We start from the raw sequence: 113,873 nt of genomic DNA on the forward strand, positions 1-113,873 counted from the left end.
GGTAGTCGCGCATCACGATGCCGTGGCGGCCCTCCTCGGCCGTCCAGCGGTGCACCCAGGTGCCCCAGGCGCCGTTGCGGCCGAAGAGCGTCGCGATCTCGTGGTGGTAGCTGGGGAGGTTGTCCTCGGTCAGCAGGTTCACGACCAGCGCGATCTTGCCGATGTCGGTGACCTTGGACTGCTGCGGGTCCCAGGCCTCGCCGTCCTCGAAGAAGCCCGGGAAGTTCCGGCCGTCGCTCCACGGAACGTACTCGTGGGGCATCCAGTCCTTGGTGACCTTCAGGTGGCGGTTGAGCTCCTTCTCGACCACCTCTTCCAGCGCGTACAGCAGCTTGGCGTCGGTCCACGCCTCCGAGCTGCCGAGGTGGGGAGAGGTGATCGTCACGGGTACTCCTGGGTGCAAAGCGAATTACCTACGGTTCCGTAGCCTACGGAGTCGTAGGTTAAGCGCGACATCAAGGCCAGCCAAGCCCCTCGCATACCTATGTCCGGTTACGTCCGGTTATCTGTGCAGTTTGAGGGGGGCTTGAAGGGGAAACGAAAGGGCAAAATCACGCCAGTAGGTGGTCCGCGGCCCCCGCCTTGACGGCCGAGATCAGTGCGCGGAGGGCGTCGAGGGAGTCGGACACGTAGGCGGCGGACCCCGTCGTTCCGATGTGCGCCCGCCCGTCGGCGCCGCGGCCGAGGCGGAAGCAGTTGGCGCCCTCGCTGCAGAACGGCTCCGACCAGGCGATGTCCGTACGGGCGGGGCGGGCCGTGGTGGCCGGACGGGCCGTGGCAGCTGTACGGGCCGTCGTGGCCGTACGGTTCGCGCGGCTCACGGCGGCGGCCGCGGCGGCTCTGGGGCTGATCATGTCGTTCTCCGGTCTCCTCGGTCTCCTCGCCGGACCCGGTCACAGGTCCCGCGCGACGGTGCGGATGAAATCGCGGGACGCGGCCGCCGGCAGTGCCAGGGCGCGCAGCCGTGCCAGCAGCCCCCGGTAGCGCGCCAGCTTCGGGGCCGCGTCGACCAGCAGCGAGCCGTGCGAACTGTCCAGCTGCACGGTGTCCAGCCGTCTCAAAGCCGCCGCCGCGTACGTGAAGGACTGGCCGGACCCCGGGAAGCCGCCGGCGCTGAACGGGATGACCAGGACCGACATACGCTCCCGCTCGGACAGTGCGAGCACGTGCTCCAGCTGCTGCCGGACCACCCCCGGACCGCCGAACCGCATCCGCAGCGCCGCCTCGTGCACCACCGCCTCGTACAGCGGCGGCCGCTCCCGCGCGAACACCTGCTGGCGGCCCATCCGCAGCGCGAGCCTGGCCTGGAGGTCGGGCTCCGGCAGCGGCGGGTCGGCGGCGGCGAAGACGGCCCGCGCGTGCGCCTCGGTCTGGAGCAGTCCGGGTATGTGCGTGGCCACCGCGGTGTGCAGGCCGACCGAGTGGTGCTCCAGCTCGCAGATGTCGAGCAGCTCCGGCGGCACGGACCCCCGGTGCCGCTCCCACCACTCCTTGTGCCGCTCCCGCGCCATCGTCGCCAGCAGGCCCACGAGGGCGGGGTCCCGGCAGTCGTAGTGGTGCGCGAGGGTGCGGACCCGCTCGGCGCTGATGCCGATCCGGCCGGATTCGATGTTGGGGATCCGGGTGCGGTCGACGCCGAGCAGGGCCGCGGCGCGCTGGACCGGCATGCCCGACTCCTCGCGGAGTCTGCGCAGCTCGGCGCCGAGGCGCCGCTGCCTGGCGGTCGGTGTGCTTCTGGGTGGCACGGTTCCCCTCTCCGCTGCACCGGGCCCCGCTACGTTCGGTAGCGCAGTATTACACAGAGTGATGTCCGTGCCTCGTGTGACGCACCCTCGTGCGGGGAGGGAACCGCGAGCGCCGTGCCCCTCAGGCGGTCATCCGTGCCACAGCGCCTCCCGGACGTCCTCGGCCGTGGTCGGCCGCAGCTCGCCGTCCAGCAGCAGCCAGCGCGTGACGCCGATCGACTCCAGGAACGGCACGTCGTGGCTGGCCACCACGAGCGCGCCCTGGTACGACTCCAGCGCGTCGGTCAACTGCCGGACGCTCGCCAGGTCGAGGTTGTTCGTCGGTTCGTCCAGCAGCAGGAGCTGCGGGGCGGGCTCCGCCAGCAGCAGCGCCGCCAGCGCCGCCCGGAACCGCTCGCCGCCCGACAAGGTGCCGGCCGCCCGGTCCGCCCGGCCGCCCCGGAAGAGGAAGTGCGCCAGCCGGGCCCGGATCAGGTTGTTGCCGGCCTGCGGGGCGAAGCGCGCCACGTTCTCCACGACCGAGCGGTCCTCGTCCAGCACGTCCAGCCGCTGCGGCAGGAACCGTGTGGCCACATGGGTCTCGGCGGTCCCGGACTCCGGCGCGAGCTGCCCCGCGATCGCGCGCAGCAGCGTGGTCTTGCCCGAGCCGTTGCGGCCCACCAGGGCGATCCGCTCCGGGCCCCGCAGCTCCCACTCGCCCGGTACGCGGGCGCCGTGCGGCAGGCGCAGATCGCTGAGGGTCAGGACGCGCCGCCCGGGCGGGACCACGGTGGCGGGCAGTCGGATGCGGATCTCGGCGTCGTCGCGGACCGCCTCCACCGCCTGGTCCAGCCGCTCCTTCGCCTGGGCCAGCTTCTCGGTGTGCATGATGCGGTGCTTGCCGGCCGATTCCTGGGCGGCACGTTTGCGCGCGCCCATCACGATCTTCGGCTCGCGCTTGTTCTCGGACATCTTCTGGCCGTACCGCTTGCGCCGGGCCAATTTGACCTGCGCGTCGGCCAGTTCGCGCTTCTGTCGCTGTACGTCCGCCTCCGCGACCCGAACCATCCGTTCCGCCGCGTCCTGTTCGGCCGCGAGCAGGGTCTCGTAGTCGGTGAAGTTGCCTCCGTACCAGCGGACTTCGCCGTCGCGCAGATCGGCGATCTGGTCGACCCGTTCCAGCAGCTCCCGGTCGTGGCTGACCAGGAGCATCACCCCGGACCAGGACTCGACGGCCGCGTACAGGCGGCCCCGGGCGCGCAGGTCCAGGTTGTTGGTGGGCTCGTCCAGCAACAGGACGTCGGGCCGGGCGAGCAGCAGTGACGCCAGCCGCAGCAGGACGGACTCCCCGCCGGAGAGCTCGCCGACGGTACGGTCCAGGCCGATCCGGCCGAGACCGAGCTGGTCGAGCGTGGCCAGGGCCCGCTCCTCCACGTCCCAGTCGTCGCCGACGGCGGTGAAGTTCGCCTCGGTTGCCTCGCCCGCCTCGATGGCGTGGAGGGCGGTGCGCGCGGTGCGGATGCCGAGCGCCTCGTCCACGCGCAGCGCGGTGTCGAGGGTGACCGTCTGGGGGAGGTATCCGACCGAGCCGGCGACGGACGACTGGCCTTCGGAGGGGATCAGCAGACCGGCGATCAGCTTCAACAGGGTGGACTTGCCACTGCCGTTGAGCCCGATCAGGCCGGTGCGGCCGGGGCCGACGGCCAGGTTGAACCCGTCGAACACGGGGGTTCCGTCAGGCCAGTCGAAGGACAGGGCGGAGCAGGTGATGAATGCAGGGGCGTGACTCATGGAGGCCTCCAGGTTGCGTGAGTAGTGCGTGCAACGCGGGGAGACAGCCGACGCTCGGATGATGACCGCGCTCGTCACGGCGGCCGTGATGACGGGATCACGGGGCGCGCGGGGGTGACAGGGTCACGGTGGTGACAGGGTCACGGTGGTGACGGGCGCGGTGGTCGGTGTCTCGGACCTCAGAAGAGCAACGTCCTGCTCCGTTCGACGGCAATGGGGCGTCAACGAAGCTACGGGCGGCGAGCGACCGCCCGCAAACGATTTACGGCCGTGGTGATCGCAGCGGGGATCACCGGCGGGATCGCCGTGCAGGTCAGCAGGTGTCGCGCATCAGCTCGGCCAGGCTGTGGTCCATGTCGAGGTAGAGGTGCTCCAGGCCGGGCGGGACCACGGCCGCGGCCCGCTCCAGGAAGCGGTGCAGGTCGGCCGTCAGCATCAGCACGATCGCGACCCCCTCCACCGCGTGGAACTCGATCGTGGTCCGGTCCCCGTCGTACGGCCGCACGCGCACGTCGCCGCAGCCGGACGGGCGGTCCAGCCCGGACTCCAGCAGTTCGCGCGAGAAGGTCCACGAGACCTCTACGCCCTCCAGGGTGGCCGGGGCGGGGAAGGCCATGCGCACGGCGAAGGGATCCGCCCGGTCGTAACAGAGGGTGACGGGAACGGTCTCGACCTTCGGCGCGGTTGCGACCAGACGGGCCTGCGCGGCCTGCTCGATGACAGTGATCAAGGCTCACTCCCTTGAGGCGGATCTGCTGCCGGACGGTGGGGGGGGAGCCCGGCAACCCGATAGACGCCGGAATCGGCAAATCCGTGCATGGGGGTTCGAGTGAGCTGTGTCACCGAATGGCCGGAACCTTTCTGTGTGATCGCACAGAGTGACCGGGTGGGTGGAGGTGCCCGAAGGCGGGCCGGTGCGCCGAGCGGGGGCGGGGAGCCCCGGAGAAGGGCCGGTTGTCGCTCACCCGACCGGCGGAACGCAGGCCGGGACGCCCTCTGGACGGCGGTTCCGGGGTGCGTTAGCTTCCGGCGCCATGAGACCTCTGGATGTTGGAATTGGCATGTGCGCGGCAATCCTGGCGGCCGGGGTGCTCGCCGGCCCCGCACACGCCGAAGAGCAGGACCGGGCAACGGACTTACGGGCGGACGGCTGGGCCCTCAAGGAGACCGGTACGACGGCCCGCTTCCGCGGACTCGCCGCGGTCAGCCGGACCACGGCCTGGGCCGCCGGCTCCAAAGGGACCGTGCTGCGCACGCTCGACGGCGGCCGCAGCTGGCAGGACGTCTCGCCGCCCGGCGCCGTCGCGGACCAACTCGAACTGCGCGACATCGAGGCCTTCGACGCCCGGCGAGCGGTGGCCCTGTCCATCGGTGAGGGCGAGGCCTCCCGGGTGCTGCGCACCGAGGACGGCGGCGCCACCTGGACCGAGACCTTCCGCAACCCCGACCCGCGCGCCTTCTACGACTGCCTGACCTTCTTCGACGCCCGGCACGGGCTGGCCATGAGCGATCCGGTGGACGGGAAGTTCCGCATCCTCGCCACGGACGACGGCGGCCGCCACTGGCGCGTGCTGCCCGGCGAGGGCATGCCCGCGGCGCTGCCGGGCGAGGCGGGCTTCGCCGCCAGCGGCCAGTGCCTGGTCAGCGCCGGCCCGCGCGACGTCTGGCTGGCCACCGGGGGCGGGGCGAGCGCCCGCATCCTGCACTCCGCGGACCGCGGCCGGACCTGGCGGGTGGCCGAATCCACCGTGCCGGCGGGCGATCCCGCACGAGGCGTCTTCGCCCTCGCCTTCCGGGACCGTACGCGGGGCCTCGCCGTGGGCGGCGACTACCGAGCCGGCCAGGCCTCCCCGCAGGCCGCCGCGGTGTCCTCGGACGGGGGGCGCACCTGGAGCGGGGCGACGACCCCGCCGCCCGCCTACCGGTCCGGAGCGGCCTGGTACCCGTACAGCCGCGGGACGGCCCTCGCGGTCGGACCCACGGGCACGGACGTGACCACGGACGGGGGCCGCAACTGGCGGCCGCTGGACGCGGGTTCCTTCGACACGGTCGACTGCGCGCCCGACACGGGATGCTGGGCGGCGGGGGAGAAGGGCCGGGTCGCCCGGCTGGAACGCCACTGACCCGGAGCCTGCCGCCCGCCGTCCGGCGTGGTGCTGCCTGGGCGGTGTCTTGTCGGTCGGGCCGGATCAGGGGGCGGCTCTGGTGCCATGGGGCCTCCCCAGGCCCGCAGGGCGGAGGGGAAGCGCAAGGCGGACGAGGGAGACGACGCGGAGCGTCGCCGGGGCCCGCGACCCGGCCTGACCGGCAAGACCCCTAGCCGAGCGGGTTCTCCCGGACCGTCGCCAGGTCCGCCGAGGTCTTCGTGGCGATGAACTCGGTGATGCGGTAGGCACAGACGCCCGCGACCGTGAAGGGGTCCTCGGCCGCGATCCTCTCGATCTCGGCCCGGGACACCCCTCCGGCCAGGATGACGCCCCCCTCGCGCGGGACCTTGCGCCCCGACGCGAGGAAGACCCCGGAGGCGTAGTAGCCGTCCAGCCAGGCGATGTGGGCGTCCATCTGCTCCTCGACTGCTTCGAGGGGCGCGGTGTAGGAGAGCTCCATGACGAACATGATCGTCAGGTTACTCTCGGTCCACCATGACGAGTGTGAAAACCCCCGCAGACGAGGCCGAGGCCCGGGCGATACAGGACGAACTGCGCCATCACGTCGTACTCGACGAGTTCGGGCCGCCGCCCGGCCGCGGGCTCGTGACCGGGGTGGACGTCGCCTACGACGACACGCGCGACCTGGTCGCCGCCGCGGCCGTGGTGCTCGACGCCGCCACCCTGGAGGTCGTCGAGGAGGCCACCGCCGTCGGGCACGTCAGCTTCCCCTACGTGCCGGGGCTGCTCGCCTTCCGCGAGCTGCCGACCGTCCTGGCCGCCCTCGACGCCCTGACCGCCGGTCCCGGTCTCGTCGTCTGCGACGGCTACGGCCTCGCCCACCCCCGCGGCTTCGGCCTCGCCTGCCACCTCGGGGTGGTCACGGGGCTCCCCTCCATCGGCGTCGCGAAGAACCCGTTCACCTTCACCCACGAGGAGCCGGGCAGCCGGCGGGGCGACGCCTCCGCGCTGCTCGCCGCCGACGGGACCGAGGTCGGGCGGGCCCTGCGGACGCAGGACGCGACCAAACCGGTGTTCGTCTCGGTCGGGCACAAGGTGTCGCTCGACAACGCCTGCGCGCACGTCCTGGCGCTGAGCCCGCGCTTCCGGATCCCGGAGACCACCCGCCGCGCCGACTCGCTGTGCCGCAGGGCGCTGCGGGAGGCCTCCTGAGCCGGCCCGCCGTCAGCGGGCGTCGGCCACCCGGAAGGTGATCCCCGCCTTCTGCAGGCGGTGGATCAGGGCGTCGCCCATCGCCACGGCGGTCGTCACCTGGCCGGCGGTCTCCGGCAGGGCGTCGTGGGCCAGGCAGAGCGCCGACTCCGCCAGCATCTTCGCGGTCTCCCCGTATCCCGGATCGCCGCCGGACACCTCGGTGAACACGCGCCGTCCGCCGCCCTCGCCCACGAACCGCACGGTGAACCAGCTACGCGCCCGCCGCTCCGCGTCCGGCCCGCGGCCGGGCTCCCACCGGTCCATGAGCCACCGCCGGGCGGCCGGCACCTGGGCCAGCGCCGCCGTCGCGCCCACCGCCGCCGCACCGCCCAGGGCAACGGGCAGGTGCCGGACGGAGGCGTAGTGCCGGTAGCGGAAGTCCGGGCCGTAGCGCTCCAGCGCGGCCGCGGACCGGGCCACGATCCGCGGGTCCAGCGAGGGCAGCGGCAGCGCCCAGGTACCGGTCTCACGGCTGAACCGCGGCGCGCCCAGCGGCCCGCGCGCCCGGCGCCCCAGCAGCCGGGGCTCGTGCAGCCGGCGGGCGTGCGCGGCCGCCAGGGTCTGGGGGCCGCGGCCCAGCGCCGTCAGGGCGGAGGCCAGGGTCCCGCCGGAGAAGAACGCGTTGGACCGCATGAACCCGTCGACCGTCAGCGGGAGTCCCTCCGGCAGCTGCCGGACCGTGAAGTACGCGCCGAGGTCGGCCGGGATCGAGTCGAAGCCGCACGCGTGGACGAGCCGGGCCCCGGTCTCGCGGGCCCGCGCGTCGTGCTCCAGGTACATCCGGTCCACGAACTCCGGCTCGCCGGTGAGGTCCACGTAGTCCGTGCCCGCCTCGGTGCAGGCGGCCACGAGCTCGGCCCCGTACCAGATGTACGGCCCCACGGTCGTGGCCAGCACCCGGGTGGACATGGCCAGTTCGCGTACGGCGGCGGCGTCCTGGGCGTCCACGCGCAGCAGCGGCAGCGCCGCGCACGCGGGATCGACCGCGGCCAGCCGCTCGCGCAGCCGCTCCAGCTTCGCGAGGTCCCGGCCGGCGAGCGCCCACCGGCAGCCGGCGGGCGCGTGCGCGGCGAGGTACTCGGCGGTCAGCGCCCCCACGAACCCGGTCGCGCCGAAGAGCACGACGTCGTAGGCCCGTGCCGGCCGGTCCTGCGGGACCCCTGCGTTCATGAGAGCTCCTCCAGTGGGTGTCGGGTGGCCGAGGATAGGGGGTGCGGCCCGAACGGACGACGGCGCCCCGGGAACGGCCGTGCAGCCGCGCCCGGGGCGCCGTGTGGTTCACCTGGCGGTGGATGGTTCACCTGCCGGTGGATCAGCCCTGCTGGTAGAGGCCGAAGATGTCGACGATGAGGTCGATGTCGTCCCAGCCGCGGTTCCAGACGTCGATGATGCCGTTGCTGCCGGTGCTCGCCTGGACCAGGTTCGGGACGGTGGCGCCCTTCGTCCAGTTCAGGTTGGAGGAGTTCGGCGGCGTCGGCCACTGCGCCGTGCGGTTGATGTAGTCGTCCAGCGAGTTCGGGTCCGGGGTGACCGTGAGGTACCCGTCGCCCTGGGTGTTGGTGACCGTGGAGTTCAGCACGAAGCCCGTGATGCTCGGGTCGTCGTAGGCCAGCGGCATGTAGATGTATTCCTGGCCCCACAGCGGCCCGTAGACGGGGTCGTTGGGGTCACGGGTGTCGACCAGGCGCTCCGGCGTGATCGGCCGGAAGGCGCTCTTGCTGTCGGTGCTGTAGTAGCCGACGACGTCGACGATGACGTCGACGCCCGCCCAGGCGCCGTTGAAGACGCTGATCTTGCCGTCCTGGCCGACGGGGACGATGACCGAGTTGGCGATCGTCTGGCCGGCGGTGAAGTTCAGGTTCGACGCGGTCGGGGTGGCGCCGCCGCCCGGGAAGACCGACAGGTGGCCGGCCTCCTTCGGGTTGGTGACCGTCACGTTCAGCGCCACGGCGCTGATGCCCTGGGGCACGCCGCGCAGGCCGCTGATCTGGGTGGAGAAGGTCTTCCGGCCGCCGAGCTGGGCCCGCGTCGTGCCGAGGCCCTCGCGGGTGTCGACGAAGCGGGACGGGGTGATCGGCGTGTAACCGCTGGAGGCGGTCGTGGAGAAGTAGCCAGTGACGTCGGCGATCAGGTCGACGGGCATGCCGCCGCGGTTGGCGATCTCGACGTAGCCGTTCTTGCCGACCGGCACGATGACCAGGTTCGGGACGGTCTGACGGGCCTTGTAGTTGACGTTCGACGTGGTCGGACGCTGGGTGCCCTCGGGGAAGGCGGTGATGTGGCCGTCGGAGGAGGTGTTGGTGACCGTGATGTTGAGCACCACGGCGGTGACGCCGACGGGGATCGAGCCGTTGCCGCCGATCTTCACACGGGTCGAGCTGTACGGCTGGACCATGCCCTGGAGCGCGCCGGTCCCGTTGCGGGTGTCCAGCAGACGGGTCGGGGCGTACGGGGTGAAGTCCGAACCCTCGGTGACGAAGTTGACCTCGTTGACGGCCGAGAGGTTGTTCGCGGCGTCCGTCACGGTGACCTTGACCGTGTAGGAGCCGACCTCGGCGTAGGTGTGGGCCGTGGTCCGCTCGTCGGAGCCGTAGGCCTCGAAGGTGTCCTGCTTCTTGTCGCCCCAGTCGATGGTGACCTTCAGAGGGGTGTCCACGCTCATGATGGTGGTGTCCACCTCGATGCCGTGGGCCGTGGTGCCGTAGGCGGCGACGCCGACGGCGAGGTCCGCGTTGGCGTTGACGGACTGCACCTGCGGGGCGGTGGCCGCCCCGGTCTTGGCCGGCGGCAGGGCCGTGCGGACCGTGCGCTCCGCGGGACTGGTGAAGGCGTGGCCCTTCGCCTTGGCGTCCTTGCCCAGGTCCAGGTCAGGCTTGGTGGTGCCGCGCGCGTCCGGCTTGGCCGGGTCGGCCTGGGCCACGCCCGGGATGAGGCCAACGCCCGCCGCGAGGGCGGCAACGGAAATGACAAGACGGCGACGACGCACCGGTCCCCCAGATATCTGATTGAAAGCTTGATCAGCTCGAAAGCGTGTTCAGAGTACAGACTCCCGGAACGATCTATCAGGGGGTGGGCCCTTCGATTTCGCCGCCGCCCCGGGGCCCGGATACGCCCATGTCGGCCGATCCCGGCGGAGCCCGGCCCGGGGGCTTGTGCTCGGTGGAACACGTTCCTAGCATCACCGGTGTTACATCAGTTGTGTCACACAGCCGCACACCAGGCACACCAGGCATACCAAGCACACCGCAGACGCTGGGGGCTCGATGGCAGTGACAGGGAACGGGACCGGGGCGGCGAGCGGCAACGGCCCGCTCGCCGGCGTGCGCGTCGTCGAACTGGCCGGCATCGGCCCGGGGCCGTTCGCCGCCATGCTCCTCGCCGACCTGGGAGCGGACGTCGTACGCGTGGACCGGCCAGGCGGTGGCGCTCTCGCGGTCGATCCCGCCCACGACATCACCAACCGCGGCAAGCGCTCCGTCCTCCTCGACCTCAAGTCCGCAGACGGGCCCGCCCGCGTCCTGGACCTCGTCGAGCGGGCCGACGTCCTCATCGAGGGTTTCCGTCCCGGCGTCGCCGAACGGCTCGGCGTCGGCCCGGCCGACTGCCACGCCCGCAACCCCCGCCTCGTCTACGGACGGATGACCGGCTGGGGCCAGGAGGGCCCGCTCGCGCACACCGCGGGCCACGACATCGCCTACATCGCCGTCACCGGCGCCCTCGGCATGATCGGCAGCCCCGGCGAGCCTCCGGCGGTCCCGGCCAACCTGGTCGGGGACTACGCGGGCGGCTCGCTCTACCTGGTGATCGGCGTCCTCGCCGCCCTCCAGCACGCCCGGGCCGCCGGCACCGGCCAGGTCGTCGACGCGGCCATCGTCGACGGCACCGCGCACCTCACGGCCATGATCCACGGCATGATGGCGGCAGGCGGCTGGCAGGACCGGCGCGGCGCCAACCTCCTCGACGGCGGCTGCCCGTTCTACGGCACCTACGAGACCTCCGACGGCGGGTACATGGCGGTCGGCGCGCTGGAGCAGCAGTTCTACGACACCTTCACGGAGCTCCTCGGCATCGCCGGCCGGGCTCCGGCCCGCAAGGACATCGCCCGCTGGGGCGAGCTGCGCGAGGCCGTCGCCGCCCGCTTCCGGACCCGAACACGCGCGGAGTGGACGGCGGTCTTCGAGGGGAGCGACGCCTGCGTGGCGCCCGTGCTCTCGCTGCGCGAGGCCCCCGGCCACCCGCACCTCGCCGCCCGGGGGACCTTCACCGACGTCGGAGGGACCGTGCAGCCGGCCCCGGCGCCGCGGTTCTCCGCGACCCCGGCCGCCGTCACCGGCGGACCGGCCCTGCCGGGTGCGCACACCGAGTCGGTGGCCGCCGACTGGGACGTACCGGCCCTGCTCCCGAAAGAGGCCTGATGGAACTGTCGATGATGCTGGACTACGCGGGCGACCCGCGGCGGGCCGCCGACGAGGCGGCCGCGCTGGAGTCCGCCGGCCTCGACGCCGTCTGGGTGGCCGAGGCCTGGGGCTTCGACTCCCCGACGATCATGGGCTACCTCGCCGCCCGCACCGAGCGGCTGAGGATCGGCTCGGCGATCATGAACGTCTACTCGCGCACCCCCGGCCTCATCGCGCAGACGGCCGCCGGACTGGACGCCGTCTCCGGCGGCAGGGCGCTGCTCGGCCTCGGCGCCTCCGGACCGCAGGTCGTCGAGGGCTGGCACGGGAAGCCGTACGACAAGCCGCTCGGCCGCACCCGGGAGACGGTCGAGCTGTGCCGGCGCATCTGGCGCCGGGAGACGATCGACCACCACGGCATCACCGACATGCCGCTGCCCCCGGAGAAGGGCGGCCGGCACGGCAAGCCGCTGAGGATCCTGACCCGGCCGGTGCGCGACAGCATCCCCGTCTACATCGCCTCGCTCGGCCCGGCGAACGTGCGGCTGACCGCCGAGATCGCGGACGGCTGGCTGCCCACGCTCTTCATCCCGGAGAAGGCCGCGTCCGTGTGGGGCGGCCCGCTCGCCGAGGGGGCGGCCGGGCGTCCGCCCGAGCTCGGTCCGCTCCACACCGTCGCGGGCGGCCTGCTCGCGATCGGTGAGGACGCGGCCGCCGTACGGGAACGCGCCCGCCCGCAGATCGCCCTGTACGTGGGCGGCATGGGCGCGGTCGGCAAGAACTTCTACAACGACCTCGCCGTCGCCTACGGCTACGGGGACGCGGCCCGCCGGATCCAGGAGCTCTACCTCGCCGGCCGCACGCGGGACGCGGCGGCCGCCGTACCGGACGAGTTCTGCGAGCTGATGACCCTGTGCGGGCCCGAGGGCTACGTGCGCGAGCGTGTCGAGGCCTTCCGGGAGGCGGGCGTCACCATGCTCAACGTCACCCCCGTCGGCCCCGAGCCGGCCCGCCTGATCGAAACCGTCAAGAACTGGCTTTGAGGAGCCCTTGCGATGAAGCGCCTGATCTTCGACGCCGACCACGAGGCGTTCCGTGAGACCGTCCGCACCTTCCTCACCAAGGAGGTGCTGCCGCACTACGAGCAGTGGGAGAAGGACGGCATCGTCAGCCGCGAGGCCTGGCGGGCCGCCGGCCGCCAGGGCCTGCTCGGGCTCGCCGTCCCGGAGGAGTACGGGGGCGGCGGGAACACCGACTTCCGCTATGCCGCCGTGATCGCCGAGGAGTTCACCAGGGCGGGTGCGCCCGGACTCGCCATCGGCCTGCACAACGACATCATCGGGCCGTACCTGACCTCGCTCGCCACCGAGGAGCAGAAGCGCCGCTGGCTGCCCGGCTTCTGCTCCGGCGAGACCGTCACCGCCATAGCGATGACCGAGCCGGGCGCGGGTTCCGACCTCCAGGGGATCCGGACCACGGCCGAGGACCGCGGCGACCACTGGGTGCTGAACGGCTCCAAGACCTTCATCTCCAACGGCATCCTCGCCGACCTGGTGATCGTGGTGGCGAAAACGACTCCCGAGGGCGGGGCGCACGGTCTGTCGCTGCTGGTCGTCGAGCGCGGCGCGGAGGGCTTCGAGCGCGGCCGCAACCTCGACAAGATCGGCCAGAAGGCGCAGGACACCGCCGAGCTGTTCTTCCACGACGTGCGCGTCCCGAAGGAGAACCTGCTCGGCGAACTCAACGGCGCCTTCGTCCACTTGATGACCAATCTCGCGCAGGAGCGGATGGGCATCGCCATGGCCGGGATCGCCGCCGCCGAGCACCTGCTGGAGATCACCACCCAGTACGTGAAGGAGCGCGAGGCCTTCGGGCGTCCGCTGTCCAAGCTCCAGCACATCCGGTTCGAGATCGCGGAGATGGCCACCGAGGTCGCCGTCACCCGGACCTTCCTCGACCGGTGCATCACCGACCACTCCAACGGCGAGCTGGACCACGTGCACGCCTCGATGGCCAAGTGGTGGGCCACCGAACTGCAGAAGCGTGTGGCGGACCGCTGCCTGCAACTCCACGGCGGCTACGGCTACATGACCGAGTACCGGGTGGCACGGGCCTTCACCGACGGCCGGATCCAGACGATCTACGGCGGCACGACCGAGATCATGAAGGAGATCATCGGCCGGTCCCTCCTCAGCTGACCCCATCCCACCCGCAGCCCCGCCGAGGACCTGCCCAGGACCTTCCCAGGACCCTCCCGCACACCGAAAGGCTTGACCAGTGAGCACCGAAGCTTACGTATACGACGCGATCCGCACCCCGCGCGGCCGCGGCAAGGCCAATGGCTCCCTGCACGGCACCAAGCCGATCGACCTCGTCGTCGGACTCATCGACGCCCTGCGCGAGCGCAACCCCGGCCTCGACCCCGCCACCATCGACGACATCGTGCTCGGCGTCGTCGGCCCGGTCGGCGACCAGGGCTCCGACATCGCCCGGATCGCGGCCATCGCGGCCGGGCTGCCGGACACGGTGGCCGGCGTACAGGAGAACCGGTTCTGCGCCTCCGGTCTGGAAGCCGTCAACCTGGCCGCCGCGAAGGTCCGTTCGGGCTGGGAGGACCTGGTCCTGGCCGGCGGCGTGGAGTCCATGTCCCGCGTCCCGATGGCCTCGGACGGCGGCGCCTGGTTCGCCGACCCGATGACCAACTGGGACACCGGGTTCGTCCCGCAGGGCATCGGCGCGGACCTGATCGCCACCATCGAGGGCTTCTCCCGGCGCGACGTCGACGAGTACGCGGCCCTCTCCCAGGAGCGCGCCGCCGCCGCGATCAAGGACGGCCGCTTCGCGAAGTCCGTGGTCCCGGTCACCGACCGCAACGGCCTGGTCGTCCTGGACCACGACGAGTTCGTCCGCCCGGGAACCACCGCCGACACCCTCGCCAAGCTGAAGCCGTCCTTCGCGGACATCGGCGAGCTCGGCGGGTTCGACGCCGTCGCGCTGCAGAAGTACCACTGGATCGAGAAGATCGACCACGTCCACCACGCGGGCAACTCCTCCGGCATCGTCGACGGCGCCTCGCTCGTCGCGATCGGCTCCCGCGAGGCGGGGGAGCGCAACGGACTCACCCCGCGCGCCCGGATCGTCTCGGCGGCCGTCTCCGGCTCCGAGCCCACCATCATGCTCACCGGCCCCGCCCCGGCCACCCGCAAGGCCCTCGCCAAGGCCGGCCTCACCATCGACGACATCGACCTCGTCGAGATCAACGAGGCCTTCGCCGGCGTCGTCCTGCGCTTCGTCAAGGACATGGGCCTGTCCCTCGACAAGGTCAACGTCAACGGCGGCGCCATCGCGCTCGGCCACCCGCTCGGCGCCACCGGCGCGATGATCCTCGGCACGATCGTCGACGAGCTGGAGCGGCAGGACAAGCGCTACGGGCTCGTCACCCTCTGCGTCGGCGGCGGCATGGGTGTCGCCACCATCGTCGAACGCCTCTGAACCGTCCCTGTCCCCCGACCCCTCCGACACGGAAGTAGCGAACATGAGCGAGTCCACCACGATCCGCTGGGAACAGGACGAGACCGGCGTCGTCACCCTGGTCCTCGACGACCCGGGCCAGTCCGCCAACACCATGAACCAGGCCTTCAAGGACTCCATCGCGGCCGTCGCCGACCGCGCCGAGGCCGAGAAGGACTCCATCCGCGGCATCATCTACACCTCCGCCAAGAAGACCTTCTTCGCGGGCGGCGACCTCAAGGACATGATCCGGCTGCGCCCCGAGCACGCGCAGCTCGCCTTCGACACCGGTACCGAGATCAAGCGCTCCCTGCGCCGCATCGAGACCCTCGGCAAGCCGGTCGTCGCCGCCATCAACGGCGCCGCCCTGGGCGGCGGTTACGAGATCGCCCTCGCCTCGCACCACCGCGTCGCCCTCGACGCGCCCGGCTCCAGGATCGGCCTGCCCGAGGTCACCCTCGGCCTCCTCCCGGCCGGCGGCGGCGTCACCCGCACCGTACGCCTCATGGGCATCGCCGACGCGCTGCTGAAGGTGCTGCTCCAGGGCACCCAGTACAGCCCGCAGCGCGCCCTGGACAACGGCCTGGTGCACGAACTGGCAGCCACGCCCGAGGAGATGCTGGCCAAGGCCCGCGCCTTCATCGACGCCCACCCCGAGTCGCAGCAGCCCTGGGACGTGCCCGGCTACAAGATCCCCGGCGGTACGCCGTCCAACCCGCGGTTCGCCGCGAACCTCCCCGCCTTCCCGGCCAACCTGAAGAAGCAGCTGAACGGCGCCCCCTACCCGGCGCCGCGCAACATCCTGGCCTGCGCCGTCGAGGGCTCCCAGGTGGACTTCGAGACCGCGCTGACCATCGAGGCCCGCTACTTCACCGAGCTGGTCACCGGACAGACCGCCAAGAACATGATCCAGGCGTTCTTCTTCGACCTCCAGGCCGTCAACGCCGGCCGCAGCCGCCCGCAGGGCGTCGAGCCGCGCCGGGTCCGCAAGGTCGCCGTCCTCGGCGCCGGCATGATGGGCGCCGGCATCGCCTACTCCTGCGCCCGCGCGGGCATCGAGGTGGTCCTCAAGGACGTCACCGCCGAGGCCGCCGCGAAGGGCAAGGCGTACTCCGAGAAGCTGCTCGACAAGGCGCTGTCGCGCGGCCGGACCACCGAGGCGGGGCGCGCGGAGCTGCTCGCCCGGATCACCCCGACCGCCGACGCGGCCGACCTCGCGGGCTGCGACGCCGTCATCGAGGCCGTCTTCGAGGACACCGCCCTCAAGCACAAGGTGTTCCAGGAGATCCAGGACGTCATCGCCCCCGACGCGCTGCTGTGCTCCAACACCTCGACCCTGCCCATCACCGGGCTCGCCGAGGGCGTGAAGCGGCCCGCCGACTTCATCGGACTGCACTTCTTCTCGCCCGTCGACAAGATGCCGCTCGTCGAGATCATCAAGGGGGCGCAGACCGGCGACGAGGCCATCGCCCGCGCCTTCGACCTGGTCCGCCAGATCAACAAGACCCCGATCGTGGTCAACGACTCGCGGGGCTTCTTCACCTCGCGCGTCATCGGCCAGTTCATCAACGAGGGCGTGGCGATGGTCGGCGAGGGCGTCGAGCCCGCCTCGATCGAGCAGGCCGCCGCGCAGGCCGGCTACCCGGCCAAGGTCCTCTCCCTGATGGACGAGCTCACCCTGACCCTGCCCCGCAGGATCCGCAACGAGAGCCGCAAGGCCTTCGAGGCGGAGGGCCGCACCTGGACCGAGCACCCCGCCGACACCGTCATCGACCGGATGGTCGACGAGTTCGGCCGCCCCGGCCGCAGCGGCGGCGCCGGCTTCTACGAGTACGACGAGTCGGGCCGGCGCACCCGCATCTGGCCGGGCCTGCGCGAGCACTTCGCCGAGCCGGGCCACGAGGTCCCCTTCGAGGACCTGAAGGAGCGGATGCTCTTCTCCGAGGCCCTGGACACCGTCCGCTGCCTCGACGAGGGCGTGCTCACCTCGGTCGCCGACGCCAACATCGGCTCCATCATGGGCATCGGATTCCCGGCCTGGACCGGCGGCGTCATCCAGTACATCAACGGCTACGAGGGCGGGCTCACCGGCTTCGTGGCCCGCGCCCGCGAGCTCGCGGAGAGGTACGGCGAGCGGTTCACCCCGCCGGCCTCCCTCGTGGAGAAGGCCGAGCGCGGCGAGACCTACGCGGACTGATTCCGTACGGACGCCCCCGGGCCCGCGCGTCGGGTCCGGGGGCGTGTGCGGGCCGGGGGGTGTCCTGCGGGCCGGGGCGTGTGCGGGCCGGGGGTGTCCTGTGGGCCCGGGTCGTCGTGCGGCCTGAGGCCTTCCGCCGTCAGCGCCCGGACGCGGCCAGGTGGGCGAACGGACCGTGCTGCCGGGCGCCGTCCGGGGCGGACCAGTCGGCCAGCACCCGTCCCGTCGCGCCGTCCCCCTCGGGAGCGGGCCCCGGCCGGAGCACCCGGCACAGCGTCAGGGTCGACACCGGGCCCTCCTGCATCAGAGGGCCCACGGTGACGAGGCTCGCGTCGTCGGTGTCCGTCACGGTCCCCGGACCGGTCAGGCCCTGCGGCACCCCGGCACCCTCCCTGCGGACCTCCACCGTCGGGTCGGGGGCGTTGCTCGCGTTCTGGTCCTGGGCGGTGGTGAGGCCCGCCAGCAGGGCGAGCAACTGCTCGACCAGGACCACGTCGTGGGTCCCGTCGTAGATCCAGCGACGGCCCAGCACACCGTGCTCGGAAGTGCCGATCAGGCCGTCCGCGGCGGACGCCAGCGGTAGCCCGCGGTAGGTCATCGGGACCTGGTAGGTGACCGGGGAGTCCCCCGAGGTGTCGGTGACCACCATGAACTCGATGCCCACCTCGCCCTCGGGATCGTCGAGCCGGAACCCGCCCGCCTTGGCGAGCAGCGGCGCGTCCCCGCCCCGGTACCAGGGCCTCGACGGCAACCAGGCGGCGAGCAGTTCGAGCTTGCCGGGTGACATGGTGGTGCGGTGAATGACTGCCATGATCCATAAACTACCCGGGCGGCGCGGGTGCCGACCGGCGCCCGGGCCCGGTCACCGGGGAGCGGCCACGGGGTGTTCCCGGACGGCGATCCTGGCCAGTTTCGTCAGCATCATGCCGTTGCGCACGGCGACGAGGTAGTCCACCGGCAGCCCGTGCATACGGGTACCGGGACCCCGCAGCGGATGCCAGTCGAGGGTGAAGAGGGTGTTCCCGCCCCACGGGGCCAGGTTCATGGCGATGCGGGCCGCGCCGAAGGGTTCGGCGCGCGCCTCCAGCTCCAGACGCCGCTGCGGTTCGCAGACGCGGACGACACAGGTGTCGTCGAGGGTCAGCGGGCCGGCGCCGACGCGGACCCGCAGCCGGGCGCCCACGTCGGGCCAGTGCGGGTCCGCGGCCAGGACCTGCCGGGTTCCCGTCACCCACTCCCCGTAGCGGCGCCCGTCGGCCAGGAGGCGCCAGACGTCGGCGGGCGGGCTCAGGATCAGACGGCGGTTGCGCGCCACGGCGGTCACGGTCCTTCCGGTCGGTGGCCGGGCCGTCGTGCCGCCCGGCCCACCCCCACCCTCACGCCGCGCACCCGCCCCCGCAGTCCGGCAGACCCGAACGGCTGTCACGGATGACCGTCACGCACGGCTGCAACGGACGCGGCCGGGCCAGTCCGGCGCCCGACTCGGACCCGGCGCCCGACTCGGACCCGGCGCCCGACTCGGACCCGGACCCCGGCCCGGACCCGGACCCCGGCCCGGACCCCCCGGCTCGGACCCGGACCCGGAGTCGTCACCCGGACTCCGGGGCGAAGGCCGCCCGCAGTTCCTCCCGCAGCGACCGCTGGAAGGCCGTCACCAGCGCCTGCACCACCATCGGCTGCATGTGCGCCGACAGCGCCTTCATCGACTCCACCCGCTCCGGGTCGCTCTCGCCCTCGGTGAACGGTCCCCACACCTCGTCCCGGAACAGCGCCGTCAGCTCGTGCGCCGCCGACCGGGTGTGCTCCACCAGCACCTTGCGCGCCGCCAGGATCGTCTCGTGCGCGATCGGTACGTCGAGCAGCGCGACCCCCAGCCGCAGCAGTCCCACGTCCACCCGGAACCCGTCCCCCGAGGGGGCGAGCACGTTCATCGCCGTCAGCCGCCGCACGTCGGTGTCCGACAGGCTTCGCCCCGCCCGTCTCTCCAGTTCCTCCCGGGAGACCTCCTGGGCCGCGTCCGGCGCCCAACTGGCCACCATGGCCCGGTGGATGGCGAGATCGTGCGCGCTCAGGTCGTCGGGCAGGGCGTCCAGATAGCGCTCGATGGCGGACAGGGTCATGCCCTGGTGCTGGAGCTCCTCGATCAGGGCCAGCCGCGACAGATGCTCGGGCCCGTAGTGCCCCACCCGACGCGGACCGATCACGGGAGGGGGCAAAAGCCCGCGGGTGCTGTAGAACCGTACCGTGCGCACGGTGACGCCCGCCCGGGCCGCCAGCTCGTCGACGGTGAGCATCGGCCCGCCTGCCCGGTCGGCCATCGTCTGCGCCTCGCTCTCTGCTCCACAGCTTGGGTTCAACAGTATTGCTGTCGCACCAACGATGTGAAACGGCCAGGAGCTGCCCATGACCACGAACCTGCGACTGCCCGGACGACCCGAAGAGATCACCTTCTCCGCCCTGCTGGCCCGCAACGCCGCCGAGTACGGGGATCTCCCCGCCCTCTCCTGGCGCGATGGGCCCGACGCGGCCGGGTGGACGACGCTCACCTGGAGCGAGGTCCGCCACCAGGTCGCCGTCCTCGCCGCCGGCTACGCGGCCCTCGGCGTCGAGCGCGGCGAGCACGTCCTGCTGATGATGGGTAACCGCCCGGAGCACTGGCTCAGCGACCTCGCCCTCTTCCACCTGGGCGCGGTGCCCGTCACCGTGTACGGGACCTCCGCGCCCGAGCAGATCGCGCACATCGCCCGGCACAGCCGGGCCCGGGTCGCCGTCGTCGAGGGCGCCCGTGAACTCGTCCGGTGGGAACCCCTGCTGGCCGCCGCCGACGTCCCCCTGGAGCGCCTGGTCGTCGCCGAGGCCGCCGAGGCCGGCCGGCACGGCACGTACGCCTCCCTGTACGCGAGCGGCGCCCGGATCCACCGCGCCGAGGCCTTCGAGAAGGCCTGGCAGGAGAGCCACCCCGAGGACCCGCTCACCGTCGTCTACACCTCGGGCACCACCGGCGACCCCAAGGGCGTGCGGCTGACCCACCGCAACCTGATCCTGCAGGCGGTCCGCCTCGACGGGCGGGTGGACCTGCCCGAGCACACCGAGCACATCTGCTATCTGCCCTTCGCGCACATCGCCGAGCGGGTCCTCGGCATCTACCTGCCGCTGCTGAGGGCCGCGCACGTCATGCTCTGCGCCGACCCCACCGCCGTGTCCGCGGCCGTCCGCGAGCTGCGTCCGGTGCAGTTCTTCGGAGTGCCCCGGGTCTGGGAGAAGCTCGCCGCCTCCGTCCGCGCGGTCCTCGCACAGCTCCCCGAGGAGCAGCGCCACGCCATCGAGGAGGCCAACGACCTCGCCCGCGCCCGGGCCGGCCACCACGAGCGGGGCGAGGAGGTGCCCGCCGGACTCGAAGCCTCGTACGCCTCCGCCAAGGAGCGGACGCTGGACCCGCTGCTGCGCCTGGCGGGCATGGACCGGCTCGCCTGGACGGCCAGCGCCACCGCGCCCATGCCCATCGACGTCGTCCGCTTCTGGGCCGGCTGGGGCATCACGATCATGGACGCCTGGGGGCTCACCGAGACCGCCGGGGTGTGCACGCTCAACAGCCCCGACGGCTTCCGGCTGGGTTCGGTGGGCCGTCCGATCGAGGGGCTGGAGCTGCGGATCGCCGAGGACGGGGAGGTCCTCACCCGCGGTGCGACCGTCTTCGGCGGCTACCTGCGCCCGGACGGCTCGGTGGAGAGCGCCTCCGACCCGGAGGGCTGGTTCCCCACCGGGGACGTCGGCCGGATCGACGAGGACGGCTTCCTCTGGATCACCGACCGCAAGAAGGAACTGATCATCACGTCTACGGGCAAGAACGTCTCGCCGGCGCTGGTGGAGAACACGGTCAAGGAACACCCCCTGATCGGCCAGGCGCTGGTGCACGGCGACGGCCGCTCCTACCTCGTCGCCCTGCTCGTCCTGGACGCCGAGCTGGCCCCGGTCTGGGCGGCAGCCCGGGGCATCGAGGCCGCCTCCCCGGGCGCGCTCGCCGAACACCCCGCGGTCCGCGAGGAGGTCGCACGCGCGGTCGAGGCGGCCAACGCACGGCTCAACCGGACGGAGCAGATCAAGCGCTACCGGCTGCTCACCGAGGAATGGGGCCCAGAGACCGGAGAGCTCACGCCCTCCCTCAAGCTCCGCCGCCGGGTGGTCCGCGACAAGTACGGCGCGCTCATCGACGGCATGTACGAGGAGCCGTACGAGGCGGAGTGACCCGGACGCTTCCGGCCGGTCGGCGGATGGTGGTGGCTCGACTCCCGACGTGAAGCATGCATAGGGTCCGGCTCATCTGGCGACGTCCCGACCAGGGTCTTTGCGGAGACGAAGGTCGGGGCGTCACTGCGCCCGGGCGTGGGCGGGGCGGGCACGCAGCGTGTCCCGACGCGCTCACCGGCGTCGCCGACGTACCGGCCGTGACCTCTCGGAACCCGTGCGGCTCGGCCCCGGTGGTAGCCCCGGCCGGCGGGGGATCGCCGGCCGGGGCGGGCTCAGATCAGCGCGCGACGACGAACCCACGCTCGGAACGCCGACCGCGTGCTGCAGCAACCCTGGCGAGAACAGACCCAGTCACGTCCCGGCCGTCCGCGTCCAGCACGATCCACGTACTCCCCGGATTGTCCGGCGTCACCGGAGTGACCGTTCCCGCGATGCCGTGCTGACGCATCGCGGCGTGCACCTCGAAGGCCTGGTCGGCGTTCATGTCCTCTCCTCTCTGCCGTGTGGGCCGCCGAGCCTATTCCCCGCCGCCGTGCGTGGCGCGGTTCCCCGGGTTGATCGGGCCGCAGCCGCCCGGGACCGGAGTGTGCGAGCAGTTCGCGGCGACCGAGACGAGCGACCGGTCCGGACCCACCCACAGCTCGGCGTCCGGCGTGTACCCGGCCTGCTCGATCAGGGCCATGGTCCGCGTCAGAACCTCCGGGTCATGACGGGACGCCTCCGGCCGCTCCGGGTAGTGGTGCACGGTCCGGCCGAGCCTGCTGCACAGTGATGCGTACAGGTGCGTGTGCAGGATCAGCGCGTGCCAGCCCGCGTCGACCTCACGGGTGGGCGCGATCCGTACCGACGGGAAGCGGGACGCCGCGATGACGAACGTGAGGGCCTCGATGAGGATCCGTGAGGCCATCTCTGGCTCGATGTTGGGGTTGTCGTCCAGGATGGTGGCTCGGACGTCGTTGAACTGGGCGTCGGTGAGGAGGGTGCGGGGCGGGAGCGGCTTCTGCGGGCCGGTGGCGCATGCAGCGGTCATGATGTGCTCCTCGGTGTGAGTGCCGATGGTGCGATGGGCCCGCCCCGGGCGCCCGACGGAAGGGCTGGGGCGGGAGTTGAGGGGCGGGGATCAGGTGATCCCGTGAGGGCCGCCGCGCGGGCAGCCCGGTGCGTGCACTACGGCGCCGCCCTCGGGTCCCCCGATGGGCAGCGGCTCGGCGCCGCACGGGCACGGCTGCGGTGGCTGCTCGGCGGCCCGCTGGTAGGTGACCTCGTTGGTTGTCACCAGGTCGCCTGGATGTTCGCGACGGCCGTGGACAGTTCGCGGCCGCCGCCGACCGGCCGGATGTAGGCGATCTCCGCCCAGTGCTCCGGCTGGCCCACGTTGGCCGTGTTCTCCATCAGCACCGCCATGAGCGTGCCCTCGGTGCCGGACGCGATGTCGCGTACCGGCTTGCGGAGGAGCGGGTGCGGGATCTCTGTGTGCGCGTCCTGCGGGGCGGCCATGGCAGGTGCTCCCTACGTCGTCAGTGGGTGGTGAGACCAGCCTGACTCTTCGTAAGGGAGCGAATGCTCACAGATTTGTGAGTGCTACAGCCCGATCCAGCGAGCCATCCCCCCAAGGCCGTCGGGCGTCCGCCGAGACATGTGCACCAGTCCCCGGACCGTGCTCCGCGTTCCCGGCAGATGCCGTGTCTGCTCCGGTGCCACTTTCCGGGCCTGCGCCAGATACCGCAGCGACATCTTCGCAGAGCCCGCCTCCATTTCCACCAGCGCCCGGTCCACGAGGTACCGGGCCCGCCGCGACGTCAGCGTCGAGGCGGGCAGCTTCAGCCTGCGGGCCCGACTGAGAGCCTCGTCGAAGTCGGCCAGCACGATCGACGTGCCGATCTCGTGCAGTCGGACGTTCACCTGCCCGAAGGACAGCCAGTGGACCTCGCCGGCCTCGCCGCCGACGCGGTCGGCGAGCTCCCGGGCCGCGGCCAGGTGCGTTTCGACGGCAGTCCGGTCCCCGGTCTTCGCAGCCACGGTGGCCGCGCCCAGGTGGAGCTGGCCGGTTACCACCACGGCCTCGCGGCTCGTCGCCCCGGCGAGGAGCGCCTGCCCCGACGAGATAAGAGGGAGGGATGTTGCGCACCGCCACAGGGTCGCCCGCTTGTACCGTTGCACGGCCTCCAGGCACGGGTCCGAGGCCCGGCCGGCGGCCCATCCCATTCGGTCCAGGGCGACGCGCGCGAGGTCGGGGTGGTCGAGCTTCAGCGCCACGTCGTGTGCGGTCCGGTATGCCGAGGCGAGGGCTCGCCATGCCTGGGTCGACGGCGCCGTCCACGCCGTGTGGGTCAGTTCCAGGATCAGGCCGGGGAGGGTCTTGGCTGCGGCCCTCAGATGGGTGGCTCGGACCTGCTGGCACAGGGCGTCGGCCGCGGCTGCCAGCTCCGGCACCGAGCGGACGGTGGGAAGCAGGGGGAGCGGGCCGAGGTCGTACCGGTCGAGGGCTTCTCGGATCGGTGCGACCAGAGCAACCAGCCGGTCCGGGGGCAGCGATGTCATGGCAGGGGGTCCTGCCAGCAGGGAAGTGTCCACCCTGAGAGCTTGCGCCACCGCCGCCACGAAACCGGGGGTCGCTGCACGTGCGCCGCATTCCACCTGGTTCAAGAGGCTGAGGCTGTAGGGGATACGGTCGGCGAGTTCGCGCTGTGTCAGGCGCGCGAGGCGCCGCTGCTCCTGGATACGGGATCCGGCGTGGTCATCTCTGGGTGCGGGCATGCTGATCTCCGTCCACAACTCGTGAGCATGGACGGTACCGGTGCTCCGTCTCCCGGGTATGCCCTCTCCCCGACTCCTGCCGGATCGAGGGTGATTGCATAGGCTCAGGCGCCATGACGACGAGGACTCTCTACCTGCTCTGCTCGGCCGCGCCGCCCGTGTTCGACATCGCCGGCGTGGTTGAGGATGCCCAAGGCCGCGGCTGGGATGTGTGTCTCGGCCTGACGCCCACCGCCGCCGACTGGTTGGAGGACAGCCTGCCCGGCCTCGCTGCGCTCACCGGGCACCCGGTCCGCAGCCGATACAAGAGGCCCGGAGACCCGGATGCTTGGCCGAAGGCGGACGCGATCCTTGTTGCGCCGGCGACCTTCAACACCGTGAACGCGTGGGCGCTCGGGCTCACGGACCGGTTCGTCGTCGGGGTGGTTGCCGAGGGTATCGGCAAGGGGATTCCGATGGCGGTCATGCCGTGCGTGAACGCAGCCTACGCCCAGCATCGGGCGCTGGACCGGTCGTTGGGGGAGTTGAGGGAGATGGGCGTGGTGGTGCTGTACGGCGAGGGTGGGTTCGTGCCCAACCGGCCCGGCGAGAAGGTTCCCTATCCGTGGGGGCTCGCCCTTGACGCCGTAGACGGCCTCGGCCGGTAGGTCCGGGCGCGTACGCACGCAAGCCCCCTCCCGTCTGAGGGTGAGATGTGGGGCCGTGGTGTCCAGGCGGAGAGGTCCGGGACTGCGGGGGACCGCCCGGGAGGCCAGTCGGCCTCAGCCCCGGCCGGTGCGCGGCGCACGCCGCGCACCGGCCGGGGTGGGGACTTCAGCGGCCGATCACCGGGTAGTGGTCGGAGAGGTTGGTGTAGGTGTAGGAGGTGCCCCAGCTGGAGACCGTCCAGGGCGCCGACTCCTCCTTGACCACGTTGTTCTCCCAGCCCGCCGGGCGGGCGTTGCCCTTGCGGTAGAGCACGTAGTCCAGGTCCTCGCGCGGGTCCGTCGGGTAACGGTACTTCGCTATCGAGTTCAGCGCCGTGTCGAAGGAGTACGGGTGGCCCGTGCGGGTGTCGGTGTCGGCGAGGTCGGCGTTGGCGAGCATCGTCGCGTACTCGGGGGTGCGCGAGTCGACGTTGAGGTCGCCCGCCAGGATGACCTGCTCGTTCGCCGGGATGTTCTTGCCGTCCAGGAAGGCGTCCACGGCTCGGAACTGACGCGCGCGCATCTCCGCGGCCTCGCCCGCGCCGCAGCCCGGGTCGGTGGACTGCGCGTGCGTGCCGACCACGTGCACCCTGGTGCCGTTGACGTTCAGCACGACGTAGGCGAAGCCCTTGTTGGACCACCAGTCGGCGCCGCAGGCGTCCTTGTAGACGTACTGCTCCTTGCGGACGATCGGCCACTTGCTGAGGACCGTGACGCCGCCGTCCTCCGGGGTGGTGGAGGAGTAGGCGCCGCCCGTGGCGTCCCAGCCCGTCTTGCTGCGGCCGACGACCGGGGTCTGGTACGGGTACTGCGCGGCGGAGTTCGCCTTCAGCGCGTCCGAGGAGCTGTTGTCGAAGGCCTCCTGGAGCACGACCACGTCGTGGCCCTGGTAGAAGGAGGTCCTCGGGATCGCCGCGGCCCGGTGGTCCTGGCCCCAGTTCGGGTAGAGGTTCTTGCTCATCAGGAACACGTTGTAGGACAGGACGCTCAGCCGTGGGGCGGCGGCGTTCTCCGCGGCCGTGGCGGCCGTGGCGGCGGGAGCGGTGGTGGTGGCCAGTGCGCCTGCGGCGACCGCGGCGACGGCCGTGGCGGCGGCGCGGCGCGAGCGGGTCGTGGAAAGCAGCATGAAGGTCTCCGTCATTCCTGCGGGGGAAGATCGACGCCGTCATACAAGCAGCAGCAGTTACCTCTGGGTAACACCCGTGCAGAGACTTTCTGTCCGTGAGACGGCCGTCCGGTGCTCGCATACTTGTCATATGAGGAGAACGGACTCGGCACACCCCACCGGACCTGCGGTCACGCGCCGCACCGACCCCGCACCGCCGCCGCCCGGCGGGGTGCTGTGGACCATCGCCGGTGACGTCCGCGCGCTGCTGATGCTGCCCGCCGCCTTCACGATGCAGGTCGCGCACCCGGCCATCGCCGCTGGCGTCGACGAGTACTCCGTCTTCCGCACCGACCCCTGGGGCCGCGGCGAACGCTCCCTGCGCTCGGTCCAGCTGTGGGTGTACGGCGGGGAGGACGCCGCCGAGGAGGGCCGCCGGGTCCGCCGCCTGCACAAGGACATCCAGGGCACCGACACCCGGGGCCGGCGCTACCACTCCCTCGACCCCGCCTGCTACGCGTGGGTCCACGCCACCGGCTTCCCGGTCTACCTGTACGCCGGTCGCTACCTGCTGCGCCGCTTCACCCCGGCCCAGGAGCAGCAGCTCTACCGCGAGTGGCTGCAGGTCGGCCGGATCCTCGGCCTGCGCGACCGGGACATGCCGCAGACCATCGAGGAGTACTGGACGTACTGGGGCCGGATGCTGGCCGAGGAGATCGAGCCGACCGCGGTCGCCCGCGAGCTGGTCGCCACCGACGTGCCGCTGCCCCGGCCCGAGGGCGGGCCGCTCCCCGTACGGCTGCTGCTGCGGCTGACCTGGCCGGTGCTGCGAGCGGCGTTCCTGCGGCTGCGGGCCTTCGTCACCGCCGGGTACATGCCGCCCGAGGCGCGCGCCGCGATCGGGCTGGAGTGGAGCCCGGCACAGGAGCGCCGGCTGCGCCGCTTCAGCACGGCCGTACGGCTCCTCGTACCGCTGCTGCCCGAACGGCTCCGGTACCTGCCGATCGCCTACCGGGCCCGCGCCGCCTGGCACGCGGGGCGCGGCTGACCGTACGTACGCCGGACCCGCGGCCTCCGCCGGATGCGGGGGCCACGGGCCGGGCGCGGGCTCAGTGCCGGTGGCCGTGCCCGGTGCCGTGTCCGGAGCCGTGTCCGGTGTCGTGGACGGTGTTGGTCTCCGCGATCTTCTTCCAGGACTTCGGCTCGGCGGCGGGCTTCGCGGGGGCGGACTGCTGCGCCGAGCGGGCCGCCGGCTTCGCGGCCGTCGGGTTCAGCGCCGAGGCCTCGGGCCTGCCCGGGGTGTAGAGCCAGGTCTCGAACAGCTGGGCCAGGGGCTTGCCGGAGGCCTGCTCGGCGTACCGGACGAAGTCCCCGACCTTGGCGTTGCCGTAGGCCCGCTCGGTCGGCCAGCCCTTGAGGATCCGGAAGAACGCCTCGTCGCCGATCTCGTTGCGCAGCGCCTGGAGGGCGATGGCGCCGCGGTCGTAGACGGCCCCGTGGAACTGGTTCTCCGGACCGGGGTCACCCGGCTTGACCTGCCAGAAGGCGTCCTCCGCGGGGCGCAGGGAGTAGGCCCAGTCGGCGAGCTCCTGCGCCGTGCCCTCACCCTCCTTCTCCGACCACAGCCACTGGCTGTAGCGGGCGAAGCCCTCGTTGATCCAGATGTCCTTCCAGCCCTCCACGGACACGCTGTCGCCGTACCACTGGTGTGCCAGCTCGTGCACGACCACCGAGACGTTCGCACCGTTCTGGAACTGGCGCGGACCGTAGAACGACCGGGTCTGGGTCTCCAGGGCGAAGCCGGCGTTCACGTTCGGCACGTAGCCGCCCAGCGCGTTGAAGGGGTACGGCCCGAAGACCCCCTCCAGCCACTCGGTGACCTCGCCGGTGCGCTCCACGCTCGCGCGCGCCGCGCCCGCGTTGTCGCCGAGGTCCTTGCTGTACGCGTTGACGATCGGCAGCCCGCTCGCCGTCCTGTCGGTGGTGATGTCGAACCTGCCGACGGCGAGGGTGGCCAGATAGGTGGCCTGCGGCTTGTTCGAGCGCCAGTTGTACCGGGTCCAGCCGAGCCGCGAAGTCTGCGACTGGAGCACGCCGTTGCTGATGGCCTGGGTGCCGTCGGGCACGTTGACCGACACGTCGAAGGTGGCCTTGTCCAGCGGGTGGTCGTTGCTGGGGAACCACCAGACGGCCGAGTCGGGCTCCTGCGCCGCCACGCCGCCGTCCGGGGTGCGCTGCCAGGCCGTCCAGCCGTCGACCTTCAGCTCGGACGGCTTGCCGGCGTAACGGACGACGACGGTCAGCGGGGTGTTGCGCGCCAGCGGCTTCGCCGGGGTGACCTCCACCTCGTGCGCGCCGGACGTGGCGAACTTCGCCTTCGCGCCGTTGACCCGGATCTCGCTGACCTTCAGGCCGAAGTCGAGGTTGAAACGGGACAGGTCCTGCTTGGCGGTGGCGATCAGGGTCGCGGTGCCCTCCAGCAGGTCGGTCGTCGGCTGGTACTTCAGGCGCAGGTCGTAGTGCGACACGTCGTATCCGCCGTTGCCGCTGGCCGGGTAGTAGGGATCGCCGATACCCGGGGCGCCCGGACCGGAACTCGCCGCCGACGCCGGGATCACCAGCAGGAGGGAAGCGGCGAGCACGCTCGGGACGATGACTTTGCGGTGCACGGATGGCTCCAAGTGTTAGGGGAGACAGCTCGGTTCAAGGTCGTCGCTCGACCGTATTCACCCCTGGCCGCTCAGGTCATGTCCATGGCCCCGGCTGTCACACGATCGCCATTCGGCCGTCACGCGTCCGCGCGCGGAGCGGTACTGACCCAGCCGCGCGGCTGCCGCCGGCCCGCCCGCACCCGCTCCGGCCTGCGCCCCGGCCGCCGGGTGGCCCGGCCCCGACGGCCCGCCGGACCTCCCGGTCCCGCCCGCGGGAACGGCCGGATCGACACGACGGCCCCGCGGCACGCACCCGCCCCGCAGGTGCGCGGTCGTCCTCGTGCCCGGTCGGTGGTGGGGGCAACGCCCCGTGGGGGACGGAGGCGCACGTTCGTGCACGAGGAACTCCCCGCCGGACCCCGACCGCTGACAAGCCCGTCCGCCCGGCGGGCGCCGGGACCGCCCTACCCGCCGTACCGGACAGTCGGTACCGTGCCGCGCATGACCCTTCATCCGCTTGCCGCGCGACGCTGCTGGCACGCCGCCGTCAACCCGCTGCACGCCACCGTCTACTTCTCGCCGGAGATCGCAGAGGAGTTCGCCGCCCTCGGCATATCGGACCCCGTCGCCGTCAACCTGGCGCACCGCTCCGCCGCGATGGGCGCCGTCGGGGCCGGTGCGGTCACCGCCACCTTCTACAACTACCGGCACGACCTCGTCGCCCGGCACCTGCCCGCCGTCTGGGACACCGTCACCCCCGAGCAGGCCCTCGCCGCCCGGCTGCGCGCCGCCGACGCCGCCCTCACCCGCCTCCTCGGCGCCGGCACCGTGAAGTCCCCCGAGGTGGCCGAGGCCGCCGACCTGGCGATGCGCGCCACCGAGGGCTGCACCCGGCACGCCCGCACCCTCTACGCCGCTCACGCCGACCTCCCCGTGCCCGAGGAGCCGCACCTGAGGCTGTGGCACGCCACCACCCTGCTGCGCGAGCACCGCGGCGACGGCCACCTCGCCGCCCTGCTCCTCGCCGGCCTGGACCCCGTCGAGGCGCTGGTCAGCCACACCGCCACCGGCAAGGGCATGACCCCGAAGTGGCTCAAGGCCATGCGCGGCTGGACGCAGGACGACCTCGACGCCGCGGCCGGCCGGCTGCGCGCACGCGGCGTGCTCGACGACGCCGGCGAGCTGACCGAGCAGGGCGCGGCCCTGCGCGAGCAGCTGGAGAGCGACACCGACCGGCTCGACGCCGCCCCCTACGAGCACCTCGGCGCGGACGGCCTGGCCCGTCTCACCGACCTCGGCGGCGCCCTGGTCGTCAAGGCCGTGACCGCCGGTGCCTTCCCCAGGGACCTCATGGGCAGGGCCTGACGGGCAGGGCTCCCGCCGTCCGTCGCGACCACCTGCCACAATTGGCAGCCTTCCAGTGCAAACGAAGGCAGGCGGGACCCGATCGTGACGATGTCCATCGAAGGCAGGATCGCCGAGGAGCTCGGCGTACGGGAGCGGCAGGTCAAGGCCGCCGTCGAGCTGCTCGACGGCGGCTCCACCGTGCCGTTCATCGCGCGCTACCGCAAGGAAGCGACCGAGATGCTCGACGACGCCCAGCTGCGCACCCTAGAGGAGCGGCTGAGGTATCTGCGCGAGCTGGAGGACCGGCGCGCGGCGATCCTGGACTCCGTACGGGAGCAGGGCAAGCTCGACGCCGAGCTGGAGGCCCGGATCAACGCCGCCGACACCAAGGCGCGCCTGGAGGACATCTACCTCCCCTTCAAGCCCAAGCGCCGCACCAAGGCGCAGATCGCGCGCGAGGCCGGCCTGGAACCGCTCGCGGACGGCCTGCTGGCCGACCCGTCGGTGGACCCTGCCGCGGCGGCGGCCGCGTTCGTCGACGCCGACAAGGGCGTCGCCGACCCGGCGGCCGCCCTGGAGGGCGCCCGCGCCATCCTCACCGAGCGGTTCGCCGAGGACGCCGACCTGATCGGCGAGCTCCGCGAGCGCATGTGGAGCCGCGGCCGGCTCGCCGCGAAGGTCCGTGAGGGCAAGGAGGAGGCCGGCGCCAAGTTCGCCGACTACTTCGACTTCGCCGAGCCGTTCACCGCGCTGCCCTCGCACCGCGTGCTCGCCATGCTCCGCGGCGAGAAGGAGGACGTCCTCGACCTCAACCTGGAGCCCGAGGCCCCCGAGGACGCCGACACCCCCGGCCCCTCCACCTACGAGGGCATGATCGCGCGCCGGTTCGGCATCGCCGCCCCCTCGCAGCACAGCCGTCCCGGGGACAAGTGGCTCGCGGACACCGTCCGCTGGTGCTGGCGCACCAAGATCCAGGTGCACCTCGGCATCGACCTGCGGATGCGGCTGCGCCAGGCCGCCGAGGACGAGGCCGTACGGGTCTTCGCGTCGAACCTGCGCGACCTGCTGCTCGCGGCGCCCGCCGGCACCCGCGCCACCCTCGGCCTCGACCCGGGTTTCCGTACCGGTGTGAAGGTGGCCGTCGTGGACGCCACCGGCAAGGTCGTGGCCACCGACGTCATCCACCCGCACGTGCCCGCCAACCGGTGGGACGAGTCCCTCGCCAAGCTGGCCCGCCTCGCGAAGGAGCACGCGGTCGAGCTGGTCGCCATCGGCAACGGCACCGCCTCCCGCGAGACCGACAAGCTGGCCGGGGACCTGATCACCCGCCACCCGGAGCTCGGGCTCACCAAGGTGATGGTCTCGGAGGCGGGCGCCTCCGTGTACTCGGCCTCCGCCTTCGCCTCGCAGGAACTGCCCGGCATGGACGTGTCGCTGCGCGGCGCCGTCTCCATCGCCCGCCGCCTGCAGGACCCGCTGGCCGAACTGGTCAAGATCGACCCGAAGTCGATCGGCGTCGGCCAGTACCAGCACGACCTGTCCGAGGTGAAGCTGTCCCGCTCCCTCGACGCGGTGGTCGAGGACTGTGTGAACGGCGTCGGCGTCGACGTCAACACCGCCTCCGCGCCGCTGCTGTCGCGCGTGTCCGGCATCAGCGGGACCCTCGCCGAGAACATCGTCGCGCACCGCGACGCCAACGGCCCCTTCCGCAGCCGCAAGGGCCTCAAGGACGTGGCCCGCCTCGGCCCCAAGGCGTACGAGCAGTGCGCGGGCTTCCTGCGCATCCGTGGCGGCGACGACCCGCTGGACGCCTCGGCCGTGCACCCCGAGGCGTATCCGGTGGTGCGGGCGATGGGGAAGACGGCGGGCGGCGAGGTGGCCGCGCTGATCGGCAACACCGGGGTGCTGCGCTCGCTGCGGCCCGAGCAGTTCGTCACCGAGGCCTTCGGTCTGCCCACGGTCACCGACATCCTGCGCGAGCTGGAGAAGCCGGGCCGCGACCCGCGACCCGCCTTCAGGACGGCGACCTTCAAGGAGGGCGTCGAGAAGATCGGCGACCTGGCCCCCGGGATGATCCTGGAGGGCGTGGTCACCAATGTGGCCGCCTTCGGCGCCTTCATCGACATCGGCGTCCACCAGGACGGTCTGGCGCACGTCTCGGCGCTGTCGAAGAACTTCGTCAAGGACCCCCGGGACGTGGTCAAGCCGGGCGACATCGTCCGAGTCAAGGTCATGGACGTGGACATCCCGCGCAAGCGGATCTCCCTGACCCTGCGGCTGGAGGACGAGACCGGAGCCGAGCGCGGTGCCCCGCGCCAGCGCGAGGAGCGGCGCGGCGGCGGCCGTCCGCCGCAGCAGCGCGGCGGAGCCGGCGGCCAGGGCGGCGGCCGGAACCAGGGCGAGCGCGGCCAGAGCGAGCGCGGCCAGAGCCAGGGCGGCGGCCAGGGCCGCCGGCAGGGCGCCGGAGCCCCCGCGCCCGCGAACAGCGCCATGGCCGACGCCCTGCGGCGGGCCGGCCTGACCGGCCCCGAGGAGCGCCGCAAGCGGTGACCCGGAGCGTCGGGGGTGTGCGGGAGGAGTCCCGCACACCCCCAGGGGCGGCCCCCGGCCACCCGGCGCGTGAGGATCTTCGTACGTGATGGCCGAATAGGTTCCCCACCTGGGGACTTTCCTTGCCAACTCCCGTACAAGATCTGTAGGCATGGTGGAACGCCCGTTCGTCATCCGGCGGACGGGCTTCCGTGTTTCCTCCCTCAGGACTGCATTCCCCGAGGCCGCCTTGAAGGCACAGGACGTCATGCCCATGCCCACACACGTCTACCGACGCTGCCCCGGAAAGGCTCCGAAGAGGGATCACATGCCCCACCGGCAACTCAGCATTCGTAAAAGGTGCGAGAACATTCTCGGCCATCTGGATCTGACCCATCCGTTCTCGCTCGACGCCCTGTGCGGGCGGATAGCCGAGCAGCGCGGCCGCCCCATCCAGCTCCATCCCCTCCCCAAGGAGGCGGCGGAATCCGGGGTCTGCGGACTGTGGGTGGGCACGGCCAGCGTCGACTACGTCTTCTACGAGGCGCAGACCACCCCGCTGCACCGGGAGCACATCGTCCTCCACGAGCTCGGCCACATCCTCTTCGGACACCACTCGCTGGAGGGCGAGGAGACCGACGACGGCGCCCCGGTCGTACTGGGCCGCACCAACTACACCACCCGCCAGGAGCAGGAGGCGGAGATGCTCGCCAGCATGATCCGCATCCGTACCGCCCACGCCGGCCCGCGCACCCCCGCCCGGCACCGGGGCACCCTCGCCCGGCTGGAGTCCGCCATGGGGTACGAGCGGGGCACCGATGGCGGCTGACCTGACCGACTTCGGCAACTGGCTCGCCGTCCCGAGCGTGGTGTTCCTGTGGGCCGCCGTCCTGCTGCGTGCCCCGGGCGCCCTGCGCTCGCCCCAGCAGCGCGGCCTGTGGCTGGCCGTCGCGACCGCCGCCGCCGCGATGACCCTCAACCTGCCCGACGTCGTCTCCTACGCCATGAGCCGCGGCGCGGCCTACGCCCACTCCATCGGGCTGGCCCGCAACCTCATCGGGGTGCTCTCGGCGGGCGCCGTGCTCTACTTCGTTGCCGCCACCACCCGCGGCCGCCGCCTCCGGCTCGCCTCCTGCGCCGCCACCGTGGCCTGGCTGACCGCCCTCGTGGCCCTGGACGCCGCCACCTCCGCCCACGGCACCCACACCATGCCCCCGGCCGGCGACCCGGTGCCCTCCCTTGCCTACTGGCTCGTGCTGATCTCGGCCCACGTGATCGCCAACACCGTCTGCGTCGCCCTGTGCTGGCGCTACAGCCGGCGCGCCGAGAGCCGGGGGCTGGCCGCCGGCCTGCTCCTCTTCGGCCTCGGCACCGCGCTCGCCGGACTGTTCTGGCTCGCCTACCTGGTCAAGGCGCTGTTCGCCAACACCTGGGCGATGCCCGCCCTCCCGCTGCTGATGAACCTGCACGGCATGCTGCGCGCCGCCGCGATCCTCGTGCCCACCCTGTTCACCCTCCGGCGCACCCTCGCCGACATCGCCACCGCCTGGCGGCTGTGGCCGCTGTGGCGCGACCTCGTCGACGCCGTTCCGCACGTCGCCCTCAACAAGCCGCGCTCGGGCCGGGTGGCCGAGCTGCTGTGGCCGCCGGTCCCGCGCAACCTGCTGGTCTACCGCAAGGTCATCGAGACGCGCGACGCCATCCTGGTCCTGGGGGAGTACGTCCGGCCGGGCGCCCTGGAGCAGGCCCGCGGCCGGGCCGCCGACCACGGGATCCCCGAGCAGCGGCGCACGGCGGCCGCGCTGGCCCGCGTACTGAAGGACGCACGGCGGGCCAAGCTCGCCGGCCTGCCCGGGTGGCCGGGCGAGGCGGCCGCGCTGGAACTGCCCGCAGTCGTCCAGAGTCCGAACGAAGGCGGGGACCTGGCGGACGAGGCACGGTTCCTCGTCGACGTCGCCGAGGCCTACACCTCGCCGGCCACCACCGAGGAAGTGAACGCGCCGTGACCACCGTACTGATCACCGGAGCCAGCGCCGGACTGGGCGCCGCCTTCGCCCGGGGATTCGCCGCCAAGGGCTGCGACCTGGTCCTCGTCGCCCGCGACAAGGACCGGCTGGGCGCCGTCGCCGACGCGCTGGCCCGCGAGTACGGCGCCGCCTCTGAGGTGCTGGCCGCCGACCTGCTGGACCCGGCGGACCTCGACCGGGTCGCCGGGCGGCTCGCCGACCGCACCCGGCCCGTGGACATCCTGGTCAACAACGCGGGCTTCGGGCTCCCCGCACCCTTCCCGTACAGCCCGGTCGAGGACGAGGAGCGGATGCTCGACCTCCTCGTCAAGGTCCCGCTGCGGCTCACCCATGCCGCACTGCCCGGTCTGCGCGAGCGCCGCCGCGGGGGCGTCGTCAACGTCTCCTCGGTGGCCGGACTGCTGCCCACGGGCACCTACGGGGCCGCCAAGGCCTGGGTCACCGCGTTCAGCGAGTCCCTCCGGGTGGACATGGAGCCGTACAACGTCCGGGTGCTGGCCGTCGTCCCCGGCTTCACCCGCACAGAGTTCCAGGAACGCGCCGGGATGGACGTCAGCGCGCTGCGCGACGCGGTCTGGCTGGAACCGGAAGCCGTCGTCGAGCAGGCGCTGAAGGACCTCGCCCTGCGCCGCCCGGTCAGCATCACCGGCCGCCGCTACCAGGCCTACGCCCTCGCCGTCCGCCACCTCCCGCGCACCTTCGTCGCCCGGAAGATGGCCCGCAAGCGCCGGGCCCCCGCCGGACCGGACGCATGACCGAGCCTGCGGACCGCGCCCGCGAGGCGCGCGAACGCCGCGCCCGGCGGGACCCGTCGGGGATGCCGCCTAGAGCTCGGTGACCTTGCCGCCGGAGACTTCCAGGCGGCGGGTGACCTGTACCGCGTCGAGCATCCGGCGGTCGTGCGTGACCAGCAGGAGGGTGCCCTCGTACGTCTCCAGCGCGGACTCCAGCTGCTCGATCGCCGGCAGGTCGAGGTGGTTGGTCGGCTCGTCCAGCACCAGCAGGTTCACCCCGCGGCCCTGGAGCAGCGCGAGCGCAGCGCGGGTGCGCTCACCGGGGGAGAGGGTCGCCGCCGGACGCAGGACGTGCGCCGCCTTGAGGCCGAACTTGGCCAGCAGGGTGCGCACTTCGGCGGGCTCGGTGTCCGGGACGGCCGCGCAGAACGCCTCCAGCAGCGGTTCGTCGCCGAGGAACAGGCCGCGTGCCTGGTCGACCTCGCCGACCAGGACGCCGGAGCCGAGCGTGGCGGAGCCGGAGTCCGGGGCCAGCCGGCCCAGGAGCACGGAGAGGAGGGTGGACTTGCCGGCGCCGTTCGCCCCGGTGATCGCCACCCGGTCCGCCCAGTCGATCTGCAGGCTCGCCGGGCCGAAGGCGAAGTCCCCGCGCTTGACGGCCGCCTCGCGCAGGGTGGCCACCACGGAGCCCGAGCGCGGGGCCGCCGCGATCTCCATCCGCAGCTCCCACTCCTTGCGCGGCTCCTCGACGACCTCCAGCCGCTCGATCGCGCGCTGCGTCTGGCGGGCCTTCGCGGCCTGCTTCTCGCTGGACTCGCCGCGCAGCGCCTTGCCGATCTTGTCGTTGTCGGTGGACTTGCGGCGGGCGTTGCGCACGCCCTTGTCCATCCAGTTGCGCTGCATCTGGGCCCGGCCCTCCAGCGCGGCCTTCTTGTCCGCGTACTCCTCGAACTCCTCGCGGGCGTGGCTGCGGGACCGGGCCCGCTCCTCCAGGTAGGAGTCGTAGCCGCCGCCGTAGAGGTTGATCTGCTGCTGTGCCAGGTCGAGTTCGAGGACCTTGGTGACGGTCCGGGTCAGGAACTCGCGGTCGTGGCTGATCACGACGGTGCCGGCGCGCAGCCCCTTGACGAACCGCTCCAGCCGCTCCAGACCGTCCAGGTCCAGGTCGTTGGTCGGCTCGTCGAGCAGGAAGACGTCGTAGCGCGAGAGGAGGAGCGAGGCCAGCCCCGCACGGGCCGCCTGGCCGCCGGAGAGCGCCGTCATCGGCAGGTCGAGGCCGACCGAGAGGCCGAGATCGTCGGCGACCTCCTCGGCGCGCTCGTCGAGGTCCGCGCCGCCGAGGTCCAGCCACCGGTCGAGCGCGGTCGCGTACGCGTCGTCGGCACCCGGCGTGCCGTCCACCAGGCCCTGCGTCGCCGCGTCGAGCTCCGCCTGGGCGCCGGCCACGCCCGTACGCCGGGCCAGGAAGTCCCGGACCGACTCCTCCGGCCGGCGCTCCGGCTCCTGCGGGAGGTGGCCGACGGCGGCGGTGGGCGGGGAGAGCCGCAGCTCCCCGGTCTCGGGAGTGTCCAGCCCGGCGAGCAGCCGCAGCAGGGTCGACTTCCCGGCGCCGTTCACGCCGACGAGGCCGATGACGTCGCCGGGTGCGACGACGAGGTCGAGATCGGCGAACAGCGTGCGCTCGCCGTGCGCGGCGGTGAGCTTCTTGGCGACGAGGGTTGCAGTCATGATGGGCCGATCCTATCGGCGTGCGGGCCCGGCCCCGGATGACGGCGGCGGTCCGGTCGCTCTGCGTGGCCGTGTGGACGCGGTAGGTTTCAGCGGGCCGCAGTCGTTCGAGTCCGACCGTTCCGGAGGAGCCATGCAGATCGCCGTCCTGCTCTACGACCGCTTCACCGCGCTCGACGCCGTCGGCCCGTTCGAGACCCTCGGCCGGCTGTCCGGCGCCGAGGTCGTGTTCGTCTCGGAGCGGCCGGGGCCCGTACGGACCGACAACGGCTCGCTCGCACTCGTCGCCGACCAGGGGCTCGACGAGGTGACCCGGCCCGACATCGTCATCGTGCCGGGCGGCCCGCATCCCGAGCGGGAGATGGCCAATCCCGTGGTCATGGACTGGCTGCGCACGGTCGACGCCACCACCACCTGGACCACCTCGGTGTGCACCGGATCCCTGCTGCTGGCCTCCGCAGGACTGCTGCGGGGGCGGCGGGCGACCAGCCACTGGCTGTACCTGGAACAGCTGCCGAAGCACGGTGCCCGGCCCACCGGCGAGCGTGTGGTGTTCGACGGCAAGTACGTCACCGCCGCCGGGGTGTCCTCCGGGATCGACATGGGGCTCACCCTCCTCGGCCGGATCGCCGGTGACGAGTTCGCCCAGGCCGTCCAGCTGATGACCGAGTACGACCCCCAGCCGCCCTACGACGCGGGCTCGCCCGAGAAGGCCCCGGCCGCCCTCGTGGAGATGCTGCGGGGGAACAACCTGCCCGCCTGAGGGACGTCCGTCACGGGGCCCAGGTGAAGCGGGGCGCCCGGCGCTCCAGGAACGCGGCGACACCCTCGGCGGTGTCCTCGCTTCCGGACGCCTGCTCCTCCCAGTGACCGTCCCGGTCCGTACGGCCGTCGGCGAACTCCTTGGCCGCCGCCTGCGTCAGCTGCGAGCGGGCGGCCAGGACGCGGGTGAACTCGGCGACCCGCTTGTCCAGCCCGCCTGCCGGCAGCAGCTCGTTCAGGAACCCGGCGCGCAGCGCCTGTTCTGCCCCGATCAGCTCCGCGGAGAAGAGGAGGTACTTGGCCCAGGCCGGGCCGACCAGGGAGGTGAGCCTGCGGGTCGAGGACGCCGGGTAGACGATGCCCAGCTTTGCCGGGGTCACCCCGAAGGACGCCCCCTCCTCGGCGAAGCGCAGGTCGCAGGCGGCCGCCAGCTGGCTGCCGCCGCCCACGCAGAACCCGCGGATCGCGGCCAGCGTCGGCTTCGGGAAGGCCGCCAGGGCCTCCTCCGCCGCCACGGCGAGGGCCCGCGGGTCGTCGTCCCCGGTGAGGGAGGAGATGTCGGCGCCCGCGCAGAAGGTCGGTCCGGCCCCGGTGAGGACGAGCACCCGTACGGCCGGGTCGCCCGCCAGGCCGTCCAGCAGCCCGGGCAGCGCCCGCCACATCGCGGCGGTCATCGCGTTGCGCTTGGCTGGGTGCGAGACGACGACGGTGGCGACCCCGTCGGCGACCGTGTGCAGGAGGGTTGCGTCCAGGGCTGCGTCCATGCGCCGGATGCTATCCCGGGCGGTGGAACCTATGATCAAGGGAGTCCGTCGGGGGTCCGCCGGGGGTGCGAGGAGGTGGCACGCCCATGGGCGCAGAGCGAGCGCAGGGCACCGCGGCCGGAGGCCGGGAACCGCAGCGGGAGAAGAAGAAGGTCAACCGCAGCTTCGGGCTGATGGCCGTGCTCGGGGTGCTCCTCGTGCTCGCCGGCCTGGTCGGTCTGGTCTACACGGGCCTCGCCACGCTCACGTCGATGTTCCTTTTCGGCTGGCTGCTGCTCATCGGCGGCGTGGTCGGGCTGGTGCAGGCGGTGCAGTCGCGGGGGAGCAACTACTTCTGGCTCGCCGTCATCGTCGCCGCGATCAACATCGCGGCGGGTTTCGTGATCCTGCGCCGCCCCGAGGCGAGCGCCGAGGCACTGACCATGTTCGCGGCCCTGCTCTTCCTCACCGGGGGACTGTTCCGGCTGGTCGGCGCGCTGGTGGTGCGCGGAACCAACTTCGGGCTCGCCCTCGTCCAGGGTGCCTTCGGCGTGCTGCTGGGCTTCCTGATTCTCGCCAACTGGCCCGGCAACAGTCTGTACGTGATCGGAACCTTCTTCTCGCTCGCCCTGCTGTTCGACGGCCTGAGCCTCATCGCGATGGGCATGGGGGCGCGCCGCATCCTGGGGCTGGTCAGGGAGGACGAGGCGGCGGCGGCCGACGCCGGCGCGCGGGGGACGCGTGAGGCGGCCGAGAAGCGTCCGGCAGAAGATCAGGAACAGACCAACAACTGACGCCGTCATAAGCCAGTGGTCAGAAAGTGTCCGAATGACGCTGACTTCTGGTCAGCAGTCCGGGCCGGACCCACCCCTTCACCACTCTTGTCGCGTGGAGACGATCGAGCGTGAAGACGGGGGCCGGAAGATGGACGCCAGCGGGAGCGGCCCACGGGCCGGGGAAGGGGGGCCGCCGGCCCCGGCCGGCCCCCTCGCCTACGAGGGCGTGTGGAGGTTCACCGCTCCCGCAGTAGAAGAATCCGTTCCGCAGGCCCGCCGGGCCGTCCGGGACCTGCTCGGGCGCCAGGGGGTGCCGGCCCATCAGGACCTCGTGTACTCCCTGCTCCTGATCGTCTCCGAACTGGTGACGAACTCGGTCCGGCACGCCGCCCTGCTCTCGCCCGAGGTGGCGGTCGAGGTAGCCATCGGCCGCGAGTGGGTACGGGTGGCCGTCGAGGACAACCACCCCTACCGCCCCAAGGCGCTGGAGGCCGATTTCGGCCAGACCGGCGGCCGGGGCCTGCTGCTCGTCCGCGAGATCACCCTGCAGTCCGGCGGGGTCTGCGACGTCGAGCACACCTCCACCGGCGGCAAGGTCATCTGGGCGGCCCTCCCGCTCGCCACCCCGCCGGCCGCACGCTGAGCCGAGGACGGCGGGGGCGAGGGCGAGGACGGCGCAGGGGACTACCAGCCCGCCGCGTCGCCGGTCAGCTCGCGGATCGCGGGCCGCGCCGCGTCCAGCACGGTCATGAACCAGGCCGAGAACGGCACTTCCGCGTGCCGCTTCGCCAGCTCCTCGGCGGTCACGAAGGCGGTGTCCTCGACCTCCTCCGGATCCGGCCGCACGGCGGTCTGCGCGAGTCCCACGAACAGGTGATTGAACTCCTGCTCCACGAGGCCCGAGGCGGGGTCCGGGTGGTTGTAGCGCACCGTTCCCGCCTGCGCGAGCAGCGACGGCGACAGCCCCAGCTCCTCGTGGGTCCGCCGGGCCGCGGCCGCGAACGGCGACTCCCCGGGATACGGGTGACCGCAGCAGGTGTTCGACCAGACGCCCGGCGAGTGGTACTTCCCGAGGGCCCGCTGCTGGAGCAGCAGACGGCCCTGCTCGTCGAACAGGAACACGGAGAACGCCCGGTGCAGCTGCCCGGGAGCCTGATGGGCGGAGAGCTTCTCCGCCGTGCCGATGGTGTTGCCGGACTCGTCGACCAGTTCGAGCATGATCGGTTCTTGAGTACCGGTGCCGTGGGACGCGCTGTTCGCGGCGGTGGCTGGTGTGGTCGGCATACCCATCCTTCGCTTCGGACTTCGGCCTTCAGTCTGCCGTACAAAAGAGGCTTGTCCCCACTTCGGACATCCGCGCATGTCCGCCCCCCACCACGTGTTAGGGGGGCGGATCACGTCACATACCGCTCCCGCGCGTCGGACCCCGCCCGGGCGGGCCGGTCAGGCGTCGCCGTCGCCGGCCTCCACCGGACGCAGGACGTAGCCGGTGTAGCCGTACTCGTGCCCGTGGCGGGCCCGTACGTCCAGCTCCTCGCGGGTCGCGGCCACCGCCCGCGCCATCGCGGGGGAGTCCTCGCCGGGCCGGTCGCGGACGCGCTCGGCGAGCGGACCGTAGTACTCGGCCCAGTCGGAGTCGGGCAGCCGGTGCACGCCGAGCACCCGGTAGCCGGCGGCCCGGGCGGCCGCGACGTTGCCGGCCATGGAGCGCAGCGGGTACTGCGGGTCCCAGAAGGCGCGCGCTCCGGCCGACGGCTCCGCGGTCGTCCACTCGCATTCGGTCAGCACGAGCGTGCCGCCGGGGGCGAGCAGCCGCTTCCACCGCGCGAGCGCGGTGTCGAAGCCCACGATGTAGGCGGAGCCCTCCGCCCAGACGAGGTCGAAGGAGCCGTCCCCGGCCTCCCGCGCGGGGAGCGCGTTCATGTCCGCCTCGACGGTGCGGACCCGGTCGGCGAGCCCGCGGGCCGCGGCGGCGGTGCGGAGCTCGTCGAGGAAGGGGGCGTGCAGGTCGACGGCGGTCACCTCGGCGCCGCCCGGTCCGGTGCCGCCCGCCTCGGCGGCGAGCAGCAGCGCGCTGCGGCCGGGTCCGCAGCCCAGGTCGAGGACGCGGGGCCGCTCGGGCAGCGGTCCGCACAGGGACAGCAGCCGGCGGGTGCTCGCGTCGGAGCCCGGAGCCTGCCGCGGCAGCCCGTGGTGAAGGGTGAGAAAAGCCTCGAAAGTGGTGTGGGTGTTGTCGGTCAACGTGAACCCTTGAAAAGGGGCTCCGGCCGATCTGGATGTCCCCCGGTGAAAGTCCGGGAGAACGGTGGATCAGGCCCGGCCGGTCGCCCGGGGGAAACGGGGGATGCACCGGAGTTCGCAGCGCTCGGCCGCGACCACTGCGACGGTCATCGACCCACCTCGTTCCACTCGACACCTTCAGGGGCGTGTCCACCGTAACACCGACGCCGTTTGTGGTACCGCGTCGTGATCACCGATGATGATCGCGACCCGGCCCGAAGCCCGGATATTCGGCTTATCGGGGCGTGAACGGGTGATGAACCCCTGCTTCCCTTCATCCGATAGCCTCTGCCGACGTGCCGCCGCCCCACGGGCGCGCCGTTCGTCAATCCGTTACAAGGAGTGAGTTCGTCTGCCGACCGTCATCCTCACCGGCCTGCCGGTCCCCGGATCGCCGCTCGCGGACGAGCTCCGCTCCCTCGGCTTCGAGGTCCGCCCGGCCGCCGGTCCCCAGGACGCCGCCGCCGCACTGTCCGCCGTACCCGCCGACCAGCGGGTGGCCGTCGTCGACACCGCCTTCGTCGGGCACGTGCACGCGCTGCGGCTCGCGCTGACCGACCCCCGCTTCGACGCCTGCGCCGTCACCGGCGCCCTCTCCGTGCAGGCTGCTGCCCGCGAGGCCCTCGACAAGGCCGTCGCCACCGAAGGCGCCCACGGGTCCGGCCCCTACGCCGACCGGCTCGCCGCCGCCGTCGAGGCCACCGGCACCACCGTCCAGCGGCCCGAGCTCGGCAGCCTGGTCGCCGCCGTCCCCGCCGACGCGGACGAGCGCGCGGCGGCCTCCGCCGCCGTCGCCGCCGTGGACGAGGAGGCCGTCCGGCTGCGCTCCGCCGTGAAGTCCCGCGACGGGTTCTTCACCACCTTCTGCATCAGCCCGTACTCGCGCTACATCGCCCGCTGGTGCGCGCGCCGCGGCCTCACCCCGAACCAGGTCACCACCGCCTCGCTGATCACCGCGCTGATCGCGGCGGCCTGCGCGGCCACCGGCGACCGCTGGGGCTACGTCGCGGCCGGTGTCCTGCTGATCGTCTCCTTCGTCCTGGACTGCACCGACGGGCAGCTGGCCCGCTACTCCCTGCAGTACTCGACGATGGGCGCCTGGCTCGACGCGACCTTCGACCGGGCGAAGGAGTACTCCTTCTACGCCGGCCTCGCGCTCGGCGCGGCCCGGGGCGGGGACGACGTCTGGGGCCTGGCCCTCGGCGCGATGATCCTGATGACCTGCCGGCACGTCGTGGACTTCTCCTTCAACGAGGCCAACCACGACGCCACCGCCAACACCAGCCCGACGGCCGCCCTCTCGGACCGGCTCGACAGCGTCGGCTGGACGGTCTGGGTCCGCCGGATGATCATCCTGCCGATCGGCGAGCGCTGGGCGATGATCGCGGTCCTGACCGCCTTCACCACCCCCCGGATCGTCTTCTACGCACTGATCGCCGGCTGTGCCTTCGGTGCCCTCTACACCACCGCGGGCCGCGTCCTGCGGTCCCTGACCCGCAAGGCCCGGCGCACCGACCGCGCCGCCCAGGCGCTCGCCGACCTCGCCGACTCCGGCCCGCTCGCCGAGCTGCAGGCCCGGCTGCTGCGCGGCCGCGCCGGATCCTTCGGGTCCGTCCACGTCGCCGCCCTCGGCACCGTGCTGATGACCGGTGCCGCCCTGTACCTCCCCTTCGGCGATCCCCGGCTCGTCGCCGTCGCCGTGATCTACGCCATGACGGCCGGGCTCGCCGTCGCCGCCCCCCTCAAGGGCGCGCTCGACTGGCTGATCCCGCCGCTGTTCCGCGCGGCCGAATACGTGACGGTTCTCGCGCTCGCCGCCAAGGCGGACGTCCCCGGGGCCCTCCCGGCGGCATTCGGCCTGATCGCGGCGGTCGCCTACCATCACTACGACACGGTGTACCGCATTCGCGGAGGCACCGGCGCGCCCCCGCACTGGCTGGTGCGGACCATCGGCGGCCACGAGGGCCGGGTCCTGCTGACCACGGTCCTCGCCGCCGTCCTCGTGGACCGCGCATCGGACTTCCCCGTCGCGCTCACGGCCCTGGCCGTGTTCGTGGCACTCGTGGTGCTCGTGGAGAGCATCCGCTTCTGGGTCTCCTCCGGGGCACCCGCCGTACATGACGAAGGAGAACCAGCATGATCGGCCTTGTCCTCGCTGCCGGTGCGGGACGCCGCCTGCGCCCCTACACCGACACCCTGCCCAAGGCCCTCGTGCCCGTCGGCCCCGAGGGTGACGAGGAGAGCCTGACGGTCCTCGACCTGACCCTCGGCAACTTCGCCGCGGTCGGTCTCACCGAGGTCGCGATCGTCGTCGGCTACCGCAAGGAGGCCGTCTACGCGCGCCAGGCCGCGCTGGAGGCCAAGTACGGGCTGAAGATCACGCTGATCGACAACGACAAGGCCGAGGAGTGGAACAACGCCTACTCCCTGTGGTGCGCCCGTGAGGTCCTGGGGCGGGGTGTGATCCTCGCCAACGGCGACACCGTCCACCCGGTCTCCGTCGAGGAGACCCTCCTCGCCGCCCGCGGCAACGGCCAGAAGATCATTCTCGCCCTCGACACGGTCAAGAGCCTGGCCGACGAGGAGATGAAGGTCGTCGTCGACGGTGACCGGGGCGTCCGGAAGATCACCAAGCTCATGGACCCCGCCGACGCCACCGGCGAGTACATCGGCGTCACGCTGATCGAGGCCGAGGCCGCCGAGGCCCTCGCCGAGGCGCTGAAGACCACCTTCGAGCGCGACCCCGACCTCTACTACGAGGACGGCTACCAGCAGCTCGTCAACGACGGCTTCGTGGTCGACGTGGCCCCCATCGGCGACGTCAGGTGGGTCGAGATCGACAACCACGACGACCTCGCCAAGGGCCGGACGATCGCATGCCAGTACTGACGAGGCTCATCCCCTCGCCCGTCGTCGTCGACATCAGCCGCGGGGCGATGGACGACCTGTCCGGCGTCCTGGCCGACCAGCGGATCTCCGCCTCCGGCAAGCTCGCCATCGCGATCAGCGGGGGCTCCGGCGTAGCGCTGCGCGCCAGGCTGGAGCCCGTGCTCCCGCACGCCGACTGGTACGCCGTCGTCGACGGCACCATCGACTCCGCGGTCAAGCTCGCCGACGACATAAAGGGCCGCCGCTACGACGCCGTCGTGGGCCTGGGCGGCGGAAAGATCATCGACGTGGCCAAGTACGCCGCGGCGCGGGTCGGGCTGCCCATGGTGGCCGTCGCCACCAACCTCTCGCACGACGGCATCTGCTCGCCGGTGTCCATCCTGGACAACGACAACGGCCGCGGCTCCTACGGCGTCCCCACCCCGATCGCCATGGTGATCGACCTCGACGTCATCAAGGAGGCCCCGGTGCGGTTCATCCGCGCCGGCATCGGCGACGCGATCTCCAACATCTCGGCGATCGCCGACTGGGAGCTCTCGCACGAGACCACCGGCGAGCCCGTCGACGGCCTGGCCGCCGCCATGGCCCGTACCGCCGGCGAGTCCGTCCTGCGCCACCCCGGCGGCTGCGGCGACGACGAGTTCCTCACCGTGCTCTCGGAGGCGCTCGTGCTCTCCGGCATCGCCATGTCGATCAGCGGGGACTCCCGCCCCTCCTCCGGGGCGTGCCACGAGATCAGCCACGCCTTCGACCTGCTCTACCCGGGGCGCTCCGCGCTCCACGGCGAGCAGGTCGGCATCGGCGCGGCCTTCGCGATGCACCTGCGCGGGGCGGCGGACGCCTCCGGCCACTTCGTCGAGGTGCTGCGCCGGCACGACCTGCCGGTCGGGCCCGAGGAGATCGGCTTCAGCGTCGACGAGTTCGTCGCGGCCGTCGAGTACGCCCCCCAGACCCGCCCGGGACGCTTCACGATCCTGGAGCACCTCAACCTGTCCGCCGCCGAGATCAGGGACGCTTACGCCGACTATGCCAAGACCATCCGTAGCTGAACTCCGGCCCGTCGTTCACCCCGCGGGCGTGAAGGACCGGGTCAGCGGCGAGCACTGGGGCGGGCGCCTCTACATGCGCGAGATCTCCCTGCGCATCACCCGCCTCCTGGTCACCACCAAGGTCACGCCCAACCAGCTGACCTACCTGATGACCCTCGCCGGCGTCCTCGCCCTGCCCGCCCTGCTGGTGCCGGGCATCCTCGGCGCCGTCCTCGGCGTGGTCGCGGTCCAGATGTACCTGCTGCTCGACTGCGTCGACGGCGAGGTCGCCCGCTGGAAGAAGCAGTACTCGCTCTCCGGGGTCTACCTGGACCGGGTCGGCGCCTACCTGTGCGACGCGGCGGTCCTGGTGGGCTTCGGTCTGCGCGCCGCCGACCTGTGGGGCACCGGCGGGGCCGACTGGCTGTGGGCCTTCCTGGGCACCCTCGCCGCGCTCGGCGCGATCCTGATCAAGGCGGAGACCGACCTGGTCGGCGTCGCCCGCCACCAGGCCGGGAAGCCCGTGGTCAAGGACGCGGCGGCCGAGCCGCGCGCGAAGGGCATGGCGCTCGCCCGCCGCGCCGCCGCCGCGCTCAAGTTCCACCGCCTGATCCTCGGCATCGAGGCCTCCCTGCTCATCCTGGTGCTGGCCGTCCTGGACCAGATGCGCGGAGACCTGTACTGGTCCCGCGTCGGCGTCGCCGTGCTCGCCGCCATCGCGATGCTCCAGACCGTGCTGCACCTGGTGTCCATCCTCGCCTCCAGCAGGCTCAAGTGACCGCCCCGCTGCGGCTGGGCGCCGTGATCATCACCATGGGCAACCGGCCCGACGAGCTCAAGGCGCTCCTGGACTCGGTGGCCCGCCAGGACGGCGACCCGGTCGAGGTCGTCGTCGTCGGACAGGGTGTACGGGTCGCCGAGGCGGCCGACCTGCCGCCGGGGGTCCGCTCCGTCGACCTGCCCGAGAACCTGGGCATCCCGGGCGGCCGCAACGTCGGCATCGAGGCCTTCGGCCCCGGTGGCCGCGACGTGGACGTGCTGCTCTTCCTCGACGACGACGGACTGCTGGAGCGCACCGACACCGCCGAGCTGTGCCGGCGGGCCTTCGCCGAGGACCCGGAGCTCGGGATCATCAGCTTCCGGATCGCCGATCCCGACACCGGTCGGACCCAGCGCCGCCACGTACCGCGGCTGCGGGCCTCGGACCCGATGCGGTCCTCGCGCGTGACCACCTTCCTGGGTGGTGCCAACGCCGTCCGCACGACGGTGTTCGAGCAGGTCGGCGCCCTCCCGGGGGAGTTCTTCTACGCTCACGAGGAGACCGATCTGGCCTGGCGCGCGCTCGACGCGGGGTGGCTGATCGACTACCGAGCGGACATGGTGCTGCTGCACCCGACGACTGCCCCCTCCCGGCACGCGGTCTACCACCGTATGGTGGCCCGTAACCGGGTGTGGCTCGCCCGCCGCAACCTGCCCGCACCGCTGGTACCGGTCTACCTGGGCGTCTGGCTCCTGCTGACGCTTCTACGGAAGCCCTCGGGACCCGCGCTCAAGGCCTGGTTCGGCGGGTTCCGCGAGGGATGGACCACTCCTTGCGGACCGCGCCGCCCGATGAGATGGCGCACGGTCTGGCGGTTGACCCGTCTGGGCCGACCTCCTGTCATCTGACCAGCCCGCGTCTGGGAACATGACGCGATCACGGGCTTCGAGCCACCAGCCTGATGCCCACCTGGCCGCATCTTGAAGACGAAAGTTTCAACTTGTGAGTGACACAACCCACGACGGCGCCCTCGCCACGAGCAGGCCGCCGTCCGCAGACGCGGGGCTCAGCGCCGCGGAGCTGGCTAGGAAGTACGGCCTGTCGGTCAGCGGCGCCCGGCCCGGCCTGGGCGAGTACGTGCGGCAGCTCTGGGGCCGGCGCCACTTCATCCTGGCCTTCTCCCGGGCCAAGCTGCTCGCGCAGTACAGCCAGGCGAAGCTCGGCCAGGTCTGGCAGGTGGCGACCCCGCTGCTGAACGCGGTCGTCTACTGGCTGATCTTCGGGCTGATCCTCGGCGCGGGCCGGGAGATGCCCAAGGACGTCTACGTCCCCTTCCTGGTGATGGGCATCTTCGTCTTCACCTTCACGCAGAGCTCGGTGATGGCGGGCGTCCGGGCCATCTCGGGCAACCTCGGGCTGGTGCGCGCGCTGCACTTCCCGCGCGCCTCCCTGCCGGTGTCGTTCTCGCTCCAGCAGCTCCAGCAGCTGCTGTACTCGATGATCGTCGTCTTCGTGATCGCCCTCTGGTTCGGCAACTACCCGCGGCTGTCCTGGCTGCTGGTCATCCCGACGCTGGCGCTGCAGTTCATCTTCAACACCGGCCTCGCCATGATCTTCGCGCGGATGGGTTCCAAGACCCCCGACCTCGCGCAGCTGATGCCGTTCGTGATGCGCACCTGGATGTACGCCTCCGGCGTCATGTTCCCGATCGCGGTCTACCTCAAGGACCAGCCGCAGTGGATCAGCGACGTGCTGCTGTGGAACCCGGTCGCGATCTACATGGACCTCATCCGGTTCGCGCTGATCGACGACTACGGCGCGAGCAACCTGCCTCCGCACGTGTGGGCCTTCGCCGTGGGCTGGGCCGCGGTGATCGGCCTCGGCGGCTTCGTGTACTTCTGGAAGTCTGAGGAGCGTTACGGCCGTGGCTGACAACTCCCAGGGGCGCGTCCCCACCGTGATCGCGGACGGCGTGCACATCGTCTACCGCGTCAACACCGGCAGCAGCGGCAAGGGCGCGGCCACGGCCGCGCTCAGCAAGATAGTGCGCCGGAGGAAGGGCGACGCCCCGGGCGTGCGCCGCGTCCACGCCGTGCGCGGGGTCTCCTTCACCGCGTACCGCGGCGAGGCCATCGGCCTCATCGGCTCCAACGGCTCCGGCAAGTCCACCCTGCTGCGCGCCATCGCAGGCCTGCTGCCCTGCGAGGAGGGCAAGGTCTACACCGACGGCCAGCCCTCGCTGCTGGGCGTGAACGCCGCGCTGATGAACGACCTCACCGGTGAGCGCAACATCGTCCTCGGCGGTCTCGCGATGGGGATGAGCCGCGAGCAGATCAAGCAGCGTTACCAGAGCATCGTCGACTTCTCGGGCATCAACGAGAAGGGCGATTTCGTCTCCCTGCCGATGCGCACCTACTCCTCCGGCATGGCGGCCCGACTGCGCTTCTCCATCGCGGCGGCCAAGGACCACGACGTCCTGATGATCGACGAGGCCCTGGCCACCGGTGACCGCGCCTTCCAGGTGCGTTCGGAGAACCGGATCAAGGAACTCCGGGAGAAGGCCGGTACGGTCTTCCTCGTCAGCCACAACAACAAGTCCATCCGCGACACGTGCGACCGGGTGCTGTGGCTGGAGAAGGGCGAACTCCTGATGGACGGGCCCACCGAGGAAGTCGTCTCGGCCTACGAGAAGGCCACCAACGGCTGACCTCGGGTCGCGCGGCGCAGCCGCCGCGTCCGTCCGCTTCCCCTGAAGGCCCCTGCCGCTCAGCGCGGCGGGGGCCTTGAGCGTGCACCCGCAATACGCCGCGTGCGCGTTCTCGTAAGGGGCGGCGACATTCGGTGGCGCGGCGAATACCCGAGCGGCCTCCGTGACGTTGTACAGCGTAAGCTGAAGCGGTCCTGAATCGCGGCAAGAGGGGACGATTCCCCGCAGGTGAACGGCCCTGGGGCAGCCCCGGGAAAACCCCGGCGGCGTGTCCGAAATAGGATGTATTGGGTCGGCAGTGTAGAACGGGAGATGTGACGGCAATGGCTACGGGAATTCTCCGGCCCCCAGGGACGGCGGCCGTCCCCGCCCCGGGCGGCGGGCGGTGAGCCCGGGGCACGGCACCCGACCCCTGTCCGACACGGTCCATGTGAGCGCCACCCTCGACAAGGCGGCGGCGGAGAACTTCCCCGTCGCCCCCGCCTTCCTGCCCCGCGCCTGGCGCGACGGGCTGACGGCCGTTTACGGATACGCCCGCCTCGTCGACGACATCGGCGACGGCGACCTCGCCCCCGGCGGGCGCGACGCCGTGCTTCTCGGTCTCGACCCGGCCGCGGCGGACGACCGGCTCGCCATGCTCGACGCCCTCGAGACCGACCTGCTGCGCGTGTTCGGCTCCGCGGACGGCCCGCCGCGCCACCCGCTGCTGCTCGCCCTGCGGCCCGTGGCCGACGCCCACGGCCTGACGCCCGAGCCCTTCCTCGGGCTCATCGAGGCCAACCGGCAGGACCAGCGGGTGAGGCGCTACGAGACCTACGGGGACCTCGTCGCGTACTGCGAGCTGTCCGCCAACCCGGTCGGCCGGCTCGTGCTGTCCCTCACCGGCACCAGCACGCCCGAGCGGATCCGGCTCTCCGATGCCGTCTGCACCGCTCTTCAGATCGTCGAGCACGTCCAGGACGTCGCCGAGGACCTGGGCCGCGACCGGATCTACCTGCCCGCCGAGGACATGCGGCGCTTCCACGTGTCCGAGGCCGACCTGGCGGCCCCGACCGCCGGCGCCTCCGTGCGCGCCCTGGTGGCGTTCGAGGCCGAGCGCGCACGCGCGTTGCTGGACGAAGGCCTCCCGCTCGTGGGCAGCGTGCACGGCAGGCTCCGGCTGCTGCTCGCGGGCTTCGTGGGAGGGGGGCGCGCCGCCCTGCGAGCCGTCACCGCCGCGGGTTTCGACGTACTCCCCGGCCCGCCCAAACCCACCAAGAGCGGCCTGCTCCGCGAGGTTGCCGCCGTCCTGCGCACAGCGCCGAGAAAGAGGTGAGCCCGACCGTGGAGGGCCCCACACACGCGTCCGCACAGACTGCGATGTCCGCACCGGTCTCGGCGGCCTACAGCTACTGCGAGGCCGTCACCGGCGCGCAGGCGCGCAACTTCGCGTACGGCATCCGGCTGCTGCCCACCGACAAGCGCCATGCGATGTCCGCGCTCTACGCCTTCTCCCGCCGAGTCGACGACATCGGCGACGGCACGCTGCCCGCCGGGGCCAAGCTCGCGCGCCTGGAGGAGACCCGGGCCGTCCTCGCACGGATCCGGGCCGGCGAGGTCGACGAGGACGACACCGACCCGGTCGCCGTCGCGCTGGCGCACGCCGCCCGCCGCTTCCCGATCCCGCTCGGGGGCCTCGACGAACTCATCGACGGCGTACTGATGGACGTTCGCGGCGAGACGTACGAGACCTGGGACGACCTCAAGATCTACTGCCGCTGCGTGGCAGGTGCCATCGGACGGCTCTCGCTCGGCGTCTTCGGCACGGTGAACGCACCGGGCCGGGGCGCGCCCGAGGCCGCGCGCGCCGCCGAGTACGCCGACACCCTCGGTCTCGCCCTGCAACTCACCAACATCCTCCGCGACGTTCGCGAGGACGCGGGCAACGGCCGCACCTACCTGCCCGCCGAGGACCTCGCCAAGTTCGGCTGCTCGGAAGGGTTCCAGGCCGGCCGGCTGTCCGCCGGAGCCGACTTCGCCGGACTGGTCCACCACGAAGTCCGGCGCGCCCGCACCCTGTTCGCCGAGGGCTACCGGCTGCTGCCGATGCTCGACCGGCGCAGCGGCGCCTGCGTGGCCGCCATGGCCGGCATCTACCGGCGCCTCCTCGACCGCATCGAGCGGGAGCCGGAGGCGGTCCTGCGCGGCCGGGTCTCGCTGCCGCCGCACGAGAAGGCGTACGTCGCCGTGCGCGGCCTGTCCGGCCTCGACGCCCGCACCGTCACCCGGCAGGCCGTCCGGAGGCGGATGTGACGCCCCCGACGAAGGCGGCCCCGCCACGCGCCGCCGCGCCCGGCGTTCACCCGGCGTGCGCCCGCGGCGCCCGGCGTACGGGCCCGGCGCGCCGCCCCGGGCATGCGCCGGGTCGGGCAACCATGCCGACGGCGGGCGCGTCTCTTCCCGCGGACCGCGGCCGGGCCGCGCGGAACCCGCAGGCCGGCCCGGAGGGCGAGCGCACCACGGGGGAGGGCGCATGACGGGCACCGACCAGCACGCCGTCGTCGTCGGCGGCGGACTCGCAGGGGTCACGACCGCCCTCGAACTCGCCGACGCCGGACTCCGCGTCACCCTGCTCGAAGGCCGCCCCCGGCTCGGCGGGCTCGCCTTCTCCTTCAAGCGCGGCGACCTCCACGTCGACAACGGCCAGCACGTCTACCTGCGCTGCTGCACCGCCTACCGGTGGTTCCTCGACCGCGTCGACGGCGCCGCCCTCGCCCCGCTCCAGGACCGGCTCGACGTACCCGTCCTCGACGTCGCCCACCCCCGCGGGCCGCGCCTGGGACGGCTGCGCCGCGGCGCCCTGCCCGTCCCCCTGCACCTCGCCGGAGCCCTGGCCCGCTACCCGCACATGTCCCTCGCCGAGCGCGCGAGCGTCGCCCGCGCCGCCCTCGCCCTGCGCCGCCTCGACCCGGCGGACCCGGCGCTGGACGGCCTGGACTTCGCCACCTGGCTCGGCCGCTACGGACAGTCCGCCCGCACCATCGAGGCCCTGTGGGACCTCGTCGGCATCGCCACCCTCAACGCCACCGCCGCGCACTCCTCGCTCGGCCTGGCCGCCATGGTCTTCAGGACCGGCCTGCTCTCCGACAAGAGCGCGGCCGACATCGGCTGGGCCCACGTACCGCTCGGCGACCTGCACGACACCCTCACCCGCAAGCAGCTCGACGCGGCCGGGGTACGGACCGAACTGCGCACCCGCGTCACCGCCGTCACCCGCACCCCCGAAGGGACCTGGCGCGTCGACACCGAGCGGGAGTCGCTCGAAGCGGGCACCGTCGTCCTCGCCGTACCGCAGCGCGAGGCGCACGGGCTGCTGCCCGCCGGCGCCCTCGCCGACCCCGACAAACTGCTCGACATCGGCACCGCACCGATCCTGAACGTCCATGTCGTCTACGACCGCAAGGTGCTCAAGCAGCCCTTCTTCGCCGCACTCGGATCCCCCGTGCAGTGGGTCTTCGACCGCACCGACTCCTCCGGACTCCCTGACGGCGGCCAGTACCTGGCGCTGTCCCAGTCCGCCGCCCAGGACGACATCGACGAGCCCGTCTCGGTGCTGCGCGCCAAGTACCTGCCCGAGCTGGAACGGCTGCTGCCCGCCGCTCGCGCCGCCAAGGTACGGGACTTCTTCGTCACCCGGGAGCGGACGGCGACCTTCGCACCCACCCCCGGCGTCGGCCGGCTGCGCCCCGGGGCGCGGACCGACACGCCGGGGCTCTACCTGGCCGGTGCGTGGACTGCCACGGGTTGGCCCGCGACCATGGAGGGCGCCGTCCGGAGCGGACTGAGCGCGGCGCAGGCCGCACTCGCCGCACTCGGCCGCCACCGCGAACACCCTCTGCAGGAGGCGGCATGACGACCACCACCACCGGCACCACCAGCACCACGAGCACAGCACGTACAGGAACAAGAGGAGAGCCAGTGAACCCGGGGAACCCGGCTGTCGAGAACACGGATGCCACTGTGGGCGCAGCCGGAAGGGGAGCGGAGAAGGCGGACACCGTCGCCCTCCTGGAGCGCGGCCGGACGATGTCGACCCCCGCGCTCCGCGCGGCCGTCGACCGGCTCGCCGCACCCATGGACACCGTCGCCGCCTACCACTTCGGCTGGATCGACGCCCAGGGCAACGCCGCCGACGGTGACGGCGGCAAGGCCGTGCGCCCCGCCCTCGCCCTGCTCTCCGCCGAGGCCGCGGGCGCCGCACCGGAGGTCGGCATCCCCGGCGCCGTCGCCGTGGAACTCGTGCACAACTTCTCGCTGCTCCACGACGACCTGATGGACGGCGACGAGCAGCGCCGCCACCGCGACACCGTCTGGAAGGTCCACGGACCGGCCCTCGCCATCCTGGTCGGCGACGCCCTCTTCGCCCTCGCCAACGAGGTCCTGCTGGAACTCGGCACCGTCGAGGCGGGCCGCGCCACGCGCCGCCTGACCACCGCCAGCCGCAAGCTCATCGACGGCCAGGCGCAGGACATCTCCTACGAGCACCGCGAGCGCGTCAGCGTCGAGGAGTGCCTGGAGATGGAGGGCAACAAGACCGGCGCCCTGCTCGCCTGCGCCGTCTCCATCGGCGCCGTGCTCGGCGGCGCCGACGACCGTACGGCCGACAAGCTGGAGGAGTACGGCTACCACCTCGGCCTCGCCTTCCAGGCCGTCGACGACCTCCTCGGCATCTGGGGCGACCCGGAGTCCACCGGCAAGCAGACCTGGAGCGACCTGCGCCAGCGCAAGAAGTCCCTCCCGGTGGTCGCCGCCCTCGCCGCCGGCGGCCCGGCCTCCGAGCGGCTCGCCGAACTGCTCGCCGCCGACGCCAAGAGCAGCGACTTCGAGAACTTCTCCGAGGAGGAGTTCGCGGCCCGCGCCGCCCTCATCGAGGAGGCCGGCGGCCGCCAGTGGACCGCGGACGAGGCGCGCCGCCAGCACGCCGTCGCGATCCGGGCCCTGGACGACGTCGACATGCCGCAGCGGGTGCGCGAACAGCTCGTGGACCTCGCCGACTTCGTCGTCGTACGCAAGAGGTGACCGCCACCCGGCAGCGGATATGAATCGCGAGTCGCCGGCCGGCGCCGCCACCTGAGCGTGGCGCGCACCGGCCGACGGCGGACCCCAGCACAGCACAGGACACTGTTCTAAGGGGAAGCCATGACAGCGACGACCGACGGCAGCGCGGAGAGCGCCGGCGCCGGCAGCGAATCCACCCCGGGCGCCCCGCCGCCCGGCTCCGCCGGGGCGGCCGCCCCGCGGACCGAGTACGGGCTCGCGGGCCCGCCCGACCCCGCCGTCGGACCCGGGGCCCCGGCCGGCGCCGGGCCCTGCGTGCCGGTGGCGCTCACCGAGCGGGTCGCCGCGCCGCCCGGGCCGGTCCGGCGGCCCGGCCCGCCGGCCGCCTACCGGCAACCGGGCGAACCCGGCACGGGACGGACCGCTGCGGACCTGCCCCCGCCGCCGGCCGGCAGCCCGAGGGAGGTGTACGAGGCCGCCGCGCGCGCGACCCGGCACCTCCTGGAGCGTCAGGACCCCGCAGGCTGGTGGAAGGGCGACCTGGAGACCAACGTCACCATGGACGCCGAGGACCTCCTGCTGCGGCAGTTCCTCGGCATCCGGGACGAGGCCACCACGTACGCGGCCGCCCTGTTCATCCGCGGCGAGCAGCGCGAGGACGGCACCTGGGCCACCTTCCACGGCGGGCCGCCCGAACTGTCCGCCACCATCGAGGCCTACGTCGCGCTGCGCCTCGCCGGGGACCGGCCGGACGCTCCGCACATGAGCCGTGCCTCGGCCTGGATCCGGGCCAACGGCGGGATCGCCGCCGCCCGCGTCTTCACCCGCATCTGGCTCGCCCTCTTCGGCTGGTGGAGCTGGGACCATCTGCCCGAACTCCCGCCCGAGCTGGTGTTCCTGCCGCCCTGGGTGCCCCTGAACATCTACGACTTCGGCTGCTGGGCCCGCCAGACGATCGTCCCGCTCACCGTGGTGTCCGCGCTGCGCCCCGTCCGCCCGGCCCCCTTCGCCCTCGACGAGCTCCACACCGACGCGCGGACCCCGTATCCCGCCATCCGCATGGCACCGCTGACCAGTTGGGACGGCGCCTTCCAGCGGATGGACAAGGCCCTGCACGTCTACCGGCGGTTCGCCCCGCGGCGGCTGCGCAAGGCGGCCATGGACACCGCCGCCCGCTGGATCGTCGAGCGCCAGGAGAACGACGGCTGCTGGGGCGGGATCCAGCCGCCCGCCGTGTACTCCGTCATCGCGCTGCACCTGCTCGGCTACGACCTCGGGCACCCGGTGATGCGCGCGGGACTGGAGTCCCTGGACCGGTTCGCGGTGCGGCGCGAGGACGGCGCCCGGATGATCGAGGCCTGCCAGTCCCCGGTGTGGGACACCTGCCTCGCCGCGATCGCCCTGGTCGACGCGGGCGTGCGCCCCGACCATCCGGCGCTCGTGCGGGCCGCCGACTGGATGCTCGGCGAGGAGATCACCCGCACCGGGGACTGGGCGGTGCGCCGGCCTGGCCTGGCACCGGGAGGCTGGGCGTTCGAGTTCCACAACGACACCTATCCCGACATCGACGACACCGCCGAGGTCGTCCTCGCGCTGCGCCGGATCAGGCACCCGGACCCGGTCCGGGTCGACGCGGCCATCGCCCGCGGAGTGTCCTGGAACCTCGGCATGCAGTCGAAGGACGGCGCGTGGGGCGCCTTCGACGCCGACAACACCAGCCCCTTCCCCAACAAGCTCCCCTTCTGCGACTTCGGCGAGGTCATCGACCCGCCGTCGGCCGACGTCACCGCCCACGTGGTGGAGATGCTCGCCTTCGAGGGCCGGGCGGGCGACGCCCGGACCCGGCGCGGCATCGCCTGGCTGCTCGACGCACAGGAGCCGGACGGCAGCTGGTTCGGCCGCTGGGGCACCAACTACGTCTACGGCACCGGCTCGGTGGTGCCCGCCCTCACCGCGGCCGGCATCGCCCCGGGGCACCCCGCGGTCCGGCGGGCCGTTCGCTGGCTGGAATCCGTACAGAACGAGGACGGCGGCTGGGGGGAGGACCAGCGCTCCTACCAGGACCGGTCGTGGGCGGGGAAAGGCGCCTCCACCGCCTCGCAGACCGCGTGGGCCCTGATGGCCCTGCTGGCGGCCGGGGAACGCGACGGCGAGGCCGTCACACGCGGTATCGCCCACCTGGTCCGGACCCAGCGCGAGGACGGCTCCTGGGACGAGCCGTACTTCACCGGCACCGGCTTCCCCTGGGACTTCTCCATCAACTACCACCTGTACCGGCAGGTGTTCCCGCTGACCGCGCTCGGCCGCTACCTGTACGGGGAACCGTCCGCCCCGGCGGGCTCACCCGGCGGGGGCCGCTGATGTCCCCCGCCGCGGGGGACCGCACCGCGCGGGGCGGCCCGCTGCTGGTCGCCTGCGCCCTGCGCATCGAGCAGATGGCGCTGCGCAGCGCGGGGCGCGGCTCCCCACACGGCACCGACGCGCACGGCGACGCGCACGGCGGGGCGTACACCCTCCTGCGTACCGGGATGGGCCCGTGCGCGGCCGAACGGTCCGTCCTCGCGGCCCTGGACGGGCCCGGCATGGACCGGGCCGCCCTCCTCGCCACCGGATTCTGCGCCGGGCTCGTCCCCGGCATGAGCCCCGGCGACCTCGTCGTCGCGGAGGAGACCCGCGACCCGCGGGGGACCGTCCGCTGTACCGGGACCGGGCTGCTCGCCGAGGCGCTGGCCCGGGCCGTCCCCGGCCGGACCGTGCACATCGGCCCGCTGACCGGGTCCGACCACGTCGTCCGCGGCCGGGAGCGCGCACAGCTGCGCGCCACGGGCGCGGTCGCGGTCGACATGGAGTCCGCGGCGACCCTCCGGGCCGCGGTCGGCGGCAGGGACCGCCCCGTTGCGGCCGTCCGGGTGATCGTGGACGCTCCGGAGCATGAGCTCGTCCGAATCGGCACGGTGCGCGGGGGAATATCGGCCTTCCGTGTCCTGCGTGCCGTACTGCCCGCGTTCTACGAATGGCACCGTTCTTCGCTGCTCCCCAGGAGGTGAGCCAGATGGCCATGCCGCTGCGCCAGACCGTCAGGGTCGGGACCTATCTGCTCGAACAGAAGCTCCGCAAGCGGGACAAGTTCCCGCTGATCGTGGAGCTGGAGCCGCTCTACGCGTGCAACCTGGCCTGTGAGGGCTGCGGGAAGATCCAGCATCCGGCGGGCGTGCTCAAGCAGCGCATGCCGGTCGCCCAGGCGGTCGGGGCCGTGCTGGAGTCCGGTGCGCCGATGGTGTCCATCGCAGGCGGCGAGCCCTTGATGCACCCGCAGATCCACGAGATCGTGCGGCAATTGGTGGCCCGGCGGAAGTACGTGTTCCTGTGCACCAACGCGCTGCTGCTGCGCAAGAAGATCGAGAAGTTCACCCCCTCCCCGTACTTCGCCTTCGCGGTGCACATCGACGGCCTGCGCGAGCGCCACGACGAGTCGGTGGCCAAGGAGGGCGTCTTCGACGAGGCCGTCGAGGCCATCAAGGAGGCGAAGCGCCGGGGATTCCGGGTGACGACGAACTCCACCTTCTTCAACACCGACACCCCGCAGACGATCATCGAGGTGCTCAACTTCCTCAATGACGACCTGCAGGTGGACGAAATGATGATCTCGCCCGCCTACGCCTACGAAAAGGCACCGGACCAGGAGCATTTCCTCGGCGTCGACCAGACCCGCGAACTCTTCCGGAAGGCTTTCGCGGGCGGCAACCGGCGGCGCTGGCGGCTCAACCACTCCCCGCTCTTCCTCGACTTCCTGGAAGGAAAGGCCGACTTCCCCTGCACGGCCTGGGCCATTCCGAATTACTCCCTCTTCGGCTGGCAGCGCCCCTGCTATCTGATGAGCGACGGCTATGTGCCGACGTACCGGGAACTCGTGGAGGACACCGACTGGAACAAGTACGGCCGCGGAAGGGACCCGCGCTGCGCGAACTGCATGGCGCACTGCGGCTACGAGCCCACCGCCGTCCTCGCCACCATGGGCTCCCTGAAGGAATCCCTGCGGGCCGTCCGGGAGACGGTCGGCGGCAACCGGGACAGGTCGGCATGAGTCCGGCGGCAGAGGGACGGGACGGCGGCTTCGACCTGCGCGCCCTGCTCGCCGCGCGCGGGGCGGAACGGTACGAGCTGCACGCCCGCCACCTCAACCACCAACTGCCCCGGATGCTCCGCACCATCGGCTTCGACAAGGTCTACGAGCGGGCCGAGGGAGCCCACTTCTGGGACGCCGAGGGCAACGACCACCTCGACATGCTCGCCGGCTTCGGGGTGATGGGCCTGGGCCGGCACCACCCCGTCGTCCGCCGGGCCCTGCACGACGTGCTGGACGCCCAGCTCGCCGACCTCACCCGCTTCGACTGCCAGCCGCTGCCCGGGCTGCTGGCCGAGAAGCTCCTGTCGTACAGCCCGCACCTGGACCGGGTCTTCTTTGGCAACAGTGGCACCGAGGCGGTGGAGACGGCCCTGAAGTTCGCCCGGTACGCCACCGGGCGGCCCAGGATCCTCTACTGCGACCACGCCTTCCACGGGCTGACCGCCGGTTCCCTCTCGGTGAACGGCGAGGGCGGGTTCCGGGACGGGTTCGCGCCGCTCCTGCCCGACACCAAGGTCGCGCTGGGTGACCTGGCCGCCCTGGAGCGGGAGCTGAAGCGCGGCGATGTCGCCGCTTTCGTCGTGGAACCGATCCAGGGCAAAGGGGTCCTCGCGGCCCCGCCCGGCTTCCTGCTCGCCGCGCAGGAGCTGCTGCACCGGCACAAGGCGCTGCTGATCGCGGACGAGGTGCAGACCGGCCTGGGACGTACCGGCGACTTCTACGCGTACCAGCACGAGCCGGGTGTCGAGCCCGACCTGGTGTGCGTGGCCAAGGCGCTGTCCGGCGGCTACGTGCCGGTCGGCGCGACCCTGGGCAAGGACTGGATCTTCAAGAAGGTCTACTCGTCGATGGACCGGGTGCTCGTGCACTCCGCGAGCTTCGGGTCCAACGCGCAGGCGATGGCGGCCGGGCTGGCGGTGCTGTCCGTCATGGAGGACGAGCACCTCGTGGCCCGCGCGCGGGCCACGGGCGACCTGCTGCGCGGGCGGCTCGCGGCCATGGTGGACGAGTACGAGCTGCTGCACGAGGTGCGCGGGCGCGGCCTGATGATCGGCATCGAGTTCGGGCGGCCCTCCTCGCTGGGGCTGCGCAGCCGGTGGACGATGCTCCAGGCGGCCCGCAAGGGCCTCTTCGCGCAGATGGTCGTGGTGCCGCTGCTCCAGAGGCACCGGATCCTCACCCAGGTGTCCGGGGACCATCTGGAGGTGATCAAGCTGATCCCGCCGCTGGTGCTGGACGAGGAGGACGTCGACCGGTTCGTCGGCGCCTTCCGCGAGGTCATGGACGACGCCCACGGGGGGTCCGCACTGATGTGGGACTTCGGCAGGACGCTGGTGAAGCAGGCCGTCGCGGCGCGCTGACGGCCTGCGTCCCCCGGTGGTCCTACCCGGTCAGGCCAACAGCCGGTCGCGGAGCCGGCCGAGGGTCTCGGGCTGCAGCCCGAGACCCTCCGCCAGGTAGCGCTCCACCCCGCCCCAGACCTCGTCGATCGTGTCGAAGGCGGCGATCAGGTATTCGGCGCGGGCGTCGAAGAGCGGCGCGAGCAGTTCCATCACCTCGGGCGAGCGGGCCTCGGCCGAGGCGGAGCTGCGACGCACCCGGTACCGGCGGTGCGGGGCGTTGGACTCCAGGTAGTCCGCCACGATCGCCTCCCGCTCGACGCCCAGCGCGAGCAGGGTGACGGCGACGGAGAGGCCGGCCCGGTCCTTGCCGGCCGCGCAGTGCATGAGGGCGGGCACGCTGTCCTCGGCGAGGGCGTGGACGACCCGGCTGTGCTCGGCGGTGCGGGTGCGGATGATCCCGCGGTAGGAGTTCGCCATCCGGGCCGCCGCCTTGCCGTCGCCCAGGATCGAGCGGAGCTGGTCGAGGTCGCCGTCGCGGACCAGCCGCCAGAACTCCCGGCCGTCCGCCGGGTCCGACAGCGGGATGCTGACGTTCCGTACGCCGGGCAGCTCGACGTCCGGCCCCTCCAGGGCGTGGTCGGCGCCGTTGCGGAAGTCGAAGATGGTGTGAAGGCCGAGCGAGGCGAGGAATTCTGCATCGGTTTCGGTGGCATGTGCGAGATGTCCGCTTCGGAACAGTCGTCCCGCTGCAACCCTTCGGCCATCAGAAGTCGGCAATCCGCCCACATCGCGGAAATTGCGCACTCCCGCCAGCTCCGGCTCCTGTATCTGCTGGGTCACGGTAACTCCTCCGCCTTCTCGTGGGGCGTCTGTCCGAATTGAGCTACTTGGCGCCAACTTGCCATATCCGGAGGCGAGATCGGGCACGTCCCCGTGAGCCAGATCATACGGTGACCGTGAGTGCCTGATCGTCGGAGCCGAATGGCCCGGCGCAGGCGGCTGTTGGCGCGGCGGAATGGACGGAGGGTGACCGGAATTCCGGCACGCCCTCATGCCTGTGAATCCGTCAGGGAATTCGCGGCTTGTTCGGCGTGCCCGCAAGGGATTACCTTCGCGATCGATCCGGGTGGATCGCCGAATCCTGCCGCCGCCCGGAAACCGCAACCGAACCATTTCGCGCGGCAGGAGCGGGGGAACCAGGTAAGCCGCTGTACCGGAGATCTTTTCTCCGGAACGGCTCGGGGTGAAGCCGTTCATGTCCCGTACATGTACGGCCGGACATCTCCAGTCCGAACCCGACAGCTCACCTCGCAGGCGCCGGAGAGGAATGCGCCATGCCTGCAAAGGGTAAGCACCGCCGTCCCAAGTCCCTTTTCTTTTCCCGCGGATTCGCGGTCGCAGGCACCGGTGGTGCGGCCCTCGCCCTGCCGCTGACGGTCGCCGCCGGCGCCCACGCGGCCGGCCCGCAGACGGCGCCCGCCGCCGCACCTGCCGTCGCCCCCGCCGTGGCCCAGCAGGTCCCCGCCGCGCTCCAGGCCGCCCCCGCGGCCGGCGTGCAGGCCGCACCGGCCGTCTACACGGTCGTCCCGGGCGACTGCCTCTCGGTGATCGCTGCGGAGCACAGCCTGGACGGCGGCTGGCAGCGGTTGTACGAGCGCAACCGCGAGGCCGTCGGCAGCGACCCGTCGCTGATCCACCCCGGCCTGAAGCTGACCCTCGGCGGTCGTGGCGAGGCCGCCCCGCTCGGCACCGTCCCCGCCCCGCGGACCGCCTCCGAGGCCGCCCCGAAGGCCTCCCCGAAGGCCGCTCCGAAGGCGGCCCCCAAGGCAGCCCCCGAGGCCGGGTCCGAGCCGGCCGGGCAGGCCGCCGTCCCGCGGGTGCAGCGGGACGCCGCCCCCGAGGCCCCCGCCGTCCAGCCGGCCGCCGCCGTCGCCGGATTCGTCGCCCCGGTCGGCGGTGGCGTCTCCACCCAGTACAAGGTCGCCGGTGCCATGTGGTCCTCCGGTTACCACACGGGCGTCGACTTCATCGCCCCCATGGGCACCAGCGTCAAGGCCGTCGGCGCCGGCACCGTGGTCTCCGCGGGCTGGAGCGGCTCGTACGGCAACGAGGTCGTCATCCGGCACGCGGACGGCAAGTACTCCCAGTACGCCCACCTGTCCCAGCTCTCCGTCTCCTCCGGCCAGAGCGTCACCGCCGGCCAGAGCATCGGCCTCTCCGGCTCCACCGGCAATTCGACCGGCCCGCACCTGCACTTCGAGATCCGCACGAGCCCGTCCTACGGCTCGGACATGGACCCGATCGCCTACCTCCGCTCGAAGGGCGCCTCCCTCTGACGGCACCCGCCGACGGAGCACCGACACGCGTGGGGCCGGGACCCGAGGGGGGTCCCGGCCCCACGTGTACTTATTCCTTACATCCCGCGTGGTATAGATCACGGCCCGTCAACCCCTCATTACGTTGGCGTAGGTTGGTTACGGGAGTGAAGGATGGGTTCTCGTGGCAGCGACGACGACGAAACTCAAGACCATCGGCTCGTACGCGGCGATCGGGGACAGCTTCACAGAGGGCGTGGGGGACCCGGGGCCGGGAGATTCCTTTCTCGGCTGGGCGGACCGGCTCGCCGTGCTCCTGGCAGATCGGCGTGACGAGCACGACTTCCGTTATGCGAATCTCGCGGTGCGCGGGAAGCTCCTCGACCAGATCGTGGCCGACCAGGTGCCGAGAGCCAAGGCCCTCGCCCCCGACCTGGTCACCTTCTGCGCGGGCGGCAACGACATCATCCGGCCCGGCAGCGACCCGGACGACGTGGCGGAACGCTTCGAGGCGGCCGTCGCCGACCTCACCGGGGCCGTCGGCCACGTCATGATCACCACCGGGTTCGACACCCGGGGCGTACCCGTCCTCAAGCACATCCGGGGCAAGGTCGCGACGTACAGCGCCCACGTGCGCGCCATCGCCGACCGGTACGACTGCCCCGTGCTCGACCTCTGGTCGCTGAAGTCCGTACAGGACCGGCGCGCCTGGGACGCGGACCGGCTGCACCTCTCACCCGAGGGCCACACCCGCGTCGCACTGCGGGCCGCACAGGTCCTCGGCCTGGACGTGCCCGCCGACCCCGACCAGCCGTGGCCGCAGCTGCGCCCGCGCGGCTCGGTGGACGTGACCCGCGACAACATCCAGTGGGCCCGCGAGTACCTGGTGCCCTGGATCGGCCGCCGCCTGCGTGGCGAGTCCTCCGGCGACCACGTCGAGGCGAAACGGCCGGACCTGCTGCCGCTGTAGCCGCCGGACGACGGGCGGGCAGGGCCGGCGGGAGGAGCGGGCGGGAGGGACGGGCAGGAGGGACGGGCGGAATCCTTCGGGGCCGGTGTGCGTTGGGATGGGCGTAGCGATACGACCGCACCGACGACCCCACCCTCCCTGGAGGCGCTTTGACCGGCTCCCGTCCCCTCCGCCCGCGGCTGCGCGCCCTGCGGCCCGAAGCCTTCGGCGCGGACCCGTCCGGCGCCAGGCTGGAGCGGATCCGCCGCTCGCCGAACTTCGCCGACGGCGTCTTCCAGAACCCGGTCGGGGCCCGGAACAGGCCCTCGGGGTCGATGACCGAGTTCGCGAAGATCTACTTCCACCGTGAGCAGCGGGTCCGGCGCAGCCCGGCGGCAGCCATCCCGGTGCACCCGACCACCCTCGCCGACCTGGCGAAGCCGCCCACGAGCGGTCTGCGCCTGACCTGGATGGGGCACTCCAGCGTGCTCGCGGAGATCGACGGGCACCGGGTGCTGTTCGACCCGGTGTGGGGCGAGCGCTGCTCCCCCTTCCCGTTCGCCGGCCCCAGGCGGCTGCATCCGGTTCCGGTCCCGCTGGCCGCGCTCGGCGAGGTCGACGTCGTGGTCATCTCGCACGACCACTACGACCACCTCGACCTGCCGACGATCAAGGCGCTGGCCGGCACGGACACGCTCTTCGCCGTCCCGCTCGGCGTCGGCGCGCACCTGGAACACTGGGGCGTGGCGGCCGACCGGCTGCGCGAGCTCGACTGGAACGAGACCACCCGGATCGGCGGCCTGTCGCTGACGGCGACGCCCGCCCGGCACTTCTGCGGCCGCGGTCTGCGCAACCAGCAGCACACCCTGTGGGCCTCCTGGGTGGTCGCGGGCGACGAGCACCGGATCTACCACAGCGGGGACACCGGCTACTTCCCCGGCTTCGCGGAGATCGGCGCCGCGCACGGGCCCTTCGACGCCACGATGATCCAGATCGGGGCCTACTCGGAGTACTGGCCCGACATCCACATGACACCCGAGGAAGGCATGCGCGCCCACCTCGACCTCCAGGGCGGCGCCGCTCACGGCACGATGCTGCCGATCCACTGGGGCACCTTCAACCTGGCCCTGCACCCGTGGGACGAGCCGGGCGAGGGCACCCTGGCCGCCGCCGAGGGCGCCGGAGCGGCCGTCGCGCTGCCGATCCCGGGCCAGCCCTTCGAGCCCGGAGCCGAGGGGACGCCGGCCCAGCCGTGGTGGCGGCCGTTCGTGGTCGCGGCGACGGCGGGCGGAGCCGTGGACGGGCCTGCGGCCGTGCCCTCGCACCAGGCCGGCGGAGCGGCGGCGACAGCGGCCCGCGGGGTGTCCACGGCAGTGAGCGAGCAGGGGAAGCCGGAGTCCGTGGGGTCGTAGCGAACGGCCCGGGCAGGACGCACCGACGGCCCCCGCCGCCGGGGTGCCGTCGGGCGGCCGCAGCGGCCCGACCGGCGCATTCGGGCTGCTGTACGAGCGCTCCATCGGGAGCGGGAAGCACCCCCGTGAAGTTCACCGACTCGTGGTCCGGGGCGGGATTGCGGGGTCTAGCGTGGGTATTCGGTGATCAACACCGGGCCCCGGGAACGACGGGGGCCGGGCCCCACGTACCGAGGACGCCGATGTCCGGACCCCGCGCCGCACGCCACGCCCCGTCGAGACACACCGTCACCGGTCCTGGCCGGCAGCTACGCCCCCAGTTGGTACGGGCCGCCCTCCTGCCCACGCTGGCCGCCGCGCTCAGCGGCGCGGCCGCGGTGATCTTCACCCTCCAGCTCGGCGGCGGCGCCGGCGACCGCGACGCCCGGCTCTGGCCGGTGCTCACCGGCTGCGCCCTGCTCGCGGCCGGCTCCCTCGCCGCGGCCCTGCTCGGCGCGCAGCGCGCGGCCAAGGCCGTCCGGGACCGGTGCGAGGCGCTGCGCCGCTCCAGCGTGCGGGGCCGCCAGGAGCTGCGGACGGCCGCGGACCGGCTGGAGCGGGGCGAGATCCCGCAGCGGCCGGTCCGCGGCGGGCCGAACACACCGCTCACCGGGAGCGACCCGGCGGGCGTGGACGAGTTCTGGCTGCTCTCCCAGGAACTGCGCGGCGCCCGCGAGCAGGCCCACACCACCCTCGTACGGCTGGCCGCGCCGGCCGCCCCGACCGACAGCGAGCGCAAGGTCGAGGTCTTCGTCAACCTCGCGCGCCGGCTCCAGTCCCTGGTCCACCGCGAGATCTCGCTGCTGGACGACCTGGAGGACACGGTCGAGGACCCGGACCTGCTCCGGGACCTCTTCCACGTCGACCACCTGGCAACCCGGATCCGCCGCCACGCCGAGAACCTCGCGGTGCTGGGCGGTGCGGCCTCCCGCCGCCAGTGGACCCGGCCGATCGACCTGAGCGAGGTGCTCCGCTCCTCGGTCGCGGAGGTCGAGCAGTACACGAGGGTCAAGGTCGTTCCGCCGGCGGGCGGCAGCGTACGCGGCCACGCCGTCGCCGACGTGGTGCACCTGCTGGCCGAACTCGTGGAGAACGCCACCGTGTTCTCCGCCCCCGACACCGATGTGGTGCTGCGCGCCGAGCGGGTCACGGCCGGGATCGCGGTCGAGGTGGAGGACCGGGGACTGGGCATGCCGGCCGAGGAGCAGCACCGGATGAACGCCCTGCTCGCGGACCCCGACCAGGTGAGCGTCCGGACGCTGCTCGCGGACGGGCGGATCGGCCTGTACGTCGTCTCGGCGCTGGCCCGCCGGCACGGGATCGCAGTCGAACTCAAGTCGAACATCTACGGCGGCGTCCTCGCGGTGCTGGTGCTTCCGCAGGAACTGCTGGGGGCGGCGGACGCGGGTGACGCGGCCGGGGGCTCGCGGGTGACGCCGCCGCTGGAACCGGCACGCATGCCGCTGCCCCGCCGGGCGGACACCCCCACGATCCCCGCCCCCCGCCCCGAACCCCGCCCCGAACCCACCGCCCCGGTGGCGGAAGCCCGGTCGGCCCCCGGCTCGGGACCGGTGCGGCAGGCGGGCGCGGGCGCGGTCGGGGCCGGGGCCGGGGCGGAATCCGAGGCCGGTCGGTCCGCGGCGTCGGCAGCCGGATGCGCGCCCGGGCCGCGGCACGCCTCCACGGCGGGCGCCGGCCCCGTACTCGGCGGCGTGCCGTCGGCCCGGCCCGGCCCCGCGGCGGACGCCCGGCCGGTGCCGGAGCCGGTGCCGGAGCCGGTGCCGGTGGCGGAGGCCTGGTCCGTACCCGGCGGGGGGCCGGCGGGACAGGCGGGGGAACGGCCGACGTTGCCCCGGCGCCGGGCGCAGGAGCACCTCGCGCCCCAGCTGCGCGACGCACCCGCACCGCGGCGCCCCGCGGACGCCGAGCAGCCCGTGCACGACCCCGGCCTCATGGCCGCCTTCCAGCGCGGCTTCGGCCTCGCGCAGTCGGAGAACCAGGCATGACCCCCAGCAACCTCGGCAAGGAGCGCACCACCATGGGCGGCGAAGTGGCGACGAAGACCGGCGGCCGGCTCTCGGATCTCGACTGGCTGCTCAGCGGCCTGGTCCAACGCGTCCCGTACACCCGCAGTGCCGTCCTGCTCACCGCGGACGGGCTCGTGACCTGCGTACACGGCCTCGATCCCGACAGCGCCGACCACCTGGCGGCCCTCGCCTGCGGCCTCTACTCGCTCGGCCGCAGCGCCGGGGCCCGTTTCGGCGACGGGGCCGACGTACGGCAGGTCGTCGTCGAGCTCGACACCGCGCTCCTCTTCGTCTCCGCGGCCGGATCCGGCACCTGCCTGGCCGTCCTCGCCGACCGGGACGCCGACGCCGGAGTCCTCGGCTACGAGATGGCGATGCTGGTCAAGAGCGTCCGCCCGTACCTCGCGGCCGCACCCCGGCGGCCCGCCGCGAACGTGGAGCGATGAGGGCCCACGGCAGGGGGGCGTACGGGAAGGGGCGGGACACACCGTGGGTCGACGACTCGGCGGGGCGCGTGCTGCGCCCGTACACCGCCAGCGGCGGTCGGACCAGGCCGGGCATCGCGCTCGACCTGCTGTCGCGGATGACCGCGACCGGCGTACGCCCGCGCGTTCCGCTCGGGGCCGAGCACACCCTCGCGCTGCGGTTGTGCGCCGGGGCGGCGGCGCTCACCGTCGCCGAGCTGGCGGGCCAGCTGCGGCTGCCCGCCACGGTGGTCAAGGTGCTGCTGTCCGATCTCATGGAATACGGGGCCGTCATGGCGCAGGCGCCCCATTACCCGGGCGGCGGGTCGTTCGCCGCCGATGACCAGTCCCTCCTCCTGGCGGTACTCGATGGCCTACGCAGACGGCTGTGACGCCCCCGCGACGCTGAAGATCCTGGTCGCGGGGGGTTTCGGGGCGGGCAAGACCACCTTCGTGGGGGCGGTCAGCGAGATCGAACCGCTGTGCACGGAGGAACTGCTCAGCGACCTCGGCGCGGGCGCCGACCCGCTGCACGGGGTCGAGGCCAAGACCACGACCACCGTCGCGCTCGACTTCGGCCGGATCACCCTGGACGGCCGCCACGTGCTCTACCTCTTCGGCACGCCCGGCCAGCACCGCTTCTGGTTCCTGTGGGAGGAGCTGTGCGCGGGCGCGCTCGGGGCCGTGGTGCTCGCGGACACCCGCCGCCTCGCGGACTGCTTCCCGGCCGTGGACTTCTTCGAGCGGCGCGGGATCGGCTTCGTCGTCGCCCTCAACGAGTTCGACGGCTGCCACCGCTACACGGCGGACGAGGTCCGGGACGCGGTCGGCCTGGGGCCCGAGGTGCCCGTCGTCCGGTGCGACGCGCGCCTGGCCGGATCGGGCACGGTGACGCTGGCCGCCCTGGTCCGTCACCTGCTGTACACGTCCGCAGCCCGTACATCACCGTCGGCATCGACATCGACATCGCCATCGACCACAACGCCATCGTCACCGGAGTCGGGGGAAACGTGATGCTGTACTACGAATCGACCGGACACCTGCTGCTCACGCCCGTGGACCGGGAGGCACCCGCACGGGCCGTCCGGCTGCGCGAACTGGGGCTGGGGGAGCGGGTGGACGGCGAACTGGACGCCTTCGCGCGGCGCGTGGCGGACGTCCTCGGCGCCCCGCACGCGGGGGTGAACTTCGTCGGCGAGGAACGCCAGTTCTTCGCGGGCCTGCACCACACGCCCGACGCCCCCGAGAGCGGCTACCCCGCCCGGGTCCTGCCCCGCGACCACGGCTACTGCCCGCACGTGGTGGTCCGCAGGCGCGCGCTGGTACTGGAGGACGTACGGGACTTCGCCCGGTTCGCCGGCAACGCGGTGGTGGACGAGAGCGGGGTCCGGTCCTACCTCGGGGCGCCGCTGACCGACCGGCGCGGCATCGTCCTGGGCACGGTGTGCGCGGTGGACCTGGCGCCGCGGCGGTGGGGGACGGAGGGGCTCGCCACCGCGAAGGAGCTGGCCGCGGAGCTGGTGGCCCTGCTGCACGAGCGGGAGGACCGGCGCGCGTGAGCCCGCTCGGCGGGGGCGGGCGCTACCGTCGTCGGACGAGCATCCATGCGCGCCGACGTCCGGAAGGGAGTCCCGGGGATGGCCACCACCGTGCGGGACGTCCGCCTGATCGCACTGTCCCTCCCGGACAGCACCGAGAAACCGGCATGGGGCATGCCGGCCTTCCGGGTGGGCGGGAAGATCTTCGCCGCGCTCGCCGACGACGACACCTCGATCGGGGTGAAATGCCCCAAGGAGGAACGGGCCGAGCTGATCGCGGCCGAACCGGAGAAGTTCTTCCTGCGAGCCGGCCACGACGACAACTACGCGTGGATCCGGGTCCGCCTGGCAGCCGTGCGGGACGAGGCGGAGCTGCGCTCGATCCTCACCGACTCCTGGCGCCAGGCGGCCCCGAAGCGCCTGGTCGCGGCCCATCCGGAGCTGACCGGCGGCACCGGCTGACCTGATCGCGAACCGGTGGCGGAAAGGCGCGCGCGACCACCCGTGGAAATGCGGTATCGTTCTCATGCGCGTTCGGCCAGGGGAAACCCCAGGTCAGCGGGTATCGGGACGTGGCGCAGCTTGGTAGCGCACTTGACTGGGGGTCAAGGGGTCGCAGGTTCAAATCCTGTCGTCCCGACTCGAGAGAGTCGCAGGTCAGGGGTCGTTTCAGAGCAATCTGAAACGGCCCCTGACGCGTGTGCGGGCCGGGCGTCAGGCCGTGGCGGGGGAGTCGGGGATCCAGGAGCCGTGGAGGCCCGCCGCGACGCGGTGCGGGAGATGCACGGTGGCGATCCTGCCGAGGCCGGTGGCGTCGAGGACGAGGAGCTGTGAGGCGTCCTGCTTGAGGTCGGAGACGACGGTCAGGAGGTAGCCGTCGTCCTCGTTGGTGGCGCCGGCGGCGGGGACGAAGACGGCCTCGCCGGGCAGGCGGGCATCGCCGACCTGGTGGATGCGGCGGGCACCGGTGGTGCGGTCGTACTTCACGAGGCCGTAGCCGCCGAGGCCGTTCTCGTCGGGGAAGGCGATGGCGTACTGGTAGCGGTTCTCGGCGCCGAGGTACTCCTCGTTGAGGGTGGGGAACTCGACCGGGAGGTCGTCGATGATGTGCTCGTCGACGGTGCCGGCGCTCTGGTCAATGGTCCAGCGGCGGGTGTAGGAGCGGGCGACCGGTTCGGTGCCGCGGCCCGGGGCGCCGGTCCACCAGTTCCAGGAGAGGCGGAAACCCTCGCGGTCGACGGTGGGGCCTTCGAGGACGATGCGGCCCTGGCCGTCCTCGTAGGCGTTGGAGACGTGGAGCATGTTGCCGGGCTCGATGGAGTACCAGCGGATGTGGTGGTGTCCGTCGGCGCCGCGGGGCATGACGCCGATGCGGGACGGCTGGTGGTCGCTCCAGCCGTAGGGGATGCCGGAGTGTTCGGTGGGGTCGAAGGTGACGTTTCCCTCGATGAAGACGATGTGGCGGCGGGTGAGGGCGAAGTCGTGCTTGAGGGCGGCGGTGGCCGTGGGGACCTCGGCGGTGTGGACGAGGGTGCCGGTGGCGTCGGCGACGTGGTAGGTGAGGTGCGGGGGGAAGGGGGACGAGGCGAAGAAGTGGAGTTCGCCGGTGACCGGGTCCTCCTTGGGGTGGGCGGTCATGGCGGTACGGAGTCTGCCGTCGAAGTCGTAGGCGCCGACGGTGCCGAGTTCGCCGTCGAGTTCGAAGGGGAGGTTGGCCTCGCACAGGGCCAGGAGCCGGCCGGCGTGTTCGATGACGTGGGTGCCGGCGGCGCTGGCGGTGAGGTCGGGGCCCTGGTCGGTCATGTAGGGGGCGCCGTCGAGGGCGGGGGTGTGGACCCAGCGGTTGCGGTACCACTCGGCGCGGCCGTCGCGCAGGCGGATGCCGTGGACCATGCCGCTGCCCTTGAACCAGTGGGTGGGGGTGATGCCGGGCTTCGGGTTGTGGCCGTTGCGCAGCAGCCGGCCGGACAGCTCCGGCGGGAGAGTGCCCTCGACGGTCAGGCCGGTGGCCGTGACCTCCTCCACGACGGGAGTGAAATGGCCGGTCAGATAAGGCGGGTTGGCAGTGGTCATGACGACGTCTCTTTCAGTGGATGTGCGGGGCGGTGGTTGGCTTCGAGGTGAATCAGCGGTGAGGGCACGGGCGCCGGACCGCGGCCGGGCGGATGCGGGATCGCGCGGAGCGTCCCGTGACGACAGGGCGGCGAGCCGGCCGGAACGCGAGCCGAGGTCCGGCCCGGCGCGCGGGTGCCGGGCCGGGCGCAGGGGCCGCGCCCCAGGGCGAGTCGGCCCGCAGCGCCCCGGCCCCCGGGCGTCCGGCCGGACCCCGTCCGTACCCCCCGTGCCCGGGCCCGCAGGGGGTGCGGCCCGGTGGCCGGGAGGGAGCCGCGAGCAGGGCCGGGCGGCCACCGGGACCCGGCGGCGGCCCGGGCGGCCGGCACCGGATGAGGGCCGCGGCCGAAGCCGAGAGCAACCGGTCCCGGCCCACGGGCTGGGGCGGCTGCCCGGGCTTGCTGTCCGCGTCCTGTGGTCATGCCGCACAGACTCACGCCGACCGGTGTCCACTCTCCAGGCCCGCCCGGGACGGGGTGTGTCCACTGCTGTCCGCACCTGTCCATCGGCGCCAGCCCAGGGCCTGTCCGCGAAGGAGCGCCAGCCGCCCCGACTGCGGGCCCCGTCACAGCACTAGCGCGGGTCCTGGAGCTCCTGCTGCCACAGGGCCTCGCAGAGCAGGTCCAGGCCCTGGCGCAGGTGACGGCGGTAGGTGCCGTACGGGAGGCCCAGACGGCGGGCCGCGCCCTCCTGGGTCGGCACGCCGGAGAAGTACCCCGCCGTCAGGGCCTCGCGGGCGCGCACCCCGCGCGGGTCGCCGGCGAGGTCGTCGACGGCCCGGCGCAGCAGGGCCCGCAACTCCTCGACCGGCTCGGCGAGATCGGCAGCCAGCCGGGTACGCATCAGGACGCAGGCGGCGAAGGCGCTCGGGTTGCGCCAGTGCGCCAGCGCCTCGCGTACGGCCTGGTCGAAGGCGGTGCGCGAGACGGCCGACGGCGCGGCCGGGACCGGTGCGTCGGGGGCCGATATGAAGTGGAAGAGCCACCTCTCCACCGGGACCTCGCGCCAGTCGACGCCGAACAGCCCGTACGTGTGCTCGCCCACCCGGGGCCGCGCCCCGGTGTCGCACAGGGTGCCCCTGACGCGCTCGGCCCACGTCTCGGCGTCCTGGAAGACGGCGAAGCCGAAGGCGCGGCCTCGGGCCCGGGCCGCCTCCGCCTGGGCCCGGGAGCTGCTCAGGTCGATGACCCGCGAGGGCACCTGGTAGCGCTCGGGGTAGACCGAGAAGCGGCTGATCCCGATGTGCTCGCCCGGGCTCACCGGGGCGGTGGCATCGGTGTACCGCCACGCCGCGGCGACCACGGGGTCGGTGGCGAGGTCCTCCGGGTCGGGCGGGGACGGCAGGACGAGGCGGGCCGTGAACGCGGCGATCCGGCCCGTGCTCACGAGACGGTAGACGCTGAAGGCCTGGGGCTGGCGCCGCGCCCAGTAGCGGACCAGCTCCGCCGAGGCCGGCCCCTCGGTCTCCTCGGCCATCCGCAGCACGACGTCCAGGTCCTCCGGGCGCAGCGGACGGTCGTGCATCTCGTCCTCGCGGGACCAGGTGCGCAGCCGGGACAGGGTCTCGCCCTCCCGGAAGAGGTAGAAGAGCTCGTCGGTCACGGTCCACACGCGTTCCTCGGGTGCCTCGCGCAGGAGGCGCAGGTATTCGTCCGCCAGCCGTCGGCGGATCGCCTCGAAGGCGTTGGGGGCACGCCAGCGCAGGTCGGCGGCCAGCGTTTCCCGGGCGGCGTCGTGCGGGTGCAGTCCCCGGTGCGTGGACTCCATGAACGGCAGGTCCCGCAGCCAGGAGAACAGCAGATGGGCGTCCTCCCCGGGCAGTACGCCGGCCAGCAGTTCCTCGGACGTCGTATGGGCCTGCGCCGCGACCTCCAGGGCGCGGCGGTGGGAGGCCGTGGGGACCTCGCCGATCAGCCCCGCCAGCAGGGTGCGCAGGACATCGGCCGACGGGGCCCAGATCTCCTCCCGGGCGCAGCCCGCCGACCCCGCCGCGGCGGCGAGGGACAGGGCCAGCGGGTTGCCGCCGGCGAAGCGGAGCACCCGGTCGCGCAGTTCGGGCCGGATCTCCGCCGCGACCAGCAGGCTCAGGGCCTGTTCCGCGGAGAACGGCTCCAGTTCGGTCACGTGCAGGAGCCGGGACCAGGCCGGATCGGCGGTCCACTGCGGCTGCGGAGCGCGCCGTCCGGCCAGCACGACGAGGGTGTCGTCCGCGGCGCGGGGCAGGAAGTGGTGCCACAGCCAGCTTTCCAGCCACTGGCAGTGGTCGAAGGAGTCCACGAACAGGACCGTGCCCGGCACGTCGAGGAACGGCCCTGCGGCGTGCTCGAAATCGGCTGGATCCCGGCTGACGAACCGGCCGTCGAGTTCGACGAGCAGCCGGCCCGCCGTACGGGCGTGGTCGGCCAGCCGCCGCAGCAGCGTGGACTTCCCGATGCCGCCCGGCCCGCACACGTAGAACGCGAAAGGCGCCCGGACGTCTGCGTCCAACGCCCTTGCGAAAAGCGCGAGTTCCTCGTTGCGGCCGATGAAGGCCTGTACTCGGGCCCTGCTGAGTCTTTCTCCCACGGACACCATGGTGTTCTCGTCCTCCTTGCGCCGCCGCCTGCGCTCTCCGCGCCGTCGGCGGCGCGGAGAGCGCTCTCATGAGTGGTCGGTGTTCTCCGTCGGAACCCCTGACGAGGCCCTGCGCACGTCACTTGACGCTGCCGAGGTTCCCGTCGTCGGGGTGGCCGGTGACCAGGAGGGTGGTCTCCTCGACGGACTGGAAACGGCCGTCGGGAGCCATCCGGGCGAAGAGGTAGACCTCGGTGCGGGAGGTGCGTCCGTTGTGCTGGGTGAGGGTGACGGTGTGACGGTCGGCGTAGCGCGGCCCGTCGCGCAGTTCGTCGTGGACCTCGACGGTTCCGCTGCGGACCAGGGTGCGCAGACGCGTCATGTGCTGGACGAAGGAGGCCCGGTCGCTCCACACGCCGTCGGTGCGCTGCCGGTAGTCGGGGGTGAAATGCCGGTCCACGGCTTCGGTGAGGTCGAGACCGGGGGTGAACAGCAGGTCGTTGAGGGCTCTGGTGATGTCGGTCGATGTCATCGTCGTCTTCGCCTATGGGGGTGGGGGGTGGTCCGTAACCGGCCTGCAGGGCCGGGGAGTACGGGGCGTGGCCGGTTCCGGCCGTTGCCGTCGTGCAAGAGGGGCGCCGGCCGCGGCAGGTTCCCCTTTCAGGGGACGGGAGTGAAGTCGAGCGACAGGGAGACCGGGCCCCGCGTGTACAGGCCGGTCTCCCGGTAGCGGAAGCCGGGGCTGTAGCGGACCTCGTCCAGCAGGGGCAGGAGCATCGCGGCGACGGTCTCGATCTCGGCTCGTGCGAAGGCCGCGCCGACGCACTGGTGGAGCCCGGTCCCGAACGCCATGTGCTGGGCGGCCGCGGTGAAGGAACGGGCCGTGCCCAGGTCGGTGCGGTGGATGTCGAAGGTGTCCGGGGCGCCGAACGCGGCCGGATCGCGGTTGGCCGCACCGATCATGCAGAAGACGGTGGCGCCCGCGGGGAGGGTGGTGCCCGCGATCACGGTGCTCTCCTCCGCCCGGCGGGGGACGAGCTGGACGGGCGGGGTGAAGCGCAGGGTCTCGGCGATCGCGGCGCCCAGCAGGTCCGGGTCCCGGCGGACCTGCGCCAGCTGCTCGGGGTGGTCGATGAGGTGCTTGAAGAGCAGCGCGATCGTCTTGTCCGCGGGCTCGGCGGCGGCGATGAGCACGTTGAGGATCAGTGCGGTGACATCGCGGTCGCTCATGCCGACGCCTTCGAACTCGGCGGTGCACAGCGTCGATATCAGGTCCTCGCCGGGGTGGCTGCGCCGTTCCCGGATGACGGGGGCGAGGTAGGCCTCCAACTGCTCGGCGCACTCCAGGCAGTGCCGGCGGCGCTCGGGGGTGAGGCTCAGGCTGGTGACGAACTCGGCGACCCCGCCGTACCAGTCGGCCACCCGCCGCCAGTCCGATCTGTCGAGGCCGAGCACGTCCAGGGCCGCATGGACGGCGAACGGCTTGCCGAAGTCGTTGACCAGGTCCATCCGGCCCCGGCGGAGGAACGGGGCCATGAGGTCGGCGGCGTTGGCGCGGATGGCTCCTGTCTGCTGCTGGAGGGCCGCTCCGGTGAACCCGCGTACGACGATCCTCCGTTTGGCGGTGTGTTCGGCTCCGGTCATCTGGGCGAGGACCCGGCCGCGCATCACCGGTTCGGCGCGCTCCTGGAACACCTCGGTGGTGAACGCCTCGTGGTCGGTCAGGATCCGTTTCACGTCCTGGTGGCGGGAGACGAAGTAGCTGTCGATCGCCGGCTCGTGGTGCACCGGAGCCCGCTCCCTGAGGGGGGCGAAGAAACGGTGGGGAGCGGCGGCGAACATATCGGACAGGACGCTGAAGGGAATGGGCACGGGCATGTCGGAACCTCTCGAAAGGCGCGCCTCGCGCGGAAGTTCGAGGGATACTACCGACGCCGGACAAACCGTCGGCCGGCGTTCCCGCCGGTCGGGGCCCGCCGTCACCCGTGGCACTGTGGTCCCATGACCATGGAAGTCCGCCCCGCATCGGTCTTCGAGGACGTCCGTACCCTGCTCGGTCCGAAGTCCCCCGAAGCGAACGTCTGCTGGTGCCTCAGCTACCGCATCCCCTCGAAGCTCAACGCTGAACTGCGCGGTCCGGACCGGGGCGCGTACGTCGCCGGGCTGTGCCGCGGTGGCACCCCTCCGGGAGTCGTCGCCTACGAGGACGACGAGCCCGTCGGCTGGGCCGCGGTCGCTCCGCGCGCGGACACCGCCTTCGCGCGCAGCCGCACGATCCCGCACGTCGACGAGCTGCCGGTCTGGTCGCTGTGGTGCATCCGGGTACGCCCGGGCCACCGGAAGAAGGGCATCTCGCACGCCCTCATCGCCGGTGCGGTCGACTTCGCCCGCGCCCACGGCGCACCCGCGATCGAGGCGTACCCCCTCGACAACGGCGACACGCGCGTCGACCAGACGATGGCGTACGCGGGCCTGCGCGAGAACTTCGAACGCGCCGGCTTCGTGCACGCCGCCGACACCACCTCGGTCCTGGCCGGTCACCCCCGGGTCCTGATGCGCCTCGACCTGCGCTGAACCGGTGTGCCGGTGGGGGACGGGCTCCGCCGCCCCCACCCACCGGCCCGCGCGGCTGGGCCCGGCCGTCGAAGTCCCGCCCGGCCCGCGGCGCCCGGCACCGCACCTCGCCGCGTCGTCGGGGCGCGACGAGTACGTCCGGTACTCGTCGCGCCCCTCCGCCTTGATGCTTCCCCTCGGCCCCGCGGGCCCGGGTAGGCCCCAGGGCACGGACACCGCGGGCCTGACCGGCGCTACTTCGACGACAGTGCCTCGTGCCCCCGGGCCATCACGGCGTGCGGGGGCCGGTCGGCCGCGCCCCGGGCCGGCTGCCACTCGCGGCGGGGCCGGGCCGTGGATGCCGGCAGCCTGCTCAGGTTGGCGCTCACCAACGACGCCGTACGGACCACCGCCTCACCCAGCAGCGCGATCTGCCTGCCGTCCAGCGCGGTCGCCGCCACGGCCGCGACCACCTGCCCCGCCGCGGAGTACACCGGCGCCGCCACGCACGACAGCGCACTCACGCACTGCCCGTACTGGAAGGCCATGCCCTGCTCCCTGGCCCGCGCCGCCTCCCGCGACCACGCGGCCCGCGACCACCCCTGCGGCGGTCCCGCCTCGGGAGCGGACGCCGTGAGGATCAGCTCCGCCGCACTTCCGGGCGGCAGGACCACACCGGGATGCAGCGAGAAGACGTCGTCCACCTCGCTGCGCGAACTCCCGACCACGACGGCGTGCCCCGCCTCGGGCACCGACAGGCTCACGCTCAACCTGCCGCCCGCGGAAGCGAGTTCCCGCATGGGCCGCGCCGACGCGGCCCGCAGCGCCCGCGCCGGATGCCACGCCTGCCCCAGCCGGAACGTCCTCGGGCCCAGCCGGTAGCGGCCCGCGGAGCTCTGTACGGCACCCAGCGCGACCAGTTGCCCGAGCAGCCGGTGCGCCGTCGCCTTCGGCAGCTCGGCATCCGCCGCGAGCCTGGTCAGGCCCACCTCGTCGCCGTGTGCGAGCACTTCCATGAGGGCGAACGCACCCTCCAGTACACCCCGCCCCTCAGTGCCGGATCTGGCCATGAGCGGTCCCCCTTCCGTAACGCACCCCATCGGTCGGATGGTGTCCGTAACTCCCCGTTCGTCCCGGCTCATCAGCGAGAACGGGGGTGACGCCCTCCGCTTCCGCCGGTCCGTTGAACGGACCCGATCATTGCCCGAGGCACCGCGATCGCGCCAGGGTGTTGTCACCCAGGGATGCGCGGACCGGCCCCTCGCCGGGCACGGAACACGCGTCCACCAGGAGCGACACAAGGAGGTTCCGATGAGCGCGATCAAGACCAGCGCCAAGCAGTTCAAGTACGTCATGGGCGCCATGACGGCCGTCTTCTTCGGTTCTTGCTCTGCCAGCTGACGCAGATCTCGGGGGGTGGGGGCGGCGCGTCGCCCCCACCCCCTCTTCTTTCCCGAGAGGAGGCACGCGTGCTGGAGACCGGTGTCCGGCAGGTCCGGGTGGCGATGGCCATGGTGTTCGGCCGGAAACTGAACGTACGGGCCGTGGAGCGGCTGGTCGCCGACGCCCTCGCCACGCTGGAGGAGTTCGGCTCGCTCGGCGACGACGTCGACGAACTGGCCGACGGACCGTTCGCCGACCCGGACGAGCGGCGCGACCTGCAGAACCGCGCGCTCCAGCGGACCGTGCGCAGACTCGCCCGGCTCTCGCCCTTCTACCGGGAGCGGCTCGCAGGCATCGACCTCGACGGCCTGACCACCGAGACGCTCACCCGGATCCCGGTGACCCGCAAGGCCGACCTGATCGAGCGCCCCGCCGACTTCCTGTGCAGCACCCCCTACCTCGCGACCCAGACGACCGGCACGACCGGCCGCCCCGTCCAGATGTGGCTCTCCCGCTACGAGATGGAACTCTGGCCCGCGCTGATCGCCCTGTCCGTGGTGCTGCGCGGCGACATCCGCCCCGGCGACCGGATGCAGATCAACCTCAGCTCCCGGGCGACGGCCGCGGTACAGGAGGACGTCGAGGTCTGCCGGCTCGTGGGCGCCTCCTGCCACGTGGTCGGCCAGGTCCCGCCCGAGGAGTCCGTCGAGCACCTCCTCGGCAGCAACGGCACCCGCCCCACCCTGCTCACCGGCAACCCCAGCTACCTGGCCCGGATGCTCACCGCCGCCCGCCGGCGCGGATACGGGCCGGACGACTTCGGCCTCCGGTCGATCTACGCCGGCGGCGAGATCGTGTCCCCGGCCCTGGTGCGGGCCCTGCGCGAGACCTTCGGCGCCGAGACCGTCGGCGACAACTTCGGCATGACCGAACTGCTCCCGGTCGGCGGCCGCACCTGCAGCAAGCACCACCTCCACATCGACCCCAACATGGGCTACACCGAGGTCCTCGACCTGGACTCGGGCGAGCCAGTCGCCCCCGGACAGCTCGGCGAACTGACCGTCACGCCGTACTACCCCTACCGGGAGTGCATGCCGGTCCTGCGGTACAACACCGGCGACGTGGTCCGCACCCTGGACGGCGAACCGGACTGCGAACTGGCCGCCGTGCCCGCCGTCTCGCAGATCCTCGGCAAGGCGGGCACCCTGCTGCGCACCGCCGGTGCGGTCGTCACCCCCCGCGACATCGTGGAGGCCCTCGACGGCACCCCGGGCATGCCGTGGCCGCTGCGCCACAAGGCGGAGACCGGCCCCGACGGCCGCCTCCACGTGGAGGTCGCCTCGCGGACCGCGACCACGGCCGAGGTGACCGGGCGGCTGCTCGACCGGGGCATCGACGCGCGCGTCACCGTCCTGCCGCTCGACGAAGAGGAGGCCGCGCGCCGCTTCCCCCTCCGCTGCGACCTGTTGGAGCACACCTTCACCCGGAGCCCCGCATGAGCGTCTTCTTCCAGCTGGCGGTCACCGCGGCCCTCGCGCTCGCGGTCGTCGTCGCCACCATCGTGTACTTCCGTGCCGTCCGCACCGCCCGGCCGCCCGTCGGCGTCTTCAACGGCCGTGACATCTGCATGATGATGGGCTTCGTCCTCGCGCTTCCGTACGTCTACCTCGCGCTGCCGGGCGCCGTCCTTCCGGTCGTGCTCGCCCTGGTCTTCGCCGGCGGTCTGTCCGTCGGCTACCAGCCCCTCATCGCGAACGGCCGGCTGCGCTGGGCGCTGATCACCGCGCTGATCGCGAGCGTGCTCGTCACGCACCTTGCCTTCGGCGAGACCGCGCCGCCGTACTGGGTGGCGAACAGCTGCGTCGTCGGCCTGGTCGTGGTCTCCGCCACGAATCTCAACGTCCAGGGCGGCATGCGGCTGAAGAACGTGGCGTGGTTCCTGCTCGCGCTCGCCGCCTACGACGCCTTCTTCGCCTGGGTCGTCCCGCTGACCCAGGAACTCGCCGACGCGGTCCAGGGCTATCCGTACGCACCGGCCGCGGGCCTGCGCATCGGCGAGGACCTCGGCGCCGTCGTCGGCATGGGCGACCTGCTGGCCTACGCCCTCTTCACCACCACCGCCTACAAGGCGTACGGGAAGCCCGGGCTGCGGACCGGGATCGCGCTGGTGGCGCTCTTCGGGGCGGTGGCACCCGTGGCCGCCCTGCACCTGATCGCGGCCGCCACCGGCGACGCCCCCGGCATCATCCCCGCCCAGGTCTTCTTCGGCCCGGCCGCCTTCGTCGCCTACCAGGTCCTGCGCCGCCGCGGCCCGGAGCGCCGGATGGCCGACATCGTCTTCCGCCGGGACCGGGACCGGGAGCAGGCGCCGCGGCAGACCCCGGTACGCGCCGAGGCCCGCCCGGTGGCCTGAGCGGCCCGGCCCGCGGGGGAGAGCGTCAACCGCGCCAGATCCTCTCGTACGCCTCCCGGTAGCCCCGGGGGTCCCACGAGGTGGCCCCGCCGCTGTTGTCGGCGGTGACGATGTGCACGGGGGCGACGTAGCCGCTGGCGGGACGGCCGGCGAAGGCCCGGTTGAACTCGTCGGCGATCTGCCAGCCCTGCTGTGCGAGCGGTTCGGGGACGGTGGCGGCCTGGTACTGCCTGCTGTTGATGCGCTGGAAGGCGGACGGATCGCCGTCGCCGGCACCGACGTTGGCGGGCGGCCCGGCGCCGGGCTTCCCGGCGGCGCGCAGGGCCGGGGCGGCATCGGCGAAGTAGAGGTCGTTGATGGCGACCGAGTGGGTCCACTTCTTCCCGAAGCGGGACAGGATGGAGGAGACCTCCTGGGGGGTGCGCCGGCTCGCGTCCGGGATCGGGATGTTCGCGTACGCCAGCAGCTGCACGCCGGGGCAGTCGGCGAGCCGCCGCTCGATCAGGTCGGCCTTGGTCCGGGCGAAGGGGATCGAGTCGTCGGTGAAGAGGACGACGCCGGCCCCGCCGCCGGACCGGGCGATGACCCAGTCCGCGCTGATCCTCGCCACGTCCTGCACCTTCGTGGTGATGTTGGTGAAGAGCGGCGGGTTCGTGCTCGGGCCGGGGGCGTCGACCGCGTGCCAGCCGATGAGCGGGATGCCGGCGGCCCGGGCCCGCGCCACCTGCTGCGAGGTCAGGCGGGGGTCGAACCCGCCGATGACGATGCCCGAGGGCTTGAGGGTGACGGCCTGGCTCAGTGCCGCCTGGATCCCGGCGGGGCTGCCCTCCCCGTCGATCACCCGGACCTCCCAGCCGATGGCCTTGGCGGCCTGCTGCAGGCCCTGGGCGACTCCCGCGACGCCCGGATTGGTCATGGTCTGCGCGACGTAGACGATGCTCTTGCCGGGGACCGCGGCCGGGCCGGTCGTGGGGCCGGTCCATGCGCTGTCGGTGCTCTCGGCCTTCGTCACGTCCTCCCGCGCCTCCCGGAGGACGGCCGGGCAGCCGGCCGCCGACGGCCCGGTGGTGCCCGCCCCGCCGCCGCATCCGGCGACGGCCGCCGTGAGCAGGGCTGCGGCCGCGAGAAGGGTCATGCGGTGGGGGTACACGGTGCTCCTGACGGTCTGTGCGCGGCGAGGTGGTCTCAGGGGGCGTCCTGCCGGCCGTGCCGGGCCCGCTCGGCCCCTGGGGCCGTGAGGGCGCCGGTGCGCAGCCGGCGGCGGGCGGAGTAGCCGGCCAGGCCGACCGCGATCAGCAGGGTGGCCCCGTTGAACAGCGGCGTCGCCCAGAACTGCGCGCCGAGCTGGCCGATCCCGGCGAGTCCCACGGCGAGGACGGCCACGGCGACCAGCGTGCCCAGGGCGTTGGCCCGGCCCGGTCTGATCGCGGTGGAACCGAGCAGCGCGCCGACGAAGGCCGGCAGCAGGTACTCCAGGCCCACGCTCGGGTTGCCGATCTGCTGCTGCGCCGCGAGGAGGACCCCGGCGCAACCGACGGTCAGGCCCGACGCGGCGAAGGCGACGACGGAGCAGCGGTGCGTGGGGATGCCGAGGACCGAGGCGGCCCGGGGGTTGGAGCCGATGACGTACAGGTACCGGCCGAGCGGCAGCCGTTCCAGCAGCACCCAGAGGGCGGCGCCGAGGGCCAGCACGTAGAAGGCGGGGAGCGGCAGCCCGAGGAAGGTGGAGTCGTACAGGGCGGTGAAGGCGGGCGGGAGGCCCTCGGGGCCGGGCACGATCCGCCCCCCGTCGGTGATCCAGCCGGTGGCGGCGTACATCATGCTGCCGGTGCCGAGCGTGGCGATGAGGGAGTCGATCCGCGCGAACTCGACGATGATCCCGTTGGCGATGCCGGCCAGCCCCCCTCCGACGACGACCGTGAGACAGGCGAGCTGCCAGGGCCAGTGCTCGTCGACGATCAGGTGCAGCACCATGACGTGGGCCAGCCCCAGGCCGTAGCCGATGGACAGGTCGAACCGGCCGGCCGCGATGGGGACCGTCACGCCGAGGGCGAGGATGGCGGGGATCGACTGGTTGGACAGGATCGAGGAGATGTTGTCCATCGTCGGGAAGGTGTCCGGCAGGACGAGGGAGAAGACCAGGAAGAGCAGGACCGTCAGGGTCAGCAGGCCGTAGGTGCCGGCGACGTGGGCGCGGCGCCGGATCACCGGCCCGTACCGTTTCCGGTGATCGCGGGGAGGGCCGAGGCGGTGCGCGTGAGCTCGGTGACGTTCAGGTTCGCGCCCGCCAGCTCGGCCGTCACGCTCCCGCGGCCGAAGACCAGCGCGCGGTGGCAGAGGTCGGCGACCTCCTCGAAGTCGGTGGAGATGAGGAGGACCGCGAGGCCCGCCCCGGCCGCTTCGCCGAGGATGCGGTGGATCGCCGCCTTGGCCCCCACGTCCACGCTGGCGGTCGGCTCCTCCAGGATCAGCAGGCGCAGGTTCCCGCGCAGCCACCGGCCGACGACCACCTTCTGCTGGTTGCCGCCGGACAGGGTCGCGATGGGCAGCTCGCTGTCGCGGGGGTGTACCGAGAACCGTTCGATCAGCGCGCGGGCCTCGGCGCGTTCGTGTCGCGGACCGGTCCAGCGCCACCAGGGCACGCCGGCCGCGCGCGGGTTGGCCAGGAAGTTCTCCCGGACGGTCAGATCGGCGGCGCAGCCCTCCTCCTGACGGTTGCCGGCCACGAAACCGACGCCGGAGCGGAGGGCCTCGGCGACGGTGTGCGGCCGGTACGGGCGGCCGTCGAGCAGCGCCCGGCCGCCGAGGAGCGGCAGCGCGCCGGCGAGGGCCCGGCCCAGGTGCATGTGGCCGGCGCCGGTCAGGCCCACCATGCCGAGGATCTCGCCCTCGCGCAGGTCGAGGGCGACGGGCCCGGTGCGGGCGGTCGACACCCCGTCGAGGCGCAGGACGGACCGGCGGCCCTGCGCGGACGGGGCCGCGGTGGGGGACCCGGTCGCGGCCGCGGCCGTGGCTCTGTCCGGGGAGCCGTCCGCGGGCGTCGCGGGTCTGCGGCGGGCCGGTTCGTGCCCCACGATGTCGCGCACCAGGCGGGCGGGGGAGTAGGGGGCGAGTGGCCCGTGGCTGACCAGGCGGCCGTCGCGCAGGACGGCGAAGGTGTCGGCGACCTCGTAGACCTCGTCGAGCCGGTGGCTGACGTAGAGGATGCCGTGCCCGCGGTCGCGCAGGGCGTGCAGCACGTCGAAGAGCCGGGCGCAGTCGGCGGCGGGGAGGGTGGCGGTCGGCTCGTCGAGGACGAAGAGCCGGGCCTGTCTCGCCAGGGCGCGGGCGATGGCGACGAGGGACCGCTCGGCGGGGGCGAGGTCGGCGATCCGGGCGTCGGCGTCGAGGTGCCCGGCGACGATCCGCAGGGCCTCGGCGCAGCGCTCCCGGGTCCGCCGCCACGAGATCAGGCCGCGGCGCAGGGGGTAGCCGGTGCCCAGGGCGATGTTCTCGGCGACCGTCATCCACTCGACGAGACCGAGGTCCTGGTGGATGAAGGACATGTGGCGGGAGGCGGCCTCGGAGGAGACCGGATGTCCGGCCACCGTCACCTCGCCCGCGTCGGGGTGGTGGACCCCGGCGAGCACCTTGATCAGCGTGGATTTGCCGGCCCCGTTGGGCCCGAGGAGGGCGAGGACGCTGCCGCCGTGGATGTCGAGGTCGACCGAGTCCAGGGCGACGGTGCCGCCGAACCGCTTGCCGAGACCTCGTACCCGGACGAGGGGTTCCCCGCCGGAGGGCGGGGGCGGGCTCGTCGAGGTGACGGGAGTGTCATGCACGGACGTCTCCGGGGCCGCCTGGGGGAGGTCTTGCTGCGATGCGGAACAGTCAGGATGCTACTTGGAGCTGTCGGTATATGTCCGGTATTGCCGTCATGCCGCGTCCAGGGCGCACTCGGCCCAGATGACCTTGCCGTGGGGGGTGTACCGGGCGCCCCAGGCCTGGGAGAGCTGCGCGACCAGGAACAGGCCGCGTCCGCCCTCGTCCGTCGAGGCGGCCCGCCGCAGGTGCGGAGCGGTGCTGCTGCCGTCGGAGACCTCGCAGATCAGGGACGACCGGTCGTGGATCAGCCGTACCTGGATGGGCTCGCTGCCGTAGCGGACCGCGTTCGTGACCAGCTCGCTGAGCATCAGCTCGGCGGCGAAGGAGAGTTCCTCCAGCCCCCACTCGGCGAGCCGGCGGGTCGCGGCGTTCCGGATGCCGGCGACGAGGGACGGGTCCGGGGGCAGGTCCCAGGTGGCGATCCGGTCCGCAGGCACGGTACGGGTGCGGGCGACGAGCAGCGCGATGTCGTCACCGGGGTGTTCGGGCGCCACGGCCTCGATGACGGCCCGGCAGGTGTCCTTTGGCCTCCGGTCCGGGTGGGCGAGCGCGTCGCGCAGCTGGTCGAGCGCCACGTCGATGTCGCGGTGGCGGTCGTCGACGAGACCGTCGGTGTAGAGGACCAGCGTGCTGTGCTCCGGGAGCCGGATCTCGGCGGTCTCGAAGGGCAGGCCGCCCAGGCCCAGGGGCGGTCCGGGGGGCAGGTCGGGGAAGGTCACGCGGCCGTCGGGGTCGACCAGTGCGGGCGGGGGGTGGCCGGCGCGGGCCATCGTGCACACCTGCGACGTGGGGTCGTAGACGGCGTACAGGCAGGTGGCGCCGACGATGCCGTTGCTGCCGGTGGCGCTCGCGTCCTCCTCCTCCCGGTCCAGACGTACCAGGAGGTTGTCCAGGTGGGTGAGCAGCTCGTCCGGGGCCAGCTCCAGCTCGGCGAAGTTGCGGGCGGCGATGCGCAGCCGGCCCATGGTGGCGGCGGCGTGCAGCCCGTGTCCGACGACGTCTCCCACCAGCAGGGCGACGCGGGTGCCGGACAGGGGGATGACGTCGAACCAGTCGCCGCCCACCCCGGACTCCGCGGGCAGGTAGTGGTGGGCGACCTCCACGGCGCCCTGCTCGGGCAGACCGCGCGGCAGCAGGCTGCGCTGGAGGGCCAGGGCGAGGGTGTGCTCGCGGGTGTAGCGGCGGGCGTTGTCGATGCAGAGGGCGGCGCGGGCCGCGAGCTCCTGGGCCAGCCGGGTGTCGTCGTCCCCGAAGGGGGCGGGGTCCTGCGAGCGGTAGAAGGTGGCGATGCCGAGCAGCACGCCGCGGGCCAGCAGCGGCACGCAGATCATGGAGTGCACGTCGTGCGCGAGGATCCCGCGGGCGTGGTCGAGGCCCGGGAGCATCCAGGCCGGAGTGGTGGCCTGGAGATCGGTCTCCAGTACGGCGGGCTCGCCCTCCAGGCAGCGCATGTGCGGGGTGCCGGGGTCCAGCCGCACCTGGTGGCCGACGGGGTAGAAGGGGCAGTCGTCGCGGATGCCGTGGACCACCGTGCGGCGCAGGTCCGCCTGCGGGTCGGCGGACTCCTCACCGCGCAGCACGGCCCCGGGCAGGTCGACCGTGACGTAGTCGGCCAGGCGCGGCACGGCCGTCTCGGCGAGTTCCCAGGCGGTGCGGCTGACGTCCAGGGTGGTGCCGATCCGGGTGCTGGCCTCGGCCAGCAGCTCCAGGCGGCGGCGCGCGGCGACGGCGTACTTGCCCACCTCGGGCTCGCCGACCAGCACCAGGCCCCGGACCGCGCCGGGGGCGTCGTCCGGGATGCCGGGGCTGCCGGGGGCGCCGGCCGCACGGTCCGCGGCGGTGTCGGCGAGGTGCCAGGGCAGCGATTCGGCGTGTTCCGTGGCGGCGAGCGACAGCGCGCCGAGGGCGGAGGCGGTGTGCTTCGAGGCGGCGAGGTGGTGCGCCGGCGGGGACTCCCCGGTGAGCACCGCCTCGACGACGACGCCCTCCACCCCCGAGAGGCTCGTGACCGGGCTGCTCAGGAGGGTGACCCCCCGCCCGTGGGAGAGGGACACCTCCACCGCGGCCCGCTGCGGGGAGCAGATGAGTTCGGTGGCCCTGGCCTTGAGGACCATCTGGTCCTGCCGGTCCAGGCCGCCGTCGGTGAGCTCGTCCAGTCCGATCAGCTGCCCGTCGTCGCCGGTCTCCCCGCCGCGGGCGCGGTGCCGGGCGTCGAGGTAGGTCCGCAGCAGGGCGCGCTCGCGCGCCGAACTCTGCTCCATGATCCGCCGCTCGATGGACTCCGCCGCCCGGCGGACCAGGACAGGCAGGGACGGGTCCTCGTAGCCGCGCGGATATCCGAAGCAGAGGACGCCCACGATGTGACCGCTGAACTGGTCGCGGATCGGGATCGCGGAGCAGGCGTTCGCCTGTGACCGCTCCGCGAAGTGCTCGGCGCCGTAGACCTGGCACAGCCGCCGCTCGGCGAGCGCGAGCCCGATGCCGTTGGTGCCCGCGTAGCGCTCGGCGAAGACGAATCCGGGGACACTCTGGATGGGCGGCAGCCGGCCCGCCAGGGCGGGTTCCCCGAAGCGGCGCTGGAGCACGGTGCCGTTCCCGTCGGCGAGCGAGATGTTCATCTGGCTGCCCGAGAACCGGGTCTGGAGCTGGTCGAGGACCGGGGCGGCCGCCCGGACGAGCCGGCTGTCGGGGTCAAAGTCGTCCGTGTAGGGGAGGTCCGTCTGCTCCGGTGAGAGCCCCAGCATCCTGCTGCGCATCCACGAGTTCAGGATGGGGCCGCGGACGCTCCCCTCGACCGATTCGCCCAGCAGGAAACGCTCACGGGAGCGTACGGGGCTGATCTGGCCTCCCGTGACCCCCATCTGCACCACTTCCCCTTGCCGTGCTGCCTGCGAGCACCTTCCGAGTATATTCCTCCGCTTTTAAATCAATATGACCGAAAGGGGTCGTTCTTGCAGTGTTGCCCGCGTATCACAGGACCGCGACCGGATTGACCGGCGAGCCGGTCCCGCCGGGCACCCTGAGCGGCGATACGACGAGCATGAACTCGTACCGCCGCGCCCCGGCGCAGGCGGCGGACAGCGCCTCCAGGTCCAGGTTGTCCAGCAGCGGCACCCCCATGGCGGCGACGGCCAGCGCGTGGACGGGGGAGTGCACGCCCTCGACCGGCGAGGGGCGTACGTCGCTGTCCCCGTCCCCGCCGAGCAGGGCGATCGCGCGCTCGGCGAGCAGCGGGACGGCGTCCACATGGAGGCCGGCCCCGGCCGCGTCGGCGTCCCAGGGCCCGAGCTCCCGCCGCCGCCGGAAACGGCCGGAGCGCAGCAGCACCGCGCAGCCCTCGTCGATCGTCACCCCGAGGGCCCGTTCCGCGGCGGCGACGTCAGTTGCGCGGACCGCGTGGCCGGGCTCCAGCCAGTCGGTCCCGAGGACGGCCGGCAGGTCGAGGAGCACGCCCTTGGTGACCAGGGGGCCGAGGGCCTCCACCGAACCGAAGCGGGCACCCCCGGCGCCGACGTACTCCCGGGCCGGGCGGCCGTCGTAGAGCCGGCCCCGGTAGGCCACGTGGGACAGCGCGTCGAGGTGGCTCACGGCCTTGCCGTGGTAGTCGGCGGCGATGAAGTCCTTGTGCGTGGCGGGCTCGGGCGCCTCCACGTCACCGAGGTCGGTCATGTGGTGCAGGGCCGGTCTGCTGTTGTCCGGACCGGCACGGGTGTTCCACGGCAGGCCGAGCTGGACCGTTCTGCCGGACCGCACCAGGGCGGCGGCCCGCCGCACCTGGTCCGCGGTGACCCGGTTCCAGGCGCCGCGGTCGGCCGGGGACCAATGCCCCCACGTGCTGACCGCGGCGAAGACGGAGTCGAACTCGGCACGCGACACCGCGGGCCCGCTCCCGGCCGTCCCCGTCCCCGTATCCGTATCCGCCGTGGTGCCGGGGACGGGCCAGGCGGCCGCCTCGTCCGCGGGGCCGCCGCTCACCTGCTGCTCACCTGTCACTCCTCCACGGCTCGTACGGCTACGGCGCTCCCCGGCCCGGGACCCGGGCCCGGTGTGCGCACGCAAGCACATGCCCGCGGCCCCGCGGCCCTACGCCGGGTAGGCCGCAAGGTCGGCCGTACGGAGGCGCGACCGGCCGCCGAGGGGCCCCGAAGGGCGGCGAGTGGCGGTGACGAGTCCTGACGGCGCAGGCTGTAAGCATGCGGGCGCCCAGCCACCCCTCTTCCCGACCGGGAGGCGGCGGCCACCACCAGGTCCTTTTCGTCCTCGCGGAGTGTGTGCCCTTCGCGATCGCGCTCCTGGTGCTGGCCATCGAGTTCACGCCCGCACACGTCCTGTACACCGGGCCCTTCCTGGTGGCCACGCCGGCACTGGCCGCGGTGACCATGGGCCCCAAGGGCACCATCGCGGCGGCGGGCCTGGCCGTGGCGGTGAGCGTGGCCACCGCCACGTACAACCAGGCGTGGGGCAACCAGCAGGTCTACAGCAACTTCCTCGCCCTCTTCCTGGTGTCGGTGGCCAGCGTGACGACCAGCCGCATGGCCCGTGCGCGCAGCGCGAGCGAGCTGAACCAGGTCCGCCGGATCGCCTCGGCGGCGCAGAAGGTCCTGCTGCGGCCCGTGCCCGAGCGGCTGGGCCCGCTCCGCGCGGCCAGCCTGTACCTGGCGGCCGAGAAGGGCGCCCAGATCGGCGGGGACCTCTACGAGGCCATGGAGACCCGGTACGGGATCCGGATGATCGTGGGGGACGTCCGTGGCAAGGGACTGCCCGCCGTACGCACGGCCGCGGCGGTGCTGGGGGCCTTCCGGGAGGCCGTGTACTACGAGGACGACCTGGTGGACGTCGTCCGGCACTGCGAGGCGGCCATGCGCCGGGACGCCGCGGTGCCCGGCGCGGTCGACGAGGAGGCGCTCGTGGAGGGCTTCGTCACCGCGGTGGTGGCCCAGGTGCCGGACGGGCACGTGGTCGAGGTGGTCAACCGCGGCCACCCGCCGCCGCTGCTGCTGCGCGACGGGAAGGTCCAGGCCCTGATGCCCGGCTCCCCGCTGCCGCCGCTCGGACTCGGCGAGTTCATCGCGGGCCCGCCCGGCACGTGCGAGCGCTACCCCTTCCTGCCGGGTGACCGCCTGCTGCTGCACACCGACGGCGTCAACGAGGCCCGCGACCGCGGCAACACCTTCTTCGACCTGCCGGAGGCCATGGAGGACATGGAGGACATGGAGGCCAAGCGCGCCGTGGAAGCGGCGGCGGCGACGGTCCCGGACCGCGGGCCCCGGGAGTTCCTCGACCGGCTGCGCCGGGCCCTGGTACGCCACACCGAGGACCGGCTGGCGGACGACGTGGCGATGATCCTCGTCGAACGGCTCGGCGACGCGGGAGGGCCGGCCCGATGACCCGCGTGCGATGGCTCCTGGTGCGCGGCGAACGCGGCAACCCGGCGACCCGCCTGGACGACCGGCGCCCGGACGGCGCCGCCTGGTCCTGGGGCAACGAGGCACGGCCGCTGGTCCACGGCGCCTCGTACTTCGCCGAGCTCCTCGCGGGCGTCGAGGCGATGCGCGAGGGAGACCTGCTCCTGTTCACCGACTGGCGCGGCGACCCCGACGAGCGGCTCGACGGGCCCGGCACCGAGATCGGCTCGGTCCTGTGCCGGGCGGCCGGACGCGGCGTCATGGTCAAGGGCCTGCTGTGGCGCTCCCACCTGGACGGCATCCACTTCAGCCAGGAGGAGAACCTCCGCTTCGGCAAGGAGATCGCCGAGGCCGGCGGCGAGTGCCTGCTCGACATGCGGGTCCGGCCCGGCGGCTCCCACCACCAGAAGCTGGTGGTGCTGCGCCACCCGGGCCGCCCCGAGCGGGACGTCGCGTACGTCGGCGGCATCGACCTCTGCCACAGCCGCAACGACGACGCCCGGCACCGCGGCGACCGCCAGTCGCTGCCCATGGCCGCCGCCTACGGGCCGCACCCGCCGTGGCACGACGTCCAGCTCGCCCTGCGCGGACCGGTGGTAGGCGACGTCGAGGCCGTCTTCCGCGAACGCTGGGAGGACCCGGCGCCGCTCAGCCGCAGCCCCCTCACGCGGCTGCGGGAGCACCTGCACCGGGAGGACATCAGCGCGGACCCGCTGCCGCCGCAGACCCCCGACCCGGAGCCCTGCGGCACCCACACCGTCCAGCTGCTGCGCACCTACCCGAACCGGCTGCTGCTCGGCTACCCCTTCGCCCCGGACGGCGAGCGCAGCATCGCCCGCGGTTACCTCAAGGCGCTGCGGAGGGCCCGGGCGCTGATCTACCTGGAGGACCAGTACCTGTGGTCGCCCCGGGTGGTGGCCGGCTTCGCCGAGGCGCTGCGCCGGCAGCCGGGGCTGCGGATGATCGGCGTCGTCCCCACCTTCCCGGACCAGGACGGCGGGCTCACCCTGCCGATGAACCTGATCGGGCGGATCAACGCGCTGGCCGAACTGCGCCGCGCCGGCGGGGACCGGGTCACGGTGTACGGGCTGGAGAACCATGCCGGAACCCCCGTCTACGTCCACGCCAAGGTGTGCGTGATCGACGATGTGTGGGCCTCCGTCGGCTCCGACAACATCAACCTCCGCTCGTGGACCCACGACTCCGAACTCGGCTGCGCCGTCCACGACGAGAGCGCGGACCCGCGGGACCCGCTCGACCCGGGCGGCCTGGGGGACGGCGCCCGGGTGTTCGCACGGGACCTGCGCCTGGAGCTCATGCGCGAACACCTCGACCTCGACCTCGCCGGTGCCGGCGCCGACCCGGACCCGGACGCTGCCCCGGACACCGGCGACGGCTCGCGGTCCGCGCGGGCGGCCGCGCTGTGCGACCCAGCGGCGGCCTTCGAGGCCTTCGAGGAGGCCGCCGCGGCGCTCGACGCCTGGTACGAGGGCGGTCGCCGCGGCCCCCGCCCGCCCGGCCGGCTGCGCCGCTACCTCCCCCCGGACCTGCCCACCGGGCAGCGGCTGCCGGCCCGGCTGCTGCACCGCGTCCTGGTCGACCCCGACGGCCGCCCGATGGGGCTGAGGTTGCGCAGGAGGTTCTGAACGGAGCCACGTACCGGCGCTGACCGGGGCAAACCCGGGCGGCGCGCGGTGTGACGGGTACCCCTTAAGCGGCCAATGAGTCGTGGGGTTAGCATATGAGCGCCGCCTAGCTCGAAAGATAAAGCCTGTGACTGTCAACGAGGACTCGTTCACCAACTGGAACCACCGCGAGGAGATCGCGGAGGCGATGATCCCGATCATCGGGAAGCTGCACCGGGAGCGGGACGTCAACATCCTGCTCCACAGCCGCTCCCTGGTGAACAAATCGGTGGTCAGCATCCTCAAGACCCACCGCTTCGCCCGGCAGATCGACGGCGAGGAGCTGTCGGTCACCGAGACCATGCCGTTCCTGCAGGCGCTCACCGCGCTGGACCTCGGTCCCTCGCAGATCGACCTCGGCATGCTCGCCGCCACCTACAAGGCCGACGACCGCGGCCTGTCGGTGGACGAGTTCACCGCCCAGGCCGTCTCCGGCGCCACGGGCGAGAACAAGCTGGAGCGCAGCGAGGGCCGCGACGTCGTCCTGTACGGCTTCGGCCGCATCGGCCGCCTGGTCGCCCGCCTGCTCATCGAGAAGGCCGGTTCCGGCAAGGGCCTGCGCCTGCGGGCCATCGTCGTCCGCGGCGGCGGCGACCAGGATCTGGTCAAGCGCGCCTCCCTGCTGCGCCGCGACTCGATCCACGGCCAGTTCCAGGGCACGATCACCGTGGACGAGGCCAACAGCACCATCGTCGCCAACGGCAACGCGATCAAGGTGATCTACGCCAACGACCCCTCCGAGGTCGACTACACGGCGTACGGCATCAAGGACGCCATCCTCATCGACAACACGGGCAAGTGGCGCGACCGCGAGGGCCTGTCCAAGCACCTGCGCCCCGGCATCGACAAGGTCGTCCTGACCGCCCCGGGCAAGGGCGACGTCCCGAACATCGTCCACGGCGTCAACCACGACACCGTCAAGCCGGACGAGCGCATCCTGTCCTGCGCGTCCTGCACCACCAACGCGATCGTCCCGCCGCTGAAGGCCATGGACGACGAGTACGGTGTGCTGCGCGGCCACGTCGAGACCGTCCACTCGTTCACGAACGACCAGAACCTGCTGGACAACTACCACAAGGCCGACCGCCGCGGCCGCTCCGCGCCGCTGAACATGGTCATCACCGAGACCGGCGCCGCCTCCGCCGTCGCCAAGGCGCTGCCCGACCTCAAGGCGCCCATCACCGGCAGCTCGATCCGCGTCCCCGTCCCGGACGTCTCGATCGCCATCCTCAGCCTGCGCCTGGGCCGCGAGACCACCCGCGAGGAGGTCCTCGACCACCTGCGTGACGTCTCGCTGAACTCGCCGCTGAAGCGCCAGATCGACTTCACCACCGCGCCCGACGCCGTCTCCATGGACTTCGTCGGCTCGCGCCACGCGTCCATCGTCGACGCCGGCGCGACCAAGGTCGACGGCGACAACGCGATCCTCTACCTCTGGTACGACAACGAGTTCGGCTACTCGTGCCAGGTCATCCGCGTGGTCCAGCACGTCTCCGGCGTGGAGTACCCGACCTACCCGGCTCCGGCGGTCTGATCCCGCCCGGACCCCTGCCGACGCCGCCGCCCCGCCGCTCCGCGCCGCGGGGCGGCGGTGTTCCCGCGCCCGCCCCGGCTTCCGCGCCCGCCCGGCCCGGCCCACCGCCCGTCCGCGCGGTCACGCGTCGGCGGGCACCGGCCGCCGCAGCAGGTACACGGCGGCGGCACCGACCAGGGCGGCCATGCACGCGATGAACGCCAGCCCTGCGCCCTCCAGGCCGATCGGGTCCACGAGCAGTCCCACGCCGATCACCGGTACGGAGATGCCCGCGTAGGCCACGACGAACAGCGTCGAGATCACGGCCGCGCGCCGGTCCGGCGGCGAGGCCGCGGCCACCGCCGACAGGGCCCCGCGGAACGCCAGCCCCTGCCCGACCCCGCCGACCAGAGCGCTCGCCACCACCAGCGCCAGCAGGTCCCACACCAGGGCGCCCGCGAGCAGCGCCAGCCCGGCGAGCAGCCCCGCGCAGCCCAGCGGCAGCGACCGCCGCACCCCCACCCGCCCGACCGCCAGCTGCCCGGCGGTCGAGGCGAAGAACGCCAGCGCGACGACCAGCCCGCTGACGGCGTGGTTGTGCACACCGAGGGACTCCGCGAGGAAGGCCGGGCTGACCGAGGTGAACACCCCGAACAGCGCGAAGCCGACGAACGCGGCGATCGCCGCGGGCCCGAACACCGACCGCACCTGCGGGGGTACGCCCGGCCGCTGCGGCCGCACCGTGCCCAGCGGTTGCCGCTCGCGCACCGTCTCGTCCAGCCCCAGCAGGACGGCGGCCGACACGGCCACCAGGAACAGGTGAACGGCGAACGGCAGGTACAGCGGCCAGGGGGCGTACTGCGCGAGCACACCGGCGAGCAGCGGGCCGCAGCCCAGCCCGCCCATGTTGGCGGCCGTCGCCACGAACGTGGCCCGCGAGGCCCCGCCGGCCGGCGCCAGCTCCATCACGTAGACCGTCGCCGCCCCGGTGAACAGCCCGGCGGACAGCCCCGACAGCAGCCGTCCCGCGTAGAGCCAGCCCAGCGCGGTGGCTCCCAGGAAGCAGACGGCGCTGGCCGCGGAGAATCCCAGGCCCGCCATCAGCACCGGCCGCCGGCCGACGGCGTCCGAGGCGTTGCCCGCCAGCAGGAGCACGCCGATGACCCCGAAGGCGTACACGGCGTACACGACGGTCACCACGAGCTCGGAGAACCCGAACTTCTCCTGGTACAGGGGGTAGAGCGGGGTCGGCAGGGTGGTGCCGGCCATGCACACGGCGAACACCGCCCCGGCGAGCAAGCACTGGCGCCACCCGCGGCGGCGATCACCGTCCATGCCGCCGACGGTAACCCGGGCTCCGGGGCTCCGCAGGGCGGGTCAGGGGCGGCCGTCGTGGAGCTCCAGCGGGCCGGTGCCCCGGGCCCGGGCCGCGAGGCAGGCGGTGATCTGGCGGCGCAGGGCACCCTTGACCAGGGTGCGGAGCTCCTCGCGCGGGACGGTACGCCACTGCAGGAGCTCGGTCGGGTTCAGCCGGATGCGGGCCAGTGCGGGCCCGTCGAGGACGCCGCCGTCGTAGAGGAAGCGGATCCGGGCCGGACGGCCCGGCTTGTGCGACCAGTTCACGGCGAGCAGACGGCCCGGGGCCAGGTCGAGGCCGAGCTCCTCACGGACCTCCCGCCGGGCGGCGGCGCGCGGGATCTCGCCGAGGTCGCTGTCGATGCCGCCGCCCGGCAGGTTCCAGCGGTCGGTGCGGCCGTACGCGGGCTGCACCAGCAGGATCCGGCCGTCGGCGGCGGTGAACAGCACGCTCGCCGCGGTCAGGGCCTTCGGCCGGCTGGCCCGGTGGCTGGCGGCGTCGAGGCCGCCCGCGTGTTCCAGCGCCGCCCGCCTGGCCGGATCCAGACCGGCCGGCGAGCCCGGCTGGGGCACACCGTCGGCCAGGTGGGCGAAGGAGCCGGTGTGCAGCGCCGCCAGGGCGGCCCGCAGCCGGGGAGCGACCCGGCCGGGCAGGACCGCGCAGGCCTCCTCGGCCCCCAGCCAGTGCGCCGCGGCGGCCGCGCCGCCGGTGCCGGAGACCGCGGCGGCCTCCTGCGGCGGGAGCGGCCCGACGAGGTGGACGTGCACGATCAGGGACCGGCCGAGCGGTCCGGGCGGCCGCGAGTCCACCGCCAGCAGCCGGCCGACCGGCGCGCCCAGCGCCAGTTCCCCCCGCAGCTCGCGCGCCAGCGCCTGCTCCGGGGTCTCGGTCTCCTCGACCGCGCCGCCCGGCAGCTGCGGGTCCGCCCCGTCCGCGCCGGTCAGTACGAGGACCTGCCCGCGGGTGTCGAGGACGATTCCGGTGGCGGCCACGAGCGGCGCCGGCCGGTCGGGGGAGGGGTGGTCGGGCACGGCGGGCTCCTGGGACTCGGGTCGTCGCCAAGCACTATGCCCCTTTCGCCGGCCGGTCCCCACCGCCGACATGCGCTTCCCCCGTCATGCCGGACGCCCTTGCGGCCCCGGCCTTCCGGTCCTGAGCCGCCGGATACCCGCTACGCGCGGGCCAGGAGGAGGCCGCCCATCGTGACCATCGTCGCCGCGACGAGGCCGTCCATGACGCGCCAGGCCGAGGGCCGGGCGAGGAGGCCGCTCAGCAGCCGGGCCCCGTAGCCCAGGCTCGTGAACCAGGTCAGGCTGGCGAGGCACGCCCCGATGCCGAAGGCCCAGCGCAGGTCGCCGCGGTCGGCGGCGAGGGAGCCCACGAGCAGCACCGTGTCCAGGTAGACGTGCGGGTTCAGCCAGGTCATGGCCAGGCAGGTCAGCACGGCCCGGCGGGCGGACCCCGAGGCCGCCCCCTCCGTGGTGAGGGCGGCGCCGGGAGTGGGCCGCAGCACCCGGCGCGCGGCCAGGATCCCGTAGCAGACGAGGAACGCGCCCCCGGCCAGGCCCACGACGGTCAGCGCGGCGGGCCAGGCCGTCACGAAGGCACCGACCCCGGCGACGCCGAGGGCGATGAGGAGCGCGTCGGAGACGGCGCAGATGGCGACCACGGCGAGGACCGCGTGCCGGCGCACGCCCTGACGGAGGACGAAGGCGTTCTGCGCGCCGATGGCGACGATGAGGGAGAGTCCGGTGCCGAAGCCCGCCAGGGCCGCGGTGATGATGCCGTGTGTCATGGCTCCGACCGTAGGCAGCCTGCAGCTTTCAGTACAGCTAAAGATTTTTACGTACCATTAGCGCTCGTGATGGACGAGCTTCCCCTGGACCAGGTGCGTACGCTGCTCGCCGTGGTGGACGAGGGCACCTTCGACGCGGCGGCCGCCGCCCTGCACGTGACGCCCTCCGCGGTCAGCCAGCGGGTCAAGGCCCTCGAACAGCGCACCGGACGGGTCCTGCTGATGCGGACGAAACCGGTGCGCGCCACGGAATCCGGGGAGGTCGTGGTCCGCTTCGCCCGGCAGCTGGCCCGGCTGGAGCGGGACGCGCGCGCCGAGCTCGGCATGGCCGACGACAGCGGCCCGGTACGGCTGCCGATCGCGGTCAACGCGGACTCCCTCGCGACCTGGTTCCTGCCGGCCCTGACGAGGCTTCCGCAGGATCCGCCGGTCTGCATCGAGCTCCACCGCGAGGACGAGTCGCACACGACGGCCCTGCTGCGCGAGGGCCAGGTGATGGCCGCGGTGACCTCCTCCCCGGACCCGGTCGCCGGGTGCAGCGTACGGATGCTGGGACTGGCGCGGTACCTGCCGACGGCCAGCCCCGCCTTCGCCGCCCGGTACCTGACGGGTACGCCGGAGCGGGACCTGCAGGAGGCGCCGACGATCGTCTTCGACCGCAAGGACGACCTCCAGGACGCCTTCGTCCGCTCGCTGACCGGGGACGCGTCGGCCGGTGCGGGCCGGGTGCGCCACCACGTGCCGACATCGGAGGGCTTCCGCGACGCGGTCGTCGCCGGTCTGGGGTGGGGGCTGGTGCCCGAGCAGCAGGCGGGTCCGCTCGTGCGCACCGGCGAGCTGGTACTGCTGGTGCCCCGGCGGCCGCTGGACGTACCGCTGTACTGGCAGCAGTGGAAGCTGGACTCGCCCGCCCTCTCGACGGTGGCGGACGTGGTCGCGGCGGCCGCCGCGGAGGCGCTGCGCAGCCCTGCGGCGTGATCGCCGGGCCGCGGCATGGGCATAGGCTTGCCGGCCATGGAGTCCTACACGATCGGCCAGGCGGCCCGGCTGCTCGGCGTGAGCGTCGACACGGCCCGGCGCTGGGCGGACGCCGAACGTTTCCCCACCCGCCGCGAGGGCACGCGCAGGATGGTGGACGGGCCGGACCTGGCCGCGTTCTGTGTCGAGGCCGCACAGGAGGGCGCCGAGGGCGAGGAGCCCGCGTACACCTCGGCGCGCAACGCCTTCCCGGGCATCGTCACCGGGGTGAAGCTCGGCACGGTCGACGCGCAGGTGGAGATCCAGGCCGGTCCGCACCGCATCGTGTCGCTGCTGACGCGGGAGGCGGTCGAGGAACTCGGCCTGGAGGTGGGCGCGCGGGCCACGGCCCGGGTGAAGTCGACCAGCGTGTTCATCGACCGGCTCTGAGCCCGCCCGCGGGGACGGCGGGAGCAGCCCGGACTCTCCGCCCGGGGGTGAGCCCGGCCGGAGGCCGTCCGGAGACGATGGCAGACTGGCCGCTGATCCGCCGAAGGGGAGTACGCCGTTGTCCATGCTCAGCAACCTGCGCCGGGCCGTGCGCCGCGGCTACCGGCGGGCCGTCGACCTCAGCCACCCCGCACGCTCCCCGCTCGGCAGCGCGGTGGTCAACTGCCTCGTCTACCGGGACGGGGTACGGCAGGAGGACTGCTCGGAGGTCGAGGAGGCGCTGCACCGGGTCCGCAAGACGGGCGACGGCTTCGTCTGGATCGGCCTGCACGAGCCCGAGCAGTCGGAACTCGCCGGGCTCGCGGAGCTGTTCGGCCTGCACCCCCTCGCCGTCGAGGACGCCGTGCACGCGCACCAGCGGCCCAAGGTGGAACGCTACGGCGACACGCTGTTCTCCGTCTTCAAGACCGTGCGCTACGTGGAGCACGAGGAGCTGACCGCGACCAGCGTCGTGGAGACCGGCGAACTGATGGCCTTCACCGGCCAGGACTTCGTCATCACCATCCGGCACGGCGGCCGCGGCACCCTCGGCCCGGTGCGCGAGGAGCTGGAGAGCGCCCCGGAGCAGCTGCTCAAGGGGCCGGCGGCGGTCCTGCACGCCATCGCCGACCATGTGGTCGACGACTACATGGCCGTCACGGACGCCGTGCAGAACGACATCGACGCGGTCGAGACCGCGGTGTTCAGCGAGGACGGCGGGCGCGGCGACGCCGGCCGGATCTACCAGCTCAAGCGCGAACTCCTGGAACTGCGCAGGGCGGTGGCACCGCTGGGCCGCCCGCTCGAGCAGCTGGCTACGCAGCCGATACCGGCCATCCCGCCGGAGATCCGCGCGTACTTCCGGGACGTGGCCGACCACGTGACCCGGGCCACCGACCAGATCGGCGCCTACGACAACCTCCTGGACTCCATCCTCCAGGCCCACCTCGCACAGGTGACGGTCGCCCAGAACGAGGACATGCGCAAGATCACGGCCTGGGCGGCGATCGTGGCCGTCCCCACCATGGTCTGCGGCGTCTACGGCATGAACTTCGACCACATGCCGGAACTGCACTGGACGTACGGCTACCCGCTGGTCCTCGGCGTCATGGCGCTCGCCTGCTTCGTCATCCACCGCGGCTTCCGCCGCAACGGCTGGCTCTGACATGGCCCACGGCTTACGGGCCACGGCCCGCGTGGCCGCCGTCATCGCCCTGTCCCTCGTGGGATGCGTGGGATGCGAGAGCGGCGGCTCCGTCCCGGCGGGGGAGCCCGTTTCCGGCGGGGCGGGTCTGATCCCGCTGGCCCGGCTGGAAGGGATCCACGTCGACGGCGGCCTCCCGGCCGACGTCGAGGGCCCGTCGTCCGTCCTGGCCGAACTCCGTTACGGGCACGGTCGCCTGATCGCCTACGTTCAGGGCGACTGCTGCGCAATCGTCGCCACCCCTGAAGGGGATGGCGGCGCGGGGGCGGTTCCGGTCCGGCTGGTGGCGAAGCAGCCCCGCGGGGGAGAGGGGAGCAGCCGCCTTCCGGCTGGCCCCTACAACAGCGCCTCCGTCGCCGGAGGTCCGCGGACGTGGGCGTCCCTCCTCTGCGGCGAGAACGCCATGGTGATCGAGTACGCCTCCGGTGGGGAGGACGTCCCGCAGCAGGTCCGGGGCTCCGTCGCCGTCACGCGGACCGGCGGCGGTCCGGCGACCTCGAGGATCATCGTCGGCGATCCCGCGGCACGCAGGCTGATCGAGGAGCGGATCGGCACTGGACAGGGTCCGCCCGTGACGAACGATCAACAGACGCAGAACGGGGCGGACATGGGATCGACAACGGGGGACCGCGGGGACCGGTCGGCCGGCGGGCCGCGGGACGCGCTCGTCGGAGAGCGTGTCCGGCTGGAGCCGCTCGCGCACCGGCACCACGACGGCCTGAGGCCCACAGCGACACCAGCCGGGTCGACACCGCCCAGCGCGTCTTCCTCGGGAAGGGCAACCTGAACCTGAACACGCCGCTCGACTGGAAGGTCTACGGAGACTCTTTCCGCATCGGCTGACGCCCGCCGCGGCCCGGGTCCGGCGGCTGCCGGAGCCCTCCTCCCCGCGGCCCGGGCCGCGGTGTCGCAGAGCGGTAACGATGTGGGTAACGATCGGGGTGGCTATCGGGGTGTCAAGTAGGCCCCCGGCGGGGACGTTTCGGACTTCCCCGGACACGGCACCACTCCAGTGCCCGGCAGTCGCATGCTCGACGCCGGAAATCCTGCGGTCTGGCCGATTTGCCGTCACGACAACTGGCTTGACCGCGACGTAAGGGGGGCATAAGTTCTGCCCCGGCTTGCTCCAGCAGGACGGGCCGAACCAACCGTCCTCTGGGGGGACCCATGAACTACTACGTAGACGTTCTGAAGAAGTACGCCGTCTTCTCGGGCCGTGCCCGTCGCCAGGAATTCTGGATGTTCTTCCTGCTCAACCTGGGCGTCTCGATCGTCGTCGGGATCATCGACACCGTCATCGGTGCGAACAGCATCCTCTCCGGCCTGTACAGCCTGGCGGTCCTGCTGCCGTTCCTCGGCCTCGCGGTCCGTCGTCTGCACGACACGGACAAGTCCGCCTGGTGGCTGCTGCTCTACCTCATCCCGTTCCTCGGCTGGATCGCCCTGATCGTCATCTGGGCCCTCCCGGGCAACGCGCAGCCGAACAAGTACGGCTCGAACCCGAAGGTCCTCGCCGCCTGATCCGACGTACGGGCCTGACCGGCCCGTACACCTGAGCGCCGCCCCCGACCGGAAACGGCCGGGGCGGCGCTCTCGCCTTTTCCGGGGTCCGCCGGGGCCCGCGTGACATGCGTCTCGCGGACTGGCGGCCGGGGGCTGTGCTGACCGGCCCGATCACGAGATATCTTGATGTCGAGCAATGTTGCAGACGAGAGACGCAGACTGTGGAGCGGAGCATCCGGTGACTGACTCGACCATCATCTACACGCACACTGACGAGGCCCCGGCCCTCGCGACGTATTCCTTCCTGCCTGTGATCCAGGCGTACGCGTCGACGGCCGGTGTGAATGTCGAGACCCGTGACATCTCCCTGGCCGGTCGGATCATCGCCGTGTTCCCCGAGTACCTCGAGGAGAGCCAGCGGATCGCCGACGCCCTCGCCGAGCTCGGCGAGCTGGCGAAGACCCCGGAAGCCAACATCATCAAGCTTCCGAACATCTCGGCCTCGATCCCGCAGCTGAAGGCCGCGGTCGCCGAGCTCCAGGCCCAGGGCTACGCCCTCCCGGACTACCCGGACGACCCGAAGACCGACGAGGAGCGCGACATCCGCGCCCGCTACGACAAGGTCAAGGGCAGCGCCGTCAACCCGGTCCTGCGCGAGGGCAACTCCGACCGCCGCGCCCCCGGCTCGGTCAAGAACTACGCCAAGACCCACCCGCACCGCATGGGCGCCTGGACCTCCGAGTCGAAGACGAACGTCGCCACCATGGGCGAGAACGACTTCCGCTCCACCGAGAAGTCCGCCGTCATGGCCGAGGCCGGCACCCTGCGCATCGAGCACGTCGCCGCCGACGGCGCCGTCACCGTGCTGCGCGAGTCCGTACCGGTCCTCGCCGGCGAGGTCGTCGACGCGTCCGTCATGCACGTCGACGCGCTGCGCACCTTCCTCAACGACCAGATCGAGCGTGCCAAGGCCGAGGACGTCCTGTTCTCCGTGCACCTCAAGGCCACGATGATGAAGGTCTCCGACCCGATCGTCTTCGGCCACGTGGTCCGCGCCTTCCTGCCGAAGACCTTCGCCCGCTACGGCGAGACCCTCGCTGCCGCCGGCCTGTCGCCCAACGACGGCCTCGGCGCGATCCTGAACGGCCTGGGCTCCCTGCCCGACGGCGACGCGATCAAGGCCTCCATCGACGCCGAGATCGCCGAGGGCCCGGCCCTCGCCATGGTCGACTCCGACAAGGGCATCACCAACCTGCACGTGCCGTCCGACGTGATCGTCGACGCCTCCATGCCGGCCATGATCCGCACCTCGGGTCACATGTGGGGCCCCGACGGCAACGAGGCCGACACCCTCGCCGTCCTCCCGGACAGCAGCTACGCCGGTGTCTACCAGGCCGTCGTCGACGACTGCCGCGCCCACGGCGCCTTCGACCCCGCCACCATGGGCTCCGTGCCGAACGTCGGCCTCATGGCGCAGAAGGCCGAGGAGTACGGCAGCCACGACAAGACCTTCGAGATCGCCGCCGCGGGCACCGTCCGCGTCGTCGACGCCGCGGGCAACACGGTCCTGGAGCAGGAGGTCGCCGCCGGCGACATCTTCCGCGCCTGCCAGACCAAGGACCTGCCCATCCAGGACTGGGTCAAGCTCGCCGTCACCCGCGCCCGCGCCACCGGCGCCCCGGCCGTCTTCTGGCTGGACGAGACCCGCGCCCACGACGCGCAGCTGATCGCCAAGGTCAAGACGTACCTGGCCGACCACGACACCGAGGGCCTCACCATCGAGATCCTCTCCCCCGTCGAGGCCACCAAGTACTCCCTGGAGCGCATCCGCCGTGGCGAGGACACCATCTCGGTGACCGGCAACGTCCTGCGTGACTACCTGACCGACCTCTTCCCGATCCTGGAGCTGGGCACCAGCGCCAAGATGCTGTCGGTCGTCCCGCTGATGAACGGCGGCGGTCTCTTCGAGACGGGCGCCGGCGGCTCCGCCCCGAAGCACGTGCAGCAGCTGGTCAAGGAGAACTACCTGCGCTGGGACAGCCTGGGCGAGTTCTTCGCGCTGGCCGCCAGCTTCGAGCACCTCGCGACCACCACCGGCAACGCCCGCGCCCAGGTGCTGGCCGACACCCTGGACCGCGCGACCGGCACCTTCCTGGGCGAGGACAAGTCGCCGAGCCGCAAGCTGGGCGGCATCGACAACCGCGGCAGCCACTTCTACCTCGCCCTGTACTGGGCGCAGGAGCTGTCGCGCCAGATCGACGACCCGAAGCTGGCCGCGGCCTTCGAGCCGCTCGCCAAGACCCTCGCCGAGCGCGAGGAGGCCATCGTCGCCGAGCTCATCGCGGTGCAGGGCTCCCCGGCCGACATCGGCGGCTACTACCAGCCCGACCCGGCCAAGGCCGCGGCGATCATGCGCCCGTCCGCGACCCTGAACGAGGCGCTCGGCCTGCTCGGCTGACACCCCTCGACGCGTTCCGCCCCGGCCGGCCCCGTGCCCGGCCGGGGCGGACCCGTCTCCGGGGCCGGCCCGGGGAGGTCAGAGGCGGTGGATGCGCTCCTGCTCGAAAGCGAGCGGGGACCGTCCGGCGGCCAGGATCCGCAGCCCCGGGGCCACGGCCAGCAGTCTGCGCAGCCAGGCCAGGGCGTCCTGGCCGAGCTGCTCGGTGCCGTCCAGGACGAGCAGCATGTCCCGCTCGGCCAGCCACGACGCGGCATACGTCGTCGTCCCGCAGGGCGGGGCGGACACGCCGGGTACGGAGCCCAGCTCGGCGGTCAGTTCGCGGACGCCGTAGCCGCCCTCGAGCGGATCGAGGTCCACGACGGCCACCCCGTCGTAGAAATTGGACGCGAGCCGCCGCGCGATCTCCCGCACCAGCAGGCTCCGCGGCTCGCGGAACCCGCCCGCGACGGTGAGCACCCGCCCCCGGCGGACGGCGGTGAGCAGCCGGGACATCTCGGCGGACGTCGCCGGGAGCCTTCCGGTCGACCCTGATTCCCCCATCGGCACGATGCCCCCCATCGCATGCGTGACCCCGTACGGCCGCGCCCGCAGGGATCTTTCGGCCGTGTGACGTCGATTATGCGCCACTTGTGCCGTATCGCTAGGGGAATGTCGCATTCCGATCGGGGGGTCCGCTCCCGCCCAGGTCAGGGCCGTTCCACGCGACACGCGGCGGCAGGGCCGGCCCACCGTACGAAGGCGGCAGCGCTGGGCGAGCGCGCCCGAAGGTGGCTGGAGGCCGAGGGCGTCGTCCGGGACGGTGGCGGCGGTGGCCCCCGGGGCCCGGCTCCGGCTGACCGCGCGCTCTGCGTAGTTCCCGTCGTGCGTGTGACGTACGTGCCGGCGCCCCGCCCCCGGGAACGGTTGTCCGGGAGCCGGTAATGGGCTCTACTGCTGTCCAGCCCCACCGGGGCGCCATCGCGGGAGGGGCCAGCATGACAGCGGACCGGCATACGGACCGGCGAGCACGACGAAGAACGCGCGGCGGGGACCGGGCGGCCCGGCCCGTGTCGCACCGGCGCCGGCCCGCCGTGCGGGGAGCCCGGCCACTCCTGGCCATGGCGCTCTCCGCGTTCCTCCTCGTCGGCGTCTGCGCGGCCACCGGCATCGCCTGGGACCCGCTCAGCGGGGCCCCCGAGCGGAACGCCACGGCACACGGCGCCGCCGCCCCGCAGGCGGCCGGGCCCGGCCCCGCCCCGGACACCGGCACGGCCGCGCCGCAGCCGGAGCAGAGCCCGGCGCCCACCAAGGGCGCGGCGGCCAAGGGCAATCCCGAGGGAGCGCTGGACTCCGGTGCCGGGCGCCCGGCCGGCGCCCTGCCCTTCGACATGCCCCAGCCGGCTGCCCTGCGCTCCGGCGAAGCGGGCAGGAAACTGGTGTTCGCCCACTACTTCACCCCGTACCCGCTCTCGCTCGACAACGCGGGCGCGGACAACGACTACTACACGCGCAACTACCTCAACCCCGACGGCGAGAGCGGCAAACACGGCAGGTACGGCGGCCTGCTGCGCGACCGCCCGCTGCCGGTGACGCCCAAGAGCGGCGACTGGGAGTACGCCAACCTCCAGCAGGAGGTGCGCACGGCACGGGCCGCCGGCATCGACGGCTTCACCCTCGACCTGCTCTCCCTCTCCGGTAAGAACTGGGACCGCTCCAACCTCCTGATGGCGGCGGCCCGTTCCGTGGACCCCTCTTTCAAGATCATGCTGATGCCGGACATGACCTCGCTGAAGACCGACGACCCGCGCGTGCTCGCCGGGGCCATCGCCACGCTCGCCGAGGCCTCCGCCGCGCACCGGCTCCCCGACGGCCGGCTCGTCGTCTCCCCCTTCAAGGCGGAGGCGAAGAACGTGGCCTGGTGGACGGAGGTCATCGACGTCCTCAAGACCGACCACGGCATCCGCACCGCCTTCGTCCCGCTCTTCCTCGACTTCGGCGCCCACAGCGGCGACTTCGCCCCGATCAGCCACGGGTTCTCCGAATGGGGCAGCCGCAGCTACGTCGGCCAGGAGAGCTCCACACGCGACGTCCAGCGGGCCCACGGCATGGGCAAGATCTGGATGCAGCCCGTGTCCGTGCAGGACGCACGCCCCAACCAGGGCATCTACGACGAGGCCGGCAACACCGCGACCCTGCGCGCCACATGGACGCGCGCCATCGAGGACGGCGCCGACTGGGTCCAGCTCACCACCTGGAACGACTACTCCGAGGGCAGCCAGTTCGCACCGTCGCTGCACAACGGCCACGCCTACCTCGACCTGACCTCGTACTACCTGACCCGGTTCAAGACCGGTAGCTGGCCGGAGATCGTCCGGGACACCCTGTACCTCTCGGCGCGCACGCAGTTCGCGGACGCCGACCCCACGGGCGGCCAGTCGCTGGTGATGTCGCTGCGCAGGGGGAGCGCTCCCGCACGTGACACGGTGGAGGTGCTCAGCTTCCTGACGGAGGCCGCGTCCGTGCGCACGACCGTCGGCACGGCCCAGGGCGGCCACGACGCCCCGGCCGGGATCCATTCCAAGCTGCTGCCGCTGAAGGCGGGCACCAGCGCGGCCCATGTCGTCCGGGACGGGAAGGCATCGGCCAAGGTCGATCTGCCGTTCCGCGTCGACCACAAGGTGGAGGTCCAGGACCTCCAGTACTACGCGGCCACCAGCGGCCGGGAGCCGTAGCCCCCGCCCTCCGCGGCTGCCGGCGCAGCCGGGCGGCCCGGCAGGGCGGCCCGGCCGAAGCCGGTCCGGCCCGGCCGGGTGCCGTCACCGCCGGGCCGGCCCGCGGTCTGCACGGCGCGGCGCGCGAAGGCCCCGCGCGCCGCGGCGAGACGGCGGCCGCCCGGGCGCAGACCGTCCGGTTCCGGCCCGTCAGCAGCCGGTGGTCTTCCGGCCCCGGAGGGCGGCGGGGGATGATCCGGGCGACAGCCGCGCCGCACCCCGGAGGTCCCGTGACCGAGACGACCCGCCCCGCCGACCGCCCCGCCGAGCCCCCCGCAGGGGAACGGCCCGGCGAATTCCCCGGCGGGCCCGCCCTCTTCCGCCTCGACCCGCGCGTCTCCCACCTCAACCACGGCTCCTTCGGCGCGGTCCCCGTGCCCGTCCAGGAGGCCCAGGCCGCGCTCCGGGCCGAGGCCCACGCCGACCCCGACGCCTTCTTCATCGCCCTGCCGGACCGCCTCGAACAGGCCCGCACCCGGATCGCCGCGCACCTCGCCGCCGACCCCGACGGCCTCGCCTTCATCGCCAACGCCACCGAAGGCGCCAACCTCGCCCTCGACGCCGTCCCGTTCGCCGACGGCGACGAGATCCTCGTGACCGACCACGGCTACGGCACCGTCACCGCGGCCGCCGCCCGCCGGGCCCCGGTCACCACCGTCGCCCTGGACCCCGGCCTGCCCGACGAGGCCGCCGTCCGCGAGACCGTCCTGGCCGCGCTCACCCCCCGTACCCGGGTCGCCGTACTCGACCACGTCAGCTCGCCCACCGCGCGGCTCATCGCCTCGCCCCCGCTCCTCGCCGCACTGCGCGAGCGCGGTGTCACCACCGTCGTCGACGGCGCCCACGCCCCCGGCATGCTCGCCGACCCGCTCGCCGGCGGCGCCGACTTCTGGTTCGGCAACCTCCACAAGTGGGGCTACGCCCCGTCCGGCACCGCCCTGCTCGCCGTCGCCCCGCAGCACCGCCACCGCGTCCGGGCCCTCGTACCGTCCTGGGAGGACGGCCACGGCTTCCCGCGCTCCGTCGAGAACCGCGCCACCGCGGACTACACCGGCTGGCTCGCCGCCCCCGAAGGGCTCGACCTGATCGAGGCCCTCGACGCGGCCAAGGTCCGGGCCCACAACAGCGCCCTCGCCGCCCACGGCGCGGCCCTGCTCGCCGAGGTCCCGGGGCTGACACCCCTCCCGTACACCGAAGGCCTCGCCATGCGCTCCCTGCGCCTGCCGCCCGGCGTCGCCGAGACCCCGGACGAGGCCCGCGAGCTGCGCGAGGAGATCGCGGCGCGGCTGCGCATCAGGGTGCTGATCTGGCCCTGGCCGGGCGGCGGCGGCATCCGGATCTGCGGGCAGATCTACAACCGGCCCGAGGAGTACGCACGCCTCGCGGCCGCCCTGCCGACGTACCTGGCCTGACGGCACCGCCGCCCCCGGCCGGAAGCCGGGGGCGGCGCGTCCGCGAGACGCGCGGGACCTCGCGGACACGTACGGCGTACTGCGTCGTACGGGCTACGGGCGCCGGAGCAGGTAGGTGTCCATGATCCAGCCCTTGCGGGCGCGGGCCTCGGTCCGCAGCTCCTCGATCCGGCCCGCGACCTCCGCCAGCTTGCCCTGCACCAGGATCTCGTCCGGGGTGCCCACGTAGGCCCCCCAGTAGATGTACAGGTCCTGGTCCAGGTGTGCGGTGAAGGCGTGCCGCGCGTCCAGCATCACCACCACGTCGTCCACGTCGGCCGGCCAGCCCTCGGCCAGCCGCCGCCCGGTGGTGATCTGGACCGGCCGTCCGACCCGGTTCAGAGTGGTCCGGTGCCGTGCCAGCAGCGCGGAGATGCTGCTGATGCCGGGCACGACCTCGTGCTCGAAGGCCACCCGGCCGTGCTCCAGCACCTCGTCGAGGATCGCGAGGGTGGAGTCGTAGAGCGACGGGTCGCCCCACACCAGGAACGCCCCGGTCTCGCCGTCCGCCAGGTCCTCCGCGATGAACCGCTCGAAGAGCTCGGCCCGCGCGCTGCGCCAGCCGTCCACCGTCGGGGTGTAGTCGGCGGGCGTCCGGTCCCGGTCCGGGTCGCGGCCCTCCACCAGCCGGTGGCCGGGTCGGGCGTGCGCGTCGAGCATCGCGCGCCGCAGCCCGGTCAGGTCCGCCTTCTCCTCGCCCTTCTCCAGGATGAGGAATGCGTCCGCCGCGCCGATCGCCCTGACCGCCTGGAGGGTCAGATGGTCCGGGTCGCCCGCGCCTATGCCGATCACTGAGAACTTCTTCACCGGGCTATTGTGCCCACCATGCGTGCCGCCCTGTCCGCCACCTGCGTCAACGACGCGTTGTACCCGCGGACCGGCATCGCCGTCGTATGCCTTCCGGAGCGGCTCGACCCCCCTCGCACCCTGATCCGGCCCCTCCGCCACCAGCGACATCGAACTGGACCGGGTGGAAGGCGTGCACGGGCCCCGCACCCTGGAGGTCGTACTCCCCGGAGCACAATGAGGGCATGTCATCCCACATCGCCCTGACCGCCCTCGTGGTCCACGACTACGACGAGGCCATCGACTTCTACACCCGCGCCCTCGGCTTCGACCTGGCCGAGGACACCCCCCGCCCGGACGGCTCCCGCTGGGTGGTCGTCCGCCCGCCCGGCGCCACCGAATCCGCCCTCCTGCTCGCCCGCGCCAAGGACGACGCCCAGCGCTCCCGCGTCGGCGACCAGACCGGCGGCCGCGTCGGCTTCTTCCTCCACACCGACGACTTCGCCCGCGACCACGCCCGGATGACCGCCGAGGGCGTCCGCTTCCTGGAGGCCCCGCGCCACGAACCGTACGGATCCGTCGCCGTCTTCGAGGACCTGTACGGCAACCGCTGGGACCTACTCCAGCCCGCCGGCTAGCCGCGGCGCCTCCCGCGCGGCGTCGACGGCCGGGCCGGCCCCCTCCACCCGGCACGCCAGCTCCCCGGCCCAGCGGACCAGGCCCGGCACGTCGATCCCGTACGCGGCTCCGTCCAGCCCCTCGATCCCGTCGGCCCCGCGCCGCAGCAGCCGCGCCCCGCCCACCGCGTTCCCGCGGGCGGCGTGCGTCAGCCCGACGGCGAGCTGCGCCAGCCCCCGCCACAACGGGGCCGAGGCTTCGGGGCCCGACTTCCAGGCGTCCTCGAACACCTCGTGCGCGTGGAAGGGCATGCCCGCGTCCAGCAGCCGCTGCGCCTCCCGCAGCGTCTCGGCGGGCGAGCGCACCACCCCCTCGGGCTGCCGCTCCACGCCGGGCGCACCGTAGGGCAGCGGCCGCCCCAGCCCATCCCTCGGCCGGGCGTTCCTCGCCCGCCCTTCCCCGTCCCGGTCCCGTGTGTTCACCACCCCATCCTCCCCCTCGCCGATCACCCGTGCATGCACACCCCTCGGCGTGGGGTAATGTTCTGCATGTGCCGCCGAGCACGGGGAAACCCGCAGGTCGAAGGTGCATCGGGACGTGGCGCAGCTTGGTAGCGCACTTGACTGGGGGTCAAGGGGTCGCAGGTTCAAATCCTGTCGTCCCGACTTTTCGAAGTCGTAGATCAAAGGATCGCTTCAGAACCATGAAGCGATCCTTTGTTCGTTTCAGGGGTCATGGTGTCGGCTGCCGACGGCACCGGGGAGCGGTCGGGAGGCCGTGTCCGGCGATCCTGCGACGTGGTCGGAGGCCCGGGGCCCCCGAGGTGGCCCGTCGGAGTTCGTGCGGTACCACCTGGTGGCGGTCCGCCTGTCATGTTTTACGATCCGTCCCATGACTGACGGTACGGATCGCCCGAGCACACCCCCGCAGGACCCCGCTGGGGGGCAGGCGGGCTATGGCTACCCCCAGGGGGCGCCCGGCGGTTACGGTTTCCCGCAGACCTGGCAGCCCAATCCGTACCAGCAGCCGCTGTCCCAGCCGGGCCCTGCCGGAGAGCCGCCGCACCACCCCCAGGCGCACCCCATGCAGCAGCCGCCCCTGGAGCTCCAGCCGGAGCCGCAGTCGGCCGGGTTCACGCCCCCTCCCCAGCCCGACTGGCAGGCGATGGCGGACCGTTCGGAGTCGCAGCAGCGCAGACGCAAGCGGATGTGGATGGCCGGTATCACGGTCGCGGCATGCACCCTCGGCGTCGGCGCCGGGCTCTTCATCCTGGACAGGGGCGACCCGAAGGGGAAGGCTCCGGGCCCCGGCGGCGCTTCGCAGTCGGCGACCGCCGCGCCCGGCCAGGACCCCGACGCGCCCACCGTCCCCGGCGAGCCGAACCTGCTGCGCGACCGCTCCGGCCAGGTCAACATCGCGCTCAGCCCCGACGCGGTTCTCGGCAAGGTGGACAACGGCAACGTGCTGCGCCTGCGCAGCAACGGCAACTCGTACGCGCAGGCCGCCGAGCCGGTCGTCGACGCGTCCAAGAGCTTCACCGTCTCCGCCTGGGTCTACAACGAGGCCGACGGCGGTTCGCGGTTCGCCATCAGCCAGGGCGACGGCACCTCGTTCTCGTTCGAGTTGGGCCGCGAGGACAGCAACGGCAAGAAGTCCTGGGTGTTTCGGATGCAGACCGACGAGAAGGGCGCGGCCTCCACCGCCGTGGCCGCCACCTCGGACGGTTTCAACACGGTCCGCACCTGGGCCCTGCTGACCGGGGTGTACGACGCCCAGGGCAAGACGCTGACGCTGTACGTCGACGGCAAGGAGGCCGGCCGCGCCCCGGTGGCGGCCGCCTGGTCGGGCCAGGGGCCGCTGCAGCTGGGCCGCTCCCGCCACCACGGGATCTGGAGCGGGCCCTGGGCCGGCGTCATCGGACACGTACTCGTGTGGGACAAGCCGCTGACTGCGGATCAGGTTCTCGCGCTGAAGGGCGGCAAGCTCGACAAGGAGATCAAGCCTGTCGGTTCGTGGCTGGTCGGTTGATCCCTTTCTGGCCGAATTCGCCGTGGTCTGATCATTGTCAGCGGCCACCCTGGTGGATCGGCGTCTCACGCGTCGGATAGGGTCACCGCTGGCCCGGATGCCGGGTTGACGTCCACAGCACAAGCACCCAGCAGACCGCCCGGCTCGACGTGTGCGGCCGAGACTCCACGATGTGAAGGCCCTCAGTTGCCGCGGCGCTCGCACGGCCGCCGTTCTGGTCCGGTACCGGGGGATGAATTGAATACGCTTTCCGTCGTGATTCCGGCGCTCAACGAAGCGCCCAACCTGCCCACCGTCGTCAACTCGGTGCCCACGAGCGCGCTCCGCGCTCTGGGCTGGGAGACCGAGGTCATCATCGTCGACAACGCCTCCACCGACGACACCGCCGCGGTGGCCGCCGCGCTCGGCGCCACCGTCGTGTCCCAGCCGGAGCGGGGGTACGGCAACGCCTACCACGCCGGGTTCCGCGCGGCCAAGGGTGATGTCATAGCGACCGGCGACGCCGACTGCACCTACCCCTTCGACTCCCTGCCCGAGCTGCTGGGCACCTTGGCGGAGGCCGACGTCGAGTTCATGACGACCAACCGGCTCCGCCGCGAGAACCGCTCGGCGATGAAGCGGTCCCACACCGTCGCCAACTACGCGCTGAGCGCCCTGAGCCGGGCCCTGTTCCGCAACGGACTGCGCGACTCGCAGTCCGGCATGTGGGTCTTCCGGCGCTATGTCTGGGACGGCGTGGACGTGAAGTCGACGGGCATGGCCTTCTCCCAGGAGATCAAGAACGCCGCGACCCTGGCCGGCTACCGGTACCTCGAAGTGCCCATCGAGTACCGCAACCGCCAGGGCGAGGTGAAGCTCAACGCGCTGCCCGACGGGATGGCCAACCTGCGCCAGCTCTTCGAGCACCGCTTCCGCCGGCCCGCCGCAGAGCGCCCCGCGCGCTACGAACGGCGGCACACCCCGGCATGAGGAAGCGTCTGATCCGAGCGGCCCTGGTGTTCGCGCTGGCGGCCGGCCTGTGCGCGGCGGCCTGGTCGCTGCCGCCCGTGCGAACGGTCCTGCTGGACTCGTTCACCCGCCGGCAAGCCGCCTACATCGAGCTCTACTTCACCGAGAACCCGCGCTTCGACGGAGCGAGCGTCCTCGTTCCCTTCGCGGTGAACGACCACGGCTCCGGCGCCCGGTCGCTGGTCGCGACGCTCACCGTGGAGGCTGCGAACGGCAACGTGCTGGCGACCGAGACCTACCCCGTCGAACCCCACCAGGGCGCCGCGGTCCCGGTCACGGCGCGGATCCGCGCCAAGGGGACCGACGTCGCCCTGGTCCGGGTCTCGCTCACCGGGCACCCCCAGACCCTTCACTTCCGCTTCGGCCGGCCCCCGGAACTCTGATGCGCACCGTTCTCCAGATCACCCCGTACTACCCCCCGCACCTCGGCGGCCTCGAGCGCGTCGTGCTGCACCTGTCGCGCTGCCTCGCCGCACGCCACGACGTCCGCGTCGTCACCACCACGCTCGGCTCCGGCGGCGCGCCGCGGCGGGCCCGGGAGGACGGCGTCAGCGTGCGCAGGCACCGCGCCACCGAGTTCGCCCACACCGCCATCGCGCCCGGGCTCCTCGGCTCGCTCCTGGCCGCGCCGCGCGGCGCCGTGCTCCACGCGCACTGCGCGCACGCCCTGCTGCCGGAGACCGTGGCACTGGCCGCCCGGCTGCGCCGGCAGCCGTTCGTACTCCACTTCCACCTCGACGTGGACGCCAGCGGGCGCCTCGGCGGACTCCTGCCCGCCTACAAGAAGCACGTCTTCGGACGCGTCGCCCGCGCCGCCGCGGCGGTCATCGTGCTGACCGAACAGCAGGCCCGCTTCGTCGAGGAGGCCTACCGGGTGCCGCCCGCGCGCGTGCACGTGGTGCCCAACGGAGTCGGCCCGGAGTTCTTCCGTCCCGCGCCCGCCCCTGCCGCCCCTCCGGTCGTCGCGGCCACCGAGACCGCCACCCCCCGGCCCCTGCGGCTGCTCTACGTCGGCCGCCTCAGCGCCCAGAAGAACATCGCGCGCCTGCTCGACGCGATCAGCCTGGCCGAATCCCCGCTCAGGCTCCGCGTCGTCGGCGGCGGCGAACTCGACGCCGACCTGCGGGCCCGCGCCGCCGCACTCGGCCTCGGCGAGCGCGTGGAGTTCACCGGGCCCCTGTACGACGAGGACCTCCTCGCCGCCTACGCGGACGCCGACGCCTTCGTCCTGCCCTCCGACCGCGAGGGCATGCCCCTCGCCGCGCTGGAGGCCATGGCCGCCGCCCTGCCCGTCCTGGCCACCGATGTCCCCGGCAACACGGAACTGCTGCACGGCGTCGGCCTCCTGGCCGCACCGGACCCGGCGTCGCTCGCCGCCGCCGTGGACCGCCTGGCGTCCGATCCCGCCCTGCGCGGCCGGCTGGCCGGCCGCAGCGCCGAGCGGGCCCGCCGCCACACCTGGGAGGAAGTCACCCGACAGGTGGAGCTCGTGTACCGGAAGGCAGGGATATGAAGGCGCCCACCTGGCTGCGCGGACGGCTCGGCGTCCTGCTGAGCCTCGGCCCCGCCTGCGCCGTCGAGACGCTGCCCGGGGTCCCCGCCCTCCTGCTCGCGCCGGTCGGCCTGTGGCTGCTCTTCGCCGCGCCCGTCCTGCTGCTGCGCGGTCTCACCGACAAGGTGGTCTCCACCCGCAGTGGCTCCCTCCTGCTGGCGGCCGGCCTCGCCGTGCTCCTCGACATCCTCGTGGCGCTGGGCGTCAACACCGTGCTTCCGCTGCTCGGCGTCGAACGGCCCCTGACCCGACTGGTGCTGGCCTCGGCGACCACCCTCGTGCTGCTCGTCCTCGGAATCCTCGCCCCCCAGTCACCACGGCCCCTCCTGCGCGGCGCACCCCTGAGCGGCGCCCGCCCGGTGGCCTGGGTGGCCGCAGTCGCGCTGCTGCTCTCCGTGGCCGGCCCGATCAGGCTCAACAACGGCCTGGGCGGAGCCGTCAGCACGGCCGCCCTGGTCGTCGTCACGGCGCTGGTCGTCCTCCTGCTGCTTCGCCACGCACGCTGCTCCCCGATCGTCCTGGAGGCCGGCATCTACGCCGCCTCCGCCACCCTGCTGCTGCTCACCTCCCTGCGCGGCTGGTACATCACCGGGCACGACATCCAGCGCGAGTACCTCTACTTCCGCCTCACCCTCGGCGGCGGTTTCTGGGACATCTCCGCCTACACCGACCCGTACAACGCGTGCCTGAGCATCACCCTGCTCCCGGTGAGCATCTTCCGGCTCACGGGCATCGAGGACATCTACGTCTTCAAGGCCGTCCTGCCGCTGCTCTTCGCCCTGACCCCGGTGCTGGTCCACCGCGCGGTGCGCAATGTGGCGTCCCCGCTCGTGGCGCTGCTCTCCGCCGTGTTCTTCATGGCGTTCCCGACCTTCTTCACCGACATGCCGTTCCTGGGCCGGCAGGCCATCGCCTTCCTGCTCCTGGCCTGCGCGATGCTCGTCCTGACGGATTCCCGGCGCCCGCTGCCCCTGCGGCGCGCGGTGTTCACCGTGCTCCTCGCCGGAGTGGTCCTGTCCCACTACTCGACGATCTACGTGATCGTCGGCACCCTGGCGACCGCGTTCACCGTGGACAAGGTCTGGCGGCTGGCCTCCCGGCCGGGCCGCGCCCGTACGCACCGCGCCGTCGGCAAGGGCCGGACGCGGACGTTCCTGACCTGGTGGACCGTGGCCGTACCGGCCGTTCTCGCCCTGCTCTGGGCCGGCCCCCTCACCCACACCGGCGGCCAGCTCGAAAGCACACTGCGCGTCGTCGCGAGCGACCTGTTCGGGTCCGGCGACGCCCGCGGAGGCTCCTCCGACACCCGCTACAGCCTCTTCGGCGGCGCCGGGGTCACCCCCGAGGAGCGGCTCGCCGAATACCGCGAGGACACCATCGGCTACACCGGTGCCGACCGGGCCGAGGGCAAGTACCTGCCGCTGGACGCCCTCGCGAAGTACCCCACGCCCGTGGCCGAGAAGGAGAACCTGCCGCTCACCTCCGTCGGCCGGGCACTGGACACCGCCGGCCTGAGCGTGCCCGCCCTCAACGGGGTGCTCCGGCAGGCCGCCGCCCTGCTGCTCCAGGTCCTGGTCCTGGTCGGGTTCGTGATCGCCCTGCGCGGCCGCGGCAGCCCGTTCGCGCCCGTCCGTGACCAGATCACCCTCACGGTGGGCGCCCTCGCGATGATGGGCCTGTTCACCCTGGTGCCGCAGCTGTCGGTCGACTACAGCGTGCTCCGCGCCTTCCAGCAGGGCCTGTTGTTCTTCGCCCCGTTCATCGCCGCCGGCGCCCTGTGGGCGGTGCGGCGGGCCGGACGCCGCGCCCTCCCCGTGCTGTGCGTCCTCGTCGCCGGTCTGCTGCTCGACCTGACCGGGGCCGTCCCCAAGGCACTCGGCGGCTACCCCGCGCAGCTCGCCCTCAGCAACTCCGGTCCTGCCTACGACATCTACTACCCGCACGCCGAGGACCGCAGGGCCGCCATGTGGCTCAACCAGCGGGCTGCGGGCGACGACGTAGTCGTACAGACCGACCGGTACTCCTTCAGCCGTCTGCAGACCCTCTTCACCGTCCGCACGCAGGACAGCGTCCATCCCGCGCTGCTGCGGTCCCAGTCCTACGTCCTGCTCGGGTCCACGCCGACCCGCAAGGACGAGGTCACCGTGTTCTTCCGGGGCGACCTCGTGACGTACCGGTACCCGCGCAACCTCCTCGACACCACACGCAACCTGATCTACAGCAACGAAGGGGCGGTGGTCTACCGATGAACCACGTCCGGCGCCGGCCCCGGGTCCTGCTCGTCAGCCACTACTACCCGCCGCACCTGGGCGGCATCGAGAACGTCGTCCGCAACGAAGCGCTCCACCTCGCCCGGCACGGCGCCGAGGTCACCGTCCTCACCAGCGGCGACCACGCCGGGATCCACCACGAAGACGGCGTCCGCGTCGTCCGCGTCGCCGCGTC

At 72.8% G+C, this 113,873-nt stretch carries 99 protein-coding genes, 2 tRNA genes, 3 pseudogenes and 1 riboswitch (2 of these 105 cut by a window edge); of the genes and pseudogenes, 66 read left to right on the forward strand and 38 right to left on the reverse strand.

The window, feature by feature from the left end:
• From AAT21_RS10840 to ssgD, 5 genes are all read right to left on the reverse strand, one after another.
• A protein-coding gene (locus AAT21_RS10840) for an acyl-ACP desaturase (RefSeq protein WP_046776439.1) crosses the window boundary here: on the reverse strand, positions 1-385 show its start. It extends 587 nt beyond the left edge of the window; 385 of the gene's 972 nt are visible here — the first part of the coding sequence; it begins with the start codon at positions 383-385; its stop codon lies beyond the left edge, outside the window.
• Between the two features lie 166 nt (positions 386-551).
• Entirely contained in the window at positions 552-854 is a 303-nt protein-coding gene (locus tag AAT21_RS39820) for a hypothetical protein (protein WP_327152728.1), read from the reverse strand.
• Between the two features lie 39 nt (positions 855-893).
• The gene (locus AAT21_RS10850) at positions 894-1,745 is read right to left on the reverse strand and encodes a helix-turn-helix domain-containing protein (RefSeq protein ID WP_046776440.1); all 852 of its coding nucleotides are present in this window, start codon (positions 1,743-1,745) and stop codon (positions 894-896) included.
• A 129-nt stretch (positions 1,746-1,874) separates the two neighbouring features.
• Positions 1,875-3,515, reverse strand: a complete 1,641-nt coding sequence (locus AAT21_RS10855; RefSeq protein ID WP_200904369.1) for an ABC-F family ATP-binding cassette domain-containing protein — start codon at positions 3,513-3,515, stop codon at positions 1,875-1,877.
• A 313-nt stretch (positions 3,516-3,828) separates the two neighbouring features.
• Positions 3,829-4,245, reverse strand: coding sequence for a spore wall synthesis regulator SsgD (gene ssgD, locus AAT21_RS10860; RefSeq protein ID WP_046776441.1), 417 nt, complete (start codon positions 4,243-4,245; stop codon positions 3,829-3,831).
• 331 nt (positions 4,246-4,576) lie between these two features.
• Between ssgD and AAT21_RS10865 the strand changes: the two genes are divergently transcribed.
• On the forward strand, positions 4,577-5,638 hold the full coding sequence (locus tag AAT21_RS10865; protein WP_327152729.1) for a WD40/YVTN/BNR-like repeat-containing protein: 1,062 nt from the start codon (positions 4,577-4,579) through the stop codon (positions 5,636-5,638).
• 193 nt (positions 5,639-5,831) lie between these two features.
• Here the strand turns inward: AAT21_RS10865 and AAT21_RS10870 are convergent, their stop codons facing one another.
• Positions 5,832-6,131 carry a YciI family protein gene (locus AAT21_RS10870; protein ID WP_030965206.1) on the reverse strand — a complete coding sequence of 100 codons (300 nt, stop codon included), beginning with the start codon at positions 6,129-6,131 and terminating at the stop codon, positions 5,832-5,834.
• A gap of 26 nt (positions 6,132-6,157) precedes the next feature.
• On the opposite strand from AAT21_RS10870, the gene AAT21_RS10875 reads away from it, so the two are divergent.
• The gene (locus AAT21_RS10875; RefSeq protein WP_046776443.1) at positions 6,158-6,835 is read left to right on the forward strand and encodes an endonuclease V; all 678 of its coding nucleotides are present in this window, start codon (positions 6,158-6,160) and stop codon (positions 6,833-6,835) included.
• A 12-nt stretch (positions 6,836-6,847) separates the two neighbouring features.
• Here the strand turns inward: AAT21_RS10875 and AAT21_RS10880 are convergent, their stop codons facing one another.
• Both AAT21_RS10880 and AAT21_RS10885 read right to left on the reverse strand, forming a co-directional pair.
• Positions 6,848-8,047 (reverse strand): saccharopine dehydrogenase family protein, encoded by a 1,200-nt coding sequence (locus tag AAT21_RS10880; RefSeq protein WP_046776444.1) that lies wholly within the window; start codon positions 8,045-8,047, stop codon positions 6,848-6,850.
• Between the two features lie 142 nt (positions 8,048-8,189).
• On the reverse strand, positions 8,190-9,797 hold the full coding sequence (locus AAT21_RS10885) for a PKD domain-containing protein (RefSeq protein ID WP_046776445.1): 1,608 nt from the start codon (positions 9,795-9,797) through the stop codon (positions 8,190-8,192).
• Positions 9,798-10,140: 343 nt separating this feature from the next.
• Here AAT21_RS10885 and AAT21_RS10890 point away from each other — a divergent pair, with 343 nt between their 5' ends.
• From AAT21_RS10890 to AAT21_RS10910, 5 genes are all read left to right on the forward strand, one after another.
• Entirely contained in the window at positions 10,141-11,292 is a 1,152-nt protein-coding gene (locus AAT21_RS10890) for a CaiB/BaiF CoA transferase family protein (protein ID WP_046776446.1), read from the forward strand.
• Positions 11,292-12,317: an LLM class F420-dependent oxidoreductase gene (locus AAT21_RS10895; RefSeq protein WP_046776447.1), complete on the forward strand. Its 1,026-nt coding sequence runs from the start codon at positions 11,292-11,294 to the stop codon at positions 12,315-12,317. The genes AAT21_RS10890 and AAT21_RS10895 overlap by 1 nt, the downstream gene beginning before the upstream one ends.
• A 12-nt stretch (positions 12,318-12,329) precedes the next feature.
• Entirely contained in the window at positions 12,330-13,472 is a 1,143-nt protein-coding gene (locus tag AAT21_RS10900; RefSeq protein ID WP_046776448.1) for an acyl-CoA dehydrogenase family protein, read from the forward strand.
• A 79-nt stretch (positions 13,473-13,551) separates the two neighbouring features.
• A complete protein-coding gene (locus AAT21_RS10905; RefSeq protein ID WP_031157883.1) occupies positions 13,552-14,766 on the forward strand; it encodes an acetyl-CoA C-acetyltransferase in 1,215 nt (404 codons plus the stop codon).
• Between the two features lie 43 nt (positions 14,767-14,809).
• Positions 14,810-16,981 carry a 3-hydroxyacyl-CoA dehydrogenase NAD-binding domain-containing protein gene (locus AAT21_RS10910; RefSeq protein WP_046776449.1) on the forward strand — a complete coding sequence of 724 codons (2,172 nt, stop codon included), beginning with the start codon at positions 14,810-14,812 and terminating at the stop codon, positions 16,979-16,981.
• Between the two features lie 139 nt (positions 16,982-17,120).
• On the opposite strand, the gene AAT21_RS10915 is transcribed toward AAT21_RS10910, so the two are convergent.
• From AAT21_RS10915 to AAT21_RS10925, 3 genes are all read right to left on the reverse strand, one after another.
• Positions 17,121-17,792 carry a maltokinase N-terminal cap-like domain-containing protein gene (locus AAT21_RS10915; protein ID WP_046776450.1) on the reverse strand — a complete coding sequence of 224 codons (672 nt, stop codon included), beginning with the start codon at positions 17,790-17,792 and terminating at the stop codon, positions 17,121-17,123.
• A 51-nt stretch (positions 17,793-17,843) separates the two neighbouring features.
• Positions 17,844-18,296: an SRPBCC family protein gene (locus tag AAT21_RS10920; RefSeq protein ID WP_107081291.1), complete on the reverse strand. Its 453-nt coding sequence runs from the start codon at positions 18,294-18,296 to the stop codon at positions 17,844-17,846.
• Positions 18,297-18,570: 274 nt separating this feature from the next.
• Positions 18,571-19,299 carry a MerR family transcriptional regulator gene (locus AAT21_RS10925; RefSeq protein WP_046776451.1) on the reverse strand — a complete coding sequence of 243 codons (729 nt, stop codon included), beginning with the start codon at positions 19,297-19,299 and terminating at the stop codon, positions 18,571-18,573.
• Positions 19,300-19,384: 85 nt separating this feature from the next.
• On the opposite strand from AAT21_RS10925, the gene AAT21_RS10930 reads away from it, so the two are divergent.
• A complete protein-coding gene (locus tag AAT21_RS10930; RefSeq protein ID WP_046776452.1) occupies positions 19,385-21,226 on the forward strand; it encodes an AMP-dependent synthetase/ligase in 1,842 nt (613 codons plus the stop codon).
• 280 nt (positions 21,227-21,506) lie between these two features.
• Here AAT21_RS10930 and AAT21_RS10935 read toward each other — a convergent pair whose 3' ends face one another.
• From AAT21_RS10935 to AAT21_RS10950, 4 genes are all read right to left on the reverse strand, one after another.
• Positions 21,507-21,713, reverse strand: a complete 207-nt coding sequence (locus AAT21_RS10935) for a hypothetical protein (RefSeq protein ID WP_046776453.1) — start codon at positions 21,711-21,713, stop codon at positions 21,507-21,509.
• Positions 21,714-21,746: 33 nt separating this feature from the next.
• Positions 21,747-22,259: a glycine-rich domain-containing protein gene (locus tag AAT21_RS10940; RefSeq protein WP_046776454.1), complete on the reverse strand. Its 513-nt coding sequence runs from the start codon at positions 22,257-22,259 to the stop codon at positions 21,747-21,749.
• Between the two features lie 242 nt (positions 22,260-22,501).
• Positions 22,502-22,726 (reverse strand): hypothetical protein, encoded by a 225-nt coding sequence (locus AAT21_RS10945; RefSeq protein WP_046776455.1) that lies wholly within the window; start codon positions 22,724-22,726, stop codon positions 22,502-22,504.
• Positions 22,727-22,810: 84 nt separating this feature from the next.
• Entirely contained in the window at positions 22,811-23,986 is a 1,176-nt protein-coding gene (locus AAT21_RS10950) for a helix-turn-helix domain-containing protein (protein WP_046777235.1), read from the reverse strand.
• A gap of 113 nt (positions 23,987-24,099) precedes the next feature.
• On the opposite strand from AAT21_RS10950, the gene AAT21_RS10955 reads away from it, so the two are divergent.
• Positions 24,100-24,633 carry a flavoprotein gene (locus tag AAT21_RS10955; RefSeq protein WP_046776456.1) on the forward strand — a complete coding sequence of 178 codons (534 nt, stop codon included), beginning with the start codon at positions 24,100-24,102 and terminating at the stop codon, positions 24,631-24,633.
• Positions 24,634-24,799: 166 nt separating this feature from the next.
• Here the strand turns inward: AAT21_RS10955 and sph are convergent, their stop codons facing one another.
• Entirely contained in the window at positions 24,800-25,798 is a 999-nt protein-coding gene (sph, locus tag AAT21_RS10960) for a sphingomyelin phosphodiesterase (RefSeq protein WP_046777236.1), read from the reverse strand.
• A gap of 130 nt (positions 25,799-25,928) precedes the next feature.
• Between sph and AAT21_RS10965 the strand changes: the two genes are divergently transcribed.
• Positions 25,929-26,825: an oxygenase MpaB family protein gene (locus AAT21_RS10965; protein WP_046776457.1), complete on the forward strand. Its 897-nt coding sequence runs from the start codon at positions 25,929-25,931 to the stop codon at positions 26,823-26,825.
• Positions 26,826-26,886: 61 nt separating this feature from the next.
• Here the strand turns inward: AAT21_RS10965 and AAT21_RS10970 are convergent, their stop codons facing one another.
• Positions 26,887-28,446 carry a M1 family metallopeptidase gene (locus tag AAT21_RS10970; protein ID WP_046776458.1) on the reverse strand — a complete coding sequence of 520 codons (1,560 nt, stop codon included), beginning with the start codon at positions 28,444-28,446 and terminating at the stop codon, positions 26,887-26,889.
• A 483-nt stretch (positions 28,447-28,929) separates the two neighbouring features.
• On the opposite strand from AAT21_RS10970, the gene AAT21_RS10975 reads away from it, so the two are divergent.
• From AAT21_RS10975 to AAT21_RS10995, 5 genes are all read left to right on the forward strand, one after another.
• Positions 28,930-29,793: an SCO6745 family protein gene (locus AAT21_RS10975; RefSeq protein ID WP_046776459.1), complete on the forward strand. Its 864-nt coding sequence runs from the start codon at positions 28,930-28,932 to the stop codon at positions 29,791-29,793.
• A gap of 84 nt (positions 29,794-29,877) precedes the next feature.
• Positions 29,878-32,325: a Tex family protein gene (locus AAT21_RS10980; protein WP_046776460.1), complete on the forward strand. Its 2,448-nt coding sequence runs from the start codon at positions 29,878-29,880 to the stop codon at positions 32,323-32,325.
• Between the two features lie 307 nt (positions 32,326-32,632).
• A complete protein-coding gene (locus AAT21_RS34905) occupies positions 32,633-33,133 on the forward strand; it encodes an ImmA/IrrE family metallo-endopeptidase (RefSeq protein ID WP_046776461.1) in 501 nt (166 codons plus the stop codon).
• On the forward strand, positions 33,123-34,310 hold the full coding sequence (locus tag AAT21_RS36635; protein ID WP_046776462.1) for an MAB_1171c family putative transporter: 1,188 nt from the start codon (positions 33,123-33,125) through the stop codon (positions 34,308-34,310). The genes AAT21_RS34905 and AAT21_RS36635 overlap by 11 nt, the downstream gene beginning before the upstream one ends.
• Complete coding sequence (locus AAT21_RS10995; RefSeq protein ID WP_046776463.1) at positions 34,307-35,086, forward strand: SDR family NAD(P)-dependent oxidoreductase; 780 nt, start codon at positions 34,307-34,309, stop codon at positions 35,084-35,086. The genes AAT21_RS36635 and AAT21_RS10995 overlap by 4 nt, the downstream gene beginning before the upstream one ends.
• A gap of 69 nt (positions 35,087-35,155) precedes the next feature.
• Here the strand turns inward: AAT21_RS10995 and AAT21_RS11000 are convergent, their stop codons facing one another.
• Entirely contained in the window at positions 35,156-36,793 is a 1,638-nt protein-coding gene (locus tag AAT21_RS11000; protein ID WP_046776464.1) for an ABC-F family ATP-binding cassette domain-containing protein, read from the reverse strand.
• 133 nt (positions 36,794-36,926) lie between these two features.
• Here AAT21_RS11000 and AAT21_RS11005 point away from each other — a divergent pair, with 133 nt between their 5' ends.
• Positions 36,927-37,556, forward strand: coding sequence for a DJ-1/PfpI family protein (locus AAT21_RS11005; protein WP_046776465.1), 630 nt, complete (start codon positions 36,927-36,929; stop codon positions 37,554-37,556).
• Positions 37,557-37,566: 10 nt separating this feature from the next.
• Here AAT21_RS11005 and AAT21_RS11010 read toward each other — a convergent pair whose 3' ends face one another.
• Positions 37,567-38,307, reverse strand: a complete 741-nt coding sequence (locus AAT21_RS11010) for an enoyl-CoA hydratase/isomerase family protein (RefSeq protein ID WP_046777237.1) — start codon at positions 38,305-38,307, stop codon at positions 37,567-37,569.
• Between the two features lie 98 nt (positions 38,308-38,405).
• Between AAT21_RS11010 and AAT21_RS11015 the strand changes: the two genes are divergently transcribed.
• Both AAT21_RS11015 and AAT21_RS11020 read left to right on the forward strand, forming a co-directional pair.
• A complete protein-coding gene (locus AAT21_RS11015; RefSeq protein ID WP_046776466.1) occupies positions 38,406-39,092 on the forward strand; it encodes an HdeD family acid-resistance protein in 687 nt (228 codons plus the stop codon).
• A 130-nt stretch (positions 39,093-39,222) separates the two neighbouring features.
• A complete protein-coding gene (locus tag AAT21_RS11020) occupies positions 39,223-39,717 on the forward strand; it encodes an ATP-binding protein (protein ID WP_412180316.1) in 495 nt (164 codons plus the stop codon).
• A gap of 41 nt (positions 39,718-39,758) precedes the next feature.
• Here the strand turns inward: AAT21_RS11020 and idi are convergent, their stop codons facing one another.
• Complete coding sequence (idi, locus tag AAT21_RS11025; RefSeq protein ID WP_046776468.1) at positions 39,759-40,358, reverse strand: isopentenyl-diphosphate Delta-isomerase; 600 nt, start codon at positions 40,356-40,358, stop codon at positions 39,759-39,761.
• Positions 40,359-40,538: 180 nt separating this feature from the next.
• Positions 40,539-41,315 (reverse strand): annotated as a pseudogene (locus AAT21_RS11030) (SAM-dependent methyltransferase); the annotation flags it as partial.
• A 391-nt stretch (positions 41,316-41,706) separates the two neighbouring features.
• On the opposite strand from AAT21_RS11030, the gene AAT21_RS11035 reads away from it, so the two are divergent.
• The 15 genes from AAT21_RS11035 to AAT21_RS11105 all read left to right on the forward strand — a co-directional run bounded on the left by AAT21_RS11035 (position 41,707) and on the right by AAT21_RS11105 (position 59,262).
• Complete coding sequence (locus AAT21_RS11035; protein WP_046776469.1) at positions 41,707-43,494, forward strand: DUF5941 domain-containing protein; 1,788 nt, start codon at positions 41,707-41,709, stop codon at positions 43,492-43,494.
• Positions 43,491-44,243, forward strand: a complete 753-nt coding sequence (locus AAT21_RS11040) for a phosphocholine cytidylyltransferase family protein (RefSeq protein ID WP_046776470.1) — start codon at positions 43,491-43,493, stop codon at positions 44,241-44,243. The genes AAT21_RS11035 and AAT21_RS11040 overlap by 4 nt, the downstream gene beginning before the upstream one ends.
• On the forward strand, positions 44,231-45,292 hold the full coding sequence (locus AAT21_RS11045) for an iron-containing alcohol dehydrogenase family protein (RefSeq protein WP_046776471.1): 1,062 nt from the start codon (positions 44,231-44,233) through the stop codon (positions 45,290-45,292). Before AAT21_RS11040 ends, AAT21_RS11045 begins: the two co-directional genes overlap by 13 nt.
• Positions 45,270-46,049, forward strand: coding sequence for a CDP-alcohol phosphatidyltransferase family protein (locus tag AAT21_RS11050; protein WP_079025688.1), 780 nt, complete (start codon positions 45,270-45,272; stop codon positions 46,047-46,049). Before AAT21_RS11045 ends, AAT21_RS11050 begins: the two co-directional genes overlap by 23 nt.
• Before the next feature lie 35 nt (positions 46,050-46,084).
• A complete protein-coding gene (locus AAT21_RS11055; RefSeq protein ID WP_412180317.1) occupies positions 46,085-46,939 on the forward strand; it encodes a glycosyltransferase family 2 protein in 855 nt (284 codons plus the stop codon).
• Between the two features lie 94 nt (positions 46,940-47,033).
• On the forward strand, positions 47,034-47,963 hold the full coding sequence (locus tag AAT21_RS11060; RefSeq protein WP_046776474.1) for an ABC transporter permease: 930 nt from the start codon (positions 47,034-47,036) through the stop codon (positions 47,961-47,963).
• A complete protein-coding gene (locus tag AAT21_RS11065; RefSeq protein WP_046776475.1) occupies positions 47,956-48,738 on the forward strand; it encodes an ABC transporter ATP-binding protein in 783 nt (260 codons plus the stop codon). The genes AAT21_RS11060 and AAT21_RS11065 overlap by 8 nt, the downstream gene beginning before the upstream one ends.
• A 430-nt stretch (positions 48,739-49,168) precedes the next feature.
• Entirely contained in the window at positions 49,169-50,053 is an 885-nt protein-coding gene (gene hpnC / locus AAT21_RS11070; protein ID WP_235438735.1) for a squalene synthase HpnC, read from the forward strand.
• Positions 50,050-51,030, forward strand: coding sequence for a presqualene diphosphate synthase HpnD (gene hpnD, locus AAT21_RS11075; RefSeq protein ID WP_412180307.1), 981 nt, complete (start codon positions 50,050-50,052; stop codon positions 51,028-51,030). Before hpnC ends, hpnD begins: the two co-directional genes overlap by 4 nt.
• Before the next feature lie 220 nt (positions 51,031-51,250).
• The gene (gene hpnE / locus AAT21_RS11080) at positions 51,251-52,630 is read left to right on the forward strand and encodes a hydroxysqualene dehydroxylase HpnE (RefSeq protein WP_046776477.1); all 1,380 of its coding nucleotides are present in this window, start codon (positions 51,251-51,253) and stop codon (positions 52,628-52,630) included.
• Complete coding sequence (locus tag AAT21_RS11085; protein ID WP_200904371.1) at positions 52,627-53,796, forward strand: polyprenyl synthetase family protein; 1,170 nt, start codon at positions 52,627-52,629, stop codon at positions 53,794-53,796. Before hpnE ends, AAT21_RS11085 begins: the two co-directional genes overlap by 4 nt.
• Before the next feature lie 120 nt (positions 53,797-53,916).
• Positions 53,917-56,136: a squalene--hopene cyclase gene (gene shc, locus AAT21_RS11090; protein ID WP_235438736.1), complete on the forward strand. Its 2,220-nt coding sequence runs from the start codon at positions 53,917-53,919 to the stop codon at positions 56,134-56,136.
• Positions 56,136-56,822 carry a phosphorylase family protein gene (locus AAT21_RS11095; protein ID WP_046776478.1) on the forward strand — a complete coding sequence of 229 codons (687 nt, stop codon included), beginning with the start codon at positions 56,136-56,138 and terminating at the stop codon, positions 56,820-56,822. Before shc ends, AAT21_RS11095 begins: the two co-directional genes overlap by 1 nt.
• A 5-nt stretch (positions 56,823-56,827) precedes the next feature.
• Positions 56,828-57,859: an adenosyl-hopene transferase HpnH gene (hpnH, locus tag AAT21_RS11100; protein WP_046776479.1), complete on the forward strand. Its 1,032-nt coding sequence runs from the start codon at positions 56,828-56,830 to the stop codon at positions 57,857-57,859.
• Positions 57,856-59,262, forward strand: a complete 1,407-nt coding sequence (locus tag AAT21_RS11105) for an aspartate aminotransferase family protein (RefSeq protein WP_046776480.1) — start codon at positions 57,856-57,858, stop codon at positions 59,260-59,262. The genes hpnH and AAT21_RS11105 overlap by 4 nt, the downstream gene beginning before the upstream one ends.
• A 30-nt stretch (positions 59,263-59,292) precedes the next feature.
• Here the strand turns inward: AAT21_RS11105 and AAT21_RS11110 are convergent, their stop codons facing one another.
• The gene (locus AAT21_RS11110) at positions 59,293-60,084 is read right to left on the reverse strand and encodes a tyrosine-protein phosphatase (RefSeq protein ID WP_046776481.1); all 792 of its coding nucleotides are present in this window, start codon (positions 60,082-60,084) and stop codon (positions 59,293-59,295) included.
• Between the two features lie 312 nt (positions 60,085-60,396).
• Positions 60,397-60,576, forward strand: a riboswitch (cyclic di-AMP (ydaO/yuaA leader).
• Between the two features lie 2 nt (positions 60,577-60,578).
• Here AAT21_RS11110 and AAT21_RS11115 point away from each other — a divergent pair.
• From AAT21_RS11115 to AAT21_RS11160, 10 genes are all read left to right on the forward strand, one after another.
• Entirely contained in the window at positions 60,579-61,580 is a 1,002-nt protein-coding gene (locus AAT21_RS11115) for a M23 family metallopeptidase (RefSeq protein ID WP_046776482.1), read from the forward strand.
• A 163-nt stretch (positions 61,581-61,743) separates the two neighbouring features.
• Positions 61,744-62,529 carry an SGNH/GDSL hydrolase family protein gene (locus AAT21_RS11120; protein ID WP_046776483.1) on the forward strand — a complete coding sequence of 262 codons (786 nt, stop codon included), beginning with the start codon at positions 61,744-61,746 and terminating at the stop codon, positions 62,527-62,529.
• Positions 62,530-62,678: 149 nt separating this feature from the next.
• A complete protein-coding gene (locus tag AAT21_RS11125) occupies positions 62,679-63,920 on the forward strand; it encodes an MBL fold metallo-hydrolase (RefSeq protein ID WP_079025549.1) in 1,242 nt (413 codons plus the stop codon).
• A gap of 242 nt (positions 63,921-64,162) precedes the next feature.
• Entirely contained in the window at positions 64,163-65,965 is a 1,803-nt protein-coding gene (locus AAT21_RS11130) for a sensor histidine kinase (RefSeq protein ID WP_079025550.1), read from the forward strand.
• Between the two features lie 32 nt (positions 65,966-65,997).
• Complete coding sequence (locus AAT21_RS11135) at positions 65,998-66,432, forward strand: roadblock/LC7 domain-containing protein (protein WP_046777243.1); 435 nt, start codon at positions 65,998-66,000, stop codon at positions 66,430-66,432.
• On the forward strand, positions 66,429-66,842 hold the full coding sequence (locus AAT21_RS11140) for a DUF742 domain-containing protein (RefSeq protein ID WP_046776485.1): 414 nt from the start codon (positions 66,429-66,431) through the stop codon (positions 66,840-66,842). Before AAT21_RS11135 ends, AAT21_RS11140 begins: the two co-directional genes overlap by 4 nt.
• Positions 66,820-67,464, forward strand: coding sequence for a GTP-binding protein (locus tag AAT21_RS11145; RefSeq protein ID WP_046776486.1), 645 nt, complete (start codon positions 66,820-66,822; stop codon positions 67,462-67,464). The genes AAT21_RS11140 and AAT21_RS11145 overlap by 23 nt, the downstream gene beginning before the upstream one ends.
• The gene (locus AAT21_RS11150; protein ID WP_235438737.1) at positions 67,464-68,009 is read left to right on the forward strand and encodes a GAF domain-containing protein; all 546 of its coding nucleotides are present in this window, start codon (positions 67,464-67,466) and stop codon (positions 68,007-68,009) included. The genes AAT21_RS11145 and AAT21_RS11150 overlap by 1 nt, the downstream gene beginning before the upstream one ends.
• A gap of 78 nt (positions 68,010-68,087) precedes the next feature.
• Positions 68,088-68,450 carry an MmcQ/YjbR family DNA-binding protein gene (locus AAT21_RS11155; RefSeq protein ID WP_235438738.1) on the forward strand — a complete coding sequence of 121 codons (363 nt, stop codon included), beginning with the start codon at positions 68,088-68,090 and terminating at the stop codon, positions 68,448-68,450.
• 104 nt (positions 68,451-68,554) lie between these two features.
• Positions 68,555-68,628, forward strand: a tRNA-Pro gene (locus tag AAT21_RS11160).
• A gap of 74 nt (positions 68,629-68,702) precedes the next feature.
• Here AAT21_RS11160 and AAT21_RS11165 read toward each other — a convergent pair.
• From AAT21_RS11165 to AAT21_RS11180, 4 genes are all read right to left on the reverse strand, one after another.
• Positions 68,703-70,061 (reverse strand): carotenoid oxygenase family protein, encoded by a 1,359-nt coding sequence (locus AAT21_RS11165; protein WP_046776488.1) that lies wholly within the window; start codon positions 70,059-70,061, stop codon positions 68,703-68,705.
• Between the two features lie 612 nt (positions 70,062-70,673).
• On the reverse strand, positions 70,674-72,665 hold the full coding sequence (locus AAT21_RS11170; protein WP_200904372.1) for a DnaA/Hda family protein: 1,992 nt from the start codon (positions 72,663-72,665) through the stop codon (positions 70,674-70,676).
• Positions 72,666-72,792: 127 nt separating this feature from the next.
• Positions 72,793-73,185: a nuclear transport factor 2 family protein gene (locus tag AAT21_RS11175; RefSeq protein WP_046776489.1), complete on the reverse strand. Its 393-nt coding sequence runs from the start codon at positions 73,183-73,185 to the stop codon at positions 72,793-72,795.
• A 128-nt stretch (positions 73,186-73,313) separates the two neighbouring features.
• Complete coding sequence (locus AAT21_RS11180; protein ID WP_046776490.1) at positions 73,314-74,531, reverse strand: cytochrome P450, cyclodipeptide synthase-associated; 1,218 nt, start codon at positions 74,529-74,531, stop codon at positions 73,314-73,316.
• 123 nt (positions 74,532-74,654) lie between these two features.
• Here AAT21_RS11180 and AAT21_RS11185 point away from each other — a divergent pair, with 123 nt between their 5' ends.
• Positions 74,655-75,227, forward strand: a complete 573-nt coding sequence (locus AAT21_RS11185; RefSeq protein WP_046776491.1) for a GNAT family N-acetyltransferase — start codon at positions 74,655-74,657, stop codon at positions 75,225-75,227.
• Between the two features lie 233 nt (positions 75,228-75,460).
• On the opposite strand, the gene AAT21_RS39650 is transcribed toward AAT21_RS11185, so the two are convergent.
• Positions 75,461-76,222 (reverse strand): helix-turn-helix domain-containing protein, encoded by a 762-nt coding sequence (locus AAT21_RS39650; RefSeq protein ID WP_268768168.1) that lies wholly within the window; start codon positions 76,220-76,222, stop codon positions 75,461-75,463.
• 453 nt (positions 76,223-76,675) lie between these two features.
• Between AAT21_RS39650 and AAT21_RS11195 the strand changes: the two genes are divergently transcribed.
• Positions 76,676-78,088 carry a phenylacetate--CoA ligase family protein gene (locus AAT21_RS11195; RefSeq protein ID WP_046776492.1) on the forward strand — a complete coding sequence of 471 codons (1,413 nt, stop codon included), beginning with the start codon at positions 76,676-76,678 and terminating at the stop codon, positions 78,086-78,088.
• Entirely contained in the window at positions 78,085-79,002 is a 918-nt protein-coding gene (locus AAT21_RS11200) for a hypothetical protein (RefSeq protein WP_046776493.1), read from the forward strand. Before AAT21_RS11195 ends, AAT21_RS11200 begins: the two co-directional genes overlap by 4 nt.
• 25 nt (positions 79,003-79,027) lie before the next feature.
• Here the strand turns inward: AAT21_RS11200 and AAT21_RS11205 are convergent, their stop codons facing one another.
• The 5 genes from AAT21_RS11205 to AAT21_RS11225 form a co-directional block, all read right to left on the reverse strand.
• Entirely contained in the window at positions 79,028-80,137 is a 1,110-nt protein-coding gene (locus AAT21_RS11205; protein WP_046777247.1) for a substrate-binding domain-containing protein, read from the reverse strand.
• Positions 80,138-80,187: 50 nt separating this feature from the next.
• Positions 80,188-81,210, reverse strand: a complete 1,023-nt coding sequence (locus AAT21_RS11210; protein ID WP_046776494.1) for an ABC transporter permease — start codon at positions 81,208-81,210, stop codon at positions 80,188-80,190.
• Positions 81,207-82,823 (reverse strand): sugar ABC transporter ATP-binding protein, encoded by a 1,617-nt coding sequence (locus AAT21_RS11215; protein ID WP_046776495.1) that lies wholly within the window; start codon positions 82,821-82,823, stop codon positions 81,207-81,209. Before AAT21_RS11215 ends, AAT21_RS11210 begins: the two co-directional genes overlap by 4 nt.
• A 93-nt stretch (positions 82,824-82,916) precedes the next feature.
• Positions 82,917-85,727: a SpoIIE family protein phosphatase gene (locus AAT21_RS11220; RefSeq protein WP_046776496.1), complete on the reverse strand. Its 2,811-nt coding sequence runs from the start codon at positions 85,725-85,727 to the stop codon at positions 82,917-82,919.
• A gap of 109 nt (positions 85,728-85,836) precedes the next feature.
• On the reverse strand, positions 85,837-86,742 hold the full coding sequence (locus AAT21_RS11225; RefSeq protein ID WP_046777248.1) for a cyclase family protein: 906 nt from the start codon (positions 86,740-86,742) through the stop codon (positions 85,837-85,839).
• A gap of 317 nt (positions 86,743-87,059) precedes the next feature.
• On the opposite strand from AAT21_RS11225, the gene AAT21_RS11230 reads away from it, so the two are divergent.
• From AAT21_RS11230 to AAT21_RS11240, 3 genes are all read left to right on the forward strand, one after another.
• Positions 87,060-88,253, forward strand: coding sequence for a PP2C family protein-serine/threonine phosphatase (locus AAT21_RS11230; protein ID WP_046776497.1), 1,194 nt, complete (start codon positions 87,060-87,062; stop codon positions 88,251-88,253).
• Entirely contained in the window at positions 88,250-89,917 is a 1,668-nt protein-coding gene (locus AAT21_RS11235) for a phospholipase D family protein (RefSeq protein ID WP_046776498.1), read from the forward strand. Before AAT21_RS11230 ends, AAT21_RS11235 begins: the two co-directional genes overlap by 4 nt.
• 127 nt (positions 89,918-90,044) lie before the next feature.
• Positions 90,045-91,490: a glyceraldehyde-3-phosphate dehydrogenase gene (locus tag AAT21_RS11240; protein ID WP_046776499.1), complete on the forward strand. Its 1,446-nt coding sequence runs from the start codon at positions 90,045-90,047 to the stop codon at positions 91,488-91,490.
• Between the two features lie 120 nt (positions 91,491-91,610).
• Here AAT21_RS11240 and AAT21_RS11245 read toward each other — a convergent pair whose 3' ends face one another.
• The 3 genes from AAT21_RS11245 to AAT21_RS11255 form a co-directional block, all read right to left on the reverse strand.
• Positions 91,611-92,804 carry an MFS transporter gene (locus tag AAT21_RS11245; RefSeq protein WP_046776500.1) on the reverse strand — a complete coding sequence of 398 codons (1,194 nt, stop codon included), beginning with the start codon at positions 92,802-92,804 and terminating at the stop codon, positions 91,611-91,613.
• A gap of 42 nt (positions 92,805-92,846) precedes the next feature.
• Positions 92,847-93,857, reverse strand: a complete 1,011-nt coding sequence (locus tag AAT21_RS39825) for an NUDIX hydrolase (RefSeq protein WP_167350570.1) — start codon at positions 93,855-93,857, stop codon at positions 92,847-92,849.
• Positions 93,858-93,997: 140 nt separating this feature from the next.
• The gene (locus tag AAT21_RS11255; RefSeq protein WP_046776501.1) at positions 93,998-94,621 is read right to left on the reverse strand and encodes a LysE/ArgO family amino acid transporter; all 624 of its coding nucleotides are present in this window, start codon (positions 94,619-94,621) and stop codon (positions 93,998-94,000) included.
• A gap of 69 nt (positions 94,622-94,690) precedes the next feature.
• Here AAT21_RS11255 and AAT21_RS11260 point away from each other — a divergent pair, with 69 nt between their 5' ends.
• From AAT21_RS11260 to AAT21_RS11285, 6 genes and pseudogenes are all read left to right on the forward strand, one after another.
• The gene (locus AAT21_RS11260; RefSeq protein ID WP_046776502.1) at positions 94,691-95,599 is read left to right on the forward strand and encodes a LysR family transcriptional regulator ArgP; all 909 of its coding nucleotides are present in this window, start codon (positions 94,691-94,693) and stop codon (positions 95,597-95,599) included.
• Between the two features lie 36 nt (positions 95,600-95,635).
• On the forward strand, positions 95,636-96,028 hold the full coding sequence (locus AAT21_RS11265) for a TOBE domain-containing protein (RefSeq protein WP_046777250.1): 393 nt from the start codon (positions 95,636-95,638) through the stop codon (positions 96,026-96,028).
• 124 nt (positions 96,029-96,152) lie between these two features.
• Complete coding sequence (gene corA / locus AAT21_RS11270; RefSeq protein ID WP_046776503.1) at positions 96,153-97,232, forward strand: magnesium/cobalt transporter CorA; 1,080 nt, start codon at positions 96,153-96,155, stop codon at positions 97,230-97,232.
• 753 nt (positions 97,233-97,985) lie between these two features.
• Positions 97,986-98,114: pseudogene (locus tag AAT21_RS35335) on the forward strand (chitosanase); the annotation flags it as partial.
• A gap of 324 nt (positions 98,115-98,438) precedes the next feature.
• Complete coding sequence (locus AAT21_RS11280) at positions 98,439-98,792, forward strand: DUF805 domain-containing protein (RefSeq protein WP_046776505.1); 354 nt, start codon at positions 98,439-98,441, stop codon at positions 98,790-98,792.
• Positions 98,793-99,012: 220 nt separating this feature from the next.
• Complete coding sequence (locus AAT21_RS11285) at positions 99,013-101,232, forward strand: NADP-dependent isocitrate dehydrogenase (protein WP_046776506.1); 2,220 nt, start codon at positions 99,013-99,015, stop codon at positions 101,230-101,232.
• 78 nt (positions 101,233-101,310) lie between these two features.
• Here AAT21_RS11285 and AAT21_RS11290 read toward each other — a convergent pair whose 3' ends face one another.
• Positions 101,311-101,775, reverse strand: coding sequence for a hypothetical protein (locus AAT21_RS11290; RefSeq protein ID WP_157879662.1), 465 nt, complete (start codon positions 101,773-101,775; stop codon positions 101,311-101,313).
• A gap of 557 nt (positions 101,776-102,332) precedes the next feature.
• On the opposite strand from AAT21_RS11290, the gene AAT21_RS11295 reads away from it, so the two are divergent.
• A complete protein-coding gene (locus tag AAT21_RS11295; protein ID WP_046776508.1) occupies positions 102,333-103,946 on the forward strand; it encodes a glycoside hydrolase family 71 protein in 1,614 nt (537 codons plus the stop codon).
• 269 nt (positions 103,947-104,215) lie between these two features.
• Positions 104,216-105,397 carry an aminotransferase class V-fold PLP-dependent enzyme gene (locus AAT21_RS11300; RefSeq protein ID WP_046776509.1) on the forward strand — a complete coding sequence of 394 codons (1,182 nt, stop codon included), beginning with the start codon at positions 104,216-104,218 and terminating at the stop codon, positions 105,395-105,397.
• Positions 105,398-105,490: 93 nt separating this feature from the next.
• Here AAT21_RS11300 and cobF read toward each other — a convergent pair whose 3' ends face one another.
• Positions 105,491-106,243: a precorrin-6A synthase (deacetylating) gene (gene cobF / locus AAT21_RS11305; protein ID WP_046776510.1), complete on the reverse strand. Its 753-nt coding sequence runs from the start codon at positions 106,241-106,243 to the stop codon at positions 105,491-105,493.
• Positions 106,244-106,367: 124 nt separating this feature from the next.
• Between cobF and AAT21_RS38805 the strand changes: the two are divergent.
• Together AAT21_RS38805 and AAT21_RS11310 are read left to right on the forward strand one after the other, a co-directional pair.
• A pseudogene (locus AAT21_RS38805) lies at positions 106,368-106,463 on the forward strand (lactate utilization protein C); the annotation flags it as partial.
• A gap of 4 nt (positions 106,464-106,467) precedes the next feature.
• Positions 106,468-106,860, forward strand: a complete 393-nt coding sequence (locus tag AAT21_RS11310; RefSeq protein WP_046776511.1) for a VOC family protein — start codon at positions 106,468-106,470, stop codon at positions 106,858-106,860.
• On the opposite strand, the gene AAT21_RS11315 is transcribed toward AAT21_RS11310, so the two are convergent.
• Positions 106,840-107,229, reverse strand: coding sequence for a DUF309 domain-containing protein (locus AAT21_RS11315; RefSeq protein ID WP_157879663.1), 390 nt, complete (start codon positions 107,227-107,229; stop codon positions 106,840-106,842). The genes AAT21_RS11310 and AAT21_RS11315 overlap by 21 nt on opposite strands.
• Before the next feature lie 202 nt (positions 107,230-107,431).
• On the opposite strand from AAT21_RS11315, the gene AAT21_RS11320 reads away from it, so the two are divergent.
• The 7 genes from AAT21_RS11320 to AAT21_RS11350 form a co-directional block, all read left to right on the forward strand.
• A tRNA-Pro gene (locus AAT21_RS11320) sits at positions 107,432-107,505 on the forward strand.
• Between the two features lie 226 nt (positions 107,506-107,731).
• On the forward strand, positions 107,732-108,868 hold the full coding sequence (locus tag AAT21_RS11325) for a LamG-like jellyroll fold domain-containing protein (protein ID WP_079025561.1): 1,137 nt from the start codon (positions 107,732-107,734) through the stop codon (positions 108,866-108,868).
• Between the two features lie 255 nt (positions 108,869-109,123).
• Positions 109,124-109,837 (forward strand): glycosyltransferase family 2 protein, encoded by a 714-nt coding sequence (locus AAT21_RS11330; protein WP_052757706.1) that lies wholly within the window; start codon positions 109,124-109,126, stop codon positions 109,835-109,837.
• Positions 109,834-110,259: a hypothetical protein gene (locus AAT21_RS11335; protein ID WP_157879664.1), complete on the forward strand. Its 426-nt coding sequence runs from the start codon at positions 109,834-109,836 to the stop codon at positions 110,257-110,259. Before AAT21_RS11330 ends, AAT21_RS11335 begins: the two co-directional genes overlap by 4 nt.
• Positions 110,259-111,389, forward strand: coding sequence for a glycosyltransferase family 4 protein (locus AAT21_RS34390; RefSeq protein ID WP_052757707.1), 1,131 nt, complete (start codon positions 110,259-110,261; stop codon positions 111,387-111,389). Before AAT21_RS11335 ends, AAT21_RS34390 begins: the two co-directional genes overlap by 1 nt.
• The gene (locus AAT21_RS11345) at positions 111,386-113,677 is read left to right on the forward strand and encodes a DUF2206 domain-containing protein (protein ID WP_046776515.1); all 2,292 of its coding nucleotides are present in this window, start codon (positions 111,386-111,388) and stop codon (positions 113,675-113,677) included. The genes AAT21_RS34390 and AAT21_RS11345 overlap by 4 nt, the downstream gene beginning before the upstream one ends.
• Positions 113,674-113,873 carry the start of a glycosyltransferase family 4 protein gene (locus tag AAT21_RS11350; protein WP_046776516.1) on the forward strand. Its footprint extends 952 nt past the window's final position, so only the first 200 of its 1,152 coding nucleotides appear in the window; the start codon lies at positions 113,674-113,676; its stop codon lies off the right edge, out of view. Before AAT21_RS11345 ends, AAT21_RS11350 begins: the two co-directional genes overlap by 4 nt.

This window comes from Streptomyces yangpuensis (assembly GCF_001005295.1).
Taxonomy (GTDB): domain Bacteria; phylum Actinomycetota; class Actinomycetes; order Streptomycetales; family Streptomycetaceae; genus Streptomyces; species Streptomyces yangpuensis.

Bases quoted from the DNA above. Each gene is read 5' to 3' on its own strand.
- AAT21_RS11230 (WP_046776497.1), top strand. From the start codon at position 87,060: ATGCGGGCGCCCAGCCACCCCTCTTCCCGACCGGGAGGCGGCGGCCAC.
- AAT21_RS11055 (WP_412180317.1), top strand. From the start codon at position 46,085: ATGGGCAACCGGCCCGACGAGCTCAAGGCGCTCCTGGACTCGGTGGCC.
- AAT21_RS11020 (WP_412180316.1), top strand. From the start codon at position 39,223: ATGGACGCCAGCGGGAGCGGCCCACGGGCCGGGGAAGGGGGGCCGCCG.
- AAT21_RS34390 (WP_052757707.1), top strand. From the start codon at position 110,259: ATGCGCACCGTTCTCCAGATCACCCCGTACTACCCCCCGCACCTCGGC.
- sph (WP_046777236.1), bottom strand. From the start codon at position 25,798: ATGCTGCTTTCCACGACCCGCTCGCGCCGCGCCGCCGCCACGGCCGTC.
- AAT21_RS11260 (WP_046776502.1), top strand. From the start codon at position 94,691: ATGGACGAGCTTCCCCTGGACCAGGTGCGTACGCTGCTCGCCGTGGTG.
- AAT21_RS11245 (WP_046776500.1), bottom strand. From the start codon at position 92,804: ATGGACGGTGATCGCCGCCGCGGGTGGCGCCAGTGCTTGCTCGCCGGG.
- AAT21_RS11295 (WP_046776508.1), top strand. From the start codon at position 102,333: ATGGCGCTCTCCGCGTTCCTCCTCGTCGGCGTCTGCGCGGCCACCGGC.
- AAT21_RS10955 (WP_046776456.1), top strand. From the start codon at position 24,100: ATGACGACGAGGACTCTCTACCTGCTCTGCTCGGCCGCGCCGCCCGTG.
- AAT21_RS11185 (WP_046776491.1), top strand. From the start codon at position 74,655: ATGACCATGGAAGTCCGCCCCGCATCGGTCTTCGAGGACGTCCGTACC.
- AAT21_RS11145 (WP_046776486.1), top strand. From the start codon at position 66,820: ATGGCCTACGCAGACGGCTGTGACGCCCCCGCGACGCTGAAGATCCTG.
- AAT21_RS10925 (WP_046776451.1), bottom strand. From the start codon at position 19,299: ATGGCCGACCGGGCAGGCGGGCCGATGCTCACCGTCGACGAGCTGGCG.
- AAT21_RS11095 (WP_046776478.1), top strand. From the start codon at position 56,136: ATGTCCCCCGCCGCGGGGGACCGCACCGCGCGGGGCGGCCCGCTGCTG.
- AAT21_RS11150 (WP_235438737.1), top strand. From the start codon at position 67,464: ATGCTGTACTACGAATCGACCGGACACCTGCTGCTCACGCCCGTGGAC.
- AAT21_RS10945 (WP_046776455.1), bottom strand. From the start codon at position 22,726: ATGGCCGCCCCGCAGGACGCGCACACAGAGATCCCGCACCCGCTCCTC.
- AAT21_RS10930 (WP_046776452.1), top strand. From the start codon at position 19,385: ATGACCACGAACCTGCGACTGCCCGGACGACCCGAAGAGATCACCTTC.
- AAT21_RS11165 (WP_046776488.1), bottom strand. From the start codon at position 70,061: ATGACCACTGCCAACCCGCCTTATCTGACCGGCCATTTCACTCCCGTC.
- AAT21_RS11235 (WP_046776498.1), top strand. From the start codon at position 88,250: ATGACCCGCGTGCGATGGCTCCTGGTGCGCGGCGAACGCGGCAACCCG.
- AAT21_RS11130 (WP_079025550.1), top strand. From the start codon at position 64,163: ATGTCCGGACCCCGCGCCGCACGCCACGCCCCGTCGAGACACACCGTC.
- AAT21_RS10870 (WP_030965206.1), bottom strand. From the start codon at position 6,131: ATGTTCGTCATGGAGCTCTCCTACACCGCGCCCCTCGAAGCAGTCGAG.
- AAT21_RS11015 (WP_046776466.1), top strand. From the start codon at position 38,406: ATGGGCGCAGAGCGAGCGCAGGGCACCGCGGCCGGAGGCCGGGAACCG.
- AAT21_RS11220 (WP_046776496.1), bottom strand. From the start codon at position 85,727: ATGGGGGTCACGGGAGGCCAGATCAGCCCCGTACGCTCCCGTGAGCGT.
- AAT21_RS10890 (WP_046776446.1), top strand. From the start codon at position 10,141: ATGGCAGTGACAGGGAACGGGACCGGGGCGGCGAGCGGCAACGGCCCG.
- AAT21_RS11310 (WP_046776511.1), top strand. From the start codon at position 106,468: ATGTCATCCCACATCGCCCTGACCGCCCTCGTGGTCCACGACTACGAC.
- AAT21_RS11265 (WP_046777250.1), top strand. From the start codon at position 95,636: ATGGAGTCCTACACGATCGGCCAGGCGGCCCGGCTGCTCGGCGTGAGC.
- AAT21_RS10895 (WP_046776447.1), top strand. From the start codon at position 11,292: ATGGAACTGTCGATGATGCTGGACTACGCGGGCGACCCGCGGCGGGCC.
- AAT21_RS11345 (WP_046776515.1), top strand. From the start codon at position 111,386: ATGAAGGCGCCCACCTGGCTGCGCGGACGGCTCGGCGTCCTGCTGAGC.
- AAT21_RS34905 (WP_046776461.1), top strand. From the start codon at position 32,633: ATGCCCCACCGGCAACTCAGCATTCGTAAAAGGTGCGAGAACATTCTC.
- AAT21_RS11005 (WP_046776465.1), top strand. From the start codon at position 36,927: ATGCAGATCGCCGTCCTGCTCTACGACCGCTTCACCGCGCTCGACGCC.
- AAT21_RS11200 (WP_046776493.1), top strand. From the start codon at position 78,085: ATGAGCGTCTTCTTCCAGCTGGCGGTCACCGCGGCCCTCGCGCTCGCG.
- AAT21_RS11155 (WP_235438738.1), top strand. From the start codon at position 68,088: ATGGCCACCACCGTGCGGGACGTCCGCCTGATCGCACTGTCCCTCCCG.
- corA (WP_046776503.1), top strand. From the start codon at position 96,153: ATGCTCAGCAACCTGCGCCGGGCCGTGCGCCGCGGCTACCGGCGGGCC.
- AAT21_RS10975 (WP_046776459.1), top strand. From the start codon at position 28,930: ATGACCCTTCATCCGCTTGCCGCGCGACGCTGCTGGCACGCCGCCGTC.
- AAT21_RS10950 (WP_046777235.1), bottom strand. From the start codon at position 23,986: ATGCCCGCACCCAGAGATGACCACGCCGGATCCCGTATCCAGGAGCAG.
- AAT21_RS11325 (WP_079025561.1), top strand. From the start codon at position 107,732: ATGACTGACGGTACGGATCGCCCGAGCACACCCCCGCAGGACCCCGCT.
- AAT21_RS39650 (WP_268768168.1), bottom strand. From the start codon at position 76,222: ATGGAAGTGCTCGCACACGGCGACGAGGTGGGCCTGACCAGGCTCGCG.
- AAT21_RS10880 (WP_046776444.1), bottom strand. From the start codon at position 8,047: ATGAACGCAGGGGTCCCGCAGGACCGGCCGGCACGGGCCTACGACGTC.
- AAT21_RS11040 (WP_046776470.1), top strand. From the start codon at position 43,491: ATGATCGGCCTTGTCCTCGCTGCCGGTGCGGGACGCCGCCTGCGCCCC.
- AAT21_RS10855 (WP_200904369.1), bottom strand. From the start codon at position 3,515: ATGAGTCACGCCCCTGCATTCATCACCTGCTCCGCCCTGTCCTTCGAC.
- AAT21_RS10875 (WP_046776443.1), top strand. From the start codon at position 6,158: ATGACGAGTGTGAAAACCCCCGCAGACGAGGCCGAGGCCCGGGCGATA.
- AAT21_RS36635 (WP_046776462.1), top strand. From the start codon at position 33,123: ATGGCGGCTGACCTGACCGACTTCGGCAACTGGCTCGCCGTCCCGAGC.
- AAT21_RS39820 (WP_327152728.1), bottom strand. From the start codon at position 854: ATGATCAGCCCCAGAGCCGCCGCGGCCGCCGCCGTGAGCCGCGCGAAC.
- AAT21_RS11205 (WP_046777247.1), bottom strand. From the start codon at position 80,137: ATGACCCTTCTCGCGGCCGCAGCCCTGCTCACGGCGGCCGTCGCCGGA.
- AAT21_RS10865 (WP_327152729.1), top strand. From the start codon at position 4,577: ATGTGCGCGGCAATCCTGGCGGCCGGGGTGCTCGCCGGCCCCGCACAC.
- AAT21_RS11290 (WP_157879662.1), bottom strand. From the start codon at position 101,775: ATGGGGGAATCAGGGTCGACCGGAAGGCTCCCGGCGACGTCCGCCGAG.
- AAT21_RS11335 (WP_157879664.1), top strand. From the start codon at position 109,834: ATGAGGAAGCGTCTGATCCGAGCGGCCCTGGTGTTCGCGCTGGCGGCC.
- AAT21_RS10915 (WP_046776450.1), bottom strand. From the start codon at position 17,792: ATGGCAGTCATTCACCGCACCACCATGTCACCCGGCAAGCTCGAACTG.
- AAT21_RS10940 (WP_046776454.1), bottom strand. From the start codon at position 22,259: ATGACCGCTGCATGCGCCACCGGCCCGCAGAAGCCGCTCCCGCCCCGC.
- AAT21_RS10965 (WP_046776457.1), top strand. From the start codon at position 25,929: ATGAGGAGAACGGACTCGGCACACCCCACCGGACCTGCGGTCACGCGC.
- AAT21_RS11175 (WP_046776489.1), bottom strand. From the start codon at position 73,185: ATGACATCGACCGACATCACCAGAGCCCTCAACGACCTGCTGTTCACC.
- AAT21_RS11280 (WP_046776505.1), top strand. From the start codon at position 98,439: ATGAACTACTACGTAGACGTTCTGAAGAAGTACGCCGTCTTCTCGGGC.
- AAT21_RS10910 (WP_046776449.1), top strand. From the start codon at position 14,810: ATGAGCGAGTCCACCACGATCCGCTGGGAACAGGACGAGACCGGCGTC.
- AAT21_RS11050 (WP_079025688.1), top strand. From the start codon at position 45,270: ATGCCAAGACCATCCGTAGCTGAACTCCGGCCCGTCGTTCACCCCGCG.
- shc (WP_235438736.1), top strand. From the start codon at position 53,917: ATGACAGCGACGACCGACGGCAGCGCGGAGAGCGCCGGCGCCGGCAGC.
- AAT21_RS10935 (WP_046776453.1), bottom strand. From the start codon at position 21,713: ATGAACGCCGACCAGGCCTTCGAGGTGCACGCCGCGATGCGTCAGCAC.
- AAT21_RS11255 (WP_046776501.1), bottom strand. From the start codon at position 94,621: ATGACACACGGCATCATCACCGCGGCCCTGGCGGGCTTCGGCACCGGA.
- AAT21_RS11135 (WP_046777243.1), top strand. From the start codon at position 65,998: ATGGGCGGCGAAGTGGCGACGAAGACCGGCGGCCGGCTCTCGGATCTC.
- AAT21_RS11105 (WP_046776480.1), top strand. From the start codon at position 57,856: ATGAGTCCGGCGGCAGAGGGACGGGACGGCGGCTTCGACCTGCGCGCC.
- AAT21_RS11180 (WP_046776490.1), bottom strand. From the start codon at position 74,531: ATGCCCGTGCCCATTCCCTTCAGCGTCCTGTCCGATATGTTCGCCGCC.
- idi (WP_046776468.1), bottom strand. From the start codon at position 40,358: ATGCCGACCACACCAGCCACCGCCGCGAACAGCGCGTCCCACGGCACC.
- AAT21_RS11045 (WP_046776471.1), top strand. From the start codon at position 44,231: ATGCCAGTACTGACGAGGCTCATCCCCTCGCCCGTCGTCGTCGACATC.
- AAT21_RS10900 (WP_046776448.1), top strand. From the start codon at position 12,330: ATGAAGCGCCTGATCTTCGACGCCGACCACGAGGCGTTCCGTGAGACC.
- AAT21_RS11115 (WP_046776482.1), top strand. From the start codon at position 60,579: ATGCCTGCAAAGGGTAAGCACCGCCGTCCCAAGTCCCTTTTCTTTTCC.
- AAT21_RS11000 (WP_046776464.1), bottom strand. From the start codon at position 36,793: ATGACTGCAACCCTCGTCGCCAAGAAGCTCACCGCCGCGCACGGCGAG.
- AAT21_RS11085 (WP_200904371.1), top strand. From the start codon at position 52,627: ATGACGACCACCACCACCGGCACCACCAGCACCACGAGCACAGCACGT.
- hpnE (WP_046776477.1), top strand. From the start codon at position 51,251: ATGACGGGCACCGACCAGCACGCCGTCGTCGTCGGCGGCGGACTCGCA.
- AAT21_RS11140 (WP_046776485.1), top strand. From the start codon at position 66,429: ATGAGGGCCCACGGCAGGGGGGCGTACGGGAAGGGGCGGGACACACCG.
- hpnH (WP_046776479.1), top strand. From the start codon at position 56,828: ATGGCCATGCCGCTGCGCCAGACCGTCAGGGTCGGGACCTATCTGCTC.